The 111,912-nt window shown below is 65.4% G+C and carries 98 protein-coding genes, 5 tRNA genes, 4 pseudogenes and 1 riboswitch (2 of these 108 cut by a window edge); of the genes and pseudogenes, 50 read left to right on the top strand and 57 right to left on the bottom strand.

What is annotated here, in order from left to right; genetic code table 11:
- A protein-coding gene (locus AC5RUQ_RS05065) for a queuosine precursor transporter (protein ID WP_493946279.1) crosses the window boundary here: on the top strand, positions 1 to 95 show its 3' portion. 649 nt of this gene lie to the left of the window's left edge; the window shows 95 of its 744 coding nt (coding positions 650–744); its start codon lies beyond the left edge, outside the window; the stop codon is at positions 93 to 95.
- Between the two features lie 125 nt (positions 96 to 220).
- Here the strand turns inward: AC5RUQ_RS05065 and AC5RUQ_RS05070 are convergent, their stop codons facing one another.
- The 7 genes and pseudogenes from AC5RUQ_RS05070 to AC5RUQ_RS05100 form a co-directional block, all read right to left on the bottom strand.
- On the bottom strand, positions 221 to 706 hold the full coding sequence (locus AC5RUQ_RS05070; RefSeq protein ID WP_493946409.1) for a putative endonuclease domain-containing protein: 486 nt from the start codon (positions 704 to 706) through the stop codon (positions 221 to 223).
- Between the two features lie 357 nt (positions 707 to 1,063).
- Positions 1,064 to 1,159: pseudogene (locus AC5RUQ_RS05075) on the bottom strand (type IV toxin-antitoxin system AbiEi family antitoxin domain-containing protein); the annotation flags it as partial.
- Between the two features lie 148 nt (positions 1,160 to 1,307).
- Positions 1,308 to 2,645 (bottom strand): tRNA guanosine(34) transglycosylase Tgt, encoded by a 1,338-nt coding sequence (gene tgt / locus AC5RUQ_RS05080; RefSeq protein WP_493946280.1) that lies wholly within the window; start codon positions 2,643 to 2,645, stop codon positions 1,308 to 1,310.
- Positions 2,646 to 2,677: 32 nt separating this feature from the next.
- A complete protein-coding gene (locus tag AC5RUQ_RS05085; RefSeq protein ID WP_493946281.1) occupies positions 2,678 to 3,403 on the bottom strand; it encodes an SRPBCC family protein in 726 nt (241 codons plus the stop codon).
- Positions 3,404 to 3,495: 92 nt separating this feature from the next.
- Positions 3,496 to 4,494 carry a DUF6707 family protein gene (locus AC5RUQ_RS05090; protein WP_493946282.1) on the bottom strand — a complete coding sequence of 333 codons (999 nt, stop codon included), beginning with the start codon at positions 4,492 to 4,494 and terminating at the stop codon, positions 3,496 to 3,498.
- 87 nt (positions 4,495 to 4,581) lie between these two features.
- On the bottom strand, positions 4,582 to 5,121 hold the full coding sequence (locus tag AC5RUQ_RS05095) for an NUDIX hydrolase family protein (protein WP_104043177.1): 540 nt from the start codon (positions 5,119 to 5,121) through the stop codon (positions 4,582 to 4,584).
- 9 nt (positions 5,122 to 5,130) lie between these two features.
- Entirely contained in the window at positions 5,131 to 5,868 is a 738-nt protein-coding gene (locus AC5RUQ_RS05100; RefSeq protein ID WP_493946283.1) for a VOC family protein, read from the bottom strand.
- A 105-nt stretch (positions 5,869 to 5,973) separates the two neighbouring features.
- Here AC5RUQ_RS05100 and AC5RUQ_RS05105 point away from each other — a divergent pair, with 105 nt between their 5' ends.
- Positions 5,974 to 6,579, top strand: coding sequence for a YdeI/OmpD-associated family protein (locus tag AC5RUQ_RS05105; RefSeq protein ID WP_493946284.1), 606 nt, complete (start codon positions 5,974 to 5,976; stop codon positions 6,577 to 6,579).
- Here the strand turns inward: AC5RUQ_RS05105 and AC5RUQ_RS05110 are convergent, their stop codons facing one another.
- A complete protein-coding gene (locus AC5RUQ_RS05110; RefSeq protein WP_493946285.1) occupies positions 6,580 to 7,806 on the bottom strand; it encodes a glycoside hydrolase family 76 protein in 1,227 nt (408 codons plus the stop codon).
- 135 nt (positions 7,807 to 7,941) lie between these two features.
- On the opposite strand from AC5RUQ_RS05110, the gene AC5RUQ_RS05115 reads away from it, so the two are divergent.
- Together AC5RUQ_RS05115 and AC5RUQ_RS05120 are read left to right on the top strand one after the other, a co-directional pair.
- Positions 7,942 to 8,775: an SDR family NAD(P)-dependent oxidoreductase gene (locus AC5RUQ_RS05115; protein WP_493946286.1), complete on the top strand. Its 834-nt coding sequence runs from the start codon at positions 7,942 to 7,944 to the stop codon at positions 8,773 to 8,775.
- Positions 8,772 to 9,995, top strand: a complete 1,224-nt coding sequence (locus AC5RUQ_RS05120) for an acyl-CoA dehydrogenase family protein (RefSeq protein WP_493946287.1) — start codon at positions 8,772 to 8,774, stop codon at positions 9,993 to 9,995. Before AC5RUQ_RS05115 ends, AC5RUQ_RS05120 begins: the two co-directional genes overlap by 4 nt.
- Here AC5RUQ_RS05120 and AC5RUQ_RS05125 read toward each other — a convergent pair.
- Positions 9,992 to 10,843, bottom strand: a complete 852-nt coding sequence (locus tag AC5RUQ_RS05125) for a DUF1684 domain-containing protein (RefSeq protein ID WP_493946288.1) — start codon at positions 10,841 to 10,843, stop codon at positions 9,992 to 9,994. The two genes, AC5RUQ_RS05120 and AC5RUQ_RS05125, sit on opposite strands and share 4 nt — an antisense overlap.
- Positions 10,844 to 10,978: 135 nt before the next feature.
- Between AC5RUQ_RS05125 and AC5RUQ_RS05130 the strand changes: the two genes are divergently transcribed.
- From AC5RUQ_RS05130 to AC5RUQ_RS05140, 3 genes are all read left to right on the top strand, one after another.
- A complete protein-coding gene (locus AC5RUQ_RS05130) occupies positions 10,979 to 11,485 on the top strand; it encodes a hypothetical protein (RefSeq protein ID WP_493946289.1) in 507 nt (168 codons plus the stop codon).
- A gap of 112 nt (positions 11,486 to 11,597) precedes the next feature.
- Positions 11,598 to 14,429 carry a phosphoenolpyruvate carboxylase gene (gene ppc, locus AC5RUQ_RS05135; RefSeq protein ID WP_493946290.1) on the top strand — a complete coding sequence of 944 codons (2,832 nt, stop codon included), beginning with the start codon at positions 11,598 to 11,600 and terminating at the stop codon, positions 14,427 to 14,429.
- Between the two features lie 229 nt (positions 14,430 to 14,658).
- Positions 14,659 to 14,964 (top strand): hypothetical protein, encoded by a 306-nt coding sequence (locus AC5RUQ_RS05140; protein WP_256246369.1) that lies wholly within the window; start codon positions 14,659 to 14,661, stop codon positions 14,962 to 14,964.
- 6 nt (positions 14,965 to 14,970) lie between these two features.
- On the opposite strand, the gene AC5RUQ_RS05145 is transcribed toward AC5RUQ_RS05140, so the two are convergent.
- From AC5RUQ_RS05145 to AC5RUQ_RS05155, 3 genes are all read right to left on the bottom strand, one after another.
- Positions 14,971 to 15,591, bottom strand: a complete 621-nt coding sequence (locus AC5RUQ_RS05145) for a DedA family protein (protein WP_493946291.1) — start codon at positions 15,589 to 15,591, stop codon at positions 14,971 to 14,973.
- 74 nt (positions 15,592 to 15,665) lie between these two features.
- Entirely contained in the window at positions 15,666 to 16,634 is a 969-nt protein-coding gene (locus AC5RUQ_RS05150; RefSeq protein WP_493946402.1) for an RluA family pseudouridine synthase, read from the bottom strand.
- 95 nt (positions 16,635 to 16,729) lie between these two features.
- Positions 16,730 to 17,305 carry a TetR/AcrR family transcriptional regulator gene (locus tag AC5RUQ_RS05155; RefSeq protein ID WP_493946292.1) on the bottom strand — a complete coding sequence of 192 codons (576 nt, stop codon included), beginning with the start codon at positions 17,303 to 17,305 and terminating at the stop codon, positions 16,730 to 16,732.
- Positions 17,306 to 17,384: 79 nt separating this feature from the next.
- Between AC5RUQ_RS05155 and AC5RUQ_RS05160 the strand changes: the two genes are divergently transcribed.
- On the top strand, positions 17,385 to 17,900 hold the full coding sequence (locus AC5RUQ_RS05160) for a DUF4188 domain-containing protein (RefSeq protein ID WP_493946293.1): 516 nt from the start codon (positions 17,385 to 17,387) through the stop codon (positions 17,898 to 17,900).
- 31 nt (positions 17,901 to 17,931) lie between these two features.
- On the opposite strand, the gene yczR is transcribed toward AC5RUQ_RS05160, so the two are convergent.
- A complete protein-coding gene (gene yczR, locus AC5RUQ_RS05165; RefSeq protein WP_493946294.1) occupies positions 17,932 to 19,476 on the bottom strand; it encodes a MocR-like transcription factor YczR in 1,545 nt (514 codons plus the stop codon).
- Positions 19,477 to 19,537: 61 nt separating this feature from the next.
- Here yczR and yczE point away from each other — a divergent pair, with 61 nt between their 5' ends.
- The gene (gene yczE / locus AC5RUQ_RS05170) at positions 19,538 to 20,194 is read left to right on the top strand and encodes a membrane protein YczE (RefSeq protein ID WP_493946295.1); all 657 of its coding nucleotides are present in this window, start codon (positions 19,538 to 19,540) and stop codon (positions 20,192 to 20,194) included.
- Here yczE and AC5RUQ_RS05175 read toward each other — a convergent pair.
- The 3 genes from AC5RUQ_RS05175 to AC5RUQ_RS05185 all read right to left on the bottom strand — a co-directional run bounded on the left by AC5RUQ_RS05175 (position 20,191) and on the right by AC5RUQ_RS05185 (position 27,787).
- Positions 20,191 to 21,057, bottom strand: coding sequence for an Fpg/Nei family DNA glycosylase (locus AC5RUQ_RS05175; RefSeq protein WP_493946296.1), 867 nt, complete (start codon positions 21,055 to 21,057; stop codon positions 20,191 to 20,193). The two genes, yczE and AC5RUQ_RS05175, sit on opposite strands and share 4 nt — an antisense overlap.
- On the bottom strand, positions 21,050 to 26,197 hold the full coding sequence (locus AC5RUQ_RS05180; RefSeq protein ID WP_493946297.1) for an Lhr family helicase: 5,148 nt from the start codon (positions 26,195 to 26,197) through the stop codon (positions 21,050 to 21,052). Before AC5RUQ_RS05180 ends, AC5RUQ_RS05175 begins: the two co-directional genes overlap by 8 nt.
- Positions 26,198 to 26,260: 63 nt before the next feature.
- A complete protein-coding gene (locus tag AC5RUQ_RS05185; RefSeq protein ID WP_493946298.1) occupies positions 26,261 to 27,787 on the bottom strand; it encodes an FAD-dependent oxidoreductase in 1,527 nt (508 codons plus the stop codon).
- 198 nt (positions 27,788 to 27,985) lie between these two features.
- On the opposite strand from AC5RUQ_RS05185, the gene AC5RUQ_RS05190 reads away from it, so the two are divergent.
- The gene (locus AC5RUQ_RS05190) at positions 27,986 to 28,447 is read left to right on the top strand and encodes a DUF4383 domain-containing protein (protein ID WP_493946299.1); all 462 of its coding nucleotides are present in this window, start codon (positions 27,986 to 27,988) and stop codon (positions 28,445 to 28,447) included.
- Positions 28,448 to 28,618: 171 nt separating this feature from the next.
- Here AC5RUQ_RS05190 and AC5RUQ_RS05195 read toward each other — a convergent pair whose 3' ends face one another.
- The 5 genes from AC5RUQ_RS05195 to AC5RUQ_RS05215 all read right to left on the bottom strand — a co-directional run bounded on the left by AC5RUQ_RS05195 (position 28,619) and on the right by AC5RUQ_RS05215 (position 32,413).
- Positions 28,619 to 29,263 (bottom strand): DUF4232 domain-containing protein, encoded by a 645-nt coding sequence (locus AC5RUQ_RS05195; protein ID WP_493946300.1) that lies wholly within the window; start codon positions 29,261 to 29,263, stop codon positions 28,619 to 28,621.
- Positions 29,264 to 29,364: 101 nt separating this feature from the next.
- Positions 29,365 to 30,123, bottom strand: coding sequence for a YcnI family copper-binding membrane protein (locus AC5RUQ_RS05200; RefSeq protein ID WP_493946301.1), 759 nt, complete (start codon positions 30,121 to 30,123; stop codon positions 29,365 to 29,367).
- Positions 30,124 to 30,213: 90 nt separating this feature from the next.
- Complete coding sequence (locus AC5RUQ_RS05205; protein WP_493946302.1) at positions 30,214 to 30,837, bottom strand: hypothetical protein; 624 nt, start codon at positions 30,835 to 30,837, stop codon at positions 30,214 to 30,216.
- Between the two features lie 170 nt (positions 30,838 to 31,007).
- Entirely contained in the window at positions 31,008 to 32,081 is a 1,074-nt protein-coding gene (locus tag AC5RUQ_RS05210; protein WP_493946303.1) for an NAD(P)H-dependent flavin oxidoreductase, read from the bottom strand.
- Positions 32,082 to 32,203: 122 nt separating this feature from the next.
- Entirely contained in the window at positions 32,204 to 32,413 is a 210-nt protein-coding gene (locus AC5RUQ_RS05215) for a hypothetical protein (RefSeq protein WP_493946403.1), read from the bottom strand.
- Positions 32,414 to 32,649: 236 nt separating this feature from the next.
- Between AC5RUQ_RS05215 and AC5RUQ_RS05220 the strand changes: the two genes are divergently transcribed.
- Together AC5RUQ_RS05220 and AC5RUQ_RS05225 are read left to right on the top strand one after the other, a co-directional pair.
- On the top strand, positions 32,650 to 32,994 hold the full coding sequence (locus tag AC5RUQ_RS05220; RefSeq protein ID WP_493946304.1) for a hypothetical protein: 345 nt from the start codon (positions 32,650 to 32,652) through the stop codon (positions 32,992 to 32,994).
- A 70-nt stretch (positions 32,995 to 33,064) separates the two neighbouring features.
- The gene (locus AC5RUQ_RS05225; RefSeq protein WP_493946305.1) at positions 33,065 to 33,649 is read left to right on the top strand and encodes a MarR family winged helix-turn-helix transcriptional regulator; all 585 of its coding nucleotides are present in this window, start codon (positions 33,065 to 33,067) and stop codon (positions 33,647 to 33,649) included.
- Here AC5RUQ_RS05225 and AC5RUQ_RS05230 read toward each other — a convergent pair.
- The 3 genes from AC5RUQ_RS05230 to AC5RUQ_RS05240 form a co-directional block, all read right to left on the bottom strand.
- On the bottom strand, positions 33,587 to 34,519 hold the full coding sequence (locus tag AC5RUQ_RS05230) for a glutaminase (protein WP_493946306.1): 933 nt from the start codon (positions 34,517 to 34,519) through the stop codon (positions 33,587 to 33,589). The two genes, AC5RUQ_RS05225 and AC5RUQ_RS05230, sit on opposite strands and share 63 nt — an antisense overlap.
- Positions 34,516 to 36,114, bottom strand: a complete 1,599-nt coding sequence (locus AC5RUQ_RS05235; RefSeq protein WP_493946307.1) for a PucR family transcriptional regulator — start codon at positions 36,112 to 36,114, stop codon at positions 34,516 to 34,518. The genes AC5RUQ_RS05230 and AC5RUQ_RS05235 overlap by 4 nt, the downstream gene beginning before the upstream one ends.
- Before the next feature lie 238 nt (positions 36,115 to 36,352).
- Positions 36,353 to 36,442, bottom strand: a tRNA-Ser gene (locus tag AC5RUQ_RS05240).
- A gap of 254 nt (positions 36,443 to 36,696) precedes the next feature.
- Between AC5RUQ_RS05240 and AC5RUQ_RS05245 the strand changes: the two genes are divergently transcribed.
- From AC5RUQ_RS05245 to AC5RUQ_RS05260, 4 genes are all read left to right on the top strand, one after another.
- Positions 36,697 to 38,403 (top strand): HNH endonuclease signature motif containing protein, encoded by a 1,707-nt coding sequence (locus AC5RUQ_RS05245; protein ID WP_493946308.1) that lies wholly within the window; start codon positions 36,697 to 36,699, stop codon positions 38,401 to 38,403.
- A 141-nt stretch (positions 38,404 to 38,544) separates the two neighbouring features.
- Positions 38,545 to 39,636, top strand: coding sequence for a zinc-dependent alcohol dehydrogenase (locus AC5RUQ_RS05250; RefSeq protein WP_493946309.1), 1,092 nt, complete (start codon positions 38,545 to 38,547; stop codon positions 39,634 to 39,636).
- Positions 39,637 to 39,640: 4 nt separating this feature from the next.
- Positions 39,641 to 40,039 (top strand): 6-pyruvoyl trahydropterin synthase family protein, encoded by a 399-nt coding sequence (locus tag AC5RUQ_RS05255; protein ID WP_493946310.1) that lies wholly within the window; start codon positions 39,641 to 39,643, stop codon positions 40,037 to 40,039.
- Positions 40,040 to 40,041: 2 nt separating this feature from the next.
- On the top strand, positions 40,042 to 41,118 hold the full coding sequence (locus AC5RUQ_RS05260) for a glycosyltransferase family 4 protein (RefSeq protein ID WP_493946311.1): 1,077 nt from the start codon (positions 40,042 to 40,044) through the stop codon (positions 41,116 to 41,118).
- A 33-nt stretch (positions 41,119 to 41,151) separates the two neighbouring features.
- Here the strand turns inward: AC5RUQ_RS05260 and AC5RUQ_RS05265 are convergent, their stop codons facing one another.
- Complete coding sequence (locus AC5RUQ_RS05265) at positions 41,152 to 41,658, bottom strand: nucleoside deaminase (protein WP_493946312.1); 507 nt, start codon at positions 41,656 to 41,658, stop codon at positions 41,152 to 41,154.
- 61 nt (positions 41,659 to 41,719) lie between these two features.
- Between AC5RUQ_RS05265 and AC5RUQ_RS05270 the strand changes: the two genes are divergently transcribed.
- The 4 genes from AC5RUQ_RS05270 to AC5RUQ_RS05285 all read left to right on the top strand — a co-directional run bounded on the left by AC5RUQ_RS05270 (position 41,720) and on the right by AC5RUQ_RS05285 (position 44,496).
- A complete protein-coding gene (locus tag AC5RUQ_RS05270; RefSeq protein ID WP_493946313.1) occupies positions 41,720 to 42,640 on the top strand; it encodes a phosphatase PAP2 family protein in 921 nt (306 codons plus the stop codon).
- Positions 42,641 to 42,681: 41 nt separating this feature from the next.
- Positions 42,682 to 43,317: a uracil phosphoribosyltransferase gene (upp, locus tag AC5RUQ_RS05275; protein WP_163167923.1), complete on the top strand. Its 636-nt coding sequence runs from the start codon at positions 42,682 to 42,684 to the stop codon at positions 43,315 to 43,317.
- A 45-nt stretch (positions 43,318 to 43,362) separates the two neighbouring features.
- Complete coding sequence (locus AC5RUQ_RS05280; protein WP_256246483.1) at positions 43,363 to 43,737, top strand: VOC family protein; 375 nt, start codon at positions 43,363 to 43,365, stop codon at positions 43,735 to 43,737.
- Between the two features lie 69 nt (positions 43,738 to 43,806).
- Positions 43,807 to 44,496 (top strand): HAD-IA family hydrolase, encoded by a 690-nt coding sequence (locus AC5RUQ_RS05285; RefSeq protein ID WP_493946314.1) that lies wholly within the window; start codon positions 43,807 to 43,809, stop codon positions 44,494 to 44,496.
- A 69-nt stretch (positions 44,497 to 44,565) separates the two neighbouring features.
- Here the strand turns inward: AC5RUQ_RS05285 and AC5RUQ_RS05290 are convergent.
- From AC5RUQ_RS05290 to AC5RUQ_RS05305, 4 genes and pseudogenes are all read right to left on the bottom strand, one after another.
- Positions 44,566 to 44,628, bottom strand: a pseudogene (locus AC5RUQ_RS05290) (hypothetical protein); the annotation flags it as partial.
- Positions 44,629 to 44,791: 163 nt separating this feature from the next.
- A complete protein-coding gene (locus AC5RUQ_RS05295; protein ID WP_493946315.1) occupies positions 44,792 to 45,535 on the bottom strand; it encodes an aggregation-promoting factor C-terminal-like domain-containing protein in 744 nt (247 codons plus the stop codon).
- A gap of 5 nt (positions 45,536 to 45,540) precedes the next feature.
- A riboswitch (cyclic di-AMP (ydaO/yuaA leader) is annotated at positions 45,541 to 45,701 on the bottom strand.
- A gap of 120 nt (positions 45,702 to 45,821) precedes the next feature.
- Positions 45,822 to 47,324, bottom strand: coding sequence for a HAMP domain-containing sensor histidine kinase (locus tag AC5RUQ_RS05300; protein ID WP_493946316.1), 1,503 nt, complete (start codon positions 47,322 to 47,324; stop codon positions 45,822 to 45,824).
- A gap of 7 nt (positions 47,325 to 47,331) precedes the next feature.
- Complete coding sequence (locus AC5RUQ_RS05305) at positions 47,332 to 48,072, bottom strand: response regulator transcription factor (protein WP_493946317.1); 741 nt, start codon at positions 48,070 to 48,072, stop codon at positions 47,332 to 47,334.
- A gap of 700 nt (positions 48,073 to 48,772) precedes the next feature.
- Here AC5RUQ_RS05305 and AC5RUQ_RS05310 point away from each other — a divergent pair.
- Positions 48,773 to 49,639: a winged helix-turn-helix domain-containing protein gene (locus AC5RUQ_RS05310; RefSeq protein WP_493946318.1), complete on the top strand. Its 867-nt coding sequence runs from the start codon at positions 48,773 to 48,775 to the stop codon at positions 49,637 to 49,639.
- A gap of 48 nt (positions 49,640 to 49,687) precedes the next feature.
- Positions 49,688 to 50,215, top strand: a complete 528-nt coding sequence (locus AC5RUQ_RS05315; RefSeq protein WP_163167933.1) for a SixA phosphatase family protein — start codon at positions 49,688 to 49,690, stop codon at positions 50,213 to 50,215.
- An 8-nt stretch (positions 50,216 to 50,223) separates the two neighbouring features.
- On the opposite strand, the gene AC5RUQ_RS05320 is transcribed toward AC5RUQ_RS05315, so the two are convergent.
- From AC5RUQ_RS05320 to AC5RUQ_RS05345, 6 genes are all read right to left on the bottom strand, one after another.
- The gene (locus AC5RUQ_RS05320) at positions 50,224 to 50,898 is read right to left on the bottom strand and encodes a hypothetical protein (protein ID WP_493946319.1); all 675 of its coding nucleotides are present in this window, start codon (positions 50,896 to 50,898) and stop codon (positions 50,224 to 50,226) included.
- Between the two features lie 8 nt (positions 50,899 to 50,906).
- Entirely contained in the window at positions 50,907 to 51,551 is a 645-nt protein-coding gene (locus AC5RUQ_RS05325) for a TetR/AcrR family transcriptional regulator (protein WP_493946320.1), read from the bottom strand.
- Entirely contained in the window at positions 51,548 to 53,584 is a 2,037-nt protein-coding gene (locus AC5RUQ_RS05330; protein ID WP_493946321.1) for a YhgE/Pip family protein, read from the bottom strand. The genes AC5RUQ_RS05325 and AC5RUQ_RS05330 overlap by 4 nt, the downstream gene beginning before the upstream one ends.
- Positions 53,581 to 54,279, bottom strand: a complete 699-nt coding sequence (locus AC5RUQ_RS05335; protein ID WP_493946322.1) for an ABC transporter ATP-binding protein — start codon at positions 54,277 to 54,279, stop codon at positions 53,581 to 53,583. The genes AC5RUQ_RS05330 and AC5RUQ_RS05335 overlap by 4 nt, the downstream gene beginning before the upstream one ends.
- 67 nt (positions 54,280 to 54,346) lie before the next feature.
- Positions 54,347 to 55,801 (bottom strand): dihydrolipoyl dehydrogenase family protein, encoded by a 1,455-nt coding sequence (locus tag AC5RUQ_RS05340; protein ID WP_493946323.1) that lies wholly within the window; start codon positions 55,799 to 55,801, stop codon positions 54,347 to 54,349.
- A 117-nt stretch (positions 55,802 to 55,918) separates the two neighbouring features.
- Positions 55,919 to 55,992, bottom strand: a tRNA-Arg gene (locus AC5RUQ_RS05345).
- Positions 55,993 to 56,269: 277 nt separating this feature from the next.
- On the opposite strand from AC5RUQ_RS05345, the gene AC5RUQ_RS05350 reads away from it, so the two are divergent.
- Positions 56,270 to 58,096, top strand: coding sequence for a phosphoenolpyruvate carboxykinase (GTP) (locus AC5RUQ_RS05350; protein ID WP_493946324.1), 1,827 nt, complete (start codon positions 56,270 to 56,272; stop codon positions 58,094 to 58,096).
- Positions 58,097 to 58,258: 162 nt separating this feature from the next.
- Here the strand turns inward: AC5RUQ_RS05350 and AC5RUQ_RS05355 are convergent.
- A pseudogene (locus AC5RUQ_RS05355) lies at positions 58,259 to 58,699 on the bottom strand (ferredoxin reductase domain-containing protein); the annotation flags it as partial.
- A gap of 5 nt (positions 58,700 to 58,704) precedes the next feature.
- On the opposite strand from AC5RUQ_RS05355, the pseudogene AC5RUQ_RS05360 reads away from it, so the two are divergent.
- Positions 58,705 to 58,824, top strand: a pseudogene (locus tag AC5RUQ_RS05360) (hemin transporter); the annotation flags it as partial.
- Between the two features lie 60 nt (positions 58,825 to 58,884).
- On the opposite strand, the gene AC5RUQ_RS05365 reads toward AC5RUQ_RS05360, so the two are convergent.
- From AC5RUQ_RS05365 to AC5RUQ_RS05375, 3 genes are read right to left on the bottom strand one after another with little or no spacing between them, the layout of a single operon-like run.
- The gene (locus tag AC5RUQ_RS05365; RefSeq protein ID WP_430230263.1) at positions 58,885 to 59,334 is read right to left on the bottom strand and encodes an RrF2 family transcriptional regulator; all 450 of its coding nucleotides are present in this window, start codon (positions 59,332 to 59,334) and stop codon (positions 58,885 to 58,887) included.
- 13 nt (positions 59,335 to 59,347) lie between these two features.
- A complete protein-coding gene (locus AC5RUQ_RS05370) occupies positions 59,348 to 59,848 on the bottom strand; it encodes a hypothetical protein (protein ID WP_493946325.1) in 501 nt (166 codons plus the stop codon).
- A gap of 7 nt (positions 59,849 to 59,855) precedes the next feature.
- Entirely contained in the window at positions 59,856 to 61,274 is a 1,419-nt protein-coding gene (locus AC5RUQ_RS05375; RefSeq protein WP_493946326.1) for a phosphomannomutase/phosphoglucomutase, read from the bottom strand.
- 174 nt (positions 61,275 to 61,448) lie between these two features.
- On the opposite strand from AC5RUQ_RS05375, the gene AC5RUQ_RS05380 reads away from it, so the two are divergent.
- Positions 61,449 to 63,638: a RecQ family ATP-dependent DNA helicase gene (locus AC5RUQ_RS05380; protein ID WP_493946327.1), complete on the top strand. Its 2,190-nt coding sequence runs from the start codon at positions 61,449 to 61,451 to the stop codon at positions 63,636 to 63,638.
- Positions 63,639 to 63,736: 98 nt separating this feature from the next.
- Here the strand turns inward: AC5RUQ_RS05380 and AC5RUQ_RS05385 are convergent, their stop codons facing one another.
- The 4 genes from AC5RUQ_RS05385 to AC5RUQ_RS05400 all read right to left on the bottom strand — a co-directional run bounded on the left by AC5RUQ_RS05385 (position 63,737) and on the right by AC5RUQ_RS05400 (position 68,269).
- Positions 63,737 to 65,167: an MFS transporter gene (locus AC5RUQ_RS05385; protein ID WP_493946328.1), complete on the bottom strand. Its 1,431-nt coding sequence runs from the start codon at positions 65,165 to 65,167 to the stop codon at positions 63,737 to 63,739.
- Between the two features lie 147 nt (positions 65,168 to 65,314).
- A tRNA-Ser gene (locus tag AC5RUQ_RS05390) sits at positions 65,315 to 65,402 on the bottom strand.
- Positions 65,403 to 65,501: 99 nt separating this feature from the next.
- Positions 65,502 to 66,029, bottom strand: coding sequence for a GNAT family N-acetyltransferase (locus tag AC5RUQ_RS05395; RefSeq protein WP_493946329.1), 528 nt, complete (start codon positions 66,027 to 66,029; stop codon positions 65,502 to 65,504).
- 2 nt (positions 66,030 to 66,031) lie between these two features.
- Entirely contained in the window at positions 66,032 to 68,269 is a 2,238-nt protein-coding gene (locus tag AC5RUQ_RS05400) for a prolyl oligopeptidase family serine peptidase (protein WP_493946330.1), read from the bottom strand.
- Between the two features lie 83 nt (positions 68,270 to 68,352).
- On the opposite strand from AC5RUQ_RS05400, the gene AC5RUQ_RS05405 reads away from it, so the two are divergent.
- A complete protein-coding gene (locus AC5RUQ_RS05405) occupies positions 68,353 to 70,293 on the top strand; it encodes an FAD/NAD(P)-binding protein (RefSeq protein ID WP_493946331.1) in 1,941 nt (646 codons plus the stop codon).
- Positions 70,294 to 70,461: 168 nt separating this feature from the next.
- On the opposite strand, the gene AC5RUQ_RS05410 is transcribed toward AC5RUQ_RS05405, so the two are convergent.
- The 3 genes from AC5RUQ_RS05410 to AC5RUQ_RS05420 all read right to left on the bottom strand — a co-directional run bounded on the left by AC5RUQ_RS05410 (position 70,462) and on the right by AC5RUQ_RS05420 (position 76,458).
- Positions 70,462 to 75,018, bottom strand: coding sequence for an ExeM/NucH family extracellular endonuclease (locus AC5RUQ_RS05410; protein WP_493946332.1), 4,557 nt, complete (start codon positions 75,016 to 75,018; stop codon positions 70,462 to 70,464).
- Between the two features lie 363 nt (positions 75,019 to 75,381).
- The gene (locus AC5RUQ_RS05415) at positions 75,382 to 76,176 is read right to left on the bottom strand and encodes a VOC family protein (protein WP_493946333.1); all 795 of its coding nucleotides are present in this window, start codon (positions 76,174 to 76,176) and stop codon (positions 75,382 to 75,384) included.
- Positions 76,177 to 76,370: 194 nt separating this feature from the next.
- A tRNA-Ser gene (locus tag AC5RUQ_RS05420) sits at positions 76,371 to 76,458 on the bottom strand.
- Between the two features lie 107 nt (positions 76,459 to 76,565).
- Here AC5RUQ_RS05420 and AC5RUQ_RS05425 point away from each other — a divergent pair.
- From AC5RUQ_RS05425 to AC5RUQ_RS05470, 10 genes are all read left to right on the top strand, one after another.
- Positions 76,566 to 77,549 carry an NAD(P)H-quinone oxidoreductase gene (locus AC5RUQ_RS05425; RefSeq protein WP_493946334.1) on the top strand — a complete coding sequence of 328 codons (984 nt, stop codon included), beginning with the start codon at positions 76,566 to 76,568 and terminating at the stop codon, positions 77,547 to 77,549.
- 123 nt (positions 77,550 to 77,672) lie between these two features.
- Positions 77,673 to 78,275 carry a PadR family transcriptional regulator gene (locus AC5RUQ_RS05430; protein WP_493946335.1) on the top strand — a complete coding sequence of 201 codons (603 nt, stop codon included), beginning with the start codon at positions 77,673 to 77,675 and terminating at the stop codon, positions 78,273 to 78,275.
- Positions 78,272 to 79,009 carry an ABC transporter ATP-binding protein gene (locus AC5RUQ_RS05435; protein WP_493946336.1) on the top strand — a complete coding sequence of 246 codons (738 nt, stop codon included), beginning with the start codon at positions 78,272 to 78,274 and terminating at the stop codon, positions 79,007 to 79,009. The genes AC5RUQ_RS05430 and AC5RUQ_RS05435 overlap by 4 nt, the downstream gene beginning before the upstream one ends.
- Positions 79,009 to 81,870, top strand: a complete 2,862-nt coding sequence (locus AC5RUQ_RS05440; RefSeq protein ID WP_493946337.1) for an FtsX-like permease family protein — start codon at positions 79,009 to 79,011, stop codon at positions 81,868 to 81,870. Before AC5RUQ_RS05435 ends, AC5RUQ_RS05440 begins: the two co-directional genes overlap by 1 nt.
- A 103-nt stretch (positions 81,871 to 81,973) precedes the next feature.
- The gene (locus AC5RUQ_RS05445; protein WP_493946338.1) at positions 81,974 to 82,258 is read left to right on the top strand and encodes a DUF1540 domain-containing protein; all 285 of its coding nucleotides are present in this window, start codon (positions 81,974 to 81,976) and stop codon (positions 82,256 to 82,258) included.
- A 244-nt stretch (positions 82,259 to 82,502) separates the two neighbouring features.
- On the top strand, positions 82,503 to 84,797 hold the full coding sequence (locus AC5RUQ_RS05450; protein ID WP_493946339.1) for a carbon starvation CstA family protein: 2,295 nt from the start codon (positions 82,503 to 82,505) through the stop codon (positions 84,795 to 84,797).
- Entirely contained in the window at positions 84,797 to 85,000 is a 204-nt protein-coding gene (locus AC5RUQ_RS05455; protein WP_493946340.1) for a YbdD/YjiX family protein, read from the top strand. The genes AC5RUQ_RS05450 and AC5RUQ_RS05455 overlap by 1 nt, the downstream gene beginning before the upstream one ends.
- A gap of 78 nt (positions 85,001 to 85,078) precedes the next feature.
- Positions 85,079 to 85,708 carry a bacterial proteasome activator family protein gene (locus AC5RUQ_RS05460; protein ID WP_163167956.1) on the top strand — a complete coding sequence of 210 codons (630 nt, stop codon included), beginning with the start codon at positions 85,079 to 85,081 and terminating at the stop codon, positions 85,706 to 85,708.
- Between the two features lie 5 nt (positions 85,709 to 85,713).
- A complete protein-coding gene (locus tag AC5RUQ_RS05465; protein WP_493946341.1) occupies positions 85,714 to 86,190 on the top strand; it encodes a hypothetical protein in 477 nt (158 codons plus the stop codon).
- Positions 86,191 to 86,253: 63 nt separating this feature from the next.
- Complete coding sequence (locus tag AC5RUQ_RS05470; protein WP_493946342.1) at positions 86,254 to 87,099, top strand: aldo/keto reductase; 846 nt, start codon at positions 86,254 to 86,256, stop codon at positions 87,097 to 87,099.
- Positions 87,100 to 87,209: 110 nt separating this feature from the next.
- On the opposite strand, the gene AC5RUQ_RS05475 is transcribed toward AC5RUQ_RS05470, so the two are convergent.
- The 3 genes from AC5RUQ_RS05475 to AC5RUQ_RS05485 form a co-directional block, all read right to left on the bottom strand.
- Entirely contained in the window at positions 87,210 to 87,395 is a 186-nt protein-coding gene (locus AC5RUQ_RS05475; RefSeq protein WP_493946343.1) for a hypothetical protein, read from the bottom strand.
- Positions 87,396 to 87,433: 38 nt separating this feature from the next.
- Positions 87,434 to 88,405, bottom strand: a complete 972-nt coding sequence (locus AC5RUQ_RS05480) for a hypothetical protein (RefSeq protein WP_493946344.1) — start codon at positions 88,403 to 88,405, stop codon at positions 87,434 to 87,436.
- A gap of 146 nt (positions 88,406 to 88,551) precedes the next feature.
- Positions 88,552 to 89,238 carry a DNA alkylation repair protein gene (locus tag AC5RUQ_RS05485; protein WP_493946345.1) on the bottom strand — a complete coding sequence of 229 codons (687 nt, stop codon included), beginning with the start codon at positions 89,236 to 89,238 and terminating at the stop codon, positions 88,552 to 88,554.
- An 880-nt stretch (positions 89,239 to 90,118) separates the two neighbouring features.
- Between AC5RUQ_RS05485 and AC5RUQ_RS05490 the strand changes: the two genes are divergently transcribed.
- Entirely contained in the window at positions 90,119 to 91,924 is a 1,806-nt protein-coding gene (locus AC5RUQ_RS05490) for a CBM96 family carbohydrate-binding protein (RefSeq protein WP_493946346.1), read from the top strand.
- Positions 91,925 to 92,286: 362 nt separating this feature from the next.
- On the opposite strand, the gene AC5RUQ_RS05495 is transcribed toward AC5RUQ_RS05490, so the two are convergent.
- The 4 genes from AC5RUQ_RS05495 to tmk form a co-directional block, all read right to left on the bottom strand.
- Positions 92,287 to 92,359, bottom strand: a tRNA-Thr gene (locus tag AC5RUQ_RS05495).
- A 105-nt stretch (positions 92,360 to 92,464) separates the two neighbouring features.
- Positions 92,465 to 94,030, bottom strand: a complete 1,566-nt coding sequence (locus AC5RUQ_RS05500; protein WP_493946347.1) for an alpha/beta hydrolase — start codon at positions 94,028 to 94,030, stop codon at positions 92,465 to 92,467.
- 17 nt (positions 94,031 to 94,047) lie between these two features.
- Positions 94,048 to 95,190: a DNA polymerase III subunit delta' gene (locus AC5RUQ_RS05505; RefSeq protein ID WP_256246520.1), complete on the bottom strand. Its 1,143-nt coding sequence runs from the start codon at positions 95,188 to 95,190 to the stop codon at positions 94,048 to 94,050.
- On the bottom strand, positions 95,187 to 95,843 hold the full coding sequence (tmk, locus tag AC5RUQ_RS05510) for a dTMP kinase (protein ID WP_493946348.1): 657 nt from the start codon (positions 95,841 to 95,843) through the stop codon (positions 95,187 to 95,189). The genes AC5RUQ_RS05505 and tmk overlap by 4 nt, the downstream gene beginning before the upstream one ends.
- A 109-nt stretch (positions 95,844 to 95,952) precedes the next feature.
- Between tmk and AC5RUQ_RS05515 the strand changes: the two genes are divergently transcribed.
- Positions 95,953 to 97,143, top strand: a complete 1,191-nt coding sequence (locus AC5RUQ_RS05515) for a trans-sulfuration enzyme family protein (RefSeq protein ID WP_493946349.1) — start codon at positions 95,953 to 95,955, stop codon at positions 97,141 to 97,143.
- Between the two features lie 9 nt (positions 97,144 to 97,152).
- Positions 97,153 to 97,506, top strand: a complete 354-nt coding sequence (locus tag AC5RUQ_RS05520; protein ID WP_493946350.1) for a DUF2516 family protein — start codon at positions 97,153 to 97,155, stop codon at positions 97,504 to 97,506.
- A 28-nt stretch (positions 97,507 to 97,534) separates the two neighbouring features.
- On the opposite strand, the gene AC5RUQ_RS05525 is transcribed toward AC5RUQ_RS05520, so the two are convergent.
- A complete protein-coding gene (locus AC5RUQ_RS05525) occupies positions 97,535 to 98,380 on the bottom strand; it encodes a class I SAM-dependent methyltransferase (protein ID WP_493946351.1) in 846 nt (281 codons plus the stop codon).
- Positions 98,381 to 98,481: 101 nt separating this feature from the next.
- Between AC5RUQ_RS05525 and AC5RUQ_RS05530 the strand changes: the two genes are divergently transcribed.
- A complete protein-coding gene (locus tag AC5RUQ_RS05530; RefSeq protein WP_256246524.1) occupies positions 98,482 to 99,228 on the top strand; it encodes a phosphoglyceromutase in 747 nt (248 codons plus the stop codon).
- A gap of 78 nt (positions 99,229 to 99,306) precedes the next feature.
- Here AC5RUQ_RS05530 and phoU read toward each other — a convergent pair whose 3' ends face one another.
- Positions 99,307 to 99,969 carry a phosphate signaling complex protein PhoU gene (phoU, locus tag AC5RUQ_RS05535; protein WP_493946352.1) on the bottom strand — a complete coding sequence of 221 codons (663 nt, stop codon included), beginning with the start codon at positions 99,967 to 99,969 and terminating at the stop codon, positions 99,307 to 99,309.
- A 207-nt stretch (positions 99,970 to 100,176) separates the two neighbouring features.
- Between phoU and AC5RUQ_RS05540 the strand changes: the two genes are divergently transcribed.
- Both AC5RUQ_RS05540 and AC5RUQ_RS05545 read left to right on the top strand, forming a co-directional pair.
- Positions 100,177 to 101,418, top strand: a complete 1,242-nt coding sequence (locus AC5RUQ_RS05540; protein ID WP_493946404.1) for a sensor histidine kinase — start codon at positions 100,177 to 100,179, stop codon at positions 101,416 to 101,418.
- A complete protein-coding gene (locus AC5RUQ_RS05545) occupies positions 101,415 to 102,095 on the top strand; it encodes a response regulator (RefSeq protein WP_163166594.1) in 681 nt (226 codons plus the stop codon). The genes AC5RUQ_RS05540 and AC5RUQ_RS05545 overlap by 4 nt, the downstream gene beginning before the upstream one ends.
- Before the next feature lie 83 nt (positions 102,096 to 102,178).
- Here the strand turns inward: AC5RUQ_RS05545 and AC5RUQ_RS05550 are convergent, their stop codons facing one another.
- Positions 102,179 to 102,721 carry a hypothetical protein gene (locus AC5RUQ_RS05550; RefSeq protein ID WP_493946405.1) on the bottom strand — a complete coding sequence of 181 codons (543 nt, stop codon included), beginning with the start codon at positions 102,719 to 102,721 and terminating at the stop codon, positions 102,179 to 102,181.
- 272 nt (positions 102,722 to 102,993) lie between these two features.
- Here AC5RUQ_RS05550 and AC5RUQ_RS05555 point away from each other — a divergent pair, with 272 nt between their 5' ends.
- The 8 genes from AC5RUQ_RS05555 (at position 102,994) to AC5RUQ_RS05590 (ending at position 110,560) form a co-directional block, all read left to right on the top strand.
- Complete coding sequence (locus tag AC5RUQ_RS05555) at positions 102,994 to 103,476, top strand: CarD family transcriptional regulator (protein WP_011690592.1); 483 nt, start codon at positions 102,994 to 102,996, stop codon at positions 103,474 to 103,476.
- A 96-nt stretch (positions 103,477 to 103,572) separates the two neighbouring features.
- A complete protein-coding gene (gene ispD / locus AC5RUQ_RS05560; RefSeq protein ID WP_493946353.1) occupies positions 103,573 to 104,355 on the top strand; it encodes a 2-C-methyl-D-erythritol 4-phosphate cytidylyltransferase in 783 nt (260 codons plus the stop codon).
- Positions 104,356 to 104,372: 17 nt separating this feature from the next.
- Positions 104,373 to 104,873: a 2-C-methyl-D-erythritol 2,4-cyclodiphosphate synthase gene (gene ispF, locus AC5RUQ_RS05565; protein WP_493946406.1), complete on the top strand. Its 501-nt coding sequence runs from the start codon at positions 104,373 to 104,375 to the stop codon at positions 104,871 to 104,873.
- 9 nt (positions 104,874 to 104,882) lie between these two features.
- Positions 104,883 to 106,349, top strand: coding sequence for a cysteine--tRNA ligase (gene cysS / locus AC5RUQ_RS05570; RefSeq protein ID WP_493946354.1), 1,467 nt, complete (start codon positions 104,883 to 104,885; stop codon positions 106,347 to 106,349).
- A 102-nt stretch (positions 106,350 to 106,451) separates the two neighbouring features.
- On the top strand, positions 106,452 to 107,441 hold the full coding sequence (rlmB, locus tag AC5RUQ_RS05575; protein WP_163166599.1) for a 23S rRNA (guanosine(2251)-2'-O)-methyltransferase RlmB: 990 nt from the start codon (positions 106,452 to 106,454) through the stop codon (positions 107,439 to 107,441).
- A 91-nt stretch (positions 107,442 to 107,532) separates the two neighbouring features.
- Entirely contained in the window at positions 107,533 to 109,659 is a 2,127-nt protein-coding gene (gene glgX / locus AC5RUQ_RS05580; protein WP_493946355.1) for a glycogen debranching protein GlgX, read from the top strand.
- Between the two features lie 19 nt (positions 109,660 to 109,678).
- Positions 109,679 to 110,197 carry a guanyl-specific ribonuclease gene (locus AC5RUQ_RS05585; RefSeq protein ID WP_493946356.1) on the top strand — a complete coding sequence of 173 codons (519 nt, stop codon included), beginning with the start codon at positions 109,679 to 109,681 and terminating at the stop codon, positions 110,195 to 110,197.
- Positions 110,198 to 110,203: 6 nt separating this feature from the next.
- Positions 110,204 to 110,560: a barstar family protein gene (locus AC5RUQ_RS05590; protein WP_493946357.1), complete on the top strand. Its 357-nt coding sequence runs from the start codon at positions 110,204 to 110,206 to the stop codon at positions 110,558 to 110,560.
- Here the strand turns inward: AC5RUQ_RS05590 and AC5RUQ_RS05595 are convergent.
- Positions 110,557 to 111,912, bottom strand: partial view of a thiamine pyrophosphate-requiring protein gene (locus AC5RUQ_RS05595; RefSeq protein WP_493946358.1) — the 3' portion only. 426 nt of this gene lie beyond the right edge of the window; 1,356 of the gene's 1,782 nt are visible here — the last part of the coding sequence; its start codon lies beyond the right edge, outside the window; its stop codon occupies positions 110,557 to 110,559. The genes AC5RUQ_RS05590 and AC5RUQ_RS05595 overlap by 4 nt on opposite strands.

Raw genomic sequence — 111,912 nt, forward strand, 5'->3', positions numbered from 1 at the left:
TCTTCGTGCCTGTGACGTTGCTGGTGATTGGTTGGGTCAAGAAGCGCGAGCCGAGCTACGGCGTTCCGGTCGCTGCGGTCAACGGCAGGGCGTAGCGGCCACCGGCCGTCGAGTGACCACCAAGGGTTGCGCCCGCCTTCTATTCGGCCGGTTCGACGGTTCCCGGCCGGTTCGATGTCCGCAGCCGTCGAGTGTGCAGGGAACCGTCGAACCGGGGGCGTCATTCGTCCTGCGAACCCTGGGCCAGTGCTCGCAGTACCCGGTACTTGAACTCCGCCTCGTTGAAGAGGTGTTTCCATTCAACCCGGAGGAAGGTCCAGCCTTCTTCCATGAGGGCCTTTTCCCTTCGTCTCTCCTCATAGAGGACCTCTTGAGTTGGCCGGTATTCGAAGTACTTGGACTTGCCGTCAAACTCAAGAGCCACCTTCCGGGCACGCCAGGCGAAGTCCAGGCGGTGATGGCCCAAGGTTGTATGCACCACGTACTGCAGCTCCGGCGCCGGGATCTTCAGCCTGTGGATGAGCTCCCGGGTGAGGCTTTCTCCAGCCGACTCTGAACGTGGGTCAGCCAGTTCCAGGGCCTGCCGCAGGGTAACGACTCCGTTGCGGCCTGCCAACTCGGCGCATAGCTGTCGTAGGAGTGGAAGGTCAGCACCCAGCCTGGCAGCGTGGTCTATCAGGATTATTGACTGGCGAAGATTGAACATCAGACAGCAGTCCACCACTGTGCGCTCCAACGACGTGCAGGGCAAGCCTTCCACAAACGATACGTCCCGGGTGTTGAGCTTCCTCGTATGGGCAATTACATCCCGCCCGTGTGAAATTCCGGACGGGCGGCCCGACTGCGTCAAGTGCACCACCTCGTCGACGTCCCACAAGTGAAGCCGCCGCAAGCTGGCACTCGAGGTGTGGCTGTAAACAAAGCCGCCTGCCGACGTCGTAAGTGTTCCGTGTGCGTGCGCATGCACGAGCTGTCGACGGCGTCCCGACGTTTTCAACCCAGTCCACCAGCTGCCACGCGCGTAACAACCGCGCCGTATACGGACCAGGACTCCTTTGCGGACCAGTGCAGCGATGGCCCGGGAGTTCAGCCCTTGCTCCAGGAGTTCACTGGTCCGCCAGAGATTCGCCGTGGAAGAAAGTGCAGCACGTCCGTTCATGGCTCCAGCATTGCCGCGCCCCACCCCGGACGCCCAGCGCCGGGCAACGCCATGTGGACAAGCCCGGTTCGACGGTTCCCTGCGGACACGGTCACTCGGGACGTCGAGTGGGCAGGGAACCGTCGAACCGGCGGGAGGCAGCCCCCGATCAGGAGTAGTACTGCCCCAGTGTCTCGGCCTTGAAGTCGAAGAAGGTGCCGGATTCGATGGCCAGCCGGGCGTCGTCCACCATCTTCACCACGAACCGCTCGTTGTGGATGGAGATCAGCGTGGCGGACAGCATTTCCTTGGCCTTGAACAGGTGGTGGATGTACGCCCGCGAATAGTGGGTGCACGTGTAGCAGTCGCAGCCGTCCTGGAGCGGGCCGAAGTCGCGCTTGTACTTGGCGCCGGACAGATTGAAACGCCCGAAAGGTGTGTAGAACGCCGAGTTTCGCGCCACCCGGGTGGGGGAGACGCAGTCGAAGGTGTCGGCCCCGTTCTCGATGGCGGTGAAGATGTCATCCGGCTCCGAAATGCCCAGCAGGTGGCGGGGCTTGTCCTCCGGAAGCTCCTCGTTGCACCACCGCACAATGGTTCCCAGGTTCTCCTTCTCCAGCGCCCCGCCAATGCCGAACCCGTCGAACGGCATGGCGCCCAGGTCCCGGCACGCCTTCCGCCGCAGGTCCTCGTACTGCGCGCCCTGGATCACGCCGAACAGCGCCTGGTACGGCTTGCCCAGCCGGGACGAGGTCAGGCGGAAGTGCTCCTCGATGCAGCGCAACGCCCACAGCCTGGTGCGCTCCAGCGATTCCTCCTGGTAGCCGCGCGAGTTCTGCAACGTGGTCAGCTCGTCAAAGGCGAACATGATGTCCGCGCCGATCTGGTGCTGGACCTGCATTGAAATTTCGGGGGAGAAGCGGTGCTTGTCGCCGTTCAGGTGCGATTTGAACCAGACGCCGTCGTCGTCGATGTGCGCCAGGCGCTCCTTGCCTGGGGCGACGGCGTCGTCCGGCCCGGAGGCGTCAACGGACTTCATGTCGATGACTTTTTTGAAGCCCGAGCCCAGGCTCATCACCTGGAATCCGCCGGAGTCGGTAAAAGTGGGCCCTGACCAGTTCATGAACGCGCCAAGGCCGCCGGCTTCGTCGAGGATGTCGGCGCCCGGCTGCAGGTACAGGTGGTAGGCGTTGGCCAGCAAGGCCTGTGCGCCAAGGCCTGACATGGATTCCGGAAGCACGGCCTTGACGGTGGCTTTGGTTCCGACGGCGATAAAAGCCGGAGTTTGGATCTCACCGTGGGGCGTGGTGATGGTCCCGGTGCGTCCCAGGAATTGGCCGCCATTGGAGGCAACTTGGGCGGCCGACGGCGGGCACGTTTCGGCAAGGCGGGTGCCCACCCGGAAGCCGAACTCAGACTGCCGCGCCACGCCAGGGGACGCAGGCCCGGGGCCGGGGTCAGTCGCAGCGGCAGAAGCGGAAGGAGCAGAAGCAGGGTTGGCTGGCACCGTACCAGTGTGCCAGCAATCGCGCGGCTCCCTCAGCTCACCGGTTCGGATGTGGGGTAGTTCTCAGCCCGCCACGAGTCCCAGGAGGTGCGGATCGATTCGAGCCTGGCGGCACCCAGGCCATACGTTGAGGCGATCACCATGGACCCGCCGTCGGGCCGGACGTCCTCAATAGCGAGCTGATCGGCGACCACCAGGAGGCCGTCACCATGGTCCGCGTAGCTGTGGACCGTCAGTCCTACCTGATGGTTGGTCCGGTACCAGACCTTTCCGGAGATCTCCTCACCGGTGGCCAGGCTCACCTGGTAGTTGTCCCCACGTGCGGGGAGCTCGGCCAGGCCTAGTTTTTCAATGGCGGAACCCGGTCCGCCCGGTACTTGCAGGAACAGGGTATGGCGCTTGCCGTGCGGGTGGCGTTCCAGGGCGAAGCGGAGCTGCTGCAGGAACATGAGCCAGCCCTGGGTGATGTCCTCGTCCCAGGCCGCCCACTCCGAGTTGTGGTCCACGGCAGCCCGTGTCACGCTCACCAGGGTCCCCTGCGGAACTGGCCTCAGCTCGAAGATATCCCCGCCGTGGACTGTCAGGCTGGTGTGGTCCGGCGATTCCTCCACGTCCGCGGAGAAGTAGATTTCCTTGATCTCGTCATCCAGGTCCTCGGCTTGCCAGCCATGCCACTGGGCGACTTTGGACGGTTCGCGCAGCATTGTCCAAACCTGCGGCGCGTCAGCATTGATCACCACGCTCAGATTGTTAGTCATAGCCCCGAATGTACAACTCCGGCCGGGCGCCGGGTAGGGGCAATTACTTCAGCCAGCCCGCGGCAGTGACGGGGACGCCCAAGAGGCAGAAGTCAGGAGCGGACAGCCTCGAGTTCGTTGCTGATCCGGCGTTCCAGTTCGCCCAGCCCGATGGTTTCCGAACCCCCGTGGGCCCGGAGGAACAGCAGGGATTCGAGCCGCAGCAGCCGCCATTCCCGCTCTGCATCGTGGTTGGAGTTGTCGATGGACCTGAAGATTTCCTTGTCATACAGGTTGGGCTCGTTGAGCGAGCGCTGCCGGACCTTTGCCGCCATCCTCGCCTTGAACTGGTCGGTCTCCTGGTTTTCCGGGGTACGGATCAGCCGTTCGTAAACCTCTGCCCGCTCCTTTTGGCCGTCCTGCCGGCAGATGTAGCTGGACAAGGCCAGGGACGCTTCCACCGAGGCCCAGCGGCCGGGATTCCCGTCATAGGGCAGGACGTTAAGCAGGTCCGCGACGGCCAGCGAGCCGTCGGCGTCCTTGAGGGTGATAAAGAGTTCGTGGGCGAGGTCGCTGAGGTCCTTGAGGCAGCTGCCGGACTTGAAATTGACGCCCTTGGCCAGCCGGTCAGCGAGGAGCAGCACCCCCATCGCGTCCGGGTGGGCTTCCGCCGCGGCTTCCACCACCGATTCAGGCGTACCATTCGCAGCGGGGATCAGGGCGAGTTCCTCCTCGCTGGGGCCGCTGGCCGCCGGCGGAACCGGGGGAAGGGGAGGTACGACGACGGCGGGAGCCGCTGGTGCCGCGGCGGGAGTTTCGCCGGGCTGCTCCTGCCCGGCCTCCTCCAAGGGCTTCCCGGCCAGCGGAAGCTGCGTCACGGCGTCGGCCTCTTCGTCGGTTACCGTCACGGTGGTGCCAACGGCTATGCGCAATGTCCCACCGCCGGCCAGGCTGGCACGTACCACGGCGGGGGCGCCGAAATCGTCCGATTCCAGCTCCACCTGATGGATCTCCGCCGTCCGTTCACCGCCGGGCAGGAGGATGTGGTCGCCGGCGGTCAGGAATCCAGCCTGCTGTTCACGATGGTGCCGGGCGGCTGGTGTTTCGGTCATGGGAGTCCTTAAGTTCTCTTGCGGTCCGCCCTACAGTCTACAAAGGAGGGTGCCGAAAGTCGGGGACGCCGGGTGCGGCCGAGGGTGTCAGAACCCCACGCCCGCGAAAGCCAGCGCCTGGCGGATCAGGCCGCCGCGCCCGCCGGTGAACTCCACCTGGACACCGGGACTGAGGACTTCCTCCGGGGTCATCCAGGTGAGTTCAAGGGCGTCCTGGCGGGGCTCGCATTCGCCGGTCACAGGGATCACGTAGGCCAGGGAAACGGCGTGTTGGCGCTCATCGGTGAAGCCGGTCTGGGACGGGGCGGGGAAGTACTCCGCCACCGTGAAGGGGACCGGGCTGATGGGCAGTTGCGGGAACGCCAGCGGGCCGAGGTCCTTCTCCATGTGCCGGAGAAGGGCTGCGCGGATGGTCTCCCGGTAGATGACGCGGCCGGAAACGAGCGACCGGACCATGGTGCCGTCCTCGTCAGCCTGGAGAAGGGTTCCAACCTCATTGACGAAGCCCAGCGGATCCAGCCGGACTGGCACAGCCTCGACGTAAACCATGGGCAGCCGCCCGCGCGCCTCAAAGAGGTCTTCTTCGGAAAGCCAGCCGGGATTCGGGTCAGGTGTGCGCACGTTCATGGTTAAGTTCTACCCCATGGGACGCCGCTCGGAGATCCACACCGTCGCCGGCACATGGGGCGCGGCGGGCCCCGCATCCGGATTGGCCACGTGGAGCGTCCTGCCAAAGGCCTCTTCGGTAATGCCGGGGTGGAAGCCGGCGGCGGCAAGCCGTTCCCGCAACGGTTCCAGGCCGCCGCCGTACTCGAAGCCGAGCCCCGAGCGTGGATTGCCCGACGCCGGGCGCACCAGTAGTACGCCGCCGTTCTTGGCGGTGAAGTCTGCGGTCTCGTCGGCGTCCGGCACCGGGCGGGGGCGGGCGCCGATGTGCCGCAGGGTCTGCGCAGCGGCGGCGGCGTCCTCCGTCAACCAGACGCCGACGACGGCGAGGGCCGGGTCCGCGCCGCCTGCCTGGGCGGTGCCGGGGGCAGCTTTGTCGGCCAGGAAACTGAAACCGTCCGGCCCGGTGATCCTGCAGGCTTCACCATGGTCTGCGGTGATGATTTCCGCGGGGGTGGTTCCTTCATCCTGTGCGGAGAGGTTGGTGCGGCGCGCGAACTCAGCCACATCGCCCACCTCCACTGCAAGCGCTGTGCTTCCGTCCTCTGCTGCTCCTTCCGGTACGCCATGGAGGGCAAGGCGGCCCGAGCCGGCGTCGAAGACCTGCCATCCGGGCGAATTTTCGGTGCAGGCCAGGCCCAGGGCGGTGAGCAACTCCGCCCAAGCGTCGATCCTTGCGGTGAAATGAAGCGGGCGGACGCGGAGCATGGCTTCCCCTTCGCATAGTCAACGGGACTTTGGTGCCATCCTGCCACGTGGTCCGCCCGGTGTCGCCGCACTTGTGCTGGCAGACGGCAGGAGCAGAATAGGACGATGGCTGTTGAACTTGAGGAACTGCTGGTGCCCGACGCCTCCGCCTGGCGCAGCTGGCTGGAGGAACACCACAAAACCAGCCCGGGCGTCTGGCTGGTCCTGCATAAGAAGGGCGGAAACGTCACCGAGCTGGACTATGCGGCTGCCCTGGACGAGGCACTCTGCTTCGGCTGGATCGACGGCCAGGCCCGGCGCCGGGACGCGGAAAGTTCCTTCCAGCGCATGACGCCCCGCGGACCTAGAAGCCCGTGGTCGGCAAGGAACGTCACGTATGTGGCCCGCCTGGAGGCCGACGGCCGGATGACTGACGCCGGGTGGGCGGCCGTGAACGCGGCAAAGGAAGATGGCCGCTGGGATAAAGCCTACGAGGGACAGGCAAACGCCGAAGTTCCCGCGGACCTGGCAGCGGCAATAGCCGCGGTTCCCGCCGCCCAAGCTATGTTCGACGTCCTCACCAGGACAAACCGCTTCGCCTTGATCTACCGGACCAACTCGGTCAAGCAGGCAGCCACCCGGGAACGGAAGATCGCCGGGTTCGTGGAGATGCTGGCCCGCGGGGAGGCGCCGTACCCCCAGAAAAAGCGCCCGCCGGGAGTGTCACAGTAATCAGTCGGCGATGGTGATCGAAGCGGCGGCCTCGAACGCCATCCAGGCCTGCAGCTGCGTGGAGAGTTCGACGACGGCGCCGGGCGGGTACGTGGCGTCCGCGGGGGCGGCGGCGTGCATCGAGAAGATGTACCGTCCGGGCCGCCCCGTGCTGAGGGCTCCTTCGCTTGGGGCAGCAAGCCGCTTCCCCTCCCACAACGCCTGGGCAGTGTCGAATACCAGCCGGGCAGCTGTAGCCCTGGTCCGCTCGGGAAGCCGGGCATCGACGGCGGCGAGGGCAAGATAACGGCACAGGATCCCGGTGAAAAGACCGCCGTCGCCCGTTCCCTCGCAGCGGAGTGCTGTCCGGCGGGCAGGCGCGGAGACTGTGGCTGCCGGGTCAAGCTGCACCGGAACCGTCAGCAGCCGTGCAACCCCCTCCACCACGTCAGCCGCCCGGGCAAGATTCGCGTCCCCGCCCAGCTCAAGCTGCGCGCCCAGGACCGGGCCCTGGTTGTAGGTGTAGACCGCCCTGTCGATCACCACGTTCCCTTCCGGGTCCCTCCGGGCACCGTCCAGGTAAAGGCCCTGGTCCGGGTCAAAGAGGGTGGCGTCCAGCCAGTCCAGCAGCGACTGCGCCTTTGCGCGGTGGTCGGTGCGGGCGTAGTAGAGCGCAATGGGCGCTGTGGCGGGGGTGTTCTTGAAGTCCCGTTTTTTGCTCCAGAAGGCACCCCCTCCCATGTCTTTGGTGCAGGCGGCGTCGAACTGCAGGGTGAGGGATCTGCGGACGCCGGCGTTGCGGCGGCGGCCCGGCTTGCAGGTCTCCTCTGCCAGCTGGTCGAGTCGGAGGACGGCGAGGGCGAGCCAGGCCATGTCGTCGTAGTAGTTGTTCACGAACGTGAAGGCGTTGCGCAACCACATTCCGGTCACCAGCCGGGAAGCGAGGCTGCCGGCACTGGGCTTGCCGGCACCATCGAATCTGGCTGCGGGCGTGGCGCCGGTGCGCAGTTCCCGCCGGCCCGCATCCACCAGGCAGTCGGCATAGTGGGCCTGCCACCAGTAATGCCAAGGATGGAGCAGTGAGCCTTTCAGGCCGTCCCGCCAGGCAGGGGCGGGCCACTTCACCGCGCCGAGGTGCGTGCCGGGCAGGAAGAACAGCTTCCTGCCGAAGAGCGCCGTTACCGACCGTGCGGCCTCGTTGGCCCTGTCCGCCCAGTCAACGGGAAGGGAAGCATCCGCGGAAGTCATGGCTCCAACCCTAGCCGGGCATGGCGGCGTGCCCGCGGAGGGCCGATAGTGCGGACCCGCTGTAATTTCAGTTAACATGCACTAACTAATGCTTCGCGATTTCCTGCCGAAGCAGTCACGCATCAAGGAGGATGTATGGACGCCACAGGCAGCGTTGCGTTGGTAACCGGAGGCGCCTCGGGCTTGGGGGCCGCCACTGCCCGCAGGCTGTTCGACGACGGGGCAACAGTGGTGCTGGTTGACCTTCCGTCCTCGGCGGGCGCAGCCCTCGCGGAAGAACTGAACGCGCTGAACAGCGGGCGAGTCAACGGCCCGGCCGGAAGTCCGGCGGGGAGCCAGCGAAAGTCCGCCGTCTTTGTGCCCGCGGACGTGACGAGCGGAACAGACGTACAGGCCGCCGTCGATACCGCCAACGCCCTCGGACCGTTGCGGATTGTGGTGAACTGCGCAGGCATCGCCACCCCGGGGAAGGTGCTGGGCCGGGAGGGCGTGCTTCCGTTGGAGGCGTTCAACCAGGTCATCCAGGTCAACCTGGTGGGGACCTTCAACGTGCTGCGCCTGGCTGCAGCGGCAATGGTGGCCACCGAGCCGGCCACCACAAGCCTGGGTGGTCCCGAACGCGGTGTCATCATCAACACCGCGTCGGTGGCTGCTTTTGAGGGACAGATCGGCCAGCCGGCCTACGCTGCTTCCAAGGGCGCGGTGGCGGCCATGACCCTGCCCCTCGCCCGGGAGTTCGCGCGCTCGCTGGTAAGGGTGGTGGCCATCGCTCCGGGAATTTTCGAAACGCCCATGATGGCGGGTTTGCCGCAGGAAGCACAGGATTCCCTGGGCGCCCAGGTGCCGCACCCCTCACGGCTGGGCAAGCCCGACGAATACGCCAACCTGATTGCGCACATCGTGGACAATGCCATGCTCAACGGTGAAACCATCCGTCTTGACGGCGCCATCCGGATGGGGCCGAAATGACAAACGCCGCCCGTGAAACCGCTCCAACCATGCCCGGCTTGCCTTCGTCGGACTTCTTCGGCGTCGAATCGCTGCTGAACCAGGCAGAACGGGAGAAGCTGGCCGAACTGCGGGAGTTCCTGGCAACGGAGATCGCCCCCTACGCGGGGGAGTGGTGGAACAAGGCTGAGTTTCCGGCGCACATCCTGCCCAAACTGGCCGCCCTGCAGCTCAGTACCCCGGCGCAGCGCGGTTACAGTCATCTGTTCGCCGGACTGGTGATCGCCGAGATGACGCGCGTGGACACCTCGATCGCCACGTTCTTCCTGGTCCACCACGATCTTTTTGTTGAGTCGCTGTATGCCTTCGGCACCGCGGACCAGAGGCAGCGGCTGCTGGACGACGCCGCCAACCTGCGCATCACCGGGGCTTTCGCCCTCACTGAACCGGACCACGGCTCCGACGTCGCCGGAGGCATGGAGACCCGCGCCCGGAGGATCTCATCCACCACGGGAAAGCCCGATGCCGGCGGGGACACTTGGGTGCTGAACGGCGCCAAGCGGTGGATCGGCAACGGAACGTTCTGCGACTACATGTTGGTCTGGGCCCGGGACGAGGCCGACAGGTCCGTACGGGGCTTCATTGTGGACGCCACCCTGCCAGGGGTCAGCCGGTCCCGGATCGAAAACAAGATAGCCCTGCGGACAGTCCAGAACGCCGACATCGTTTTCGACAACGTCCAGGTGGCGGAGGCGGACCGCTTCGCTGCCATTAACAGCTTCGATGACACCAACGAGCTGCTGCGGGGCTCGCGCATCATGGTCGCCTGGCAGGCCGTGGGCCAGCAGCTGGCAGCGTTCGACGTCGCCCGGCAGTACGCCATCGAACGCCACCAGTTCGGACGCCCGCTGGCACAGTTCCAGCTGGTCCAGCAGCAGCTGGTGACCATGCTGGGCAACGCGGTGGCGAGCATGGCCATGATGGCGGGACTTGCCCGGCTGCAGGACGAGGGCGCCGCCGACATGCCGCACGTGGCCCTGGCCAAGTCCTACCTCAGTGCCCGGATGCGGGAGACCGTGGCGCTGGGCCGTTCGATCCTGGGTGGGAACGGCATCGTGACCGACTATCGGATGGCGAAGATTTTCTCGGACGCGGAAGCCATCTACACCTATGAGGGGTCGTTCGAAATCAACACCCTGATCGTGGGCCGTGCCGTCACGGGAGTCTCGGCCATCGTTTAGTCCTGGGTGGGTGAGCTGCCAAAATCACCTGGCGGATAGGGCTGCATCTCGCCCGCCTCGACACGTACGTCCAGCGAGTTGTTCTTCACGGGCATGGGGCAGGTGCCGTAGGGGGTGAAGGCGCTGGGATAGTTGATGGCGCGGTTGAAATCCAGGACCACGGACCCATCCGGGCGGGGCCGGGACAGGGCGAGCTTCCGCCAGTCATCGGTGGTGTCGCCGTTTGTTTCATCGTGGAAGGTCACGGTCAGGGCGCCGAGCTTTTCCTCCTCCGCCTGCAGCCGGAACTCGTGCCCGCTGCCGGGAAGGCGGAACGCGACGTCGCCCACCGTGCGGTGAATGCCGTCCACCAGGGGGTTGGCCGTGGCGATGGGCACGTCCACGGGCTCGGCGTAGGGCTCGAACGTCCCGGTCACCTCCCAGCGGGGGTCGTACGGGTAAGTGGGAACGCCCTCGAATTCGGTAAAAACGGGCGACCCTGCGTCCCGGGTACGGATGGCGTACCTGCCTCCGCGCACGGCCAGCTCGACTACAACCTGCGCCCCATCCACGCCGCCGAATTGGACCCACATCAGCGACTCCTCGTCGGCGAGGGCAGCGGAAACGGTGCCATTGACGGGTTTGCCCGACTCCACCAGTGACAGCCCGTCAGCCGGCACTGCGGTGACTGTCGCCGTCGTACCGTCCGTTGACCACAGCCCAGGCGCCAGTTCGACGGCGGCGGGGGAGTCCTCCAGCCACTGGAAGGAGGTGAGGGTCAACCAGCCGTGGCGGGTGGCAAGGGCCTTGTTCCGGCTGTTGCGGAAGCGCTGCCAGCGCTCCACCTTGGCGGCTGGATTGGTGCTCATGGTTCCTTTCGGAGGTCTGCCTGCCCCGGCTACAACCGCGCATGGCAGGCGTTCATTCCGCGGCAGGCCTGTCCGCACTGTTGAATAGGTGGCGTGGATATTTTGGCGGGCGTAAGTAGTGAGTGGCTTAAGTGGTTGACGTGGATTGCTGCACTGGCTTCCGCGGCGGTGGTGCTGCTGTTGCGGCGGCCCCGGCGTCCGGATTTGGCCCTGTTCACCGGCGTCCAGGTATTCATTGCCGCCAGCCTCGCAGCCGGCATCTACGTCCTGAACCACCTGGGCGAAGGCCGCTGGGGCGGTGATGAGGAAGCCAAAATCGATCCGCCGTCGCTCTCGGAAACTCCAATGGTGGGGCAGTTCCTGGAACCGCTGGACGGGACGCTCAGCGGTGTGGCCGATGTGGTCAACGAGTTCGTGGACTTCCGTGCAGCCTTTCCGGTGGCGCTGGACTTTTTTGTTGCGGCCGGCTGGGCCCTAGCTGCCGCCGTTCCGGTGGGGCTGTGCGTCCTGATCGGCAACGCTTTGGAAACCAAACGCCGGAAGGCTGAATTTGCTTCCTCCCAGAAGGAGCTGGCACAGCTGCGGGCGGAGCTTGAGCGCGTGAAACATCATGTCGGTTACCCGGCGGACGACAATATCTGAGACGGATTGCCCCGAGGCGCCGGACTGCGGGTAGCATCTTTAGCTAGTTACGTGGCTCACAGTATCCAGCGCAGTGTACGAGCCAAGTCCGAACCCTCGAAAGATAGTTTCCATGGCTCACACTGCAGCAAATCCCGAAACCGACCTTGCCTCTGAACTGAGGGCAGACGTCCGGCGCGTCTCCACTCTGCTCGGCGAATCGCTGGTCCGCCAGCACGGACCCGAGCTCCTGGACCTCGTGGAGCAGGTGCGCCTCCTCACGAAGGAATCCAAGGAAGCTGCCCGCGGCGGTGCGGACGCCACCGGGCCCTGGAGCGCGCACGACGTCGTTGCCCAGGTCCGCGAGCTCCTCGGCTCCCTGCCCATCGAGCAGGCCACCGACCTGGTGCGGGCGTTCGCCTTCTACTTCCACCTCGCCAACGCCGCTGAACAGGTCCACCGCGTGCGGGGCCTGCGGACCCGGGAGGAAAAGAACGGCTGGCTCGCTAAGACCGTCAATGAAATCGCCGAACAGGCCGGTTCCGGTGTGCTGCAGGAAGTAGTCAACGGGCTCGATGTCCGCCCCATTTTCACCGCGCACCCCACCGAGGCCTCGCGCCGTTCGGTGCTGGACAAGATCCGCAAGCTCTCCGACGTGTTGGCCCAGCCCACTGCCGAGGGCACTACGGCGCGCCGCCGCCAAGACCGCCAGCTCGCCGAGATTATCGACCAGATGTGGCAGACCGACGAACTTCGCCAGGTCCGGCCCACCCCGGTGGATGAAGCCCGCAACGCCATCTACTATCTGGGCGGCATCCTCACCGATGCCATGCCCGAAATGCTGACCGAACTCGCCGAACTGCTGGGCGAACACGGTGTCAACCTCGCGTCCCAGGACGCCCCGATCCGCTTCGGTTCCTGGATCGGCGGCGACCGCGACGGCAACCCCAACGTCACCGCGGCCGTAACCCGGGAAATCCTGCAGATCCAGAACCAGCACGCCGTCCGGATCAGCATCGGCATGATGGACGAACTGATCTCCATCCTCTCCAACTCCACTGCCCTCGCCGGCGCGGACAAGGAACTGCTGGATTCCATTGAAGCCGACCTGAAGAAGCTGCCCGGACTGGACCGGCGCGTCCTGGAGCTCAACGCCCAGGAGCCCTACCGCCTGAAGCTCACCTGCATCAAGGCCAAGCTCATCAACACCGGCAAGCGGGTGGCTGCAAACTCCAACCACGAGCATGGCCGGGACTACAGCGGAACCGGAGAACTCCTCGCGGACCTCGAACTGCTGGAGCTCTCGCTCCGCAACCACTCGGCGTCGCTGGCCGCCGACGGCGCCCTTGCCCGGGTCCGCCGCGCGGTCGCCTCCTTCGGCCTGCACCTGGCCACCCTGGACATCCGCGAACACGCCGACCACCACCACGACGCCGTGGGCCAGCTCATGGACCGGATCGGCGGGCCTGGGCTGCGGTATGCCGAACTGAGCCGCGGGGAGCGCTTCGAAGTCCTCGGCTCCGAACTCGCGTCGCGCCGGCCGCTGTCCGGCCACCCGATCAAGCTCGACGGCGCCGCTGACGGCACGTACGACGTCTTCCGTGAAATCCGGCGTGCCCTGCGCGCCTACGGCCCGGACGTCATCGAGACGTACATCATCTCCATGACCCGCGGCGCCGACGACGTGCTTGCCGCCGCCGTCCTGGCCCGCGAAGCCGGTTTGGTGAACCTCTTCGGCGAAAAGCCGTACGCAAAGATCGGGTTCGCGCCGCTGCTGGAAACGGTAGAGGAGCTCCGCGCCTCCGCGGAAATCGTGGACCAGCTTCTGTCCGATCCCTCCTACCGCGAGCTCGTGCGCCTGCGCGGGGATGTGCAGGAGGTCATGCTGGGCTATTCGGACTCCAACAAGGAATCCGGCGTGATGACCAGCCAGTGGGAAATCCACAAAACCCAGCGCAAGCTGCGGGACGTCGCCGCCAAGCACGGCGTTCGCGTACGCCTGTTCCATGGCCGCGGCGGGTCGGTCGGCCGCGGCGGCGGACCCACCTACGACGCGATCCTGGCCCAGCCCAACGGCGTCCTGGAAGGCGAAATCAAGTTCACCGAGCAGGGCGAGGTTATCTCGGACAAGTACTCGCTGCCAGAACTGGCCCGCGAAAACCTCGAACTGTCCCTCGCCGCCGTGCTGCAGGGTTCAGCCCTGCACCGGGATCCGCGCACCTCCGCGGACCAGCGCGAACGGTACGGGCACGTGATGGAAACCATTTCCGACGCCGCCTTCGAGCAGTACCGGAAATTGATTGATGACCCTGACCTGCCCGCGTACTTCCTGGCCTCCACGCCCGTGGAACAGCTGGGCTCCCTGAACATCGGTTCCCGCCCGTCCAAGCGCCCGGATTCCGGCGCGGGGCTCGGCGGCCTCCGCGCCATCCCGTGGGTGTTCGGTTGGACCCAGTCCCGGCAGATCGTCCCCGGCTGGTTCGGCGTGGGCTCAGGCCTCAAGGCTGCCCGCGAGGCCGGGAACTCTGCGCAGCTGGTGGAGATGTGGGAGAACTGGCACTTCTTCCGGTCAGTGCTCTCCAACGTCGAGATGACCCTCGCCAAGACGGACCTGGACATCGCCGGGTACTACGTGTCCACCCTGGTGCCCAAGGAGCTGCACCACATCTTCCGGGCCATTCGCGAGGAATATGAGCTGACCGTGGCCGAGGTCCAGAACCTGACGGGCGAGAACCTGCTCCTGGACGCCCAGCCCACGCTCAAACGCTCACTCGAGATTCGTGACCAGTACCTCGACCCCATCAGCTACCTGCAGGTGGAACTGCTCCGCCGTGTCCGCGCGGAAGCTGCCGAGGCCGCTGAGAAAGAAGACGGCATCAGCGGCGCCGAGATTGACGAGCGCCTGCAGCGCGCCATGCTGATCACCGTCAACGGCGTGGCGGCCGGCCTCCGCAACACCGGGTAACCCCCCCAAACGCTCTCTCACGTGATGTGGCGTTTTCCCGGACGCTCTCTCACTTGATGTGGCGTTTTTCCGGACGCTCTCGCACCATGAACTGAAGCAGCTCATGGTGCGGCGTTCGAGCATCGCCTGCGTTAGGTGATGGGGCGTTTGGGCATCGCCTGCGTTAGGCGATGGAGCGTTTGGGGTTTTCCGGCATTAAGTGGGAGAGCGTCTGGGTAGGGTTGGAGGCATGCCATCGTTCCAAACCCGCCTGAAGATCACCGGCCTGCGCCCCGGCAATCCGCCTGAAGCCGTTATGGATGCAGCGGTGGAGGCGCTGGAAACACGCCACCACGTGGAGTCGAACCAGCTGCAGATTGCCGGCGGAGTGCCGCAACTGAACCTGCGATTCCTCGTTGAGGCGACCGAGTACAGCGGTGAGAACCAGCAGGCGCTGGAATCGGCAGCAATGATGCGCGACGCCGTCGAACGCGTTGCGCTGACCGGCTCCCTGATGGTGCTACGCCGCAACAGGGGCCGCTGGGCGCCTGTCTAAAAGGAGCTACGCCAGAGGAGGGTCCGGCTCCTCCACCGGCGATCTGTTGCCGCGGCGCCGGGTCACAATGATACCGACGACGACGCCGATCACCAGTCCCAGCGCCACGCCGATCAGCGAACTGGCCCAGAAGGGCAGGCCCGTGGCGGAACCGGTGAAGTAGCCCAGGCCGACCAGCCAGCAGGCCCAGAGCAACGCCCCGAGCCCGGCGCACAGGCTGAAGCCGCGGACCGAAACGTTCGCGATCCCGGCAGCGGCGGACGTGGCAAGCCGTCCGCCCGGAATAAACCTGGCCCCGATGATGGTCCCGTATGTGGACGAACGGCCGGCCTTGGCGATGGCGTCGTGGATTCCGGAGTGCACGCGCCGGCCCCATCTCCAGCGGTCAAGGACGTGGCTCAGCCGCTTCCTGAACAGCTGGAACACCACTACGTCGCCCAGCCAGGAGGCCACGGCGGACAGGGCCACCACCAGGAACACGTTGGCCCGGCCGTCAGCGGAAAGCGCTCCGCCGGTGATCACCACCATCTCGGAAGGGACCGGCGGAAAGATGGCGTCGCCAAGCACGATGGGGATGATCCAGAAATAGATCGCCGTCCCCCAGCTGTCAGCGCTGCCGAAGTCCATTGCCACAAAGGTACCCCACTTTGGTTCGGCCAGGCCGGGGAGTCAGGGGTTTATGCGGGCAGCCGGCGTATGCCTCAGGTACGGCTTCGGGCTGCTTCGCTGAGCTGCAGGCGGCTGCGGTACTCCACCGGTTTCCCCGAGATGGGGTCCACGAACCGGATGCCGCGGGCCAGGAGCTGCAGGGGCTTGGTGTAGTCGTCCGGAGCCTTGTCCAGCAACTCCGGGTAGAACGAGTCATTGACAATTCCCAGCCCCAGGGACGCCATGTGCACCCGCAGCTGGTGGGTCTTTCCGGTGTGGGGTTCCAGCCGGTACAGCGCACGACGCACGGGACTGCCGGGTGCCGCAGCGGTGGCGGAAGCACCGCCGTCGAACGTTTCCAGCCGTTCAATCCGCGTTTCGGCGTTGGGCTCGCCGTCAATCACCTCGGCCAGCAGGTAGCTGCGGGACTTGGTCATGCGGTTGCGCACCACCACGGGAAAGTCGACGGCGGGGTACCCTCCGGTAGGCTCTGCGGCGGACACGCACTCGTAGTTTTTTTGAACCTGGCGCTTTTCGAAAAGCACCTGGTACTTGCCGCGGGTGTCCGGGTTTGTCGAGAACAGCAGGACGCCGGCCGTCATGCGGTCGAGCCGGTGCATGGGAATCAGGTCCGGCAGGTCCAGCTGGTTCCGCAGGCGCACCAGGGCCGATTCCTGGATGTACGTGCCGCCGGGGGTCGTGGGCAGGAAATGGGGCTTGTCCACCACCAGCAGGTGCTCATCCTGGTGCAGGATGCCCAGCTCCACCGGCATGCGGGTTTCAGGCGGCAGCGTCCGGTAGTACCAGATGAACGTGTGGTCCTCCAGCGGCGTGGAGCGGCTCAGCGGGGTGCCGCCCTCACCAACGATCTCGCCGGCGTCGAACCTGTCCCCGATGCCCTGCGGATCAATATGCCCCCAGCGGTGCATCATGTAGTCCATCGCGGTCTCCCACGGGCCCTCCACGGGAAGGCGCAGGCGGGTGGCGTTGACGCCGTCGCGCACGGGGAGGGGGGATTGCATCACCGAACAATTCTACGGGGTGCGGTTGCTGCCTGAAGCGCTCCTGGGTCCGTGCACGTCCGAAGCCCTGTGCTTTTTGCAGCTCGTGGTCCCTGTCAGACGGCCCAGCCGCGGGCAATGGCGTCAAGGGCTGCGGTGTAGGCGGCTGCCCAGTCGGCGTCCGGCGGGCCCACGTGGGCGAGCTCGAGGCTCACCAGGCCGTGCACCTGGCCCCAGATCGCGAATGCGGCCACCTCAACCGGCGCCGGCAGCAGGACCCCCTCGGATTGCGCGGCGGCGACGGCGCCAAGGAGCGGCTCCATGGCGTCGGCGGCCACCTCCGGGCTGGGCTGGCAATCAACGTATGCCGCCAGCGCGCCGCCGAACATCAGCCGGTACAGTGCGCGGTGCTCCAGCGCCCAAACCCTGTAGGCGACTCCAAGGTCACGGAGACCACCCGGTGCAGCGGCGACCTGCGAGTCCCGGAACGACCTGAACCCGCCATCCACCACTGCCGTAAGGAGCTGGGACTTCCCGCCGAACAGGGAGTAGACGGCAGTAGTGGAAGTTCCTGCCGCCGATGCCACATCGCGCAGGGTTACCCTCGCGGGCCCGTCCCGGTCCACGAGTTCAGCTGTTACGGCCAGCAGTTCGTGCCTTAGAGAATCGTTGTGCACCACGGGTCTTGCCATGAGGTCCATTGTTTCATAACCTTGTTTTGTAACAATGTTATGAAGCGACGTTACGGAAACCAAGACCAAGGAGCTTCCCATGGCACACAGTGTTTTTTCTGGCCGGTACACCGCCGACCCCGGCCGGGAATCAGTCACTGTTTTCCTGATCGGCATGCGGGCAAACCGGTGGTGGAAGGCGGCGACGGTTGCGAAGGTCGCTGCCGCAATGCCGCGCATGCTCAAGCACCTGGCGGGGGACCCGTCGGCGGGAATGCTGGGCTATGAGCAGTGGTTCGGCCGGACCACCATGCTGCTTAGCTACTGGGAGAGTCCGGACCATCTGCGGAAGTTTGCCGCGGACCGGGAGTCCCCGCACCTGGAGCCCTGGCGCCGTTTTATGAAGGAAACTGCCGGAAGCGGAGATGTGGGCGTCTGGCATGAGACCTACCAGGTGCCGGCGGCCGGGATAGAAGTCATCTACAACGGGATGCCCCTGTTTGGGCTGGCCAAGGCCACCGCCCATGTCCCTGTTGGGGCCGGGACCAATACCGCCAGGCAGCGGATGGGCAGGTCCGCCGCACCGTCCGCCGCACCGTCGAGCCCCGCCCGGTAATCCTGACTCCCGCCAGGCAATAGCGACGCCGTCAGGCAATAGCGACGGCGGGCGCGTCCTTGAGGGTCCGGCGGAGCTGGGGGGCGGCGTCCAGCCGGTCCTGCGCCGAGCGCAGGGCAAGCACTGCGGTCTGCAGCTTCTCCGGCGGCAAGGTGAACGGCACCCGGAGGTAGCGTTCGAAGGCGCCGCCAATCCCAAAGCGGGGCCCTGCCGCGAGCCGGATCCCATGTTCGGGTGCGATGACCGTCAGCGCCGTGCTGATGGGCGCAGGCAGTGTGCACCAGACGGACAGGCCGCCGGAGGGGTACGCCGTTTCCCACTCCGGCAGGTATCCGGCCAGCAGTTCCAGCAGGGCGGCACGGCTGTCCCGCAGGGCAGTAAGCCGGGCCGGCAGCGGCTCGTCCAGGGCCCGGACGAGATGCGCACCGGCCAGTTGTTCCATAACAGGTCCGCCCAGGTCCAGGGAGGTCCGTGCAGCCGCGAAACGCTGGATCAGGTCCCCGGAAGCCCGGATCCAGCCGGTGCGGAGACCCGCCCAATGCGACTTGCTGAGCGAGCCGATGGTTACCACTGCTGGACTGAAGGCCGCCACCGGAGTGGTCTCGACGCCGTCGAGGTTCAGCTCCCGCAAGGTTTCGTCCACCACCAGAGTTGTTCCCGCGGCAGCCGCCGCCCTGACCAGGAGGCGGCGTTGGAGGTCGGGCATCACTTGTCCGGTGGGATTGTGGAAGTCCGGCACCACGTATGCGAGTTTGGGCCGCTGCTGCATCAGGGCGGACTGAAGTGCCTGCATGTCCCAGGCTGGAGTAACCCGCATGCCGGCACCAACCCCGGCCGCGGCGCTGGAGAATGCCACTGGAGTTGGCCGGCAGCCGGCGGCGCGGATGCCATCAAGGGCGTTCGGGTAGCTGGGGTGCTCCACCAGCACCCTGTCCTGCCGCCCGGCCAGGGCCCGGAGGATGATGGTCAGGGCGTGCTGCGCGCCCGACGTCACCAGGATCTGGTCCGCCGTAGTCGGTGCCCCCGCTGCCGTGTACCGGGCCGCTATTGCCTGGCGCAGGGGGAGCAGGCCGATGGCGTCATAACCGAATCCCGGGAGCAGTGCCGGAAGCTCGGTGAGGGCCGCCGCGAATGCGCGGTGTACCACCACACCGCTCGCGGGAAGGGACGCGTAGGCGAGGTCGATCAGCCCCTCCGGCGCGGCCAGTCCGGGTGCCGCCAGTCCGGGTGCCGCGAGTCCCGGCCCTGCCGGTGCTGGACCAACAGGCATTGCGCCGGTGAGCAGCAAGCCGCCGGCCGGTGTCGTGCGTGGAATCCGGGTCCGGCTCCTGCTGCCTTGGCCGCTGGTCAGGAACCCCTGCTCCCGAAGGAGGCCGTAGGCCGCCGTTACGGTGGTGCGGCTGACGCTCAGGGATTCGGACAGTGCGCGCTCGCTGGGCAGCGCGGTGTCCAGCGCCACCCTGCCGTCCAGGACCAGGAGGCGTACGACGTCGGCCAGCTCGCGGTAGGCGGGCGCCGCGCCAAGGTGCCACGTTCCGAGAAGGCGGGCAAGGGCAGCAGCGCTGAGAGGGGACATAAGGCCAGTATCCCAAACTGGCTATGGAATTCAATGCCAGTGGTCTGCGACAGTGGTTCCCATGATGACCCGCAGACTCCTCCAGCTCTTCCTCGGCCTCGCCATGTACGGCATCTCCCTCGCCCTGTTCATCCGGGCCGGACTGGGCCTGGACCCGTGGGATGTCTTCCACCAGGGCGTCGCCGGGAGGACCGGGCTCAGTATCGGCCTGGTGGTCATCATTGTGAGTTTCCTGGTGTTGCTTCTCTGGATTCCGCTGCGGCAGCGGCCGGGGTTCGGCACATTGTGCAATGCAGTGCTGGTGGGCGTCTTCGCAGACATCGGCCTTGCCCTGATTCCGGCCTTCTCGCACCTGGGCGGGCAGGCCGCCATGCTCGCAGGCGCCGTGCTCCTGAACGGCATTGCATCGGCCGGTTACATCGGTGCCCGGTTTGGACCCGGCGCACGGGATGGCCTGATGACGGGGCTGGCGCGGCGCACCGGATGGTCTGTCAGGTTGTCGCGCACCCTGATTGAAGTGGTGGTCCTGGCGGTCGGCTGGCTCCTGGGCGGTTCGGTGGGAGTGGGCACAGTCGTCTACGCCCTCGCGATTGGGCCCTTGGTCCAGCTGCTGCTCCCGGTGTTTATGGTGCCCGCCGCACTGCCGGCGGAATCGGATTCACAGGGGCGGGACGACGCCGGCTCCGTTACTCCCGAACCACTGGCCAGCAACGGCTAGTGTGACTCCCCAGGACTCCCGGGCAGGGCTCCCTGCGCCAGGAGCGGCTGGCACTGGGGACAGAAGTAGATGTCCCGTTCTTCCTCTCCGTTTAACTTTCCCAGGACGCCCCGCCGGATCGGCGTTCCGCACTTGAGGCAGGGCTGATGCTCCCTGCGGTACACCCAATAACCGGGCCGCCCGGCCATCCTCCCCACCGGCAGGCCTTTGGCGTTGAGGACGGTGACCCGGCGGCCGGGGCCAAGGTTTACTTCGAGCAGCTGCTTGGCGTCGATCATCATGGTCCGCACATCCTCGACGGCGGACACCGGGGATGCCGGATGCACACCGGACAGGAAGCAGGCCTCACAGCGGTAGATGTTGCCGATCCCGGCGAGGTTGCGCTGGTCCAGCAGGGCGACACCGATGGGGACGTCCGGGGCGGCTCGAACCCGCCGCTCCGCTTCGTCCAGGTCCCAGTCCGGCCCCAGGAGGTCAGGGCCAAGGAACCCCACGATCGAGTCCTCGCTGGCCGTGGCCACCACTTCAACGATGCCAAGGGAAAAGCCGACGGCGTCTGCCACGGGCGTGCGCAGCACGCACCGGGCCGTGTATCCGGGCTTACGCCACCTGCCGCCAGGCGGGTAGACCTGCCAGGTGCCCTCCATTTTCAGGTGCGAGTGAATGGTGAGTTTTTTGTCCTCCGGACTTACCACCCGCATGAGCAGGTGCTTGCCCCGGGGCACGACCTCCGTCACCGTCCAGCCGGCCAGGTTCAACGTGGCGAAGCGGGGCACGCGGAAATCGGACGCGAGCAGCTTTTGTCCTGCCAAGGCCTGGTGCAGCTGGTTGGCAGCGCGCCAGACCGAATCCCCCTCAGGCACGGATCCTCAGCCCCTTGGGCGTGGAGTAAGCCCCGGCTGAGCTGAGCGCCACTGCAACAGGCGTATCCAGGATCCCGTGGCCGTTCACCTTCTCCATGATCAGCTTGTCGACGGCGCCGCGGGTCACCACACTGACCAGTGCGGAGCCGGCAGCGGCGAGGATCGTCTCGTCGTCGCTGAAGGCCAGCAATGTTTTTCCACCCCGTTCCACGTACAGGACCAGCGCCCCGTCCACCAGCACCACCAGTGCACCCGCCTTCCGCCCGGGTCGGTGTCCGGTTCCGGCGTCGTCGTGGAGGGCCGGCCAGGGGAGGGCCGCGCCGTAAGGGTTGGCGGGATCGGTCGCGGCGAGGGCGAGGGCGGCAGGGTCGGCCTTGGCGAGCTGGGTGTCTTCGGAGTACGACCGCAGCCGGTCCACGGTGGCCGGCACGGCGAACTGGGCTGCCCCCAGGTGCTCAATGAAGTAGCCGCGGCGGCAGCGGCCCGCTTCCTCGAGCCGTGCCAGGACTTTGTACATCAACCCGAACCCGCCAAGGATCTGTTCTGCCATCACCGAGCCGCGCGTGACCACGCCGTAGCGGTCCAGTAGGAGTTCTGCTGTGGCCCGGGCGTGAATGGTCGGGTCCAGTTCGGGCTGCGGGAGCGCGGACCAGCGGCCTGCTGCCAGGGGAGGCGTGGCCGAGCCGGCGGATGTTCCGTAGCGGCCACTGCCCATTCCGGCGGAACCCATCAGGCCGGTCCCGTGGGACCGGCCCAGCCGGCTCAGGCGCGGGGCCCGCGCCCTGGGTGCACGGGCAACCTGCCGGTGGGCAGTGTGCCCCCCGGCGATCAGGGCGCGGACGGGGGCGAACGTGTCGCCCGTAATGCGGCCGGCCCACGCCAGGTCCCACAACGCAGTGACAATCTCCTGGTCACTCAGAACCGAGTCCATTCCGCCGGCCACCTCAGTCAGCTGCCGGAAGAAGTAGCCGCCGCCGTTGTTTCGAAGGTGCTCCAGGAGCCGCTGCTGGGCGTCGCCGGGTTCGTAGTCGATGGCCGGGTTCAGGGTCAGCTCTGCGGAGTCGGCCAGGTGCAGGCTGATCCAGCCGTCATTGCCGGGCAGCGCTCCTGCTCCGGACCACAGCACCTCGCCGGTGGCCATGAGTTCGTCCAGCATGGCCGGCTGGTAATTGGAGACCCGGGATGCCAGGACCAGGGGCTCCCAGGCGGAGGCCGGAACCGGAACACCGGAGAGCTGGTCGATGGCTGTGACGATGCCGTCCAGCCCGCGCAACCCCGGTTGGCCGCGGCCTGCACCGGGGGTACGGACGTGCTGCCAGGCCGGCAGGAAACGGCCGTACGCAGACGCGTCGACAGGCTCCACTTCAGCCCGCAGTGCTGCTAGCGACCGGCGGCGCAGTTTACGGAGGACCTCGGCATCACACCACTCACTGACTGTGGCGGGATGGAGTGACTCGGCGGGTGCGGGCTTCGCAGCAGAAGGGTTCGCATCAGCAGGCTCGGTAACAGCAGGGGCGGCAGCAGCGGCATCGGTAGCTGCCGGGTCCGCGCTGGCCGGGGGCGCCTCAGGCGGGCCCGAATGGGGCCGGAACTCGCCTTCCACCACCCGCCCATCAGCGGCGAGGCGCTTGAGGGCGGTGCTCACCACTGCCACGCCCAGGCCCAGCCGGGCTGCCGCTTCCGCCGCAGTGAAGGGACCATGGGTGCGGGCATAGCGGGACACGAGATCCCCCAGGGGATCTGCCACTGGTTCAATAAACGCGAGCGGCACTCCCATTGGAAGGGGAACGCCGATGGCATCCCGGAGCCGCGCGGCGTCTTCGACGGCGGCGAAGCGTTCCACGCCGCCGATGTTGACCTTGATGGCGCGGTTGGCCCGCTGCAGGGCGAGCAGGTGGTTGGTGGCGGATTCGGTGGTGGCATGGGCCAGGTCGGCTGCAGGCGCCTGGGCGGCAAGCTCGGCCGCAAGTTCGGCATCTGTTGGTTCCGCATCCGCCGCATCCGCCGCATCCGCCGTTGCCGCATCCGCCGCCACATATTCCCCGCCAGCAGGTCCGGCGGCTGCAGGCTCCCCGCCTTGGAGCCTGGCGGCAGCCTCCTCCGGCGCCAGGGGACCAAGCAGGCGCAGCAGGTCCGCGACACCTTCCACTCCCCGTGCACGCCGGTCCGGCGCCAGGCGCTGCAGTTCCCGTTCGGTGGACTCGATGACCCTGGCGTCCAGCAGTTCGCGGAGCTCGACGCGCCCCAGCAGCTCGTTGAGGAGGGTGGAATCGAGGGCCAAGGCAGCGGCACGGCGCTCCGCCAGGGGGGAGTCGCCCTCATAAAGGAATTGGGCAACGTACCCGAACAGGAGCGACTTCGCGAACGGCGACGGCTGCGATGTGGTGGTCTCCACGATCCGAAGCTCGCGCCGTTCCACGGATGCAGCGATGTCCTTGAGCGCCGGGAGATCGTAAACGTCCTGCAGGCATTCGCGCACAGTTTCCAGCACGATGGGGAACGTGGGGTACTTCCGGGCAACGTCAAGCAACTGGGCGGACCGCTGCCGCTGCTGCCACAAGGGCTGCCGTTTGCCGGGTGTCTGCCGCGGCAGCAGCAGGGCACGGGCGGCACATTCGCGGAAGCGTGAGGCGAATAGTGCGCTGCCCCCCACTTCTGCAGTGACAATCTGTTCAAGTTCCTCGGGGTCGAACAGGAACAGTTCGGCCCCGGGTGGCTCGTCCTCCATCATGGGCACGCGAAGGACAATCCCGTCATCCGCGGCCATGGCGGAGCCGTCCATGCCGTACCGCTGGTTGAGCCGCTGGCCCACCGCAAGCGCCCAGGGTGCATGCACCGGCATGCCGAAGGGGCTGTGGAGGATCACCCGCCAGTCGCCCAGTTCGTCATGGAACCGCTCCACCACCAGTGTGGTGTCGCTTGGCACCACCTCGGTTGCCTGCTTCTGTTCACTGAGGTACTGGATCAAATTGTTGGCCGCGAAGGCGTCCAAGCCGCTGGCCTGGCAGCGTTCGGTAGCTGGCCCGACGTCGGACGCTGACAGTTCACGCACGAAGGCCCCAAGGGCACGGCCCAAATCCACCGGGCGGCCGAGCGAATCGCCCTTCCAGAAGGGAAGCTTGCCGGGCTGGCCGAAGGCGGGGGAGACCAGCACGCGGTCGTGCGTGATGTCCTCGATCTTCCAGCTGGTGGCGCCGAGGGCAAAGACGTCGCCCACGCGGGATTCGTACACCATCTCCTCGTCCAGCTCGCCGACGCGCCGGCCGCCCTTGGGGGAAGGGGCGGGCTTGCCGTCCGCCGAGGGCGACGCCGATCCCTCGATTTCGGTGCCGATGATGTACACGCCGAAGAGCCCGCGGTCGGGGATGGTTCCGCCGGAGGTGACGGCGAGGCGCTGGGCTCCGGGCCTGCCTTCGATAGTGCCGGCGTTGCGGTCCCAGACAATCCGGGGACGCAGTTCTGCGAATTCGTCGGAAGGGTAGCGGCCGGCCAGCAGGTCCAGGGTTGCCTCGAACGCGGACCGGGGCAGGGACGCGAACGGGGCCGAGCGGCGGACAGTGGCAAACCACTCCTCGACATCAATGCTGCCCAGTGCCGTGGCAGCCACGGTCTGCTGCGCCAGGATGTCCAGGGGGTTGGCCGGAATGCTGAGGCGCTCGATCTTGCCGCCCAGCATGCGTTCCACGGTGATGGCTGTGTGCACGAGGTCTGCCCGGTGCTTTGGGAACAGGACGCCCTGGGAAACTTCGCCCACCTGGTGGCCGGCGCGGCCTACCCGCTGCAGGCCGCTGGCTACCGACGGCGGTGATTCGACCTGCACCGCCAGGTCCACGGCGCCCATGTCGATGCCAAGTTCCAGGGATGACGTGGCCACAACGCACCGCAGCCGGCCGGATTTGAGGTCGTCCTCGATCAGTGCCCGCTGGTCCTTGGAGACCGAGCCGTGGTGGGCGCGGGCCAGCACCGGGTCTGCCCCCGCGGAGCTTCCCGCCTGGGCCATCATGTGGGCGGGGGTAGCCGTCGACGCCGGTGCTCCGGCCGTTGCCTCGAATGCCGTGGCGCCCCCCGGCCCAGGATCATCCCAGCCCCCGCCCTCCGCCAGCAGCTGCCGTTCCACGTAAATCTCGTTGAGGCGCGCCGTGAGCCGTTCCGACAAGCGGCGGGAGTTGGCAAAAACGATGGTGGACTGGTTGGCCAGCACCAGGTCAACAATCTTTTCCTCCACGTGCGGCCAGATGGAGGCCTGCGGCTGCAACCCGGAGGCCGGACCGGAGTCGAACGCTCCGGCGGCGCCCTGGAGGTCGGACATGTCCTCCACCGGCACCGAGACGGTAAGGTCCCAGTTCTTCTTGGCCGGCGGGGCAACGATTTCCACTGGTGCTGAACCGGCCAGGAACTGTGCCACCAGTTCCCTTGGCTCCACGGTGGCCGAGAGCCCGATCCGCTGGGCCGGTTTAGGCAGCAGGGCATCCAGCCGCTCAAGTGAGACGGCGAGGTGGGCCCCGCGCTTGGTACCGGCCACGGCGTGGACTTCATCGATGATGATGGTGTCCACATCGGTCAAGGTTTCCCGGGCCCGGGAGGTGAGCATCAGGAACAGCGATTCCGGCGTGGTGATTAGGATGTCCGGCGGGTTGCTCAGCAAGGCCCGGCGGTCAGCCGTTGTGGTGTCTCCGGAACGGACGCCGACAGTGATCAGGGGTGCCGGCAGCCCCAGCCGCTTGGCAGTCTGTGTGATGCCGATGAGCGGGGAGCGGAGGTTCCGTTCCACGTCAACGCCGAGGGCTTTCAGTGGCGAGATGTACAGGACCCGGGTCTTGCGTTTGGGCGGCCGGGGGCGCCTCCCTTTTGCCGGCGCCTTTGGTGCCTCCGGTGCAGGGGTCTCGGGAGCGGCTGTTGACCCGGACTCAAGCAGCCGGTCCAGCGCCCAGAGGAATGCGGCGAGGGTCTTTCCGGAACCGGTAGGAGCGACCACCAGCGCGTGCGAGCCGGAGGAGATGGCCTGCCAGGCGCCGTTCTGGGCCGGCGTCGGCTCTGAGAAGGCGCCGAGGAACCAATCGCGTGTTGGCCTGCTGAACTGGGCCATGGGTGCCTCCGCGACTGCACCCCGGCCACCCGCTGCAGGCTGTTCCTGGATCATGCCTCCATCATGCCCCAAGCCACCGACAGCGAGGCTGGCAGGCAGGCTTCCCCTGGTTCCGGCTCAAGCCTTTCCTGCGCGGGGGAGGTCCTTGGTGGCAGGACCCTCCAGGAGTTGTCCTTCATTGGTAAAGCGGGAGCCGTGGAGCGGGCAGTCCCAGGTCAGCTCGCTGTCGTTCCAGTGCAGGATGCCGCCCAGGTGCGTGCAGACTGCCGACAGCTTGCATGTGGTGCCGTTGACGGTGGAAACGGCCACCGGTTTTGTTCCCTCGCGATAGACCGTGCCCTCGCCGTCGGCCGGGACAACAGGGGCCGGCTCGGCAGCAGGCTGTTCCTTGCCTTTTTTCAGACCCCCGGCGGCCAACTGTCCCCAGCCCGTTGCAAGCTTGGCTGCCACCCCGGCATTGAGGGAAACCGCTGAAGCTGCGGCTGCCGGCGAACTGACACGGCGGTGGATGGTATTGGCCCAGGGCACGTGGCCGCCAAGGATATCGGCGGAAATTCCCACGGCAGCAGCCACTGCGTTGGTCATGCCCCACTTGTTGTAGCCGGTGCCGAAGTAGACGTGGCCTTTGCCCCGGGGAAGCTTGCCGAAGAACGGCATCAGGTTGACGGGCATGTAGTCCTGGGCGGACCAGGTGTGGGTCACCACTGAGCCGGGATACTGCTGCACGGCCCAGTCCACGAGGCTGCCGAGGTGGTGCTTCTCCGACCGTGCCCGGCCGACGTGGTGTCCGTGCCCGCCCACCAGGAGCAGCCGGCGGCCGTCCACTTCGTAGTCCCGCAGGGAGTGCGTCGGCTGTTCCACTGAAATGTACATGCCCGGGGGAGGAGCCTGGTCCTCCTGCAGCTGCAGCGCTGCTGCATAGGAGCGGCTCGGCTTCAGCTTGGCGAAGTAGAGCCCGCGGTCCAGGACGGGAATGCCGGTGGCAAGCACTACCTCGTTCGCGGTGACCGTGCCGTGGTCCGTGTGGATGGTGGCGGGGCCGCCCCCGGTGACGTCCTGCAGCCGAACGCCGCCCACCACGGATCCGCCGCGGCTGCGGATATCGGACACCAGGGTGTCCAGCACTTCCACGGGGTTGATTTGTGCCTGGTTTGCCAGCCGCACTGCTCCGTGGACGGGAAACGGCAGCCCGGGGTCGCGCACGTATTCCATGTCCAGGCCGGCGGTGGTGCCGGCGCTGACCTCTTCCCGGAGCTTCTCCGTGCCCTGCGCTGAAGCCGCGTACGTGTAGGCGTCACGGGTCTGGAACGGAACCTTGTGCTCTTCCATGTACCGCAGGAGCCAGGCCTGGCCTTCGAGGTTGCCGTCCACGTAGGCCTGGACCTGTTTCTGGGAGTACTGGCGGGCCAGCTGGGCCAGGAAAGTTCCCTGCAACAGCGTTACCTTGGCGGTGGTGTTCCCGGTGGTCACAGCACCTGGGTACCGTGCCTCGAGCACCAGGACGGTTTGCCCCGAGCGGGCCAGCAGGAGTGCGGTCACCAAGCCGGTGAGTCCGGCGCCGGCCACCACGGTGTCGTAGCTGCTTCCAGGCTCGAAGGGATCAGAGGTGAAGGTCTCCGCGCGGTCCAACCAAATCGACGTCATCCCAGTTCAGCCTGCCTTTTGGTCCTGGCCCTCACGGGCCGTTTGTGATGTGTCTGTTATAGACCATTACTATTCGTGGCGTAGCTGCTAAGTATACTTATGATGTCGGTGTTTAAGTCTATGGTTTATGGTTTCAGGCGCGACCCGACAGCCATGATGTGAACGTTTACGACAACAGCAGGAGTAATCATGACAGGCATGAGTTCCGACGGTCGCACCGCTGGCCGTACAAATATCCAAAAAGCAGCCCTCGCCGTGGGTGCAGTGTTCCTCCTCGTGGGCGTCCTGGGCTTCATCCCGGGCATTACCAGCAACTACGAAACCATGGGATTTGCCGGCCATACATCTCAGGCCTTGCTCCTGGGCATTTTCCAGGTGTCCATACTGCATAACATCGTTCACCTGCTCTTTGGAGCGGCCGGTATCGCCATGGCCCGCAGCGCAGCCCAGTCCCGGAACTACCTGCTCGTAGGCGGCGCCATTTACCTTGTCCTTTGGCTTTACGGCCTTCTGATGGGCGGCGACACGCCCGCGAACTTTGTTCCCGTAAACAGCGCGGATAACTGGCTGCACTTTGTCCTGGGGGTCGCAATGATCGGTTTGGGCGTGGCGCTTTCCCGTGGCACTTCGCGTGTCGGGGGCACCAGCGCCGCGCGCTAATGTTCTGATCCCTCGGGATTTATGACAAAAGGCCCCAAGGGCGGAAACCACCTGCAGGCGGCCCGGCACTTTGCCGGACCGCCTGCATTTGTCTGTACTGGATTTGTCTGCGCTTAGTTCCTCTACGCTCGCTGGGAATTCCAGCGCCGGAAATTACCAGCCTTTGACTTCTTACGCTGGCTGGAATGCCCCAATGGTCAGCAGCGTAATTTCCGCATTGCTGCAGGCCTTGGTGGGTTGGGGCAGGAACAGGGATGCTGTGTCCTCTGGCGGGTAGATCCGGTAGCCGGCGGCATCCACCATGGCGCAGTCCGGGTAGTTCCCCGCCTGGGTATAGCGCAGCACTGCCGAGCCTGTCTGGCCGGGGGCCAGCAGGATATCGGTTGGGGCGGCGGCTTCATCACGGGTAGCCGGGGCACCGATGGGGGCGCCGGCAGCATCGGCAGCCAGGGAAACGCCGGCAAAACCCCGAAGGACACAGGTTTCCGAGCCTGTGTTGGTGAGGTTGAGCTTCATAAAGACGCTGCCTGCTGCTCCGCCGCCCGACGCATCCGTGGCGGCGGAGAGGCCGGCCGCCTTGCAAAGGGCCGGTGCCCCGGACGTAGCCGGAGCCGGAGCAGCTGTGGTCGGCGTTCCGGACGGCGTTTCAGTCGCCGCCGGCGCTGCGGACGTTGCGTCGGGGCTGGCAGAGCTGCTGCCCGGTTCCGTCGTCGCCTGCGCTTGGGGCTCGCTGGGGCCGCACCCGCTGAGCATCAGTGCCGCCGCCGCGGCCGCCGTCGTTATGGCCAACCCATGTGAAATTCTCTGAGACCTCATGGCACCACCTTTGCGGCACTGTTTGGCCGCGTCAATGATGCCACGAGGCCATAGAGCATTTTGATGCCCGGATCGTGATGATCCGGGCATCAAAACCCGTCCTACCTGGCCGGCGCCTCCGCTGGGGTGTTCCGGCGCGCACCGCTGCGCAGGAACGCCGCGCCGCCGAGCACAAGGCCCGCGACCCCCGCTGCGAGTCCGGCCCAGCTGCGGGCGTCAGCTCCGCTGTCCGTCACCGACGCCTGCTCAGTGGACGCGGATGCCGTGCTGTGGGATGCCGTGGCAGCGGCTTCGCCATGTCCATCGGTGCCGGCAGCTTCGGTGACCGATATTGACGGCGCAGGTGCCTCCAGGGAATGCGGGTCCTGGCCGTCCTTGGCAATCTCCGACCAGTCCGTCTGGCCCGTCTCACAGGTCTGGAGCGTGGGGAAATACAGCGTGGCGCCGGCCGTGTCGGGGAGTTTTACCGAAAGCACCAATGCGTCGCGGAGCTCATGGGGCAGTGGACTCTTGGCGGTATAGACAATGTGGCTGGTCCGCTTGGAGATGGACGTGCCGTCGGCGAGTTTCTTCGGCTCGGCGAGCTGCTCAGTCACCTTCTCCACGGTCCAGTTGGGGTTGACCGTGGGCTGGGCATCGTTCAGTTCCTGTGGCAGCGTGATTGCCACCTTGGTAGTGCCCGACGTGTCGCAGCCGTGCGGGATGCCGAAGGTAAGCAGGGCGTAGGAGCCGGCGGCGGTTTTGTCCGGCGTAACGCCGACGTGGGCCGAGGCTCCGCCCGCAGCGGTGAGCAGCAGGGCTGCCGCGCCTCCGGCAGCAGCGGCAGTGTGCAGGGGACGGCGAAGAGCTGAGGGTTTCATGGTTTGCCTTTCTGGCGCACGCCCAGGGTCCGGGGACCCGGGCACGCAAAACGTATCGGTGCCGCCGCCGGCATGAGAGGGGCGGCGGTTTTAGCTGGAGGGCACGACGGCGGAAGGCGGGCCCCGGCGGCTGTCCTGCCGGAGGTTCCGCCAGGGACGGTGCGGCGCGGCAGCGCTGGGGAAGGCAGCCAAAGGTGGCGGGGCGCCGTCGGGAGCCACCGCGTGGGGGAGTGCTGAAAGCGGCCTGAGCCAGGCAGCCAGTGCCCAGAGGGCGGCCTCGCCCTTGGCGAGCAGGACCGCGCAACCCAGCGTCGCCAGGGCGTGCGCGCCCAACATCAGTGTCCCGGACGCAGCTTCGGTACCAGCGAGGTGGGCGGTTGGGGTGATGATTTCGGCGCCGGGAAGGTGGCCGGCATGAGGGACGGCCCCGTTAGGTGCCCAGCCCGCCGGGGAAGGACCGAAAGCCGTAAACAGGCCGTGCAGGGCCAGTTGCCCTCCAGCCAGCAGGGCGGCCATGGCCGGAAGTCCCAGCCGGAGCCGGGTGGCGGCGGTACTGGCGAGGCCAGTCAGGGCCAGGACTGCCAGCAGGATGACAGGGGCGGGAAGCCCGCCGCCGCCGGCCAGGTGGGCACCAGCGGCGAGCGTCAGGATGACCGTGGCCACCGCCGACGAGCGGAGGAGGTGGAAGGGAACGCGAGGACCGTGCGTTAGCACTGCTCTCCCTTCCCCCTGACGGAACCATGCACCGCTGAGGGCGGAGCCGGCCAGATGCTGGACGATCAGATTCTAGCTGTGATCTGCCACTGAGCCTGAGCCGGAAGCGGACGGGGCCGGAAGGGGGCCGGGCCGGCGTTACCGGAACCGCCAGTAACCCGCGGCGACAGTCAGCGGGTACCGGCCAGCAGTTCGGCGAGGACCTCCGCCGCGGTGTCGTGTTTGAGCAGGGGCGCCGACTGTCCGGCCCACAGGGACATCAGGTCCGTGTTGCCCTTGGCGGCGGCCTGCGGCCGGAACCGGCCGGTGAGCCAGTTCTGTACCGGGAAGGGGGCAACAGCGCCTGCTTCTTCAAGCTCGGAAATGATGCGGTTGGGTATGCCGCGGGCCAACCGGCCGCTCAATGCGCGGGTCAGTACGGTGCGGGCTGCGGCGGCGCTTCGCAGTACCTCGCGGTATTCGGGCACAGCGGCGGACTCGCGGGTGGCCAGGAATGCGGTTCCCACCTGTACGGCATCGGCGCCCAATGCCATTGCCGCCGCGAAGCCGCGGCGGTCGGCGATTCCGCCGGCCGCGATCACCGGGATGGATACGGCGTCTGCCACCTGCGGGACCAGGGCGAACGTGCCCACCAGGGATTCCTCCGCGGGCTTGAGGAAGGACACCCGGTGGCCGCCGGATTCCATGCCGCTGGCCACCACGGCGTCAACGCCGCCGGCCTCCAGCGCCAGAGCCTCCGCAACGGTGGTGGCGGTGCCAAGGACCGTGATGCCGCGGCGGTGCGCCTCCTCCACCACATCCGGAGCGGGCACGCCGAAAACAAAACTGACGACGGCGGGACCCGCCTCCAGCGTGGCCTCCACCTGCTCGCCGTAGTCCGGCACGTACCGCGCCGGCATGTCCGGAAGGGGAATGCCCAGTTCCTCGAAGTAGGGCTTCAGGGTGGCCGCGTAGCGGTCGAATTCTTCCTGTGGAATGGCCGTGGTCTCGGTGCCGTTGGGCACCCACAGGTTAAGGGCAAAGGGCTTCGCTGTGGCCGCGCGAAGTTCGGCTGCCGTCCTTCGGATGGCACCGCCGTCGTACCCGTACAGACCGAAGGAACCCAGCCCGCCGCCGTCGCTCACTGCAGCGGTGAGCGGCACGGAGGAGACGCCACCGAACGGGCCAAGGACCACGGGGACGTCAATCCCGAAGAGCCCGCTAGCCCTGCTGGTGGAGGCGGAAGGGGACGGTGCGGCGGTCATGGCAGGCTCCCGATGGTTTGTTTGGCTCGGCTCGACCCCAGTCTTGCAGCCCGCCGGGCGTCGCCCAAGTCAGTCAGTTTCCGGTCCGCTGCAGAAGTGGCAGTCGTCGGGGCAACTCTCCGTCATGACTCGGCGGCCAGCAGGTCGTAGCCGTCGGAGATGTGGAAGAGCCGGCGCCCGCCGACAGTCGTCGTGACCCAGACCACGTCTCCGTCCGCCGTCCGGTCATCCACCAGCCCGGCGTACGCCTGGCGGCCGTTCCTGCTGAGCTGCACCGGTTCGCCCACCTGGACTTCTTCCCAGCGGGCCGGGCCCTTGACGCGGTTCACCATCGAAGTCACGCTTCTTTCCTTGACTTGATCTCATTGATTGGGGGATCCGGCCGGTTGTGCCGGTCCACTCATCAAACCGGTCATCTGCAGCACACCTCAATGGAGGAGTGGCTACGCCGATGGGTGAATCTTTGTGCAGCCCGCCAAAGCGCCATCAGGTTGCCCGTGAGGTGTACCGGCCGATCGGGGCGGGACTAGACTGCAGGCGTAGATGTCGGCGACCTTGAGGAGTACTTATGGAATACACCCGAAGCCAGCAAGAGAAGGCACTTTCCGCCGGTGAACTTGGCCGCAGCCACATCGGCCAGACCATCAGCTTCCAGCCGAACGAGTTCACCGTTGTGTTTGGCAAAATCGCCGGAATTGCCCGGACCGAGGCGATGGTTTACCTGTCCCTGGAGGGCGTGGGAAATGGCACGCATCTGAAGGACGAATACGACCTGCCGCTCACGCATGAGGTCTACCTGCCGGTGGATGTCCTTAGCAACGCCGAATCCACCATCAAGGATCTGTTCGGCAAGGTCCAGGAGAACCTGCGCGGAACGGGCCACAAGGGCGGGGACCAGACGGACCGGCTCTAGCGGAACCAGCTCAAGGAAGCCCCAGCGGCAGGCGCCGCTGGGGCTTCCTTGTCGTGCCTATGACGAGCCAATGGAAAATGAGCAGCGCGTGAATGCGGCGGAGGCCATGGACCATAGGGACCTTGCTGTAGCGCTGCTGGATATTTCTGCCGATGTGCGCCGGAAGTCGCACGAGGATACCGGCGTCCGTCCGCTGCCGAATGGAGCGGTGGATATCCTGCGCCTCGTCGAGGGCGGCCCGGGAATCACGGTGGCGGAGGTGGCTGCGAGGCTCGGCCGGCAGTTCAGCAACGTCAGCGTCCAACTGCGCGAGCTGGTGGCCGCCAATCTGGTCACCCGTTTGAGGGATCCCAGCGACAAGCGCTACGTCACCCTGCACCCCACCGAGGAATCCCAGCAAATCAGGGCGATTCTTGAAACCTCCTGGCCGGGGTCCTGGCTGCCTCGGCGTCGAAACTGCTCCCCGGAGAGCAGCAGCAGCTCGCCGCCAGCCTCCCCGCACTGCAGCGGCTGGCGGGTTTCCTGGCAGCGAAGGAGTAACGAAAATCTCGCGGGCGATACTAGAAGTTGTGGTGGGTGTGGGGCCTTTCGCCTAGAAAACGGACCAGCCGGTCCGGTCGGAAAGGTCGGCGAGGGCGGCAGTGCCGGCAAGTGAGTTTCCCTTAGCGTCCAGCCGCGGACTCCAGACGGAGATGGCGCATTCACCCGGAACGATGACCAGGATGCCGCCGCCCACACCGCTTTTACCGGGCAGGCCTACACGGTAGGCGAACTCGCCGGCGGCGTCGTACATGCCGCATGTCAGCATGATGGAGCCGATGCGTTTCGCGTCGCTCGGGGACAGGACAGTCCCGAGCCTTCCCCGTCCTTCCTTGGCCAGGAAGAGCCCTGCCTGGGCGAGTTCAGTGCAGGTCATCATGATGGAGCACTGGCGGACGTAGTTTTCCACCACTGATTCGGCCGGCTGCTTCAGGTTGCCGAAGTCCTTCAGGAAGTGCGCCAGAGCCAAATTGCGGCTGCTGCTGGATAGCTCGCTGGCGGCCGCGCCCTCATCGATGAACGGCCCGGCGCTGCCCGCCTCCAAGGTGAGGAACCGCAAGAGCTGCGTGGCGGCGTCGGACGTTTCTTCCATCAGGTGGTCCGTGACCACCAGGGCGCCGGCGTTGATGAACGGGTTCCGCGGGATGCCGTGTTCCACTTCCAGCTGGACGAGGGAGTTGAACGAGGTACCGGAGGGTTCGCGCAGGACCCGGGACCACAGTGTTCCGGACTTATCGCCCCGAAGGGCCATTGCCAGGGTGAAGACTTTCGAGATGCTCTGTATCGAGAACGGGACGTCCGCGTCGCCTGAACTGACTACGTTGCCGGAGGTCGTGGCGACGGCTATCCCGAATTTATCGAAGGGGACCGCTGCCAGGAACGGGATGTTGGCGGGGACAGAGCCGCTTTCACGCTGCGGCCGGTGGTAGCGGACGAGGTCGTCGAGGATGGGGCCGAGCGGCGGCGCCTCAAGTGCTGTTTTCATTTCCTGCCTGAATGTTCTTTGGACGTTCCGGCCCATTCCTGGATATGGAGCAAGGCCACCAGCGCGTCCCGCGGGTTGCCGAAATCCAGCCCTGTGGCCCGGGAAGCTTTGCTGATGCGGTAGTAGACCGTGTTCTTATGCAGTCCCATCCGCTGGGCGCATTCAGCGACATCGAGCGAGGCGTCGAAGTACGCCCGCAGGGTTTCCGCGAGTTCGAGGTCCTCCTGCAACAGGGTGGAAAGGCCGCGGTGGCGGAAGGTTGAGGACGTGAAATTGTGGACTGCCTCGCGGAAAAGGATCTCTCCCTCGAAGTCGTCCACTGTGGCCACGGATCTGTCGGGAGAGGTGCCTACGCAGCCCAGCAGGGCTTCAGTGATGCTGGTGATTGAGTGGATGGACAGCAGGTCCGGTACCAACGGGCCCACAACCGCAAACGGGCTGATGCCCAGGTGTTTGCCCGCATCGCGGACGATGGATTCAGCCAAGCTCCGCAGCCCCGACTCCGTCGCATTGGATTGCAGGCCGGGGACAATCACAGCGGTGTCGCCCTTGAACTGCCCGACGACGGCGGAGGCCTTGAAGGCAGCCGCATGGATGGAAGCCAGGTTGGCGAGTTCGCCGTGCTTCAGTGCGGCGTCGTCGGCCTGCGCTTCAGCATCGGAGATGCCGATCAGGATCAGCGCGGCAGGGCGCTCAGCCGGGATCTTCTCGCTGTGCGCGCTGGCTGCGGCTTCCGCAGGGCCCGACAGAATCCGCGCGACGCGGTCTTCGCGCATGTGCACGGACTGCTGGTTGCGGTACCGGATCAGCTCTGCTGCGGTCCGGGCAGCCGACCCCTTCAGCACATGATCCACATCGGGGCCAAAACCGGCGCCGGTTTCCTGGAGCCAGATGTAACCCATAATTCGGTCTCCGGCGAAAAGCGTGATGGCTACCCGTTCCCGTAATCCGTCCTGGGGGCGGGCGGGCACCCTCACTGGCAGCCGCGTTCGGTGCAGCTCCCGGTAGGCGCCGAGGTCCTTCAGCAACAGCTCGTATTTCCGCGGGCCGCGGCGGGTCAGGATGGAGGCTTTGCGCAGTTCATCAATGTCGTTCGACACAGTGGAGTACGCAAGCACCTTGTTGGCGGCGTCTTCGATGAGCACGTGACTGGACGTAAGCCGTGCAGTGGTTTGGGCGATGGCAAACAGGTCTTCTTCCAGCAACGTCAGCACTTCACTCTGGTAGCTGCGCGGCTGGATCCGGTCCTGGGCGATGGACAACAGCCGGTCCCAGTCAGCTGTAGGGTTCACCAGGAGCAGTCCCGTCCCGGCGTCCTGCAGCAGTTCTTCAGCTTCGGAAAGTTCTTCACGGATTCCCTTGACGGCGACTACCGGTGGCGGGTTCTGCAGGAGCCGCCGCAACGCGGGCAACGCCGACCGCCCGCGGACGCCGATCAGCAGGACCAAAGCACCGCCGCCGTCGGGCGCCTCATCGTCAGCGTCCACGATGAGGAAACGCTCGATGGCGGAACCGGTAGGAGCGGGCCGGAGGATGAGGCTGGCGAACCCCAGGGGGAGATCCGAGAGGATATCGTCCACCGTAACCGCGGCCATGGTTTCCTTCGCGTCGATCGGGCCGGACGGCTCTGTCCGGTCAGATCATGGTATCCAGCCCTGATCAGTCGAAAATTGGAAGGAGACCCAAAGGGAGAGCCAGTTTTTCGGTTGGCATTCCAACCCGGGTGTGGGGATCCTGGCTTAGGTCGGAAATGGGTTCAGCGACTCGGCAACTACCCACGGAAACAGAAGGCCCCTGCTCCCAGGTAAAACAGGAAGCAGGGGCCTTCTTCATTGGCGGTGACGGTGGGATTTGAACCCACGTTGGCTTTTACACCAAACAACATTTCGAGTGTTGCACCTTCGGCCGCTCGGACACGTCACCAACCTCAATAGGGTACCGGAGCGAGGGGCCCATCCCCAAAACGGGATTATCGGAGAGCACCTTCGCCCATCTTCGATTTTCCTCTTTTCTTTCTGCCGCGATTGATAGTGGGGCAGCATGGCTGGAGCGCTGTTGAACGATGCACGGTTTGATCCGCTGCGTTCCGAGGAGGTGCGGAAAAAGTTTGAAGAACTTTTTTCGGGGGCACCCGCTATGAGGGCCAGAATGTCAGACCCCATCGCCATGATAGGGGTATGGATACGAACGCGGCAGTAATGCAGGCGGAGGAAGCCGTTGTGGCTGCTGTCGCTGCGTTCATGGCGGCGCTGGCTGACAGCGATGCTGCTGTTTCCGGTGCCACTGACGGACCTGAGGCTGTGGGCGTTGCCGGCGCTGGGGTGGGGTTTGATGATGATCCGTTGCAGCGGGTTGTTGATGGGGCGTTGGATGTTCTTGCCGGGGTGGCACGGTCGGAAGCGAAGCTGGCGGCCCTGAAGGCACAGGCCGTGGCGGTGTTCGCTGTGGCCACGAAAGCGCTGAACGCTCCTGCTCGGTCGCCGTATGAGGTGGCGGCGCAGGAGCGGAGCCTGGTGGCGGAGGTGGGGTGTGTGCTGGCGATCGGTGACCGGGCCGCCGGTGCCTTGCTCGCCGATTCCCATGCCCTCATCACATCCCTGCCCCGGACCCTGGCTGCTTTGCAGGCCGGGACGGTTTCCTGGGCGCATGCCCGGACCATGGTGGACCAGACCGCGAGCCTAGACCGTGAAGGCGCGGCGGCGTTGGAGGCGCACTTCCTGGACCCGGACGCGACGAGACCGGGAGCAGCGGCCATGGTCGGGGAGATGCCGGCGTACCGGTTCAAAGCCAAGGCCCGGGCCTGGCGGGAACGCCATCACACGGAGAGCCTGGAGCAGCGGCACGCCAAGAGTGTGGCGGACCGGCGGGTCGAATTCTGGCCGGACAACGACGGGACGGCCTGGATCGCAGCCTGCCTGCCCGCGGACCAGGCGTCCGCCATCTGGGACCGGCTCACCACCATCTCCCGGGAAATGCAGGGACCGGACGAAACCCGCACCCTCACCCAGCTCCGGGCCGACAACTTCGCCTCAGGACTCCTCAACACCGGGCCCGGCATCAGCGCCGGAAACAGTTCCAGCAACGGCTCCGGAAATAGTTTTGGCAACCGCGGGGCCAACAGTGCCCGCAGCGCCGGTGGCGGCGGGGAGAAAACCGGTCCCGGGCAAGGATCTTCGATCCGGGCACAGGTGCTGGTCACCGTACCGGTGTTCTCCCTGCTGGGCCTGACCGATGAACCGGCGATGCTGGACGGGTCCGGACCTATCCCGGCGTCGATGGCCCGGAACCTCGTCGCTGACGGTGCCGGCTCGTTTTACCGGGTGCTGGTGGATCCCCGGGACGGGGCACCGTTGGAGATCGGCCGGACCAGCTACCGGCTCACCAAAGCCATGCGGAACTGGCTGCGGCTGCGGGACGGCAAATGCCCGTTCCCCGGCTGCAGCAACAACTCCCTGGACAACGAAGCCGACCACATCCTCGCCTGGCACCAAGGCGGCACCACCGGAATATCGAACCTCGGCCAGCCCTGCCGCAAACACCACAAACTCCGACACACCAGCGGCTGGAAACCAACACCAGCCACCACAACCGAACCACCCGGCTGGACCTCACCCACCGGCAGGCACTACAAAAGCGAACACCAGGACTGGGAACCACCCCACTGGCCCGGAAGCATCGGAGACGCAGCCATGCCCAGCACTCATGGCTGCCCTGCCGAAGACGCCCTATTTCTGGAGCCCCCACTGGAGGAACCTCCGGGCGACAACTTCCTGGATCCTGACGACCTTCCGGCTGAAGATCCTCTTTGGGAGGACTTCTATGCCGTGGCGATCGTTTTGCCTCAAGACCCGTTCAGGGATTGGGCCCTGGCACTGACGACCTAGCAGCCACCTCAGCTGTTGGCATCGCTAGGTGACGCCCGCGCTACCTAGCGATGCAGTCAGCCTCGGGGCTAAGGGCTGCAACGCGGGATGAGGCCGTCAAACTTTCCTCGGCGCACGCAGGCCGATAGATTCATCAGCAAGATGACTAATTCACGCGCGCCCATCAATGCAACGGCTTACTGGACCACAGCCCGGGAGCACGGCGAGCTCCGGTCGGAGGAACTCCCGGCGCCCGGTCCCGGCGAAGCGCTGGTCCGCGCACTCTACTCCGGCATCAGCAAGGGCACCGAGATGGTGGTCCACCACGGCCTCGTCCCGCCACGGGTCGCCGAAGAGATGCGGGCCCCGCATCAGGAGGGCCAGTTTCCGGGGCCAGTGAAGTTCGGCTACCTGTCGGTGGGAGTTGTGGAGAAGGGCCCGGCAGAGTGGATAGGCCAGCGGGTGTTCTGCCTGAATCCGCATCAGGACCGATACGTGCTGCCCCTTGATGCACTCACCAAAATTCCTGACGGCGTTCCCTCGCAACGTGCTGTCCTCACCGGAACGGTGGAAACGGCAGTGAATGCCCTGTGGGAGGCCGGCCCGCGCCTGGGAGACAGAGTAGCCGTGGTGGGTGCAGGCCTGGTGGGCGGCATGGTTGCCACCCTGCTAAGGACCTTCCCACTGCAGCGGCTTCAGCTCGTAGACGTGGACCCGGGGCGGAAGGACCTGGCAGACGCCCTTGGCGTGGAATTCACCCACCCGGATGACGCCCTGGATGACTGCGACATTGTGTTTCACTGCTCGGCATCCCAGGAAGGACTCGAGCGCAGCCTCCAGCTCGCCGGTGATGAAGGCGACGTGATCGAAATGTCCTGGTACGCCAACCGGGAAGTCACACTGCCGCTGGGCGAGGACTTCCACGCCCGCCGGCTCTCAATCCGCGCCAGCCAGGTAGGAGTGGTGGCACGTGCCCGGCGCCACCGCAGGACCAACGCCGACCGCCTGGACCTTGCCGTGTCCCTGCTGGCCGATCCGGTGTTCGACGCGTTCCTGACCGGATCGTCACCCTTCACCGACCTGCCCGGCATTGTGCAGGGCCTCGCCGACGGTTCGGTGGACGCGCTGTGCCACGTCATTGAATACCCGCAAGTCGAATGCCCACAAGCTCAAGACGTGCAAGCTCAAGACCTGCAAGACCAAAACCCCGAAGATCAACTCACCGACGAACCGACCCGCGAAGAGCAGAGGTAGCCCATTGTTCAGCCTGACCGTCCGCCGCCACTTCATGATCGCCCACAGCCTTCCGCGCGAGGCTTTCGGCCCCGCCCAGGCACTGCACGGGGCTACCTTCGTTGCGGAGGTTGCCTTCCGCCGTCGGACGCTCAATGATGAAGCCATCGTGCTGGACATCGGCGCCGCCGGCACCATCATCGAGGAGGTGCTGGCGGGCTTGAACTACCGCAACCTGGACGAGCACCCGGACTTCCAGGGAAAGCTCAGCACCACCGAGGCGCTTGCGGAGTACGTCGCCCAGTCGGTTGCCGGCAAGGTCAAGGACACTGACGACGGCCGCGAGCTTGCGGGTATAGATGTCACCCTGCGCGAAAATCCGGACGCCTGGGCCACCTACTCGCTTGACCTCTCCGCCGCCTGACCATGCGGCCCATCCGGCTCCTCGTTCCTGCCAACATCCGGCACAACTCCGGCGGCAACGTTTACAACGCGCGCCTGGTCCAGGCACTGCGGGCCCTGGGCGTCGACGTGCATGTGCTGGCAGTCGAGGGCTCCTGGCCGGAGTCCAGCGCCGAAGAACGACGCCGGCTGGGCAGCTTGCTGGGCGAGCGGGAGCCGGAGGGGCAACACGGCTCCGTCGTCACCATAGTCGACGGCCTGATCGCCATGGGTGCGCCGGACGAACTGGAGTTAGCAGCCAAAGCCCGGCAGGAGACCTGGGTGCTGGTGCACATGCCGGCCCCGTCGCGCCACGAGCTGGAGGCACGGTCCCTACGTGCGGCATCGGGAGTGATCTGTACCAGCAGTTGGGCGGCCATCACTCTCGAAGCCCGCCACGGCCTTTCCGGGCTGCGGGTGGCCCTGCCCGGTACGGATCCCGCACCTGTGGCCGAGGGATCCATTCCGCCGCACATCATCACCGTAGCCGCGCTCCTCCCGAACAAGGACCAGTTGCTGGCCGTTGAGGCACTGGCACGGATCCAGGAACTCGAGTGGACAGCATCACTGGTGGGATCGGACCAGGCGGACCCGGAATACGCAGGCCGCGTACGGGCCGCGGTCGCCGCGCACGGGCTGGAAAATCGGGTGGGGCTTACCGGTGAGCTGAAAGGGCGGTCGCTCGAGGACGAATGGAACCGCGCAGACCTAAGCGTCCTGGTGTCCCAGGCTGAGGCCTTCGGCATGGTAGTCACGGAGTCGCTCGCCCACGGAATTCCCGTGGTTGTCCGCGAAGGAACAGGCGCCGTTGAAGCCCTAAGTTTTGCCGCGCCGGGAGTGGAGTCTGGAGAGCGGGCGGGCGCTCACCTCCCCGGAACTGCCGTAACTTTTCCGTCCGATGCTGACCCTGGAAACCCTGCCGTGCTGGCCGGGGTCCTGCGGCGCTGGCTGCAGGACGGCGCAACCAGGGACGCCTGGCGGGCAGCCGCGCTTGAGACGAGGAATCGCTTGCCGCGGTGGGACCGGACGGCCGCGCACGTTCTCGACACCCTCGGCGGCTAAAGTTCCCACGCGGATGGGAGCACGCACAAGCACCTACAGCCGCGTACGGTGCCCCACAAAAAAGTCACGCAACAGCCCGCCGCATTCGGCTTCGCGGATCCCCGCGTAGACCTCAACCCAGTGATTCAGCCGGCGCTCGCGGAGCACGTCGAACACGGATCCCGCTGCGCCCGCCTTCTCATCCCAGGCGCCGAAAACCACCCGGGGAATCCGTGCAAGGACAATCGCACCGGCACACATCGCGCAGGGCTCGAGGGTCACCACCAGCGTGCAGTCCGCCAGCCGCCAACCATCTCCGCTCCCGCCGTCGGCCAATTGCAGGTCCCGCAAGCGCGCCGCCGCCTCCCGGATCGCAACCACTTCGGCGTGTGCGGTGGGGTCGCCCAGCTCCTCCCGCTGGTTCCGGCCGGAACCCAGCACGACGCCGTCGGGCCCTATTACAACGGCTCCGATCGGCACGTCCTCCGTAGCAAGGGCACGGCGCGCCTCCGCGAGGGCGAGGCCCATCCAGGCATCGTATTTGCTATCTGCGGAGACCATGGCTCAATGATAGTTTCGAAGGATACCCAGAGCCCGTGACGAAGATCCGCCGGGAGGCACAATGAGCACCGTCCGAGACCGCATGGACAAGTGGATCAAGCCCTATGCCGCCCTGTGGCTGACGATGATCATCGGCGGGGCGCTGGTGCTCACCATGGCCCTGCTGGGAGCCGAGGTGTACTCGGACGTGGTGGACGAGGAAGGACTGACAAGCCTCGACATTCCAGCATTGGAATATTCACAATCCCTGCGGAACCCCGAAGTGGATGCCTTCGCTACCGCCTTTACGAACGTGGGCGGCGGGATCGGTATGCCAATCCTCGCAAGCATCCTCACGGCCTGGCTGACACTCCTGAGCCGGACTTGGCGCCCCATTGTCCTGGTGGGCGGCGCAGCCCTTGTTTCCACCACGGCCACCACCCTGGGCAAGCGCCTGGTGGGCAGGACCCGCCCGGACCACTCCGAAGCAGTACCGCCCTTCGAGACCACACCGTCATTCCCCAGCGGCCACACCCTGAATACAACAGTGGTGATCGGCGTCCTGGTGTACATCATGTGCCTTCAGTTCCAGATGCTCTGGGCAAGAATCACTGCCATCACCGCCGGCGCACTGTTCATCATCGCCATGGGATTGAGCAGGGTGTTCCTGGGGCATCACTGGATGACGGACGTGATAGCGGGATGGCTCCTGGGGCTGGCATGGGTGTGCATGGTGATCCTGGCCCACCGGCTGTTCCACCTGATCCGGAAGCGGGAACATGCCGGCCCGGCACCCACCTTCGAGCACCCGGTCCTCCGCGAGGACCCCAGCGCGGACCCGCCCACAAGCAGCGCCGGCACCTCCGGACAGAGCGACGGCGGACCCTCACGGGGGACTGGCGGCACCTCCGAAAGGAACGACGGCGGCGCCCCGGGAAGGTCCGACGGCGGTACGTTCCGTCGAAGCGACGGCGGCTCCTCACGGACGGGTGCAGGAGGCTAACGGCAGGAAATGGCCCAGCGGCCGGATGATAGTTTTGACCCATGCGCACTCTCGTTGTGGACCACCCGCTGGTCGCCCATAAGCTCACCGTCCTGCGGGACAAGAACACCCCGTCCCCGGTCTTCCGGCAGCTGACGGAGGAGCTGGTGACACTCCTTGCCTACGAGGCCACCCGCGAGGTCCGCACCGAACCCGTCACCATCGAAACGCCCGTCAGCACCACCGTGGGTACAGCGTTCACCAAGCCAACCCCGCTGGTGGTTCCCATCCTGCGGGCCGGCCTGGGCATGCTCGAGGGCATGACCAAACTCGTTCCTACCGCTGAGGTCGGATTCCTGGGGATGGCCCGGGACGAGGAAACCCTGGACATCATCACCTATGCCGAGCGCCTCCCCGAGAACCTCACGGACCGGCAGATCTTCGTCCTGGACCCCATGCTGGCCACCGGCGGAACCCTCCGCGAGGCCATCAAGTTCCTCTTCAAGCGCGGCGCTTCGGACGTGACCTGCATCTGCCTCCTGGCCGCCCCGGAAGGTTTGGCCAAGCTGGAGGAGGAACTCTCCGATGCCAACGTGACCATAGTCCTGGCCTCCATCGACGAAAAGCTCAACGAGAAGTCGTACATCGTTCCAGGGCTGGGGGATGCGGGCGATCGCCTTTACGGCATCGCAGGGTAGTCCTCAAGCCTTTTTCATTCCGCCTCCCGCCGTTAGCCTGTGCGGATGGACTGGAAACTCGAACTTGTGTACGTCCCTGTGTCCGACGTGGACCGCGCCAAGGACTTCTACGTCAACAAGGTGGGCTTTAATGCCGACTTTGATGAGCGGCCCACGGACTCCATCCGCTTTGTCCAGCTGACGCCTCCCGGCTCCGCCTGCTCAATCTGTATTGGCGACGGGCTTACGGAGGCGCCTCCCGGCACCGGCTCCAACCTTCAACTGGTGGTCAGCGACATTAATGCCGCGCACCAGCAGCTCAAGAGCAACGGAGTGGACGTCAGTGACGTGGACGTGCAGGATTGGGGCCACTTTGTGTACTTCGCCGATCCCGACGGCAACAGGTGGGCGGTCCAATACATCCCCGGCCGCGGCGCCTGACATACCGTAAGCGGCAACGGGATAGTGGAGGCGCAGCGGTGATCCCCCGAGCGCAGCGCCTAAGGCACAATGGGGACCGTGAACGCCTCCACACCGGCTGCTGTCCGGACCCTGACCTGCCGCGCCGTCCTCTTCGACATGGACGGCACCCTGGTGGATTCCACGGCAGTGGTGGAACAGGTCTGGGGTGAATTCGCGGCGCGCTACGGGCTGGACATCGAGGAAATACTCCGGACGTCGCACGGCGTCCAAGCCGGCGATACCGTCCGGCGTTTCGCGCCGCCCGGGGCGGATGTGCTGGCGCTGACAGCGGAACTGGGCGCCATGGAACGCCTCCGGACCGAGGGCATCCTGCCGCTGCCCGGAGCCGCCCGGCTGCTGAGCACCCTGCCGGCGGACGCCGTCGCGCTGGTGACATCAGCTGACCGGGTCCTTGCTGACATCCGGATGGGGGCAGCGGGGCTGGCCATGCCGGCCACCGTCGTGACGGCCGAACTGGTGACCCGGGGCAAACCGGATCCCGAGGGATACCTGAAGGCCGCTGCCGGTCTCGGCGTGGATCCCTCCGACGCCGTGGTGTTTGAAGACGCTCCCGCCGGCATTGCGGCCGGGGTGGCCGCCGGTATCCCAACCGTAGCCGTGGGGCCGAACACCGGGCCGCTTCCGGCGGGGGTCCTGCATATTCCTGATTACGGTGCCGTCGCCGCCCGAGTGGACAAGGACAAGGAGGGCCGGACGGTCATTTCTTTCCGGCTTTGAGGTCCGCCACCTGGCAATGCGTCGCGACCTGGTCTCGGGAGTTTTGGCTTCGCCCAGCGGCTCCACGTACCGCCGCTGGGCGCTGTAGCCCAGGGTCGCGTAGAACTCCTGCGCCGCCGGCTCCGCAGCCATTGCAGCGGCAAGATCCTCAGGGACCTCAACAATCCGGGGTTGCGTGTCCAGTTCCACGTCGGCCCGGTCCTTCAAAGGTGTGGGACCCAGAAGCTGCGGGATCCAGACGTGCGGGGCTGATTAGTACGCCGCCCGTGTTGCAGAGCGGGTGTGCCCGTACTGTCTAGTACCAGTTATTCGACAGGTGGAAGTTCAGGGCACCGCACGGGGACTGGTAACGCTCCTGGATGTAGTTCAGGCCCCAGTTGATCTGCGTGCGGTAGTTGGTGAGGTAGTCCGCACCGGCGCTGGCCATCTTCTCAGCCGGCAGGGACTGGACGATGCCGTAGGCGCCGCTGCTCGGGTTGGTGGCCGTGGTGGTCCAGTCCGATTCCTTGTCCCATAGGGTTACCAGGCACTGCATCTGGTCAGGAGCCCAGCCGTAGTTCGCCAGCTGGCTGGCGGCGTAAGCCTGGGCGCCGGCGGGATCGTTGACCGCGACGGCGGGCGCAGGCTCGGGCGCCGGGGCCGGAGCAGGCTCAGGTACTGGAGCCGCCTCGGGAGCGGGTGCCGGAGCGGGCTCGGGAGCGGGTGCCGGTGCAGGCTCGGGAGCCGGCGCAGGGGCGGGCTCGGCCGCCTGCGGGGCTACAGCTATCTCCGGAACGGCGGGCTCAGGCGCGGGATTTGAGGTAATCTCGCTCTTCTCGATGCTGAGGTTCGACTGCGCCTGGGCGGCCTGCGTCTCGGTGGCCGCTACGCGGATGCTGGTTTCCGTAGCCTGTCCCGCAGCTCCCACTCCGACGAGGAGTGCGCAGGATGCGGCCACCACGGCCGCGCGCTTGCCGAAGGAAGGGATTTTGCCGGCTTCCGGTCCGGCGAGCGGTGCAGGCCGGGTTTTCGGACGTGGTTTTACCAGGATTTTGAACATGATGGATCGCCTCTCACACCTGCGGAGTTAGCTGTCGGGTTCGGATGAGGGCATCCGGCCGCACGGAAAGATCACGTGCTGGCTTAACCCCAAGGGCAATCAGTGCCCGGGACGGTGGGTCCCCCGCCTCTGCCTTTGTTCAAAGGGAATCCGGGAAGTGGCAGAGCTTGGCGTCATCCGGATATGCGGCTCGAACACGAACTGCACCCAATCGACGGTACAGGAGTGCAGCGCGTAAGTCACATTTTGGTAACAGAGATCACGACGGCGGCGCGTCGCCTTGCTGCTAGCGCCACCTCGAGGGGAGCTGTAAGGCGAACTGTGTGCGCCCCGGTTGTGATGTCACCGTTACCCTTCCTCCGTGGGCTTCCACAATAGATTCCACGATGGACAACCCCAGGCCGCTGGTGCCTTCGGCTGCTGCAGTGCCCGCCCCATCTTCCGCGCCCTTCCGCGCCGCGTCTGCGCGGGCGAAGCGCGAAAAAACATGGTCCACAAACTCGGCCGGGATGCCGGCGCCGTCGTCCGTTACCGTTATCAACGCGGCACCTCCAGCGGTCTTTCCCACGCCGGTAACAACAGTGGTGCCGGCAGGCGTGTGTTTGCGCGCGTTGGAAAGCAGGTTCATCAGCACCTGGCGCAGCTGGGAGGCGTCACCGGTGACCACCACGGGCTCATCCGGAAGTTCCAGCCGCCAGTTGTGGCCCGGTGCCATCACCTTTTCATCGCTGACGCTTTCGACCACCAGCTGCGTAAGGTCCACCTCGCTGAGCTTCAACGGCTGGCCCTCATCAAGCCGGGCAAGCAGCAGCAGGTCTTCCACTAAGGCAGTCATCCGCTCCGACTGGCTCTGTACACGGGCCAGGGACTTTTGGCCGTCCGGGGTGAAAGACTCCGTCATCCTCATCAATTCGGTGTAGCCGCGGATGGCGGTCAGGGGAGTGCGCAGCTCGTGGGAGGCGTCGGCCACAAACTGGCGCACCTTCGTTTCGCTCTTCTGGCGCGCCTGCAGCGCGTTTGCCACGTTGTCCAGCATGAGGTTGAGCGCGTGCCCGACGCTGCCCACTTCCGTCCCGGGATTGGAGTTCGACGGCGGTACGCGCACCGCGAGCGCCACCTCGCCCGCGTCCAGGGGCAGCTGCGATACCCGGGTGGCAACCTCCGACAGCTGCTCGAGAGGTTTCATGGTGCGTCGGATCAGGACCGTGCCAACTAATCCGATCAAAAGCAACCCGCCAAGCGAAACGACCGCAAAGGTCCACACGAGGGAGGCAAGCGTGCTTTCTTTGGCAGCGAGGGGGAGTCCCGTGACCAGGACATCGCCAAAGGTGGTCTTCACCGCCAGCAGGCGGTAGCCACCGTTCGAGAGGGTACGGTCCACGGGCTCCGCATCTGTCGCCAGTGCCAGCAGCGTCTGCTTGTCCTCGGCGGACAGGGCGGAACGCGTGGTGTCCGAGGTGAGGAATCCACCACTGTTCACCTGGCCGTTCAGGATGCGGGCGTTCATGGTTCCCACGCTTTGGCCGCGGGCGTCCAAGGGGTCCCTTCCGTTGGAGCCGCCCATGGGAGGGCGGCCCGGATTGTTGGACCGCTCTGCAGCTTGGCTTAGCTGTTCGTCCAGCTGGCGGGTCAGGAACGCATCCATGGAGGCGTAGCTTGCAACGCCCACGGCACCGCAGATGGCAATCAGCAGGGCCATGGCCAGGAGGATGAGGCGGGTACGCAAGTGCCAGGTGCCGGGTTTGAGCCAGCTTCGGCGATGGGGATCGGCTGCCTGTTGTGACGCCATGGTGCGCCTACTCGGCAGGCTTGATGACGTACCCGGCGCCGCGCACGGTGTGGATCATGGGCGGGTGAACTGCGTCCACCTTCTTGCGCAGGTAGGAGATGTAAAGCTCCACAATGTTGGCCTGGCCGCCGAAGTCGTAGTCCCACACGCGGTCCAGGATCTGCGCCTTGCTGATGACGCGCTTGGGATTCTCCATGAGGTAGCGGAGCAGCTCGAACTGCGTGGCCGTGAGCTGGAGCTCCTCGCCGGCCCGGGTCACTTCACGGGTATCGACGTTAAGGACGAGGTCTCCTACCACCAATTCGGCCGTGTCCATAGCGGCAACTCCGGAACGCTGGACCAGGCGGTGCAGCCGAAGCAAGACTTCCTCCATGCTGAACGGTTTCGTGACGTAGTCGTCGCCACCGGCCGCCAGGCCCACGATCCGGTCCTGGACCGCGTCCTTGGCAGTAAGGAAGAGAGCGGGTACCTCGGGTGCGAACGTGCGGATCCTTCCCAGCAGCTCGACGCCGTCGAACCCCGGCAGCATGACATCAAGGACCAGGACGTCGGGACGGAAGTCCTTGGCCAGTTTCACTGCTTCCGGGCCGTCGGCCGCCACCGCCACCGACCAGCCGGCCATGCGCAGGCCCATGCTCATCAGCTCCGAAAGGCTTGGCTCGTCGTCGACCACCAGGGCGCGGATGGGGGAGCCGTCCGGGTGGGAAAGCTCAGGGAGGTTGTTGGTCATGGAGTGCGAAGTGGCCATGGAACAACTCTCCGATCAGTCGTTTGGCCGGGGCTATGGGCTTCCTGTGCCTTAGCTGTGAATACCAGCGTAGCCAGCTGGGCAGGGAATGGCGGCCTGCGAAGAGGGGCTGCTGCTGCCCGGCCAGCGTCGGTCAATGGGAAGCTGGACAGATGGGCGCCCTGAAGAGTTGGCCATACAGCAGAGGAAGGGCGATTTTTTCTCCTCCAGCTCCGGCTGCCACTGGACAGATGGGGCGCACAGAAGGGCAATTTCGGCATTCCCTGCACATCTGAAGAAAAGGGCCGCTAGTGGAGCAACCGGCGAATTAACTTCATCAGAAGCTGCTTTCCCGCCCCGGAAGCAGGACAATGATCAGCAATCTGACGATTGTCCAGAATCGTGATCTGTGACACATCAAGCGCTTTTGTCTCATAATGCGGACGGAAAGGTCCATTGTTACTTGCAAGTTCGCATTGTTACGCTGCACACTTCCATTGTGAACAAGAACTCAACAGCACCTGCAGCCGCAGACTATTGGCCCAGCACATCCGCTGCTGTCGACATGCGCTGTTGTCGAATGTACGCCTGATCTTCCCACCCCTCGAAGTTTGTAGGCATACGCCCCCAGCCCAGCGTCGGGCGTCCCTCCCCAGTTTCATTGCGGGGAACCCAGCATTCGAGCCGCGATGACGGCCATTCACATTGAGGTAAGCAATCCATGTCAGTTGCATCCGGATACGTCCACATTTCCGTCCGAAACGCCGCCAAGGGTGGCCAGCCTTCCGGCCTCCGCCCCGGCTTCGGACCTCGCACGTCGCTCGCTCCCGCCACTTCCGGAAGCAGCTTTCCCGGCTCGGGATACGGCCCCCAGGGCTATAACCCCAACTCCTACGGCCAACTCCGCGCCGTTCCGCCGGCCGAGTCGGCGCCGCTCACTGCCCCCACTCCCGTAGTTGCCGGGCACGACCAGGTCCGCCCAGTGGCCAGTGACACTGTGGCCCGTGGATTCGTTCTCTACATGGGGATCGACGAGGAAACCGCAGCCGCCGCAGGTACCTCCATCGCCAAACTCGCCCAGGAGATCCGCGCTTACGCTCAGTCCCTGGTATCGGGAGCCGAAAGCTACGCCGCCGTCGCCGTCGCCCCTGCCGGCACGCCCGGCTCAGCACTCGACGTCGTCCGCTCCACCTTCGGTGACCCCACTGTCAACACCCGCCAGCGCACCGAAACCCCGCGGCCGCAGCAGCCCCAGGAGCCGCGCCCCTCAGGCGTCCTGATCGACCTCGCCCGCCGCGAAGTGCACCTGGACGGTGAATCCCTGAATCTCACGTTCAAAGAGTTCGAGCTCCTGAACTACCTCGTGGAAAACGGAACCCGCACTGTAGGACGCGACGAACTGCTCGAAGGCCTGTGGCGCAACGCTGAAGAAGTGCCCAACGAGCGCACCATCGATGTCCACATCCGCCGCCTCCGCTCCAAGCTGGGCCGCCTTGCCAACACCGTGCGCACCGTCCGCGGCCAGGGCTACCGCTTCTACGAGCACCCCGAGGTTGTTGTCTGGGCCGCTCCGGAATACTCGATCTAGCACCCAGAGGCACGCAGGAGTCATCTGGCCGTGCCTTAGGCTTGGGCCATGAGCCAGCACCATCTTCGACGCCTTGTGATCATGCGCCATGCCAAGGCCGATTGGCCTGGTGGCGTGGCTGACCACGAGCGGCCGCTGGAGGAACGGGGCCACCGGGAGGCGCCCCTTGCTGGACGTTGGCTGCTCAAGCACAACATCGTGCCTGACTTCATCCTGTGCTCAAGCGCCTTGAGGACCCGCCAGACCTGCACCTGGGTTTGTTCTGAACTGGGGGACAAGGCGCCCACGCCCAAGCTCGAAGACGGCCTCTACGCTTCCTCCGCGTTGCGCATGCTTACCGTGGTCAACCACGTGCCCGATACCGTCACCACGCTGATGCTGATAGCGCACCTGCCAGGGGTACAGGATCTTGCCATGCACCTCGCCTCACGCGATTCAGACCACGATGCCTACATGGACGCCGCAACGAGGTACCCCACCAACGCGCTCACTGTCCTCGAAACGGAAAAGTCGTGGGCTGAGCTGGACGGACAGGACGCACGGATCACCAAATTCAAGGTGCCGCGGGCCCATTAGCGCCCAAGCTATTTCCTTGTTGCTGTACGGCCCTGCGGCAGCTTTGTGGAACGTTGTTTTGTGGCATTTTGCCTGGTGGCGCCCTGCCTCGCCGTGCCTTCTCCCTGGGACGACTGTCCCTTGGACGTCTGCCGGGCGGACGACGTCGGCTGCCGCACTTGCGCGCGCGCCCCGGACGGGCTGGGCGGCTGCGTTGCACCGGCCTGCCGTGCCGGAGCCCTCCTCGCGGCGTTGCTGCTGCCGCGCGCAGCGGTTCGGACGCCGGCAGCCCGGGAGGCGCTGCCTTGTGCGCGCCGGCGTCCCGGCCAGATGGCGCCCGTGAACAGTGCCGCCAGGGCCGTCATTGCGGAGAACGCGGCCAGGAAGAAGTAGTTGTCCGGGTCCGAGGTGGGCAACGGGGTGCCAAACAGCGACGACTCGTCGGTGAAGGCCACCTCCCACGTGCTCAGGAAGGCCAGCGATCCCGCCACGGCGAGACTCGTGGACAGACCGGCAATGGCGAGCATAACGAAGCGTCGGCGGCGCAGGAGCTCCGTGATGCAGGCAAGGGAGGCGAGCCCCAGCACGCCGAGGAAAGCCATGAACACGGGCTCCGCCAGCGTCATGCCTGTCAGGACCAGGAGGCCGGCAGCCACGATGCCGGTGATGACCGCGAATTTTCCGCTGTTCCCCATGTGACGCATGTCCACCATCATCCCTGAGGAGCGGGCTGCTGCATCACGTAGCCGCGCATGATGGCCATGATTGCTGCAACACTTTGGTCACGGGTGCGCTCCGGGTTGTAGGTCTGCCGGTCAAGCCCCACCACAAAGCATGCGCCAAAAATGGCTGTTTCCAGGCTGCCCCTTGCAACGGAGGGATCCACGGGGTACGCCTTGGCAACGCTTTCCACCGCTTCGCTGATGACCGTCAGGAGCTCTGCCCGCAGGAGCGTAAAGGTCCCCTGCCATTCGCTGGGGGTACGCCAGTTCTCGCTCACCCACAGCCGGGCGAAGGACGGGTACTCGGCCATAAAGTCCATGGCCTGGCCAATCATCGCTTCCATTGCCAGCAAGGGATCCTGGCCCGTCCCGCCGTCTGGCGCCCCCAGCAGCCGGGCCTTGAGGATGTCCACGCCGTGCCTCAGCAGCTGCGCAATGAGGTCTGATTTGCTGCCGAAATTGTAGTAAACCGTCCCCTTGGAAACGCCTGCGGCAGCTGCAATCTCGTCAACGGTCACACCGGCGGCACCACGCTCGCCGATCAGCTCCATGGAAGCGTCAAAGAGCCTCTGCCGCGTGGCAGTCGTCCGGGCAGGGCGGAGTTTTTTCGCTGGCTCCAGATCCGCGAGACTCATACTGCGATCTCCGGTTTGAGCGTCTTGAGCGTCCAGTATTTTCCCTTGCGCACGGCCAGGGTGGACATGGCCAATCCGAGCGCCGTGTACCCCGCAAGTCCCAGCACAGTGGGGACGATCATGGAGAGGTCGGCCCCGTAAATCAGGTGCCTCATCCCTGTCACCACATACCCCATGGGCAGGATCTGGTGCACCACATGCAGGGGTTGTGGTGTGGTCTGCCAGGGGAAGGTTCCACCGGAAGATACCAGCTGAAGGACCAGCAGGATCAGGACCACGAGTTTCCCGGGGGAGCCCAGCAGTGCCACGACTCCCTGGATAAGGGCACTGAAAGCCATGGCTGCGGCCAGCATAAAGAGCCACATCAGGGCGGGATGGGCGGCGTCCAGGCCCAGGGCCAGGTTGACCACCAGGGTGAGGAGGGTGGCCTGCACCACCGAGACGGCCAGGAAAGGCAGCCATCCTCCGACCGCGATTTTCCAGGAGCGGGCGTTGGATGCCAGCGCCCTCTGCGTGAGGGGCCGCATGGCCTGGATCAGCATAAAGATGCCGATCCACAAAGCGAGGGTGAGGAAGAACGGTGCCAGCCCGGCGCCGTAGGACCCGGCCTTCGCCTGTGAAACGTTGCTGACCGCCACCGGATCTGCGATGACCCGCGACAGGTTGCTCTTCTGGGCGTCGTCCGGATGTGGAACCTGTCCTGCGCCGCTTCCTAACTCGTCGGCCAGGGTTCGGGAACCGTCTGAGGCCGTACCTGCGCCTTCCTCGAGCTGCGCGGCGCCGGCGGCGAGCTTGCGCGCCCCGTCCGCCAGGGCTGCAGTGCCATCCACCGCTGACTGCTCTCCGGTGGCAAGCGTCGCTGCGCCGGTGTGCAGTTGATCAGCACCTCCGGATGCCTGTGTAATCGCTTCTTTCAGTGCCGGGGTTCCGGCAGCCAATTGCGCGGCACCTACGCTGACTGCCTCGGCTCCGTCTGCCAGCTGTTGGATTTGCGCGGCGTCTGCCTGGAATTGTGTTTTGGCGGCTGTCACCGGGTTGGAGGCGGCCACGGAGTCGAAGTCGGCCAGGATGCTGTCCGCCTGGGCCTGGGTGAGGACGCCGGAAGCGATCAGCCTGTTGTTCGACTCCACCACCCGGGTGCGAAATCCCTGGTCAGCGGCCTCCAGCTGGGCCGCGGCGTCCTGGACCTTGGTGTTCAGCTGCGCGTTTCCGGCAGCCACCTGCGCGGCACCCGCTGCCAGTGTCCGGGAATCCCCGGGCAATGTTGCTGTCTTGTCCTTCAGTACGGAGAGCCCGCTGCTCAATTGGCCGGCGCCGGCGGTCAGCTCGTTGGCGCCGTCGCGCAGCTTGAGCTGGCCTGCGTAAAGCTCATCGGCTCCGCTGCTCAGGCCTGCGGTCCCGTCATGAAGGGCCACACTCCCGTCCCGGAGGGTGGCCACGCCGTCCGCAAGGCGACCAGCGCCGTCGGACGCCTTGACCATCTGCGTATGGATGGTGCCGAATCCGGTGAGCAACTGGTTGGCGGTTTCTTCTCCGACATCTGCAGCAACGGTGCTGTGAACAGAGGTGGTCAATTTGTCCACGATGGTGCTCAGCAGATAGTTGTTGGCGTCGTTCGTGGTGACGTTGAGCATGGCTTGGCTGGCGGAGTCAAAGCTGCCGGGGGATACGAGGTGGGCGGAAAAGTCCTGGGGTATTTTCAGGGCGAAGGCGTACTTGCCGCTGGCGACGCCCTCATCCGCCTCGTCTCCGCCTGCCACCGGGATCCAGTGGAAGACATTGCCCTCCATCAGGCTGACCGCCACTTCCCTGCCCGCCTGCAGTTCAGAGCCGTCCGCGGCGGTGGCACCTGCGTCCTCAACCACCAGTGCGGCGTCGATCTGGTCCAGGTTGCCGTACGGATCCCAGTTGGCGTAGAGGTAGACGGCGCCGTACAGCAGCGGGACCATGGTCAGCGCGAGGATGGTCAGCTTCGGCAGCAGCCCGCCCGTCATCCGCTTGAGTTCAGAGCGGGCCAGCCGCAATACGGTCACTTCGCATCCTCGGTTTCGAGTTCGAGTTCGTGGATAGCCGCCGGGCTTTCCGTTCCAGCTTTATGTTCGCTGGGCACCGCGTTGCCAATCGCAACGAGCGGACCGGACCACGACGGCGGAGGGGCAGCTACCGTAGCAACGACGGCCAGCGGCCGCCCGGCGTCGGATGCCAGTTGCTCCAGGCGCGGCAGCCAGCTGCCGGGATCGGCACTGTGCCGGTCCGGTGAGTCGACCACCAGCAAGTCCGTATGTGGGCTGGCCAAAGCCAGCGCCGTCAGGAGTTCCAGCCGGCGGGAAGGATTTAGCTGCTCAGTCCACAGGTCGCCGATGTCCTCAAAACGGTTCACCTTGAGCCACGGACTGCTAAGCAGGGCACCCCGGTAGCGGCGGGGGATCAGGGCAAGGTCCTCCGTCACGAGATCGCGCACACTCAGGTGCGGTTCAGGCTCATTGACGCCCGGGGCATCAACCAGAGCGCTGGCCGTGCGGAGTGCCTTGATACCGCGGCTGCCATCCCAGCTGATGGAGCCCCCATCGGCTTTCATCCTGCCGCTTAGTACAAGGGCCAGCGCCGTCCGCTGAGCCTGCCGTTCCCCGCAGGCAAGTACCAGCTCCCCGCGGCGTGTTCGGAGGGAGGTCGCCGGGAGCAGGGGATCCCGGCGACCGTGGACATGGAGCTGCTGGGCCAGAAGCAAGGATGCCTTTCGCGGTGGTGTTCTGCACCCAGTCTATTTGAACTGACTAGTCAGTTCAAATAGAGCGCTATAGCCCGTACTTCTCCAGTAGGCGCAGCCAGACCTCGCTGATGGTGGGGTAGGAGGGAACTGCATGCCACAGCCGGTCCAGCGGCACTTCGCCCACCACGGCGATGGTGGCCGCGTGCAGGAGTTCCGCCACGTCCGGTCCGGCGAACGTGGCTCCGAGGAGAACCCTGCGGTCCTCGTCAACCACCAGTTGTGCCCAACCCTCGTAGTTTTCCGAGTGCAGGGAAGCCCCGGCTACCTGGATGGCAAGTTCAACGGAGGAAGCGTTGTAGCCGTCCTTCTGCGCAATATCCAAGGTGCGCCCGACGGTGGCCAATTCCGGGTCGGTGAAGACAACGCTGGGCACAGCATGCTCGTTGGCAGTTTGCGCGAAGCGGCTCCAGTCCCTGGCGGCGCCTGCCAATTCCCCCTTGGCCCGGGCGGCAATGGCGTCTCCGGTGGCGCGGGCCTCGTACTTTCCCTGGTGCGTGTACAGGTTCTTGCCGGCGGCGTCACCCACTGCATAAAGCCAGGGTTCTCCGCCGGAGGGTCCTTCCACCAGCCCCGAATTGTCCGTGCGAAGGGTGAGGTGCCCGGCCTCGTTCGGCTCGAATCCTACGCTCTCCAGCCCCAGGCCTTCTAAGGCCGGATGCCGGCCCGTGGCCACGAGGACCTTTTCGGCGGTCACGCTGGAACCGTCACCCAGTTGCAGGCTCAGCGTGCCGTCGTCGTTCTCGCTGATGCTTTCCGTCGTGGTGTTGAGCCGGATCTCCACACCGTCGGCACGCAGCCCGGCCGCGACCAGGTTCGCTGCCTCCGCCGGGAAGGCCCGGAGCAGTCCGCTGCGTGCCACGAGCGTCACAGTAGAGCCCAGCCGGGCAAAGGCCTGCGCCAGTTCTGTCCCGGCGACTCCTCCCCCCAGCACTGCAAGCCGTGGCGGAACTTCCTTGGCTGAAGTTGCCTCCCGGGTGCCCCATACCTGCACGTCCTGGAGTCCCTCGATCGGGGGAGTGTTGGGTGCTGAGCCGGTAGCCAGGACTACCGCATGACGCGCGTGAAGCTGGTACGGGTTGCCGTCGAGCCCGGCGACTTCAACCGACTTGGGCCCAGTCAGCCACGCGTGCCCCCGGACCAGTTCGATGCCTGTGTCCTCCACCCACTTCACCTGCCCGTCGTCCTGCCAGTTGGACGTCATGTAGTCCCGGCGCTTGAGGACGGCCGCGGCATCCAGGGTCCGCGTCACCGCTTCCTTGGCTCCAGGTGCGGTCTGGGCTCCGTGGAGGGCAGTGCCGGGGCGAAGCAGGGCTTTTGAAGGCATGCATGCCCAGTAGGAACACTCCCCGCCCACCAGTTCCGCTTCCACCAGTACGGCGGTGAGGCCGCCCTGCACCACCCTGTCAGCCACGTTTTCCCCAACGGCGCCTGCGCCGATCACCACAACATCAAATTCACGCGAAATCGCCTCGGGCATCATGGGGAAAGCCTACGCCCGGGATCCCGGCCTGCTGCTGGAGGGGGCATCCGCCACGTGGGTTCATTCGTGGCGCAAAGCAAAAGGTCCGCACCAGCGAACCGGTGCGGACCTTATCTGTGCGCCCAAAGGGATTCGAACCCCTGACCTTCTGTTCCGTAGACAGACGCTCTATCCAGCTGAGCTATGGGCGCATCTCGTGTCCCGGGAGAAGAACCGCTCTCCCTGAACCTCGAATTACTTTACGCGAGGGTTGGCCGCGATGCCAAATCGGGAAGCATGTAATCTCGGCAACTAGACCGGTATAGGTGACCTTCGTCACTTAATTGCCGGATTTGCGCCCCAAATTCCTTGATTTCCTGCGGAAACGCATTTCTGCTGCGCCAAATGCTCAGCATACGTCCCAAAAACTCCGGTGGTCCGGACCATAGCATTTAGCTCACACCGATGAACCCGAGGAAGGGAACCGAAATGGGCGATCTGGCGCAAAAGCCGCTGCTTGAGAATGCACCCACCACACATGCCGGTCTGCTGGCATGGGTCGAAGAGGTTGCTGAGCTTACGCAGCCGGACCGGATCTACTGGGTTGACGGCTCCGAAGAGGAGAACACCCGCCTTACCGACGAGCTGGTCGCGGCAGGAACCCTCAGGCGCCTGAACCAGGACCTCTTCCCTAATTCCTTCGCCGCTTTCTCCGATCCGGCTGACGTGGCACGCGTGGAGGAGCAGACCTTCATTTGCTCCGAAAAGGAGCACGACGCCGGGTTCACGAACAACTGGATGGCACCGGCTGAGATGAAGGACAAGCTTCGCGGCCTGTTCGCCGGGTCCATGCGGGGCCGGACCATGTACGTCATTCCATTCGTTATGGGCCACCTCGACGCCGAGGACCCCAAGTTCGGCGTCGAGATCACTGACAGCGCCTACGTTGTCGCTTCCATGCGCATCATGGCCCGGATCGGCACCGATGTCCTGAACCGCATCACCGAAACGAACGCGTTCTACGTCCCTGCGCTGCACTCGCTGGGTGCTCCGCTCGAGGCCGGCCAGGCGGACGTCCCCTGGCCCTGCAACCCGGACAAGTGGATTGTCCACTTCCCGGAAGAGCGGTCCATCTGGTCTTTCGGCTCGGGTTACGGCGGCAACGCCCTGCTGGGCAAGAAATGCTACGCCCTGCGCATCGCCTCCGTTATGGCCCGTGACGAGGGCTGGCTGGCCGAGCACATGCTCATCCTCAAGCTCACCTCTCCTGAGCAGAAGACGTACTACGTTTCCGCTGCGTTCCCGTCCGCCTGCGGCAAGACCAACCTTGCCCTGCTGGATCCCACCATCAAGGGCTGGAAAGTCGAAACCCTCGGTGACGACATCACCTGGATGCGGTTCGGCAAGGAAGGCGAACTGCGCGCGGTCAACCCTGAAGCAGGCCTCTTCGGCGTTGCCCCGGGCACTGGATGGGGCACCAACCCCAATGCCATGCGGGCCATCGCCAAGGGCAGCAGCATCTTCACCAACGTGGCACTGACCGACGACGGCGGAGTCTGGTGGGAGGGCATGACCGAGGAAGTTCCCGCCCACCTCACGGACTGGCAGGGCAACTCCTGGACCCCCGACTCCGACAAGCCCGCCGCGCACCCCAACTCGCGCTTCTGCACGCCGATCGACCAGATCGACATGCTCGCCGAGGAGTACCACAGCCCCAACGGTGTTGAGCTTTCCGCCATCCTGTTCGGTGGCCGGCGCAAGACCACCATCCCCTTGGTCACCGAGGCGCGCAGCTGGTCAAACGGCATCTTCATGGGTGCAACACTGTCCTCCGAAACCACTGCTGCCGCTGCAGGCGCTGTGGGCGTGGTGCGCCGCGATCCCATGGCCATGCTGCCCTTCATCGGCTACGACGCAGGCGACTACTTGAACCACTGGGTCAACCTTTCAGCGAAGGCCAACCCCGAGCGGTTGCCCAAGATCTTCCTGGTCAACTGGTTCCGCCGGAACTCTGAGGGCGGCTTCGCCTGGCCCGGATTCGGCGACAACGCCCGTGTCCTCAAGTGGGCCATCGAGCGCCTCGAGGGTAAGGCGGACGCTGTTGAGACTCCCATTGGCTTCGTGCCCACCGGTGATTCGATCGACCTCGAAGGCCTGGACATGACTCCCGCCCAGGTGGAGGAAGCAGTCAGGGTGGACCCGACGGAGTGGGCGGCGGAACTTGCCTCAATCGAAGAATGGTTCGCCAACTTCGGCAGCTCGCTCCCCGACGCACTTCAGTCGGAGCTCACCAGCCTGAAGTCCCGGCTGGGCTGAACCCCTTAAATACAACGGCGTCCTAAGTGCGGTGGCGGCCCCGCACCTTTCCAGCGAAAGGTGCGGGGCCGCCGTCGTCCTGTCCGGACCTTTTGTCCAGCTACGCAGACCTAAATCGCCTCTACGTCCGCATACATGGACAAAGACTCCAAGGGCAGGGGTTTAGCCGGCCAGCCAGATGTCCGGGCCGAAGACCTCGTAGTGGATCCGGGTGGCCGGGATCCCGGCGTTGATTGCCTCGTTGCGGATGTTCTTCATAAAGGGCAGCGGGCCGCAGAGGTAGAGGGACGCATCGGCCGGAAGGTCCACTTCGCGCAGGGACATGAAGCCGTCCTTGGCTCCCGCCTCCGGCTGTTCCAGCCATAGCTGCAGCTCGGCACCGTCAAGGCGCTCGACGTTGTCCGTCATCTGGCTGCGCAGGGCCCAGCTTTCCAGGGCGCTCTTGGCGTGAAGTACCAGCACTTGCCGTTCGGAGCCCGAATCAGCCAGGGAACGCAGGATTGATGCCGTGGGCGTGCAGCCGATGCCGGCGGACGCCAGCACCACCGGACCGTCGCCGTCCTTCAGGGTGATCTCGCCGTACGGATTGGAGATTTCCAGAATGTGAGTTTTACCGGCGGCTGTTCGCCGCGCACCCCGAACTCCTGGACGGCCTGTTCAGCCGCTCCAACCAACGCTCCGGCAACCAGCAGCAGGCCCTGGCAGGAAGCGTTGCCGCCTTTGCCACGCAAACTCCTGAGGTAGGGACCGGGGCCTTCGCCCGGCCTTTCTGAATACCTTGCGCAGGGCTAAAGCCCGGGCCGCAGTCCGATCATTTCGAAGACCGGGTTCATCTGCCGAGAGGCGGGAAGATCTGCGATCACTACCCCGTCGAGCTCGCGGTAGAACGCCTCGCGGGCTCGGGACAGGGCAGCGCGGAGCTTGCACTCGTTGATGAGCGGGCAGTTGCCGCTGGGGGCTACACACTCCGCCGCGTCCGTTCGGGTGTCGAGCTGCCGAAGGATTTGGCCGACGGTGGCACTCCGGCCACCATGGCTCAGCCGGGAACCGCCCGTCCGGCCGCGCTCCACCTCGATCAACCCCAGGTTGCGCAGTTTGGCCATCGCCTTGCTGACATGGTTGTAGGGAGTTCCCACGGTATCGGCAATGTTTTGCGTGGTAAGCAGGGTGCCGCCAGGGGCAGCTGCCAGCACCATGAGGGCCCGCAGGCTTACGTCCGCGAAAGCGTTGATTTTCATGGCGGGGGCCGGTCTAGTCCACCCAGATAACGGGCTCGCTGGCGTCAGCCGCAAGCTCACCGAACTCCCACGTCCGGGTGATGGCGTCGGCGGAGTAGGGCAAAACGGCGGCGAACACCGGGCCCTCGCGGTGCTCGGTGGCTACATGGATCGCGTCCGAGTCCTCCTCCACCAACAGAATGTCGCAAACCACCGCCGCGGCACGAAAGTCCTCCCGGTTCTGGCGCAGCAGGGCGGTGAGGTCACTGATCATGGCATCGGCATCAAAGTCGCCGTCGGAACCTTCCTGGGCATCCGCCGGGGAAACGGCAACCAAGCGGACCTCGCCGTCGTTTTGCACTGTCAGGGCGAAGGGCAGGAAACCGCCATTGCGCTGAAGCTGTTCCTGTGCGGCGCTGATGCCCGTCCCTAGAAGGTTCTCAAGGTCCGTCGCCGTGCTCTCGGGAACGGTGTCGCGCCAGGACGCTTCACCGGCGGTAGCTTCTCCCGAACCGGATGCGCTCTCTTCAGCCATGCGTGGACTAGGCCCGGACGATCGACAGGACGCGGTCCCGGATCCGCTCCATTGTGGTGCGGTCCGTGGCCTCAGCGTTGAGCCGGAGGAAAGGCTCGGTATTGGACGGGCGCAGGTTGAACCAGTAGCTGCCGTCGTTGGCGGTGAACGTGCTGCCGTCCATCCCGTCGATGGTGAGGTCTTCGTCGGCAAAAGCCAGGCGGACGCGCTCAACTGCTGCGGCCTTGTCCTCCACTTCGGAGTTGATCTCGCCCGACGATACGTAGGGCTCGTACTCACGGCCCAGCTCCGAAAGCGGACCGTCCTGCTCGCCCAGGGCAGCCAGGACGTGCATTGCTGCCAGCATGCCGGTGTCTGCGTTCCAGAAGTCACGGAAGTAGAAGTGGGCTGAGTGTTCTCCTCCGAACACCGCCCCTTCCTTCGCCATGACTGCCTTGATGAAGGAGTGGCCAACCCGCGTGCGGACAGCCCTGCCGCCGTCGTGTTCCACGAGTTCGGGCACGGCACGCGAAGTGAGGAGGTTGTGGATGATGGTGGGGGTGGCTTCTCCCTGCGATTTGGCGCGGGCGATCTCCCGGCGGGCCACCATCCCGGTGATGGCCGACGGCGAGACCGGCTCGCCCTTCTCGTCGATGACGAAGCAGCGGTCAGCGTCACCGTCGAACGCCAGGCCGATGTCCGCACCGTGCTGGAGCACTGCAGCCTGCAGGTCGCGGAGGTTCTCCGGCTCGAGCGGGTTGGCGGGATGGTTGGGGAAGGAACCATCCAGCTCGAAGTACAGGGGAACGATGTCCAGGGGCAGTTTGGGGAGCAGGGCGTCTCCCAGGACTGCCGGGGTGGTGAGGCCGGCCATGCCGTTGCCTGCGTCCACTACCACCTTCAACGGACGTGAACCGGAGAGGTCTACCAGCGTGCGGAGGTACTCGGAGTAGTCCTTGAGCACGTCGCGGACGCTGACCTGGCCGCGCTTTTCCGCCGCAGGGATGGAACCGGTGTTCAGGTACTGCTCGGCCAGGGCCTGGATGTCCTTGAGGCCTGACTCCGAGGAGATGGGCACGGCCCCGGCCTTGGACATTTTGATGCCGTTGTAGCCCGCAGGGTTGTGGCTGGCGGTGAACGTGGCACCGGCACGGTTCAGGTAACCGCAGGCGAAGTACAGTTCGTCAGTGGAAATCAGGTCCAGGAGCTCAACGTCCGCGCCACGGGCGGTTGCGCCGCTGGCGAAAGCCTTGCTGAACTCCGGGGAGGAAGGGCGCATGTCGCCGCCCACCAGGATCGTCTGGCCCTGGAGCTGGAGGATGTCCACGAACGCGGCCCCCACGGCTTCAACGATTTCGGCGGTGATGGACTCGCCCACGATGCCCCGGACGTCGTACGCCTTGAAGGATGCCGAAAGGTCGAAAGTCGTTGTCTGTTCGCTAGTCACGGGATTTATCTTACGTGGACGGCGGAAGTGGCTGTGGAGGACGGGTTGGCAAGCGCACTATGTGACGGCGGTTCCGGCGGGCATGCGCGTTTTGTATCCCTGCCGTATCCTGCCGTATCCACAGAGGGGCGGCGTTCGGAGCCGGCTGTCAGGGGCGGCTGGGATACTGAATCAATGGTCGATAACCAGAACTCCACAGCAATCGCAGAGCCAGTCGGAAGCTCTGCCTCCAACTCCGCAACCCACCACCAGGCACTGGAGGTGCTGCGCGAGCTTGTGGGACACCCCGGGGCCGCCTTCCACGAGGGGCAGTTTGAAGCCATTGAAGCCCTGGTCGACGGCGGCAGGCGGGCCTTGGTGGTCCAGCGCACCGGCTGGGGCAAATCTGCCGTCTATTTTGTGGCGTCCCTGCTGTTGCGCCGCCGCGGCGCCGGGCCCACGCTCATCGTTTCGCCGCTGCTGGCCCTGATGCGGGACCAGGTGGCTGCCGCTGCCCGGGCAGGGGTGCGTGCCGTCGCCATCAACTCCGCCAACCAGCTCGAATGGGACGCGGTCCGTGAGCAGCTTGCCACTGACCAGGTGGACGTGCTGCTGGTCTCCCCGGAGCGGCTCACCAACCCGGCCTTCCGGGAAACGCAGCTGCCGGAGCTCATCCGGCGCACCGGCCTGCTGGTTATTGACGAGGCCCACTGCATCTCGGACTGGGGCCACGACTTCCGCCCCGACTACCGGCGGATCGCGGACTTGATCACCCAACTGCCGGATAACGTTCCGGTCCTCGCTACCACCGCCACGGCAAACTCCCGGGTTGTGCACGACATCGAAGAGCAGCTCGGAGACGGGGTCCTCACCATCCGCGGTTCCCTGGGGCGTGACTCCCTGCGGATGGGCGTCCTGTCCTTGCCGGACTCGAAGCAGCGGCTGGGCTGGCTCCTGACGCATCTGGCCGACCTGCCCGGAAGCGGCATCATCTATACCTTGACTGTGTCGGCGGCGGAAGACACCGCGCGGCTCCTCGCCGAAGCCGGGCATGACGTACTGGCCTATACCGGCCGCACCGATCCCGCGGACAGGGAACGCGCCGAGCAGCTGCTAAAGGACAACCAGGTCAAAGCGCTGGTGGCTACTTCGGCCTTGGGCATGGGCTTTGACAAACCTGACCTGGGCTTTGTGGTCCACCTTGGGGCGCCGTCTTCCCCGGTGGCCTACTACCAGCAGGTGGGCCGTGCCGGGCGAGGCGCTGCCAATGCCGACGTCCTGTTGCTTCCCGGCTCGGAGGACCGCGACATCTGGCAGTATTTCGCCACCGCGTCCATGCCCTCCGAAGAGAAAGCAGCGGCCGTCCTCACTGCCTTGGCGGAAGCCGGTACGGCACTCTCCACGGTGGCCCTGGAAGCGCGGGTTGACCTCCGCCGCACCCCGCTGGAACTGCTGCTTAAAGTCTTGTCCGTTGACGGCGCAGTGGAACGGGTGGGAGGCGGATGGCGGGCCACGGGCCAGCCATGGGTTTACGACGCGGAGCGGTACCGCCGGATCGCTGAGGCGCGCGTGGACGAGCAGGACTCCATGGTGATCTACCAGGACACCGCCGGATGCCGGATGGAATACATCACCTCCGTCCTTGACGACGAAACCGCGCAGGCCTGCGGCCGATGCGACAACTGTGCAGGGCGCTGGTTCCCGGCGGACATAGCGGACACCGCCACGGAAGCTGCCGGCCAGACCCTCAGCAGGGCAGGCGGGGTCCTGGAAGCCAGGCTCCAGTGGCCTAGCGGCATGGACCGCCTTGGCGTGCCGGTTAAGGGGAAGCTCAAGCCGGGGGAAGGGCTCGCCGAAGGGCGCGTTCTGGCCAGGCTGACGGACCTTGGCTGGGGTGGCGCCCTGCGCGCGCTGTTTGCGGCCGGCGCCGAAGACCAACCCGTGGATCCGGCCATGCTGCAGGCCTGCGTGCAGGTCTTGCGGGAGTGGGGTGGCGGCGATGCCCGCAATCCTGGTTGGAGCGGAGTCGGCCGGCCTGCCGCGATAGTAAGCATTCCGGCGCGGAGCAAGCCCGAGTTGGTGGGTTCTCTGGCCAGGGGAATCTCCGAGATCGGCCGCATTCCCTACCTTGGGGAGATGCAGCTCGCGCATGGTGGTCCCACCGGAGGCCGCGGCGGCAACAGCGCCTACCGGCTGGCCGGCGTTTGGGAGCGGCTGGTGGTGGGTCCTGAGCTCCAAGCTGCGCTTGCCGCTGTGCAGGGCCAGCCCGTGATGCTGGTCGATGACCTGACAGACAGCCGTTGGACACTCACGGTTGCTGGTCGGGCACTGAGGCAGGCCGGGGTGGGAGCGGTCCTTCCGTTGGTCCTTGCCCAGGCCGGGTGAAACCAGGCCGGCTGAAACTAGGCCAGGTAAACCCACGCAGGCCGGGTAAGACCCACACGGGCCTACTTCATGCTGGCGCGTGGCCGGGGGATGAGACCCTAGACCCGCTGGGCCTTGCGCTGGCTGACTTCCGCACCGGCATGCCGTGGCAGGAACAGGCTGTCCGCCGTGCTGGCCAGCATCAGCACAGCCATGGCGAGGAAGGCGCCACGGAAGGGTCCGGCGGCGTCTTCAGGAAATGTGCCCAGGCCGTCAAAGAGCCTAATCAGTAACGCTCCTACAGCGATGCCTGCGGCAGCGGCCAGTTGGACCAGGGTGGCAGAGACCGTGTTCGCCGAGGTGAGCTGCGCCGGTGCGATGTCCGCATACTGAACCGACGCGTAGGCCGAGAAACCGATCGAGCGGAAAGCTCCGCTGCAGACCAGCAGGGCGAAAGTCAGCGGCTCGGGCGTCTCGGGCGTGAGCAGGGCGCAAAGCACGAAAGTGGCCGCAGAGGCAACCGACGCAAAGACGAGCACAGCCTTGAAGCCGAACCGCCGGATCAGGGGAGTTGTAGCCGGCTTGATGCCGATGTTGCCGATGAACACAGCGGCCACCATGGCCCCGGCGTGCAGCGGGGTCCAACCGAACCCGGCTTGGAACATCAGGGGCAGCAGGAAGGGGACCGAACTGATGGTCAACCGGTAAGCGAACCCGCCGGTGGCCATGGCCCTGAACGTCCGGGCGCTGAAAACCCCGAGGTCAAAGAGTGGATAGCGGGCACGCCGCATCCACAGCACGGAGCAGGCGAGAGCAACCGCGCCTGCTCCTGCACTCAGGGCGGCCCAGGGAGCGGGGTGGGTGCTCGCCAATTCGAGGCCCACCACCAGGGCCCCCACGCCGAGCGTCGTGAGGAACAGCCCCAGCCAATCCAGCCGCCGCCCCCGGTCACCTGCCGCTGCCGGGACCAAGCGGAGTGCGGCCAGGAATGCAGCCGCACCCAGCGGGAGGTTGATCAGGAAGATCCAGTGCCAGGACAAATAGGTGGTGAGGGCCCCGCCCACCAAGGGAGCGAGGACCGGTGCCAGGAGGCCGGGCCACACGAGGAACGCCGTGGCGCGGAGGAGTTCTGCTTTCGGCGTCCCGCGAAGGACCAAGAGCGTTCCGACGGGAACCATCATGGCCCCGCCCAACCCCTGCATGATCCTGCTGAGAGTGAGGGCGGTAAGGTCCTGGCTCAGCGAGCAGGCCAGGGACGCCAAGGTGAAGATCGCAATGGCAAGGCAAAAAACGCGCCGGGCGCCAAACCGTTCAGCCAGCCATCCGCTCAGCGGGATGCCCATGGCAACGGTCAGCAGGTATGCCGTCATCGTGATGTTTACGTCAGCGGCGGGAACCTTGAAGTCGTCAGCGATGTTGGGAATGGCCGTGGTGAGGACCGTGCCGTCCAGGAACTCCATAAAGAAGGTCGCGGCGACCAGCAGTGCCAGGCGGGGACTCCAGGCCCGCGTGCTGCCTGGCGTCTCATCCACTGTGTCGCTTACTGCCATCCGTTCATCATTCCACCGCGGCGGTATCCCGGGATGCATCTGTCCGCACCGCGGACGGGGGTTAGCGGACGGCGAGGGCAGCCGGGGCGGCAGGCAGCACCATCGGCGGGGACGCAAAAGGCCCCGGTCCAGGACCGGGGCCAAACGCGGAGACGGGGGGATTTGAACCCCCGGTGGAGTTGTGCCCCACACTTCATTAGCAGTGAAGCCCATTCGGCCGCTCTGGCACGTCTCCAATTGCTATTCCTAGCCCACCAAGGATACGCAGAACGTGGCACGCAGTGCAAAACGGGCCGCAAGCCCCTTCAAAGAGCCCGCCAGGATCGCCCGCCGGCTACGAACGCGGGACCTGCCCGGGCCGCACTAACCTGATTTCGCGCAGGTTCTCCCAGTCGGGAATTACGTCCGCAGCGCCGTCGGGTGCGAAGCCGAAGTGGCTGTAGAAGCCAATCGCACGCCCGTTCCCAGCAGCCACCCACAGGCTTGCCGCGCTGTCGCCCAATGCTTCCTCCAGGAGCCGGCGCCCCAATCCCAGCCCCTGGTGCGATGCCAACAGGTACAGTCCCCACAATTCCAGGTCCCCGGACGAGGGCGGCCCTGATGTATGCCAGGAATCGCCGGAAGGCATACGCCGGATACCCGCGAACCCCACGATCACGCCGTCGTCGCAGGCCACCCAGGCTTCCGCAGGCTCCGCAGCATCGAGGAGGTGGCGCCAGAGCGGCAGCCGGTTATCGGGAGTCTGGGACGCCAGGAACCCCTCGGACAGCATGCCGCGGTACGTCTCCTGCCAGCAGCGGACGTGCACCTCCGCCAGCCGCTCCACATCAGCCCGCGCCGCCCGCCGCACGGCCAGGGACACCGCTACGCCGTCCCGCCCGCCAGCGCCTTCCAGAGGAAGTGCTGGCTTCGGGCCTGCAGCGCTGCCGCCTGCCGGTTGTCGGACGCTCCGGCGTGTCCGCCCTCAAGGGCCTCGTGGAACCAGACGTTCGGGATGCCCATGGCCAGCATCCGGGCAGCCATCTTGCGGGCCTGCACCGGACCCACGCGGTCGTCGGAAGTGGCCGTCCAAACGAACGTGTCCGGGTACTCAACCCCATCCTTGAGCAGGTGGTAGGGAGAAAAGGTGCGGATGTACTCCCACTGCTCCGGCACGTCAGGGTCACCGTACTCGGCGATCCACGAATGGCCGGCGGACAGCTTGGTGTACCGGCGCATATCAAGCAGCGGCACGCCGCAGGAGATTGCCCCGAACAGCTCGGGGTACTGCGTGAGCATGTTTCCCACCAGCAGGCCGCCATTGGACCCGCCCACGCAGCCCAGCCGCTCCGGGGAGGTGACACCGCGGGAGATCAGGTGCCGGGCCACGGCCGCGAAGTCCTGGTAAGCCTTGTGCCGGTTCTCCTGCAGGGCTGCCCGGTGCCACCCCGGACCGTATTCCCCGCCGCCGCGGATGTTGGCCACCACGTACACACCGCCCCTGGAGTGGGATGCTTCCCCATTGGTGCCGGCGGAAGTGGAAGTCCGGCGTTCCAGCCAGGCCCTGCCCACAGTGCCGCTGTAGGCCGGAGTGCGGGAGACCTCAAAACCGCCATAGCCGGAGAGCTGGGTGGGGTTCTGCCCGTCCAGCGGGAGGTCGCGCGAGGCGACCTGGAAGTAGGGAACCCGGGTTCCGTCGTCGGAAACGGCGAAGTGCTGCTGCACTTCATAGTTTTCATCGGCAAAGAACGACGGCGAGGCCTTGACTGTCGTTTGCCGGCTCACCACCCCGGGCGTCCCCGCTGCGGCGCGCTCCAATGTGCCCCGCATCAGCGTGCTGGGGGTGGTGAAGCCCGTGGCGACGAGCCAGAAGTCGTCGCCCGCGCCGCCGTCGGCTTCGTCTTCATCGTCCACCGAGTAGGCGTTGACGTCGTGCAGCGGCGGACAGGCATCCAGCAGAGTGGACTCCCAGGCTCCAATGGCGTCACCCGTTGGCCGGGACGGGTCGAGAACACGAATCTCGGAGGAAACGTCCTTCAGCAGGTTGAGCAGCAGGAAGTTCCGGGTCCAGCTCCAGGACTGCAGCGAAGTGTTGGCATCCGGAGTGAACAGCACTGCCACCTCGCGCACGCCGGCCAGGTAGTCCTCAAACCGGGCGGCCAGGAGCGATCCCGCGGGATAGGTCGACCCGTTCAGCACCCAATCCTGCTGGGGACGGAACAGCAGCCATTCCCGGTGCGCGCTGACGTTGACGTCGGTGGGGACGTCGATGACCACCCAGGAACCCTCGCGCAGTACGGAATTGCTCCTGTTGTAGAAGTCGATGTAGTCAACCGCGAAGGTCCTTTCGAACCCCGGCGTGGAGTCGTGGGCCACCACTGCCATCATGTGGTTCTCGGGCACCTCGAACAGGCGGGGCGCTTCGGCCAGGGAGGCACCGCGCTTAAGGGTGACGGCGGTCCGGGCGTACGAGGAAGCAGTCCGCGGAAGGCCCTCCGCGGTGGAGGCCACCAGCAGGGTGTCTGCATCCAGCCACGACACGTTCCCCTTCGCCGTTGGCAGGTCAAAGCCGCCCTGCGCGGGGTCCACGAACATCCTGGATTCCACGTCGTATTCGCGGTAGTGGTTGGCGTCGCCGCCGTCAGGTGAAAGCGCCAGCAGCGCCAGCCGGTAGGGCGCACCTGGCGCAGGGCGGAGGAAGGTTGCCCCGTGGAAGACCCATTCTTCGCCCTCGGCGGCGGACAGGGCGTCCACGTCCAGCAGGACATCCCAAACAGGGGTGTCGGTGCAGTAGCTGTCCCACGTGGTGCGGCGCCACAGGCCCTTGGGGTTCTGCTGGTCCTTCCAAAAGTTGTAATACCAGTCCCCGCGCTTGCCCACCATGGCGATCCTGTCCGTGGAGTCCAGCACCTCAAGGATCTTTCCCTCGAGTTCCACGTAGTCGGCGTCCTCCAGCAGGTCCTCCGTGCGTGAATTCTGTTCCTTCACCCAGGCCAGTTGCTGCTCGCCGTAGATCTCCTCGAGCCAGGCATTCTCGTCAGTGGGCTCGGGCGCGAGGCCCGAGGGTGCGGTGCCGGTGGTATCGCCGGAGGCGGGCGCTGGATCAGCTGCAGTGGTGGTCATGGCCCCATCCAAACAACATCCGCAGACGGCTGGCAAGTCAAGGGTTCAGCGCGGACTTTGTTTGAGCCCGTACTCTGGATGCCGTGGAAAAAACGCAGAGCATCCGGACCGCCATTGTTGGGGCGGGTCCCCGGGGCACCAGTGTCCTGGAACGCCTGCTTGCCCGCAGTGCCACGTTGAGCGCGGCCGGCGCGGGCCCGGTGCGGCTCCACATCCATGTCATTGATCCCTATCCTGCAGGTCCGGGCCATGTGTGGCAGCCAGGGCAGTCGCGGCTGTTCCTGATGAACACGCAGTCCTTCTATCCCACGCTGATTCCTGAGGACCCTGCCTTGGCGCCGCCGGTCGCCGGCACTACCTTCGACCAGTGGCGGGCCCGGCAGCAGAAGGACCCTTTACCGTCCCTGAACGAAGAAGAACTGGCGGAACTTGCGGTCCTGGCCGCCAGCGATTTCCCCAGCCGTGCACTGTACGGCCGGTACCTCCGCAGCACCGTGGAGGAGCTGATGCGGAACGCACCCGACGGCGTCACCATCGACTTCCACGAAACGTCCGCACTGTCGGTGCGCCCCTCAGGAGACGGAACGTTCGACGTCGGCCTGGCCACGGGAGCCACGATCCGCACCGAATCCGTAGTGCTGGCGCTCGGCCACATCCCGTCCCGGCTGAATCCTGAACAGCGTGAGCTGCAGTCCTCGGCCGAGCAATTGGGCCTTCGGTATTTTCCTCCTGCGGTGCCGGCAGACGTGGACTGGTCCCTGATTCCGTCCGGGGAACCTGTCCTGGTCCGCGGCATGGGACTGAACTTCTTCGACACCATGGGCCAGCTGACCGAGGGCCGCGGCGGCAAGTTCATCAGCAACGGGACGGTGCTCCGTTACGAGCCCTCAGGCCAGGAACCGCGCATCATTGCCGCCTCCCGGCGAGGAACGCCGTACCGGGCCAAAGCCGCGCTGAACGGCTACTACCCGGCATCCGTGACCCTGCGCTACTTCACTGAGGCTGCGCTGGAACGCTTCAAAAAGGCCGGTATCCGCCCCGCATTCGACCATGATTTCTGGCCCCTCCTGCACCGGGATGCGCTCTGGGCCTACTACTCAACCCTGGTGCGCTCGCAGCCCAATGCCGTGCCTGATTCGGCTGCCTTCCTCGAAGCCCTTGACGAGGCACTCCACCCGCACGCGCACAGTGCCGCGAACTGGGAGGACAGCGTCGAGAGCGTCCTCGCTGTCCACGTTGGGCCCCGGCACCGGCTGGACCTGCCGGGGCTCGCTGCGCCGCTGGCGGGCCGGTCCTTCGGATCGCGCGCAGAGCTTGACGCCGCCGTCGTGGATTACCTGCTGGACGATGCGCGCCGCTCCGCCCTGGGCGAGGATGACCCGGTGAAGATGGCCATTGGGGCCCTACACCATGGCCGCGCGGTGCTGAAGACAGCGGTAGCCGACGGCGGCATCACCGATGAATCCTGGGTCGCGGGACTGCGTGGCTGGTTCGAGTCGTTTGTGGAAGGACTGGCCAGCGGGCCTCCTGCGCTGCGCTCCGAACAGCTCGCGGCACTGGCAAGAGCAGGAGTGGTCAGTTTCGTTGGGCCCGACCCCAAGTTCGGGGTGGATCGCAGGAATGGTGTCTTCACTGCCTTTTCGCCATGGGTGGACGATGCGCCGGTGGCAGCACGGACCATGGTGGAGGCGCTGGCGCCCGGCAACAGAGTCTCCGCCAACGATTCGCCGGTATTGGAGCAGCTGCTGGCCGACGGCCTGGTGCGGCCCCGGCTCATGATGTCGGTGGAAGGCGCGCCAGTGCAGTCCACCGGCCTGGATGTTGAGCCGCACCCTTACCGCCCTCTGGCAGCGAACGGTTCCGTGACGGAAGGCCTCTACGTGCTGGGACTGCAGCTCTCCTCCACCCAGTGGGGCACAGCCATTGCGGCCGAAGCCGTCCAGTCCGGCGGGCCGAACTACCGCAGCGGCCAGCGCACGCTGCGCGACGCCGACGAGATTGCCGGCGCCATCCTGGGGCTCTAGCAAACCCCAACGCTCTCTCACTTGATGCGCGTTAAACCTCTACGCTCTCTCACTTGATGCGCCTTAAACCCCTACGCTCTCTCACCCCGTTCACTTGGGTGAGAGAGCGTAGGAGGAATGCCGGCGTTATCTGAGAGAGCGTTTGCGGCGGATGCCGAAACCAGTCCCTTAGCCCCGCAGGCACACCTGGTACTGGAGCCAGGCAGCAGCGTAGCGGATCCAGCCCAGGACGTCGTACCACTTGGTCGGCTTCGCCGGCGCGATACAGACCGGGTCAACCGGAACGCTTGCCACCCTCACCTCAACAGTGACTGCCGTGCCGGACTCGGCTGCGGTGAGGACAAGGGTTCCGGTACCGGCAGCGGCGCCCGAGGGAACGGGCAGGTTGACGTTAGCTGCGCCGGCTTCCACAGGCATGGACCCGAGCTGGGCCGCCGTGCCCGCAGAGTCGGTGAATACGGCTGACAGCGTCTTGTTGACCGGGCTGCCGAGCGACGTCAGGTCCAGCTTGGATACTGCCAGTGTGATGGCCTCACCTGGCTTGACCTCGCCGGGGGTGGTGTTGATGACGGCAACGGAGCGGCGGGCAAAGTCAGGCGAGAGGGGGCCGCTCTTCTGCAGGTATCCGATCCAGGCGTCCCGGTCCACCAGGCCCGAGTCTTTGGTGTTGGACCCTGCAGTGAAAATGCGGAAGTTGTCGCCGCCGGTGGCCAGGAAGCTGAACGTACCCACCCGGTAGGACTTGGCCGGATCGAGCGCGGCCCCGTTCACCCGCACGGAGGTGATGCGGTCTCCGGCGGGCCGGGCTGCATCGTAGGTGTAGTTCACGTTCTTGGACAGGCCGAGCTGGATGTAGGCGCGGCTGGGTACCGTGCCGTCCGGGTTGGTCTGCCACTGCTGTTCCAGCAGCGTCTTGAGCTGGGCGCCGGTCAGGGACGTGGTCCACAGGTTGTTCACGAACGGGAGCACCGCGTTCGCCTCGGCGTAGGTGACAGTACCGTCCGGAGCGTAGTAGAGCTCGTTCCGGAGTCCGCCGGCATTGACCACACCGATTTCGGCGCCGCCCAGTTCTGCCGGCTGCAGCGAATCCAGCAGGGAATCGGCCACCAGGTTGCCCAGGGTTGACTCGCTGCCGCGGTCATCACGTTTGGCAACACCGGCGGCGTCAGTGGTGAAGGCCGTAGTGATGTCCGCCGTGACGGCGCCAACGGGCTGGTTGCCCACGACGGCGGCATCCGCGAGTGCCTTCTTGACGATGGCATCGACGGCGGCAACCCGCGCGAAGGCGGCGATCAGGTCCGCCGCGGGATCGGTGGTCCGCTTGACGTTGCCGGCCTTGTACGCGGTGACCTCCTTGGTGGCGGTGTCAACGGTGAGCTGGATCTGCCCCACATTCTCACCGTAGTTGCCTGTCTGGACGATCGGGCGGGTCCTGCCCTCACCGTCCGGGACCGGGGCATCCCAGGAGTACTCCTTGTGGGTATGCCCGGTAAAGATCGCGTCGACGTCTGAAGAAGTCTCGGTGACCAGCTTCGCGAAGGGCCCGCCGGCGGCCACTTCCTCCTCCAGGGTGGCGCCTTCCACCGTTCCCGAACCGGCGCCGTCGTGGTTTTCCACGATGATGACGTCGGCAAGCTTCTCCGACGTGATCCGTGCCGCTGCCCGGTTGATGGCGTCCACCGGGTCGCCGAACTCAAGGTCGGCTATGCCGGCGGGAGTCACCAGGGAGGGGACTTCCTGCGTGACGGTGCCGATGACGGCCACTTTGATCCCGTTCATGTCCAGGACGGTGAACTCCGGCAGCACGGGCTCGGTGGTGCCCTTCTTGTAGACGTTGGCTCCCAGGTAGGGGAACTTCGCGTTGGTACCGCCGGCGACGACGCGGTCCCGCAGGTCCGCCCAGCCGCCGTCGAACTCGTGGTTGCCCACGGCGGAAGCCTGAAGCTCCAGGGCGTTCAGCACGTCGATGGTGGGCTGGTCCTTGGCGACGGCGGACGCAAACAGAGACGCTCCGATGTTGTCACCGGCCGAGAGGAAAGCGGTGGCACCGGGGGCGGCTGCGGCCCGGAGCTTCTCAATGGTGCCTGCCAACTGGACCGTGTTGGTGTCGATCCTGCCGTGGAAGTCGTTGATGCCCAGGAAATTCAGGTCAACGGTGGCGGGCGCGGACTCCAGGTTTAAGCCCACGATCACGGGGTCGTGGTCGCTGGCGCGGTACTGGTCCGGCGCGTAGTAGTCGGTGACGTTGTTGTTGTAGCGGCTGTACTCCAGGGCTACGGATTCCACCGAGTTGATGTTCCAGATGTCGGCTCCGGCGACCGCGGCGTCTGCTGCCGGGGAAGCCAGGATGTGGTCCAGGGAACCCACCATTCCGCCGAACAGGTAGGAGTGCTTGGCGGTGCCGTCGGCGTTGCGTGCCTTGTCGTCCTGGTTGACGTAGCCCTCGTCCGTGAAGACGTTGATGGGGTCTTCCTTGGCGTACGCATTGAAGTCGCCGATCAGGAAGACCTTGTCCGTGCCTTTGGACTGCTGCAGGGACTTGGTGAACTCCAGAAGGGACTTCGCCTGGGCTGTACGGGCCAGGTTGGACGCACCTTGTCCCTTGTCCGTGTCCTCCGGAGTGGCAGCGGAGCCCTTGGACTTGAAGTGGTTGGCGATGGCGATGAACTCTGTCCCGGCGCCGCCGCCCACCGGCTTGAAGACCTGGGCCAGCGGCTTGCGTGCGCTGGCGAATGCCACGGTGTCGTTGTGGATGATGGACTCACCCACAGGTTCTGCAACAGCCTTCTTATAAATGAAGGCGGTGCGGATCATGTCCTCATCGCTGAGCGGCGGCGCGTTGGCAGGCGAACGGACGTAGTCCCAGATGCCCGGGGTCTGGACGTTCAGCGCATCCACCAGCTTGGCCAGGGCGTCATCCCGGTTCTTGCCGAACTGTGCGGAATTTTCGATCTCCATCAGCGTGACAACATCTGCGCCGGCCTTGGTGATGGCCGCGACGATCTTGTCCTGCTGCCGTTCGAAGTTCTCAGCGTTGGCGGCGCCGCGGGCGTCACAGCCACCGCGGACAGTGACGGGGTTGCCGGCCCGGTCCTCGTAGAACGTGCAACCCTCCAAGGTGTCGCCTGTGGTGGGGAAGTAGTTGAGGACGTTGAAGGAGGCGAGCTTCAGGTTGCCTCCTACCGGGGCGGGAGCTTCAGTGCGGGTGGCGCCGAAGGTGGCCGGCTGTGCCGTGGCCCTGTTGCCCTCCGTCAGGTGCGTCAGTGGCTGGAGCTTCCAGGCATTGTTGGCATAGCCGAGGACCACATTGGTGGTGAACGTGACGGGGGAGCCAACCCGTACCGGTTCAGCGGTGGTCAGGTAGGGCAGGACCTGCGCCTTCGTGGCGGCGTCCTTTAGGAAGTTTGTGCTGGAGCCATCGTCGAGCTTGATGCCCCGGGCGGCATTCTCCGCCACCATTGCCGTGTGCTCGGCCGAGCCGTAGGGGGCGACGGCGGTGGGCTGGACCAGGGGAGTTGTTCCGCCGGCGAGGCCGATCTCGCCATACTGGTTCAGCGTGTAGTTGTCTGTCACCGTCAACGGGCCCTGGGGTGCCAGGAGCATGCCTTCCAGGGATTCACGGAAGGTCTCGTTGGCTGGCAGCGTGAAGGTGGTGGCCTTCACTTCGGGTGCAGGCTCTGTCAGCCTGGTGAGCCCAGCCGCTGCCGTGACGTTGAGCTGGGTCATGCCAAAGTACTCGGCCACCGTGCCCGTCACCTGGACGTGGTCTCCGGCCTGGACCGACGCCGCTGTGGCGGGGGAGTAGACGAAGATCCCGTCGGAAGCCGCATGGTTGGTTGCCGTCAGATCCCCGCCGGTTCCCGGGGTCTGCACGTAGTAGCCATTGAGCCCGCCGGTCGGGAAGACTGCCGTGACCTTGCCCGTGGTGGTCACCGTGGAGCCGGTCAGCGGGCTTTCGGTGCCCGTGCCTTGGATTTCTGCGATAGTCCGGGTTGAAGGCGTGGGCGTGGGCGTGGGGTCGGGTGTTGGGGCAGGTGTGGGATCTGGTGCCGTGGTGCCACCCGCCGCCGTCGGGGTAATGCTGGCACTGAGCGAGAAGTCCGCGGAGTTGCTGTTGCTGTCCGCGCCGGCTGCGCGATTCAGGCTTCTGACGTCGGTGTTGGCGGTCGGGGCCTGGGCTGCCTGCGTTTCGAAAGTGTTCGAGGTGCCGTAGCCGAGGAGATCGGCCACGCCGGCAGGCTCCACCTGGGAACCGGTGCCCAGCACGACGGCGGTGCGCTGCCTCGCCAGAATCAGTGTCCCGGCACTGCCGGAGGGGTTGATGCCGGTAGCTACCAGGTCCGCTGCCGGCAGGTCTGCACCGGCAGCGCCACCGTTATTGCTTCCTCCCTGGATGAGGTAATGCCCCTTGGCTGGGATGGAACCGGTCAGCGCAACCACGCCGGTGGGGGCCGCGATGCCTGAGGCGGCACGGTACTGAACCGACCAGCCCTCCAGGGAAACCGGAGCGTCCGAGGAGTTGTACAGCTCAACGAATTTGTTCTTGTAGGCGGCGCCTTCGCTGCCACCGCTGAGATAGGCCTCGTTGATGACAACGGGCGAGGTTCCCGCCGCGGCTGAGACCTCCGCGACCGAGTCGGCAGCAGCAGGAAAGGCCGCGAAGGGTGCTATGAGCCCCGCCGACAGCGCTGTCCCCAGCGCTAATTTCCAAGGTGTTTGATGCATCCGCTCTTACTTTCAGAAGGGTCTCCCCGGTAGGGGAGCCGATGGAAGGTGTCCAGGTTTTTACCGACGGACAAGGGCCCGGATCCTGCTCCTGGTCAAGTGGTATCCGGCACATCACAACAGCGCTGAATGAACGCAAGGTTGATAGCGCGTGCATTCGGCAGGACGTTCCCCAGCGGAACGCCGCGCCCCACCGGCCGGCGCCCCAGTAGCCCGGTCCGGTGTTGCTGTCAGCAGTGGTTGGGTTGGTGGCCGGAACCCCATGTGCCGGCCATCACAAAAGAATACCGGCCGGTAGCTTCAGGGGAAGCTCCGGCCGGCAGTTCTTTCAAATTTTTGCGACGCGTGGAACCAGGCTTCTGCCTACTGGTCCTGCACAGACCCGGAGGGGCTCGAAATAACCTTGAACATGCCGCCCATGGGATCTGCCAGTTGCGCAACCCTCCCGAAGTCGCTGTCCGCCGGTCCGTCCAGAACGGAGCCTCCCATCGCCACGGTGCGCTCAACCGCGGCATCGGTATCCTCCACGGCGAAATACACCTGCCAGTGGGACGGGACAGCCTCGGGAAGATACCCGGAAGCGTCCATGATCCCGGCCTGGGCGGTTTCCCCCGCGCCCAAGGTGGTGTAACGGAACTCGGGAGCGTCGCTCATGACACTCGTCTGCCAGCCAAAAACGTTTTCGTAGAATCTGACAGCATGGTCGTAATCCTTGGTGTGCAGTTCATGCCACGCCGGGGCGCCGGGTTCGGCCGCGATCTCATACCCGCCCATCCCGCTGGGCTGCCAGGCACCCACAGACGCACCGCTGGAATCGGCGAAATAGGCCATGACTCCCTGCGCCGGGACTTCCATGGGCTCCATGTAGATCTGTCCGCCGTTGGAGGACGCCGAGGCTGCCGTGGCGTTGGCGTCTTCGGTATACAGGTAGGTGGACCACATGTCCGGGAGCCCGGCCTGGTCCTCCTGCTTCTGCATTATGCCGGCCACCGTTTTCCCGTTCTTGCGGGCGGTGATGTAGCCGCCGTAGAGTTCCTGGTCACCCGCTTCGAACTGCCAGCCAAAAAGTTCCCCGTAGAACTCACGGGCCTTTGTGGTGTCGGAGGTCATAAGGTCGATCCAGCAGGGGGAGCCGGGTTTGATATCGGGAGCAGGCATAGCGGTCTCCTGGGTGAGTGGTAATCCGTTGGTTAGCAACGGATGGATTTCCGTTCCTGGATGGACACCATGAGGCTATGCGGGGGGTCTGACACTTTCAATGGTTCGGGCCCGTTCGGGTACATCGCCGCAGGTCCCGGGATAAACGAAGGACCCCTGCCGGCCAGCGTGCTGGCGGACAGGGGTCCCAATCGCGGAAGGTAAGAGATTCGAACTCTTGGTACGGGGTTACCGCACACTAGTTTTCAAGACTAGCTCCTTCGGCCGCTCGGACAACCTTCCTCGACTAGTAGTGTTTCATAGGCACTTGCCTGCAACAAAACAGAGACCGGAAGCTGTCCGGTGCACACTGGTTGCAGCCAGTATTCAGTCAGAAACGGGAGTGTTCCATGAAAGCCGTCTACATATCCGAACCGGGCGGCCCGGAAGTACTTGAGGTCCGCGAGGCGGACGCTCCGGTACCCGGACCCGGGGAGGTGCTGATCGACGTCGTCGCCGCCGGCCTAAACCGCGCGGACGTGCAGCAGCGCAGGGGTTTTTACCCGCCGCCGCCCGGCGCTTCCGAGATTCCGGGGCTGGAGGTTTCAGGCCGGATTGCAGGCTTTGGCCCCGGCGTCAGCAAGCCCTTTTCCCTTGGCGACAAGGTGGTGGCCCTGCTGGCAGGCGGCGGATATGCCCAGCAGGTGGCGGTGCCGGCTGAGCAGGTCCTGCGCGTGCCCGACGGCGTGGACCTGGTTACTGCGGCGTCGCTGCCGGAGGTGGCCGCCACTGTTTACTCCAACCTCGTCATGACTGCCCAGCTCCAGGCCGGCGAGACGGTCCTGATCCACGGTGCCACCGGCGGTATCGGTACTATGGCCATCCAGCTGGCCAAGGCCTTGGGCGCCAAAGTGGCAACGACGGCCGGCACCGACGAAAAGGTGGGGACGGCAAAAGCCTTCCTCGGTGCCGATATTGCGATCAATTACGCCGAAGAGGATTTCCCGGCGAGCCTCCGCGAGCAGAATGGCGGGCGTGGCGCTGACGTGATCCTCGACGTCGTCGGTGCCAAGTACCTCGCGCAGAATGTCGATGCGCTCGCCGACTATGGACGGCTGGTGGTGATTGGCCTGCAGGGCGGCACCAAGGGGCAGCTGGACCTGGGACAGCTCTTGACGAAGCGGGCCGCTGTGGTGGCAACGGCGCTAAGGCCCCGGCCGGTTGAAGAAAAAGGTGCCATCATGAACGCGGTCCGTGACGCCGTCTGGCCGTTGGTCAGCGACGGCAGGATCCGTCCGCTGGTAGCCAAGACCTTCCCGCTGGACCAGGTGCAGGCTGCGCATACATACTTCGACAGCGGCGACCATGTGGGGAAGATTCTCCTGCTGATGTAGCGGCCCCGGCACATAGATACTGAGTATTGCTTAAGGATCGCATCTGCGTTACGCTCAACATACGCGGTATGCACGCGCCTTGGGGGAGCGTGCATACCAAAGCTTTCAAGCGCAAGGAGCGCCATGTCCATCCGCCACAGCCTCCTCGCCCTGCTCCAGGACCAGCCGCGCTACGGCTACCAGCTGCGGGTCGAGTTCGAAAACCGCACAGGCGCCACCTGGCCGCTGAACATCGGGCAGGTATACACCACGCTGGACCGGCTGGAACGCGATGGCCTCGTCTCCAAGGACGGCGACGACGGCGAGGGCCACGTGATCTACAGCATTACCGACGCCGGCAAAGCCGAGGTGGGGAACTGGTTCGCGGCCCCGGTGGAGCGGAACAACCCGCCGCGAAACGAGCTTGCCATCAAGCTGGCGCTCGCCGTCACCATCCCGGGCGTGGACGTGCAAGGCATCATCCAGGCGCAGCGGGTGGCTTCCATCAAGGCCCTGCAGGACTACACCAAGGCCCGCAGGGACACCGCCACGAGCCAGCGCGCGGGAGACACCGCCTGGCTACTGGTCCTTGATTCCCTGATCTTCCAAACAGAAGCAGAGGTCCGCTGGCTGGATCTTTGTGAGGCCAGGATGGTCCAGCAGGCGCAGTCCGCCGGGCAGGCACGCAGGACGTCCACCGGGGTTACGGAAGCCGCGGCCCCGCTCAACGCGGACAGCCGCCGGTGAGCGTCCAGGGGCCGCAGCAGGTCCTGGAACTTGCCGGGGTCAGCAAGACTTTCGGGGAGGGCGCGACGGCGGTTGCCGCACTTCGCGACGTCGACCTCACCATCGGTGCGGGAGAGTTCGTTGCGGTGATGGGACCGTCCGGGTCCGGCAAGTCCTCCTTGCTGGCGCTTGCCGGGGGACTGGACCGTCCGACGTCGGGCAGTGTCTTTGTTGAGTCCACGCCGCTTGCGGGGTTGGGGCTGAACGACCTGGCGCGCCTCAGGCGCCGTGCCGTCGGCTACGTCTTCCAGGACTTCAACCTCGTCCCCACCCTGACGGCGGCCGAGAACGTGGCGCTGCCGCTGGAACTGGACGGCACGGCATCCCGGAAAGCCCATCGGCAGGCGCTGGACGCGCTGCGGCAGGTGGGAATCCCCGAGTTGGCGGACCGCTTCATGGACCAGATGTCCGGAGGCCAGCAGCAGCGCGTGGCCATAGCCCGTGCCGTGGTGGGACAACGGCGCCTGATCCTTGCGGACGAGCCGACGGGAGCACTTGATTCCACTACCGGCCAAGGGGTCATGGAAGTCCTGCGCTCGCGTGCGGAGGCAGGTGCCGCCGTTATGCTCGTCACCCATGAGGCCCGGCACGCGGCCTGGGCGGACCGCGTGGTGTTCCTTCGCGACGGCCGCATCGTGGAGCAGGCGGCTGCACTGCAGGATCCCGCTGTTCTGCTGGCGCAGGCAGGCCGCTGATGCCGCTGGACCTCGCTCCGGCCCCGGGCGGGCGCCCGGGCAGTTTCCGCCTTGCCCTGCGTATGGCCCGCCGGGACATCAACCGGCACAAAGGGCGCTCGCTGCTTATCATCCTGCTGATCATGCTTCCGGTAGCCGGCATGACGGGGGCGGTTACTCTGTTCCAGAGCACGCAGAAAACGTCGGAAGAGATTGTCCGGTACGAGCTCGGGGGCACGCAGGCCCGTTTCAGTGCACTGCCCGTGCCCAACGCGGATTCTGTCCAGGATCCGCTGAACGACACAATGGTTGCGCACAGCACGGGAGTCCATGATGCCGACTTCACAAGCGCGGACCCCGTGGACCTGATCCCGCCGGGTTATGAGGTTCTGCCCCAACGCGAGTTGGACCTGACAACAGGTGTGGGGGCGGCTACGGTGTCCCTGCAGGGCCGGCTGGTTGACGCACTGCATCCCGCCTTTACGGGAAAGTACGCGCTCCTTGAGGGAAGGGCTCCCCGGTCCGCGGAAGAGGTCCTGGTATCTCCCGGCTTGCTGGAGCGGTTCAGCCTTGGGCTGGGCCAACAAATCACGACGTCGGCGGGTTCTTTTGTGCCCGTCGGAACCCTCCGGGACGCCGATGCTTCGGACCGGAACTCCTTTATTTTCCTGCGTGACGGGCAGGTGCCGGATTCCGTCCTGGACCAGCAGTCCAGATCTCCGCAGTCGATGTCCTACTACGTTGTTGGCCCGGAACCGGTGACGTGGTCCCTTGTTCGCAAGGCCAACAGCCAGGGGGTGGGTGTGCTGTCGCGCAGTGTCGTGCTCAATCCGCCGTCCGTGGATCAGCAGGCTATCCAGGGCGTCCCGCCTCCCCAGCGGCATTCAGACTTCATGGCGCTTTATGCAATGTTCGGCCTGATGGCCGCGCTGGCGCTCCTGGAGGTTGGCCTCCTGGCAGGAGCCGCTTTCGCGGTTGGTGCCAAAAGGCAGGTTCGGGAGCTGGCGCTGCTGGCGGCGTCAGGAGCCGATTCACCGACAGTCCGCTCGGTGGTGACGGCAGGGGGACTGTGGCTGGGCGGCATTGCCGTCCTGTCCGGCGCCGCATTGGGCCTCTGCTCGGCAGCAGGCGTTGTGCACTGGGTTCGCTTTATGGGTTCTCCGCGCTTTCCCGGCTTCCATCCCGACGTGCCGCTGACACTGGTCTCCATGGTCATGGGCCTCGTGTGCTGCATCCTGGCGGCGATGGCTCCGGCGAACCAAGTGGCCCGGCAGGCGGCGCTCGGCGCCCTCAAATCCGGCAGGGCCCCTGCCGGCAATGGAAAACGGACAAGCCTGGCCGGGGCCGCGCTGCTGCTCGTGGCAGGAGGGCTGCTGGCCACGGGATGGCTGCTCGGGCAGTCAGCCGCCGATCCGGACACAAAAGCCGAGCAGCTCCCTCTGGTTGCAGGGTTGCTGATTGCGGGAGCCGTCCTTGCCGTCGTCGGCCTTGTGCTCATCGTCGGCTGGGCCATTGTTGGCCTGACCGCCAGAACGGACTGGTTGCCGCTGTCCATGCGGCTGGCTGCCCGCGACTCCACCAGGAACCGTGGCCGCACCATACCGGCAGTGGCCTCTGTCCTGGCCGCCGCCACCCTGGCGAGCGCCGCGCTGGTCCTCTTGGCCAGTCAGCAGGCCGGGATGCGGGAGAACCATTACTGGAGTGCCCTGGAGAACCAGACCTTTCTGCCGTTGTCCATCGAGCGTCCTTTCCTGGCTGACGGCAGCAGCCAGCCGCCGGTCGACGTCGAAGCAGCGGATCTTTCTTCCGCCCTAACGAGTGCCCTCGGCAGCGTTGCCTGGACGAAGACGATTAGTGCTCCAGCCTACGTTCGAAACTGCGCTTTCGGGCCCGGCTCGGACTTGTCCGTACCGGCCAGGACGGCCACGTCCAACTGCCTGCAGTATTCGTTGGCCAAACCCCCGGGCAACGAATGTCCCGTCACCCCGCAGGGAAGGGTTGTGAACCGTGACGACTGGCGGTGCCGGGGCTCCCTCGCCCAGTCACCGGGATCCCCGAGTTCGATCATGGTCGGTGATGCTGACGTCATTGGGGCCGTGCTCGGGCGTGAAGCAGGTCAAGAGGCCTTGGCTGTCCTGGATGCGGGAGGCATGGTGGTGACCAACCCCGTCTTCGTCCGCGACGGGGAAACCGTGCTGCTGGCGCAGGATGTCCGCACGCAGGCCGAACAGCCGGACCCCTACTTGATGCATGAAACTGTCAGCAGTACTGCCCTTGCCGCCGCGGTTGTTGAGCCTGCCGAAGCCGTTCCGTACTACGGCTTCATTTCGGAAGAGACAGCCCAACGGCTCGGTATGCAGCCTGGGCCCGCTGAGCTCCTGGTCCAGTTGAACCGGCACCCGTCCGCGGCTGAGGCGGATGCGGCATCTGCCGCCGTTGCCGCCGTCTACCAGCAACCCAGGGCAGGGTTCTGGGTGGAGCCGGGCATTTCGCAGGAGAATCCATGGATGACCTGGTCGATCGTTGCCGTCAGCGCACTGATCACGTTCAGTGCTGCCGGTATTACCGCCGGCTTGTCGCTTGCGGATGCCCGTCCGGATCACGCAACACTTGCTGCAGTGGGCGCCCCACCCCGGCTGCGGAAAGGATTGGCCGGTTCGCAGGCGCTCCTCACGTCCGGTCTGGGGACGTTACTCGGCTGTTCGGCGGGCGCTTTGCCCGCAGTTCTCATTGCCAGTGCTACCGGAATGAGCGCTTCGGTGAACGTTCCCTGGCTGCACCTGCTGGCACTCCTGGTTGCAGTTCCGCTGACCGGCGCTTTCCTGGCCTGGCTCTTCACCCGGGCCCGACTGCCGGCATCGCGGCGGGCGGTGGGGATATGAGCAATTAGGTCACTAAATTGGGTCTTTTTGATTGTTCCCAACAGGCTTACCGTGGGGTTCAGGAGCCGCCCGGCCAGGGCGGCGGAACCCAGGAGGACTTTCCATGACAACGCACGTCGCAGACTGCAGCGTAACGAACTGTTCCTTTAACGACCACACCAACTGCAATGCCGCCGCCATCACCGTGGGCGGTGCCGAAAACCACGCACATTGCGCCACGTTCATTGACACCGGAATGCACGGCGGGTTGCCCAAGGTACTGGCCGACGTCGGAGCATGCCAGCGCTCCGAGTGCATCCACAACGACCACCTGATGTGCAAGGCACCTGAAGTGCATGTTGGGCCGGGGGCCGACAACGCCGACTGCCTCACTTATTCACACGCCTAGCAAACCCGTTCCGCCGCCGGCGGGAGTGGGGGCCTCCGTCCGGAACACCGGGTGGGGGCCCTCTTTGCGTGGAGCCGTACGCGGGCCGCAGCGCTGCGGACCTCAGCCGCAACACGTCGTTTGGCGCTGGCTGCCGGCCGTTTGGCGCAGGGCTTTTCCTTAAGCGGCAAAATCCAGCCCGATACGCACCTGTCGTTGGTAGGGTGCCTGTCAGCAGAAGCGAAAACAATCTCAAGGAGGAGACATGGCCGAAACGCCTGATCGACGGAGCACAGCCCGGGGCGTAGGTGCGGTTGCCACCGACACCGATCTCCCTCCCTCGGCCCTGGATGAAAAGGTCCGCGCGGCGGAAGAGAAAAAATGGACGCCGGGCAAGATCGCCCTGTGGGCCGCGATTGCCCTGCTGGGCGGCGTGGCATGGTTCATGCTCGCGATCATCCGCGGCGAAACGGTCAACGCCATCTGGTTCGTGTTCGCTTCGGTTTGCACCTACCTGATCGGCTACCGCTTCTATTCCAAGGTCATAGAGCGCTACATCACCAGGCCCGATGACCGGCGGGCCACCCCCGCCGAGTACAAAGCGGACGGCAAGGACTACGTCCGCACGGACCGCAATGTCCTGTTCGGCCACCACTTTGCCGCCATCGCAGGCGCCGGACCGCTGGTCGGGCCCGTTATTGCAGCCCAAATGGGATACCTGCCCGGCACTATCTGGATCATCATCGGCGTCGTCCTTGCCGGTGCAGTGCAGGACTACCTGGTCATGTTCTTCTCGATGCGGCGCGGCGGGCGCTCCTTGGGACAGATGGCCCGGGAGGAACTGGGTATCATCGGCGGCACCGCAGCCCTGATCGCAACCCTGCTGATCATGGTCATCATTGTGGCCATCCTGGCCCTGGTGGTCGTCAATGCCCTTGGTGAAAGCCCGTGGGGCGTCTTCTCCGTTGGCATGACCATCCCCATCGCCCTGTTCATGGGCGTCTACCTCCGCTACCTGCGCCCCGGCAAGATCATGGAAGTTTCCCTGATCGGCTTTGTCCTGCTGATGGCGGCGATCATCGGTGGCGGCATTGTTGCCGAGACCGCCTGGGGCGCCGATATCTTCACCCTGGATAAGGTCACCATCGCCTGGGGACTCATCATTTACGGCTTCATCGCAGCCATCCTGCCCGTGTGGCTGCTCCTGGCCCCCCGGGATTACCTGTCCACGTTTATGAAGATCGGCGTGATCGTGATGCTCGCGCTCGCCATCATCGTGGTGCGCCCCGAGATCACCGTCCCGGCCTTCAGCGAGTTCGCCAGCAGGGACAACGGCCCGGTCTTCCCCGGCGCACTGTTCCCCTTCCTGTTTGTCACCATCGCCTGCGGCGCCCTTTCCGGGTTCCACGCACTGATTTCCTCCGGCACCACACCGAAGCTCGTCGAAAAGGAACGGCAGACCCGGTTCATTGGCTACGGCGGAATGCTGATGGAGTCCTTCGTGGCCATCATGGCCCTGGTCGCTGCAATCTCCATCGACCGCGGCCTCTATTTCGCCATGAACGCTCCTGCCGCCCTCACCGGCGGAACCGTTGAGACAGCCGCCACCTGGGTCAACAGCCTGGGCCTTGCCGGCGTCAACATCACCCCGGAGTTCCTGTCCCAGACGGCGGCCAACGTGGGTGAGGAAAGCATCGTTTCGCGCACCGGCGGTGCCCCAACCCTCGCCGTCGGCCTCGCGCACATCATGCAGCAGTTCATCGGCGGCACGGCCATGATGGCGTTCTGGTACCACTTCGCCATCATGTTCGAGGCCCTGTTCATCCTCACAGCGGTGGACGCCGGGACCCGCGTTGCCCGGTTTATGCTGCAGGACTCCATTGGCAACTTCGTCCCCAAGTTCAAGGAGCACTCCTGGCGGCCCGGCGCCTGGCTTTGCACCGCCATCATGGTAGGGGCCTGGGGTGCGGTGCTGCTCATGGGTGTCACCGATCCGTTGGGCGGCATCAACACGCTGTTCCCGCTGTTCGGCATCGCCAACCAGCTGCTGGCGGCTATCGCCTTGTCCGTCTGCCTGGCCATCGTCGCCAAGCAAGGAACCTTCAAGTACCTGTGGATCGTGGCGCTGCCCCTGGCCTTCGCCGCGGTGGTCACCATCACGGCGAGCTACCAGAAGATCTTCTCGTCCACCCCGGCGGTGGGCTACTTCGCCAACAACGCAGCCTTCAGCAAAGCGCTGGCGGAAGGAAAAACGGAGTTCGGCACCGCGAAGTCGGTGGCAGCGATGGAAGCCGTGGTGCGCAACACCGCCATCCAGGGCTGGCTGTCGGTGGTCTTCGTGGTGCTGAGCATCATCGTGATCACGACGGCGTTGCTCGCCACCGTCAGGGCGTTCCGCAACCGGGCGGACGCCACAGCCGTGAGGGGCAATGAGGACCCCGCCAGGCCTTCGCGCGTCTTCGCGCCGGCGGGGCTTCTTCCGACGCCTGCCGAGCGGGAGCTGATGGCTGAGTGGGACAAGGTCCCAGCCGAGCTGAGGTTCGAGAGGGCCGGCCACTGATGAGCTCCGGACTCGCCGCGGTTGCGAAAGGCTTCCAGGGGTTCGCGCGCTATTTTGGCGGCGTGCTGGGGGCGGATGCCTACGCGAAGTACCTGGAGCACCACCGGGCTGCAGGCCACAGCGCTCCGCCCCTGGGCGAGCGTGAGTTCTGGCGGGACCGGACGGACCGCCAGGACTCCAATCCCCAAGGCCGTTGCTGCTGATTTAGCCTGCAGCGGACAAACCCTCGGCGGGCTTCATGGAGTGGACCCCGGGCGGATCGCTCATGAGAGTATGAACGCATGAGCGATCCGAAAGACACTCAGGCACCTGAGGACCTCCCGGTAGAGGGCACCACCATTGACGACGGGCTTCCGGCCCCTGCGCCGGCTGCCCCGGACAACGGCGGAAAGCCCAAAGGCAGCAACCTGCAGGATTTGGTGGACGAACCAGCCAAGGTGATGCGGATCGGAACGATGATCAGGCAGCTGCTGGAAGAGGTGAAGTCCGCCCCGCTGGACGACGCTGCCCGGGGCAGGCTCGCCGAAATCCACGAGCGGTCCATCAAAGAGCTGGAGGATGGGCTTGCCCCTGAACTGGTGGAGGAACTGGACAGGATCAGCCTCCCCTTTTCGGATGAGGCCACACCCTCCGACGCTGAGCTGCGTATAGCCCAGGCCCAGCTGGTGGGTTGGCTGGAGGGCTTGTTCCACGGCATTCAGACGGCCATTGCTGCCCAGCACGCCGCCCGCGAGCACGCGGCCGCTCAGCTGCAGCTCCGCCAGCTTCCTCCCGGCACGGTGATCGCGCCCGGCGTCGTTATTGGGGAAAACGGAGAGCCCCAGCGTGCGTCGGCCGGCCACCGGGCGGGGGCTCCGGCCCGACCAGGGCAGCCCAATGATCCGGACCACGGTCCGGGACAGTACCTCTAGGGTCATTGGGCTTTTTCAGCGCCGCCAGGCAGGGGCGCAAGGACGATGCGGAACTTGGGAAGGGATTGTGGCGCCGGGCCCACGATCGTTTCCACCGGGGGCTGGACCGATTCCACCAGGTCCTCGAAGGAGTTGAGGACGACCAGCTCTACGGGGAACTGGTGGACATCGCCAACGAGCTGGCCGCGCTGTTGGACCGCGTCAGGGCGGTCTGTGTGGAAGCACAGCAACGGTCGCCGAGTGAGGGTTTGGACATCCCGGTTGCCCTGGCACCTGTCCACCGCTCGCTGTCCAAGGCGGGTAACTCCCTTGCCACCACCGCCGAAGCCGCTGCGATGCTGCGCCTCGCCGTAGGCCCCGTGCCCGTGGGAGCAGCCTCTGTGCGGCGCCGTGCGGAGGCTGTCTTCCAACAGGTGGCCGACGCCGAAAGGCAACTGCGGGAGGAAAGACTGGGCTCCCGCCAGGAAGATATTCCTGGTTAAGCGTGTGGCTTAGTCGGCGCGAATCGTCCTGTTCAGGGCAGCGGATTTGGCAAGATATGAAGCATGACTTTTTCACCCACACTGACTTTCAACGACGGTAACCAGATCCCCCAGCTCGGCTATGGCGTATGGCAGGTCGAGGACGGAGTGGCGGAAAAGGTTGTCCGCCAGGCCTTCGAGGCGGGCTACCGCCACATCGACACTGCCAAGATCTACGGTAATGAGGCGGGCGTTGGCCGGGCTATTGCCAGCTCGGGACTGTCGCCGGAGCAGCTTTTCATCACCACTAAACTCTGGAACTCAGACCAGGGCTACGAGTCCACCCTCGCCGCTTTCGAGGACTCGATGGACCGGCTGGGCCTTGAGACCCTGGACCTTTACCTGATCCACTGGATGACGCCCAAGCGGGATAAGTACGTGGATACGTGGAAGGCCCTGATCGAGCTGCAGAAGCGCGGACGCGTCAAGTCGATTGGTGTTTCCAACTTCACCGTCGAAGGCCTGGAGCGGCTCATTGATGAAACGGGCGTGGTCCCGGCTATTCACCAGATCGAGCTCCACCCGTACTTCAGCCAGCGCGAACTGCGCGAGTTCGGCGCATCCAAGGGGATCCTGACGCAGGCCTGGTCACCGCTGGGCCAGGGCGGCGAACTCCTCGAGGATGCAACCGTGGCCTCCATCGCTGCCAAGCACGGCGCCACGCCTGCACAGGTGGTTATTGCCTGGCACCTCGCTATCGGCAACGTGGTCATTCCCAAGTCCGTCACCGAATCCCGGATTCGCGAGAACTTCGCGGCGCTGGAAGTTTCCCTGGACGCTGACGACATTGAGGCTATCAACGCACTGGACCGCAGTGCCAAGGGCGAAGGCCGGATCGGGGCCGATCCTGCGGTTGCCGACTTCGCTTAAGCAGAGCCGCACGCAGCCCTAAGCCGCACCGTTGACCCGCGTTTCCTGAGTAATCCCCAGGAAACGCGGGTTACTGCTTTAAGCGGCCTGGACTTTTCGCCGGCCTCGACTCAGGCGGCAATACGCACGTGCTGGACCGGGACCGCGTCCACGACGGCCCAGCTGTCTTCGCCGGCGCAGTGGCGGCTGGCGAACCGCTCGGCTTCCACCAAGGTGTCAAAGACTTCAGCACGTGCGCGGCCGCAGTCGGCATCGAAGTAGGTGACGTGAAATTCCTGTACGAGTTCGTTTTCCATAAATCCAGTGTGCAACCGGTGTCTGACATTCCGCGGAATCAGCCCCGCGTGTTGCCCAGGCGGAGGACCCGTTCCTGCGCGAGCATCACCGTCCGCTCCGCTTTGTCCGCGGCCCGCGCGGCCTGTTTAGCCTCGGCAGTGGTGCTTGCCAGCCTTTTGCGGGACTGCTCCAGCCGGTCCTCGGCCGCTCTAAGGCGGGCCCGAAGATCTGCTAACTCCTGTTGCAGTTCAACAATTTCAGTCCGTGTTTCGTCCGCCTGGTCCTGCAGGTCCCGGGCGACCTGCCCTGTCTCTGCTTCTGCCGCCTGTGCTTCCGCGAGGGCGGCTTTGGCTTTCTCCAGTGCGGGTGGTGACGTTGGCCGGGGTGTCTGCCGGACTGCCTCAAGCCGCGGCTTGCCCTGCTGGGTCCGGGTGGTGCCCGCCGCCGTCGTGCTCCTTGCCTGTTCTTTCCGCATGGGCGCCTTGGGCGGAGCGGGAGCTGCCTTGGGTGCGGGCAGGGCGGCGGGGACTGCCACGGAGCCCTCAAGCTCCACGGCGTTAACGCCGTCGGCCGAGAGTGTCTTTAGGAGCCGTCCGCTCTGGACAGCAGCAGCTGCGCCTTCATCCGCAGTGAGGGCCCGCAAAGTCTCTTCGATGTCCGTCGCCATGGCATCGCTGATGGACCGGCCCTGCTGCTGGGCCACTGAGCGGGCGGTATCTACCGCGGCGGCCAGCATGGTCCGGCGCTCACGTCCCAGCTCCCGGAGTGCCGCGGCGTCCAGCGACGTCTGTGCGCCGCGCATCCTGCCGCCGAGACTGGCCAGTTCGGCGAGGACATCCGGTTGGTGCAGGGCCAGCATGTTCACGGCCCAGGCGGCAACCGAGGGCTTTGGCAGCCCGCGTACAGCTGCTCCAAGTTCCTTGTCCGAACCGGCAGCTTCCTTTGCCGCGGCGGCGCGTGCTGACACAAAGTCTTCCATCGGCTTGGCATAGAGCTCGTTCGCGATCTCTGCCAGGGCCTCGTCTTCCATGAACGCCATCTTAGGCAGGTCGGGCAAGGCTGGCTGGTCCGCCGGAGCGCCGCCCGGAAAGTGTCCTTTTGGAGCGACGGGTCCGGCCGGAAGCCCGGCGGACACTGCAGGAGATATATGGAACCCCGCGGTACCACGGGCTTTTGCTAGTCGTTGTGTTGCCGGCGAACCATTTCGGTGATCCAGACGGGCGCAAACGGCGACGTGCAGCCCGGAGGAGTCGGGTAGTTTTTCAGCACTTCAAGACGTTCGCCGATGCTGATCGCCCGGTCCCTGTGCTCGGCGTGCCCGATCCCTATTTGAGCCAGGCAAGTGTTCATCGCCCACTGCAGGCGATCCGGCGCACCCTTCATCTCGGTCTCGATGACGTCCAGCAGTCCGGCCAGCTCGAGGCCTTCGGGCTGCTTGGCCACACGTTCGGACGTCAATGCCCAGCCGGCGCTGGCGACCACAGGGTCGGGGTCGGCGAGCCAGGCCAGCCGCAGCTCTTCTGAGTATGGGTTCTTTTTCGCCACGTAGTTCACGAGCCAGTCCTGCACCTTGGGTGTGCGGGCCTCGCGAAGCATCGCGTCCAACTCGTCGCGCCCGAACGCCTTCGGACGGCAAATCAGGAGGGCCAGCAGCTTGGCTGCGGTATCGCCAGTGTCCCAGAGCTCTCGGGCGAATTCCTGCTGTGTCTTCAGCCGCTTCGCGATGGCGCGCAGCTTGCCGAGGTTTACGCCGTGGTCGTCGCCGTGTTTTTCGTTCACCTCGCGCGCCCGCGGGTCCTCAAGGTCGGCAAGCTCCGCCATCAGCTCCGCCAAACTCGTCCGGGTCAAAGCAGTTCCGGCCATCACAGTCCCCTCTCCGTCGCGTGCGGACTTCAGCCTACGATGAAGCAGGCACCCAGTACACGCCAGCCTGCTCCTGCGGGATCAGGGGCGTTAGAGCCGACGCAGCCAGGTGGCGACCCGCGAGGGACAGGGCAGACTGTGCGCAAGGCCGGGCATGTACGGGACGAAGCGCGTGCACCGGTGAACGCGGATGGCCGGCAGCAGCCGTGGCCGGCATGCTGCCGTACCCACAATGCTAGGTGCCGGTCACCGGCTATTCATCCGTAGGAAGTACTCGACTTTTGGATGTTTCAACTACTCGCGGAAATCCCGCGGCCCGTCCTGTTCATCACCATGACATCGGCCAGGCCTGCTATGTCGCGGGTCGGATAATGGTGTTGGGAGCACGGGGTGGTGGTCGAGCAGGGCTCGACCGACGACGTCACGGTCAACCCCCACGCGACCAGGTTCTTGCCGGGACGGGTGCGCGATGTCCTGCGTGCCCAGTTTCGCAGTGCGGACGCAGCATAAGTATTTACTGCTGTTTCTAGTTGGGAGTCGACGTATCCGGCTGGAGTTGAGCAAAGCGTAGACCCGGAATTAGCCAAGGTGACAAAGTATGCGCAACAGAGCCCCCTATATCTGTGTTCGTGGAATGTGCAACAAAACCCCCTACACCTGTGTTGGTGAAATGCCGGAAAACCCCATATGCCTAAAAATTGAATTAAGCGGCAACCCTATACCTAAGGAATGGGCGGCAAGTTAATCCCGCTACTTACGGAAAGCGGATAAACCGGGCGGAGAAAAGGAAGTACAAGCTACTCGTGACACTTCCTGGGGCAAACCATACGCTCGCTGATACCGCAAGGACTTCCACCGACCTAGATCCGAGGGCATCGTTATGCGTCTGCTACGCCTTTTAATTGCTCTGCTACTCGCCGCGGCCGGGGTTGTCGCACTGCCCGTCGCCGCCCAGGCCGCTGATGTCGGAAAACCTGGGCCATCATATGCCGGCGACGGCGTTGAAACGCCGACTGCAGACAAGGCCCAGAGCAAACTCTGGTTCCAGGACGGGACCTGGTGGGGGCTGATGTGGAGTGCGTCCGCACATGCGACGGTAATCCACAAGCTCGACGGCGCAACGCAGGCTTGGCAGGAGACCCCAACGGTTGTTGACGCACGGCCGAGTGCGCGCGGTGACGCGCTCTGGGACGCAAAAACCGGCAAGCTCTACGTGGTGTCGGGTACGACTGTGCTCTCGGAGTGGACCACGCCTCCAACCCAGGCCGCGGTGACCTCCGGGTCCGCAGCGCTTCACCGCTTCAGCTACAACGCAGCCACGAAGACCTACTCCCGAGACGCCGAATTCCCTGTCACCCTGCACAGGGGGAGCACGGAATCGATTACGGTGGCCAAAGACTCCCTCGATAAGCTATGGGTCACCTACACCGTCGTCTCAAGCGACCTCAGCAACCGTGTCTATGTGAACCACTCCACGACGAGCGACACGGCGTGGGGGACTCCGTTCGTCCTACCGACAACCAACGCCGACGTGCACCACGACGATATCTCCGCAGTCGCGTCGTTCCAGGGGGACAAGATCGGAATCATGTGGAGCAATCAGCGGGTAGGTCATAAGAGGTTCTACCTGGCCACCCACCAGGACGGCCAGCCAGAGACGTCGTGGCAGACAGAGGTCGCCTACGGGGGAGGAAACAACTGCAGCGGGGGATGCGCGAACGACCATCTAAACCTCAGGCAATTGACAAGTGACGGCAGCGGTCGCCTCTACGCAGCGATCAAGACAGCCAAGCAGGGCGCCGGTCTAACGTTTGTGGCGCTCCTGGTGCGCGATGGTAATGGCCAATGGACCAGCACACAGTACGGCACTGTGGAGGACGCCCACACCCGGCCCATGGTCATGATCGACGAGGAGAACCGTCAGCTCTACATGTTTGCGATCGCGCCGGAGGCGGGCGGCACCCTCTATTACAAGAAGTCGCCGCTGGACAACGTTTCCTTCGCGCCCGGCCCCGGTACGCCCATCATCAGCAGCAGTACCGACAAGGACATCAACGACCCCACATCAACGAAACAAAACGTCAACGGTCAGACCGGTCTGGTGGTGTTGACAGCCTCGAGGACCAACGCGCGGTACTGGCACGCCCACCTGGATCTTGGCACGGCGACACCACCACCACCACCTGGTGGCGGTACGCCCCAGACGGTGACCGTTGACGCGCTCGAGGACAGCTATGTCTCCGGCCGTGCCGCCACGACCGACAACGGCTCGGCCACGGCGCTGGGGGTTGACGGCAGCCCCGCCGAGGTCAGCTATCTGAAGTTCGACCTTGGGACTCTCTCGGGTAGGACGATTACGGAGGCAAAGCTGCAGCTCCAGGCAACCAACGGCTCGACGGGAAACCAGAGGGTCAAGCTGGTCCCGGACGACCTCTGGAACGAGAACGCTATTCGCTTCAACGCCCGCCCGCTACCCGGAGCAACCCCGATAGGAACGTTGACCGGTGCAACCAGCGCCGGTATCTACAGCGTCAACCTGGACAAGAACGCATTGCAGGCGGAACTGGGCCAGAGTCTGTCGCTGGCAGTGGACTCCTCCAGCGGCGACGGGTTGGACTTTGCTTCCAGCGAGGCCGCCACCGCCGCTGACAGGCCCAAACTCATCCTCACCCTGACCACCCCCTAGGGGAGCGTGAGTGTGAACCGGTCCCCGGGAGCTGGACTGGCCGCATAAGAGCGAAGCCGCGCGAGGGCCTGGGTCCGGTATTGCACCGGACCCAGGCCCTTGAGGCTGAGGACACAGCGCCTGGCGCAAGGTCTACGACTCCGTTTCCGACATGCAGAAGGAGGGAGGGGTGACCAAGGAGTCGGTACACCGGATGGCCGGTGATCCGAACAACGTCCTGGCGAACCGCGCATCGAGCTCTTGGAATAAGCAGGGGATTCCGTAGAGCATGCACCCCATGGAAGACCAGCGGTCTCGACTGCTTAACCAGCGAAAAACCCCGCATCATCGTCGAAATCAACGACAACACGGGGTTTATCCCGAGCTTCCTATCAGAATCGAACTGATGACCTTTTCATTACGAGTGAAACGCTCTACCGACTGAGCTAAGGAAGCACCGCATGCTTTATCCGGAAGAACCGGGTGGTTCATGCAAGAGTCAACTGTAATAGAGTCCCCGCGCCCGGGTCAAAATGGACAGGACGGAAAGGGCTGAGGCCTTCAGCACACCGTGTTGTCGGCGGGAAGCTGACCGCTGACAAGGTAGGTGTCCACGCGGTCCTCGATACAGCTGTTGGATCGGCCGTAAGCGGTGTGGCCTTCGCCTTCCCAGGTCAGCAATGCGGCGTTGCCCAACTGCTTCCTGAGCGAAGCCGCCCACTCCACGGGTGTGGCAGGGTCGCCCGTGGTGCCGATAACGACGATGGGGGACTCTCCCGTGTACTCCACGGGTGCCGGTGTGCGGACGTTCTTGTACGGCCAGTCGGCGCAGTTGGTGCCGCCGTAGGCAAAGAAATACCCGAACGTGGGGGAGTCCTGCATCAGGCGCTGCTGTTCCGCCCGCATAGCGGCAGTATCGGACTCCATGGGGTAGTCCAGGCAGTTGATGGCGTTGAACGCGAACGTCGAGTTGGAGGTGTAGGTTCCGTTGGAAGCGCGGTCGGCACCAAGATCGGCCAGCCGAAGCATCAGGCTCACGTCGCCGGTCATCGCCGCTTCCAGGGCCTGGGTCAGGGCCGGCCAGCTCTGGTCGTTGTACAGCGGGGTAATGAGGCCACTGACGAACATCGTGGCGTTGACCACGCGCCCGTCCTTGGCAGTGCGGGGCGTCTGCTGGACCGCGGCGATCAGGTCGCGAACCTGCTGCACTCCGGAATCAACATTCCCGCTCAAGGGGCACCCCTCCTGCTGCAGGCAGCTGGCAACATAGGCCCGGATCGCCTTTTCGAAGGCGCGGGCCTGGCCCCGGGTCAGCTCCTCGTTACTGATCGACGGATCCAGGGCGCCGTCAAGCACCATGCGCCCCACGTTGTCCGGGAACAGCGAAGCATAGGTTGAACCCAGGAACGTGCCATAGGAGTACCCGAGGTAGTTGAGCTTACTGTCATTGACCACTGCGCGAAGGATGTCCATGTCCTTCGCGGAGCTCACCGTATCGATGTGGGCCAGAACCGGACCGGTCTGCTCAGCACACTGCGCGGCAATCGCCTTGTTGTCCGTCCGGGCCGCTTCCAGGCCGGCGTCCGTTTCAAGCTCGTAGACCTTCGCCCGGGCTGCGTCGCGCTCGGCATCCGTCATGCAGCTGACTGGAGCAGAGCGCTTGACGCCCCGGGGATCGAAACCAACGAGGTCGTAGGCGTCACGCACCGCCTGGGAAAAGTGTGTTCCGGAAGCATCTTTGACGAAGTCGTATCCGGACGCTCCCGGTCCTCCGGGGTTGACCAGCAGGCTGCCCGTCTTGTTGCCCGTGCTCGAAGCCCTCAGCGCAGCCAGTTCGATGGTGTCGCCCTCGGGCTTGTCGTAGTCAACCGGCACCTTAACCTTGGCGCACTGAAATTCGCTTTCGCACGGCTCCCAAACAACTTCCTGCGAGTAGAACTGCTCTAGCCCGGCCGGAGCGGACGCCACAATCGAGGGATCCGCCTTTGCAGTGGATGCCTCCTGGCTGCGGTCGTCGCCGCCAAGGAGGGTGCAGGAGGCCAGAACCATGGCAAGCGCCATGGCCCCGGCGGCACGCACTCCAATCACCCAGGATCGGGGGCGTGCTGGCAGGGGGCGGGCAGTCATCGGGTCTCCTTGGAGGGCTAGATCAGGCTGGCTGCCATGGACTCAATGGTCAACAGCGGGGCAACGTTGGTGGTGGTAATGCGTTCACGGGCTTTGTTGATGGCGTCCATCCGGGCCAGAGTGGCTTCTGGAGCGGAGCGGCTGGCAAACTCCTCCAATTCACTCCTCAACTCAACGTTTACGAGCTCCACAGCATTCCCAAGCTGGATAATCAGCACATCCCGGTAGAAGGACAGCAGGTCGGTGAGAGTCCGGTCCAGGGAATCGGTGATGGACCGCTTCGCCCGGCGCTTCTGGTCCTCCTCCAGCTGCTTCACCTGGCTGCGCATGGCCGGAGGCAGCGTGCCGGATTCGGGCGCGCCCAGGGTTGCCAGCAGGGCGGCCTTCTCGGCGGCATCGCGTTCCTCATTGGAACTGTTGGCCTCTGCGGTGGCGATCTTGACCAGCTTCTCCGCCATCATCACCGCGGCGGTAACGCCCCGAAGTGCCAGGGGAAAGCGCACGGTTTCCAGTCTGCGTTCCCTGGCTGCAGGATCCCGGGCAAGCCGGCGGGCGATCCCCACGTGGCTTTGCGCCGCCCGGGCCGCGCGTTCCGCCAGCGCCGGCTCCACGCCGTCGCGCTTAACCAGCAGGGCAGCCACATCGGCGGCGGGCGGCAGCCGCAAGGCAACGCTGCGGCAGCGCGAGCGGATGGTCACCAGTACGTCGGCCGGGGAAGGTGCGCACAGCATCCACACCGTCCGGGGAGTTGGCTCCTCGATGGCCTTGAGCAGGACGTTGGTGGTGCGCTCGGCCATCCGGTCTGCGTCCTCAACCACGATGATCCGCCAACGTCCGGAGGATGGCCGATTGCCCGCAGTGGCTACCAGTTCCCGCGCCTCGTCGATGGTGATGGTGACTTTTTCAGTGCGGACGAAGGTGACGTCGGAGTGGGTTTCCCCCAGGATGGTCAGGCAGGCAGGGCACTGCCCGCAGCCGCGCCGGCCCACGTCCTCCTGGTCGCAGTTCAACGCCGCGGCGAACGCCTTGGCGGCATTTGAACGGCCCGAACCCGGCGGCCCGGTAAACAGCCAGGCGTGTGTCAGGTTTTCGCCGCTTGCGGCCTGGCGCAGTTGTTCGACGACGGCGGCTTGGCCCTGCAGGTCGTCCCAGACCGTCATGCCATGTCTCCCTCCGTGGCCGCTAACAGGCCGTCCACGCGCTGGAGGATCCGGGCGGCAAGGTCAGTTACGGGAAGATGGGCCGGCAACACAAGGTAGGAGCCGGCGCGGCTGGCTGCCAGTTCCAGGAAGGCATCCCGGATCCGAACGTGGAATTCGTCAGCTTCGGATTCGAGCCGGTCCTCCGAGGCATCACCGGCGGTCCGGCGTTGGCGGCCCACTGCCGGGTCAACATCCAGCAGGACAGTGAGGTGGGGCTCCAAACCGGAAGTGGCCCACGCGTTAATCGACCGGACTGCATCCTTGCCGAGGTCCCGTCCGGCTCCCTGGTAGGCAACGGACGAATCGATGTACCGGTCCGTCAAAACAATCTCGCCGCGCTCAAGCGCCGGCCTGATGACCTGGCTGGCGTGGGCGGCCCTGGACGCCGCGAAGATCAGGGCTTCGGTGTGGGCGTCGATGTGGCCGTGGCCATGGTCAAGGACCAAGGAGCGAAGTTTCTCGCCGATGGGCGTTCCGCCGGGTTCCCGGGTCCGCAGGACGGTGAGTCCCCGCGCTTCAAGGGCGTCTGCAAGACGGGCTGCCTGGGTGGACTTGCCGGCACCGTCCCCGCCCTCAAACGCGATGAAAAGACCCGCCCGTTGTTTACTCACCGGTCAAGACTACCGACCCGCACCCGCAATCGCAGATTGCCGAAGGCGATATGTGGACAGTAGTAGCGGCTTTCCAAGGGTGCCCGGAGCGGACAGTAGGCTTTCCTGCATGAGCCTTTCGGAACAGCAAGCGGCTTCCCTGGCAGCCGAGACGGTCGTGGTGGCGGCCGGGCGTCCTCCCCGGGAAAGGGACCAGCCGGTCAACCCGCCCATCGTCCTGTCCTCCACGTTCTTCGGCATTGGTGCCCTTGCTGACGGGGACCGTGGCTACGGCAGGTACTCCAACCCCACCTGGGATCCCTTCGAGGAAGCGCTCGCCCAGCTTGAGGGGTCGGAACTGCCAGGTCTCCTTTATGCATCCGGCCTCGCTGCGGTCAGTTCCGCCCTGTCCCTCATTCCCGCCGGTGGAGTGCTGGTCATGCCCACGCTGTGCTATTCAGGCTCCCTGGTCATGGCCGCCGAGCTTGCCCAGAAGGGTTTCATCGAACTCCGGACGGTGGACATCGCGGATACCGACGCCGTCAAGGAGGCGCTCGCGCCCAGCGGCCCGGCGGGGCGCGCCGCCTCCATGCTGTGGATCGAGAGCCCGACGAACCCCATGCTCAGCATTGCGGACATGCCGGCTGTCACGGCCGCGGCACACGCCGCCGGAGCCATCGTGGTCACGGACAACACCTTTTCCACGCCCTTGGTCCAGCAGCCCCTCCGCCTGGGCTCCGACGTCGTCCTGCATTCGGTAACCAAGTACCTGGCGGGCCACTCCGACGTCGTCCTTGGCGCCCTGGTGACGTCCAACCCCGACATCCGGTCCGCGCTGCTCCATCACCGCACTATCCATGGCGGCATTGCCGGCCCCTTCGAATCGTGGCTGGCACTGCGCGGGTTGCGGACGCTGGCGCTCCGCGTTGAACGGTCCCAAGCCTCTGCCATGGTCCTGGCGGAGCGGCTTGCGGCCCATCCGCTGCTCGAATCGCTCAGGTTCCCGGGCCTTCCCGCGGACCCGGGCCACAAACGGGCCGCGGCCCAGATGAAGGGCTTCGGTTCAATCATCTGCATCCAGGTAGCGCCCGTGGACGGCATGAGCGGCGCCGACGCTGCGGACGTGGTGGTCCGCGCAGTGAAGCTGTGGCTGCCCGCAACGTCGCTGGGCGGGGTGGAATCGCTGATCGAACGCCGGCGCCGGCACGCCGCCGAACCTTTAGACGTGCCCGAAAATCTGATCCGCCTCAGCGTGGGCATCGAAAGCGTTGAGGACCTCTGGGCGGACTTGAAGCAGGCGCTGGACGCGCCGGGCGGCTAGGCTGGGCTTGTGGACGGTGAACTCATTATTCGGCCTGTAGAGCAGGCAGTGTTCTTTATTCTTGCCCTGGTGGCCCTTGGGCTCGAATTGTGGGCTGTGGTGGACTGCGCGCGTCACCGCGCCAATGCCTTCGAGGCGACCGGGAAGAGGACGAAGTCCTTTTGGATGGCCCTGACCGGCGGAGCCGCCTTCGTCGGCGTCATCTCGTTCTTCGGCAGCGGCGGCGGATTCTTCGGCACGCTTGGCCTGTTCGGGCTCGCGGCGGTGGTCGCGGCGTCCGTCTACCTGGCGGACGTGCGCCCGGCAGTGAAGGACGCAGGACGCGGCGGCAGCCGCAACACGGGGCCGTACGGACCCTGGTGACGGACTGCATTGACCCAACCCAGCTGCCCTAAACCCGCGGGGCCACCGCTTCCCAGTCAACCGTGAGCTCGCCCAGCCGCCATCTGGCCGGACCGTCCTGAACCGGCCAACCGGCGTCGCGCAAGATCCGGGCCATGGACTGCCAGCGCTGCCTGTTGCCAAAGGCCGCCAGCGGAGAGGATTCCAGCCAGGCCCGGTCCATGGCCTGCATCAGGGCGTGCACCGGTTCGCCGGGCACATTGCGGTGAATCAATGCCTTTGGCAGGCGCTCCGCCACGTCCGACGGCAGCTCGAAACTTCCAAACCGGACGGAAATACTCAGTGAGAGCGGCCGTTTGGCATCCAACGCCACCCACGTCACCCGCCGCCCGATCTCGTCGCAGGTGCCGTCAATGAAAAGGCCGTCCGGAGACAGGCGGTCCTGCACCAGCCGCCAGATCCCGGCTACATCGGCTTCCTCGTACTGCCGCAGGACATTGAAGGCACGCACCAGCACAGGCCGCCCGGCAACGGGGATTTCGAAGCCGCCCACATGGAAGCTCAAACCGGGCCGCTCCAGGGGCAGTGCGGCGCGGACCCGGTCCGGTTCGATCTCGATGCCGCGCACCTGGACATCCGGGCGCACGGCGGACAGCCGCTCAAAGAGTTCGACGGCGGTGGCCGGGGTGGCGCCGTAGCCCAGGTCCACCACCAGGGGACTGGCAGCGGACTGCAGGCGCCAGGCTTGAGGTCCGGTCAACCAGCGGTCCACCCGGCGCATGCGGTTGGGATTGGTGGTGCCGCGGGTCACGTTGCCTACCGGCCGGCCCTGCCTGCCGCCCGGATTCCTGCCACTTAATTGCGGGGCGGCCACCCGTTCAGCTTTTTGCACCACCGCCCAACCTTATCCTTGTGCCATCCCTGCCCGCCTGCTGCCAGGTGGCGCCGTTTGTAACGCTGGGCGGGCGGCAGCGGCGCTCGGCTAGGATGAAAATCATGACTTACAAGCTGATTCTGCTGCGCCACGGCCACAGCGAATGGAACGCCAAGAACCTGTTCACCGGCTGGGTGGATGTAGACCTCAATGACCAGGGCCGTACGGAAGCAGCAAGGGGCGGTGAGCTCCTGGTTGAGAACAATGTTCTCCCGGACATCCTCTACACGTCCCTGCTGAAGCGGGCCATCAACACCGCAAACATCTCCCTGGACAAGGCCGACCGCGGCTGGATCCCGGTCAAGCGCGACTGGCGCCTGAACGAACGCCACTACGGTGCATTGCAGGGCAAGGACAAGGCCCAGACGCTCGCCGAATACGGCGAAGAGCAGTTCATGGAGTGGCGCCGTTCCTATGACACCCCGCCGCCGCCTTTGGACGACAACTCCGAATTCTCCCAGGTGGGGGATCCCCGCTACGCCGACCTCGGGGACGCCATTCCGCGCACCGAATGCCTGAAGGACGTCCTGGTCCGGCTGCTGCCGTACTGGGAATCGGACATCAAGGCGGACCTAAAATCGGGCAAAACTGTCCTGGTGACGGCCCACGGCAACTCGCTCCGGGCGCTCGTCAAGCACCTCGACGGCATCAGTGATGAAGCCATCGCCGGCCTGAACATCCCCACGGGTATCCCGCTGGTCTACGACCTCGACGAGGATTTCCAGCCGGTCAAGCCGGGCGGCACGTACTTGGATCCCGAAGCAGCTGCAGAGGCCATCATGGCCGTGGCCAACCAGGGCAAGAAATAAGGCTCAAAACGCTCGACGGCGGGCCGGTCACCCCCTGGTGACCGGCCCGCCGTCGTTTGTTCGAAAAACCCGCCGAAGTTAGCTGTGCTCGTTGCCGTTCGGCTGCCAGGCACCCGTCACGAGGTAGGTGACCTTCTGCGCGACAGAGACGCCGTGGTCCGCAAAGCGTTCGAAGTAGCGGCTCGCCAGGGCCACATCCACGGTGGTTGCGGGCGACTCGGTCCATTCCGGGGCGGCGATGGCCTTGAAAACGCTGAGATGCAGATCGTTGATGGCGGTGTTCGCTTTCAGGATGTCCCGGGCTACCTCAAGATCACGGGTTTCCAGCAGCAAGGTGAGCTTGTCGGCGATCTCCTGGTCCAGCTGTGCCATGCTCTTGAACGTTGCGGTCATGGATTCCGGAATAACATTGGCGGGAAAACGGAGACGGGCCAGCTGGGCGATATGCCTCGCAAGGTCGCCCATCCGCTCCAGTGAGGCGCTCATCCGCAGGGATCCCACGATCATCCGAAGGTCGCTGGCAACGGGGCCCTGCAGCGCCAGGATGTCGATGGCACGTTCATCCAGGCTGTTCTGCAGGAAGTCGATGCGCGCATCCGCAGCAATGACGTCCTGGGCGAGGTCCACGTCCGCCACCTCGAAGGATGTTGTGGCCTTGGCCATGGCTTCACTGACCAGCCGGGAGATCTCCACCAGCTGGTCACCGACCTGGGTAAGCTCTTCCTGAAAAACCTTACGCACTTAGGCGTCCTTTCCTTGGAACTCCCATCCCGCCCGCTCCAGGGCAGCAGGAATTCGTGTCGCCGTTCGGCAGTCCAACTCGTTACTCTGCCAGTATCCGGTAAACGTTTAAGTCCTTGAAGATGAACGTTAGTTGAACCGTCGGTGCAGCAGTCCCGGACGCGCCGTCGGCCACCTCCCAGCGCATAAGGTGGAGCTGTGGATCCTATGCTCATCGGTCTGGTCGCCGGCCTCATCGGCCTGGCGCTCGGCACGTTCGGCGTGCTGGCCTACAGGGTCAGTGAAAAGCAGCGGCACCTGCTGGACGTCGACGCCGATGAAATTGCGCTGCCGGCCGGCGCCGCCGAGGTGCTGGCCGTCGTCGGACGAGCCTTTGTGGTGGTGGACGCTGTCGACGGCGTCGTCCGGGCCAGCCCCGCCGCCTACGCCTACGGGCTGGTGCGCGGGCACACAGTGGTCCACAAGGAACTGCTGGACATGACAGCAGGAGTCCGGCGGGATGGCGTCATCCTGGAGAAGCAGCTGGAGCTGCCGCGCGGCCCGCTGGGGCAGGGAACGATCATTGTCCAGGTGCGGGCTGCCATGCTTGGGGAGGAATACATCCTCCTGCTGGCGGACGACCGGACCGAGATCACACGCACCGAAGAGATCCGCAACGACTTCGTCGCCAACGTCTCCCACGAACTCAAAACCCCCGTCGGCGCGATTTCACTGCTCGCCGAGGCCCTGGAGTCCTCAGCCGACGACGCAGAGGCAGTGCGCCGCTTCGCCAAGCGCATGCATAAGGAATCAGGCCGCCTGGCCGCCCTGGTGCAGGACATCATCGAGCTCTCCCGGCTGCAGGGTGCAAGCGTAGCCCAGGAAGGCCGCCCGGTAGACGTCAACGCCGTTATTGCCGAGGCAGTGGATCGGTCCCAGCTCCCGGCCGAGAGCAAGAACATCCGGATAGTTGTCGGTGGCCGGACGGAGGGCAAGGTCTTTGGTGACCAGGACCTCCTGGTCACCGCACTGCGCAATCTGATCGACAACGCCATCCGCTACTCGCCGGCCAACACCCGGGTGGGCATCGGCGTCCGCTCACGGGATGGCCTGGTCTCAATCTCCGTGACGGACCAGGGCGAGGGGCTCACCCCCGAGGACCAGGAGCGCGTCTTCGAGCGTTTCTATCGTGTGGACTCGGCCCGATCCCGCCATACCGGCGGCACTGGTCTTGGCCTGAGCATCGTCAAGCATGTCGCCTCCAACCATGGCGGGGAAGTGACCCTCTGGTCCCAGCCCGGCCAAGGGTCCACCTTCACGCTCCGCCTCCCGGAAATGGAAGGACAGGACGGCGAGGACGAGATTCCGCCCGCCGCCGCCCCCGCACTTACGGGACAGACTCACCGGAAGTTAACTGCCACCCAAGTACCCCGCGCCGCAGGCGCAAAAGAACGAGGAGCTAACGCTTGAGCAGGATTTTGATTGTGGAGGACGAGGAATCGTTCAGCGATCCCTTGTCCTATTTGCTGGGCAAGGAAGGGTTCGAGGTGGAGGTTGTGGACAACGGCCTGGACGCCATCACCGAATTCGACCGGAACGGGGCGGACCTGGTGCTGCTGGACCTCCAGCTTCCCGGGCTCTCGGGCACCGAGGTATGCCGCCAGCTGCGCCAGCGCTCCAGCGTCCCGGTGATCATGTTGACGGCCAAGGACTCCGAAATCGACAAGGTGGTGGGCCTGGAACTCGGCGCCGACGACTACGTCACCAAGCCATACTCATCCCGCGAACTGGTGGCCAGGGTCAGGGCTGTCCTCCGCCGTCAGGGTGAACCGGAGGAGCTGATCTCCTCCACCGTCCAGGCCGGGCCCGTCCGCATGGACATCGAACGCCACGTGGTCAGCGTGCAAGGCGAACAGGTGCTGCTCCCCTTAAAAGAGTTCGAACTCCTGGAGATGCTCCTGCGCAACTCGGGCCGGGTGCTGACACGGGGCCAGCTCATTGACCGGGTCTGGGGATCGGACTACGTGGGCGACACCAAAACACTCGATGTCCACGTCAAGCGGCTGCGCGGGAAGATCGAACCTGATCCTTCGGCGCCACGGTTCCTGGTGACCGTGCGGGGCCTCGGCTACAAGTTCGAGCCGTAGGCGGAGCCTGAACGGCATAACAAAAGGGAGGAGCCGCCTGGCCCCTCCCTTTTGTTGTGCCGAAGCTTCTTCGGGCCAGCGGCCTAGTGGCCGCTGCCGCCACCGAGTTCGGAAGCCGTGGGGGAGGGGGTTGCCGACGGCGACGGGGTGCTGCCCGCAGGCAGGTACTCCTTGTACTCGGGCAGCGTGGCGTCCAGCACCGGTACTTTCACGGTGTTGCTTACGTTGGTGCCGTTTTCGCTGATCTTGATGTCAACCAGGGATCCGGGGATTCCACCGGTGGTGCTCAGGATGGCTTCGTCCGTGGTGTCGTTCAGCAGGGTGTAGTCGTTGGCCTTAACCGGCACTTCGGTCTGTGAACCTTCGGCGCCGTTCAGCGTAAGCGTCACGTCCTGGGAGGACGAGTTGTAGACCGCACCGATGACGCGGCCGGGCTGGTCTTCCCCGTTCGAGACGATGAGGATGTTGCGCAACTGCAGCGGGCCGAGGTCGGTGATGATGCCGTCTGACGACTGGTACTGCTCGCTCGTCTGCTGGGAATTGGTGTACCCGCAGCCTGACGTCAGCAGTCCGACGCCGAGGGCGGCAGCCGCCAGTGCCACTTTGGCGCGCTGGGCCCGGTTCATCGCAGTGAAACGCACGTCACGTACTCCTCGAGGGTTTTGAAAGATTATTCAGCCATAGCCTATCCGCAAACGCCCTCAAACAAGGATTCGCCGCCGTCATATCCTCCCTTGGCAGGGCCTGCGCGATGCACTAATATCCGCATTCGTCAAGGGGTCAAGGGGGGTCGATTGTGCCGTTTTTCCGCGTATTTTCGCGGTTCGAGGCCCTTTTGCCGGCCGGTCATATGCCTGAATCGTGATAAACTGGTCTGCGGGAAAGGGGAAATGTCCACATGGTATTTGAGGTCGGCGAGACAGTAGTTTACCCTCACCACGGTGCTGCGAAGATTGAAGAAATCAAGATGCGCACCATCAAGGGCGAAGAGAAGATGTATCTCAAGCTCAAGGTGGCTCAGGGTGATCTGACCATTGAAGTTCCAGCAGAAAATGTAGATCTTGTTGGCGTTCGGGACGTAGTGGGCAAGGAAGGTTTGGAGCACGTGTTCGATGTGCTTCGTGCCGAGTTCACCGAAGAACCCACCAACTGGTCACGCAGGTACAAGGCAAATCTGGAGAAGCTTGCTTCCGGTGACGTCATCAAGGTGGCAGAGGTCGTTCGTGACCTGTGGCGCCGCGATCACGACCGGGGCCTTTCCGCAGGCGAAAAGCGTATGCTGGCCAAAGCCCGGCAGATTCTGATTTCAGAACTGGCCCTGGCTGAAAAGACCGACGAGGAGAAGGCTGCAAGCGTTCTCGACGAGGTTCTGGCTTCCTAAGAATTGAACCCCGGTGGCACCCAAGTGCCGCCGGGGCTTCTTTTTGCCCGAATTCAGGTCCCGGCGGGCCAGCTTCAGGGACGTAGGCTAGTCCGCATGAGTGAAACTCCAACGCGCCCCGTCACTGCCGTGATCCTGGTGGCTGCCGGCTCAGGGCAACGGCTGGGCTACGGCATGCCCAAAGCAGCGGTGCCGCTGGGCGGCGAGCCTATCCTGATGCACGCCCTCCGGGGCATCGTGGCGTCCGGGGTCAGCAGCCAGGTATGCATCGCACTGCCGGCCGGCGACACTGGCCTGCGGCAGTTGTGCGAGGACTTCCAGGAAGAACTGGCCGACGGCGGCCCCCTCCTTTCCATGGTCGACGGCGGCGCCACCCGCGCCGATTCCGTCCGGGCAGGCATGGCTGTCCTCATGGACGGGATCGAGGCCGTCCTGGTGCACGATGCGGCCCGGGCCCTGACCCCCGAATCGGTCTTCCACCGGGTAGTGAATGCGTTGGCCGCCGGAGCCGCTGCCGTTATTCCCACCGTCGCCGTGGTGGACACGGTCAAGACCGTGGCTGCGACCACCGGCGAGGACAGCGCGCTGGCGCCGGAAGTTGTTACCGGAACCGCGCCGCGCGAAGAGCTGCGTGCCGTCCAGACACCGCAGGGCTTCCAGTTCAACACCCTCCTGAAGGCGCATGAAGCGGCGCGGGCCCTTGACCAGCAGCAGGCCGCCGCCGTAACTGATGACGCGATGCTTGTGGAGATGCTCGGCACCCCGGTCCACGCTGTCCGGGGCTCCAGCCAGTCCTTGAAGATCACCACTCCGCTGGATCTGATCCTCGCTGAGGGACTTTTGGAAGGGCCACTGGGCGCCCGCTGGGTGGAGGGGTGACCGTGGCTGACATCAACGTGGTCCTGCCCCGCACCGGCATCGGCATCGACGTGCATGCGTATGCCCCGGAGGACGCGCCGCGCCCGCTGTGGCTCGGCGGGCTCCTGTGGGAAGGCGAGCGCGGCCTCGCCGGGCATTCGGACGGTGACCCGGTGGCCCACGCGGCTGCGGACGCCCTCTTCTCGGCCGCCGGAATTGGCGATCTCGGCACACACTTCGGGACCAGCCGTCCTGAGTTCGCCGGCGCTTCCGGGGTAGCCCTCCTCACGGAAGCAGCCAGGATCGTTCGGGTGGCCGGCTTCGAAATCGGCAACGTTGCAGTCCAGTTCGTTGCCAACCGGCCCAAATTCGGTCCCCGCCGTGAAGAATCGCAACAGGTTCTCAGCGCAGCGGCCGGGGCGCCCATCAGCGTTACGGCAACCACCAGCGACGGCCTGGGGTTCGCGGGGCGTGGAGAGGGTATCTCCGCGGTGGCCACTGCCTTGGTATATCCGAAGCCCACTGCCGCCATCGGCTAATCTGGAGCGGTGACCCTGCGCTTCTATGACACTGCCTCCGCCGAAGTCCGGAACTTCGTCCCCCTCGTCGAGGGCAAGGCCAGCCTCTATTACTGCGGGGCCACGGTGCAGGGCATGCCCCACGTTGGCCACATCCGCTCAGCCATCGCTTTCGACCAGCTCACCCGCTGGCTCACGCACAGCGGATACCGGGTCACGGTCGTCCGTAACGTCACAGACATTGATGACAAGATCCTGGCCAAGTCGGAAGCATCCTTCGCGCCGGAGTTCACGCCGGAGCCCGGCGAAGTGGCCCAGGAGGAGTGGTGGGCGCTTGCCTACCGCTACGAGCAGGAGTTCCTCAAGGCCTACGACGTCCTGGGTGTTTCCCGCCCCACCTACGAGCCGCGGGCCACCGGGCACATCCCCGAAATGCATGCGCTGATCCAGCAGCTGATAGAACGTGGGCATGCCTACCCGGCGCTGGATGACTCAGGGGATGTGTATTTCGACGTGCGCTCCTGGAGCAAGTACGGCGCGCTTACGCGGCAGAACATCGACGACATGCAGGCGGCCCCGGACGCCGACCCCCGCGGTAAGAAGGACCCCCGCGACTTCGCGTTGTGGAAGGGCTCCAAGGAGGGCGAACCCGCCACCGCCAGCTGGGCTTCCCCCTGGGGCGCCGGCCGGCCCGGGTGGCACCTGGAATGCTCCGCGATGGTCACCAAGTACCTTGGCACTGAGTTCGACATCCACGGCGGCGGGCTGGACCTGCGGTTCCCGCACCACGAGAACGAAATGGCGCAGTCACAGGCGGCGGGGCATCCGTTCGCCAGCTTCTGGATGCACAACGGCATGGTGACTTACCAGGGCGAAAAGATGTCCAAGTCCATCGGGAACACCATCAGTCCGGCCGAGATGCTGGAACTGGCTCCGCCCCGGGTGGTCCGTTACTACCTCGGCCAGGCGCATTACCGCTCCATCCTGGACTACCGGCCCACGTCGCTGCAGGAGGCAGCCGCCGCCGTCGAACGCATTGACGGTTTCCTCGCCAAGGCCTCGGCCCGGGTCGGGGAGGACTTCGGCCTTATGGCCGGCAACTTCGGCTCATCGGGCGATGCTGTCCGCGCTTTTTCTGAGGCCATGGACGACGACCTCAACGTCCCGCGTGCGCTGGCGGCGCTCCACGAGACGGTGCGCGCCGGGAACACAGCCCTCGCCGAGGGGGATGACGACGCCGGACGTCACGCGCTGAACGCAGTCAAAGTGATGACCGAGGTGCTTGGGCTCAATGCCGTCGCAGGCACCGATGCGGGCGGCAGCAAGGAAGCAACCGCCCTCGACGTCCTGGTCCAGGCGCAGCTGCAAGCCCGGGCCGCGGCGCGGGCCGAAAAAAACTGGGCCGCCTCCGACGCCATCCGCGACACCCTGGCCGCCGCCGGCGTCGTGGTCGAGGACGGTCCGGACGGCGCCACTTGGAGCCTGAAGCGGGACTGAGGGGGTAATCACCCTTAGGCCATTCCGCCGGGGTCAGGCGATTTTACTTGGTTCAGTAGACTGGTAGGCAGACTCAGTCAACACAATCAAGGGTGGAACACAATGGCCAACAATGGTCGCCGATCGGTTAAAGCGAAGAAGGGCCCAACCATCGGAACCGGTGGTCATGGCCGAAAGGCCCTCGAAGGCAAGGGACCCACGCCCAAGGCGGAGGACCGTCCCTACCACAAGGCGCACAAGTCCAAGCAGCTCGCAGAGCGCTCCGCGGCCAAGCGCGGCACGGGCGCGCGAAGCGCCGGCGCCGCCAAGTCCGGGCCCAAAGGACGGGCTACCGAGGAAGTGGTCACCGGCCGGAACTCCGTGGTTGAAGCGCTCCGGGCCGGCATTCCCGCCAAAGCCCTGCACATCGCCATCCGCATCGAAATGGATGACCGGGTCAAGGAATCCCTGAAGCTCGCCGCCGAACGCGGCATCCCGCTGCTGGAGACCGGCAAGCCCGAACTGGACCGGATGACGGACGACGCCATCCACCAAGGCCTGGTCCTGCAGATCCCGCCCTACGAGTACCAGGACGCCTACGAACTCGCCGAGGAGACGGTGGAGAAGTGGAAAAAGGGCCACGTCCCCAACGCGCCGCTCTTCGTTGCCCTCGATGGCATCACCGACCCCCGGAACCTCGGCGCCATCATCCGGTCCGTGTCCGCCTTCAGCGGCCACGGCGTGATCGTGCCCGAACGCCGCTCGGTGGGCGTCACCGCCTCCGCCTGGAAAACCAGCGCCGGGGCAGCAGTCCGGGTACCGGTGGCGCGTGCGTCCAACCTCAACAGTGCACTGAAGCAATTCAAGAACATGGGCATTTTTGTCCTGGGCCTTGACGGCGACGGCGATGTTTCGCTTCCCGACCTCACCCTCGCCAGGGAGCCCGTCTGCATCGTGGTGGGCTCGGAAGGCAAGGGCCTAAGCCGGCTGGTCCGGGAGAACTGCGACCAGATCGTTTCGATCCCCATCGACTCGGCCATGGAATCCCTGAACGCCTCCATGGCAGTGGGCATCTCGCTGTACGAGGTATCCCGCCAGCGCGCCGCAAAGTAACCGCGGCCTATAAATCAGTTTTCCCGGCCTGCCTATGCGCCCTGTGACGCATAGGCAGGCGATGTGCCCTTGGCGGCTAATATTTTAGGTGATGGTCATGCCGCTTTTCGACACTGCTTCCACCACGGACGCCTCAACGGCTCTTCCACTCGGTGTGACTGTCCCGCGCGCGGATTTGGCCGTGTCCGGACCAGCCGCAAACGGCACCCGGCCGGGTGCCAGGGCCAACGTGGCCTGCTACGCCCCCGGCGTGCGGAACCTGGAAATCGCCTACATAGCCCCTGGCGGAGACTGGCGGGTACAGGCGCTGCCCAACGTAAGCAACGGCGTACACCACGGGATTGTGGACAACCTGCCTTACGGCTCGCGCTACGGGTTCCGTGCAGCATCCGCCGAACAGTCGCTGCCGCTTGCCGTGCCCACCCAGGATGTTGACGACGACGGCGGGCAGCCGCTGCTGCTGGACCCCTACGGGCGCGCAGTGGACCAGCGCGACGGCTTCCTGACCAGCGTCCGGATGGCCAGCGACTTTGACTGGGCTTCAGACGGGAGGCTCCGCCTGGAATGGCGCGACACCATCATTTACGAGGCCCACGTCCGCGGCCAGAGCATGCTCCACCCGGACGTGCCCGCGGAACTCCGCGGCACGTACGCCGGCCTGGCGCACCCCGCCATTGTTGAACACCTCAAGAGCCTCGGAATCACGGCTGTCCAGCTGCTGCCCGTCCACTTCCACCTGGATGAACCGCACCTGCAGGACCTGGGACTGACCAACTACTGGGGATACAACACGGCAGCCTTTTTCGCCCCCCACCCCGGCTACGCCACCAAGGCAGCCCAGCAGGCTGGCCCCCAGGCCGTCCAGGACGAGTTCAAGGGAATGGTCAAGACGCTTCATGCCGCCGGGCTGGAAGTCATCCTGGACGTGGTCTACAACCACACCGCTGAAGGCGGTCCCGACGGGCAGACCCTGAGCTTCCGCGGGCTGGGGGAGGACACGTACTACCGGACCGACGGGAACGGCAAATATGAGGACACCACGGGATGCGGCAACAGCCTGAACTTTGCCGAACCACGGGTGGTCCAGCTGGTGGTGGACTCACTGCGCCACTGGGTGGACGAGTTCCACATTGACGGCTTCCGGTTCGACCTTGCCGTGACACTCTGCCGGAATGCGACCAATGAATTCGATCCCCGGCACCCGTTCCTCGTTGCCATCGCGGCGGATCCCGTCCTGTCCGACGTGAAGCTGATTGCCGAACCCTGGGATGTGGGCTACGGCGGCTGGCAGACCGGACGGTTCCCGGCCGGCTGGGCGGACTGGAACGACCATTTCCGGGACGCCGTGCGCTCGTTCTGGCTGGCGGACCGCGCTGCGCTTGAATCCGGCGGGCAGGGCGGATCGGTGGCCAAGCTCGCGGACGTCATGTCCGGTTCCGCAGCACTCTTTGCGGCGTCCGGCCGCTCCCGGCTGGCCTCGGTCAATTACGTCACCGCCCATGACGGCTTCACCCTGAACGACGTCGTCTCCTACGACCGGAAACACAACGAGGCCAACGGTGAGCAGAACCGGGACGGCCACGGCGACAACCGCAGCTACAACCACGGTTTCGAAGGCCCCACCGAGGACGGCGTCATCCTGGCCAGGCGCGCCCAGTCCCGGCGTAACCTCATGGCCACGCTGTTGATCTCCATCGGCGTGCCCATGATCACGGCCGGAGACGAACTGGCGCGGACCCAGCAGGGCAACAACAACGCGTACTGCCAGGACAACGCCATCGCGTGGCTGGACTGGACCAGGACGCCGGAGTCCCACGAGATGCTCCGCAGCACCAAAAGGTACATCCGCCTGCGCAAGGAGTTCCTGGCCGCACAGCCCCATGACTTCCCGGTCCGGGATGAGCAGTCCTACCTGTACTGGTTCGACCACGCCGGGCAGCCCATGTCCATGGAACGCTGGAACGATCCCCGGCACCGCGTCATGCAGCTCCTGCTGGGTTCCGACGACGGCACACTGGCCGGCCTGGTGGTGGTGAACGGCAGCAATTCCGACGTGCAGATCACGCTGCCCCACATCACTGAGAAGGGCACCCCGCATACGATGTTCGAGCTGCGTCTGACCACCTCCCCGCTGCACGAGCTCCGGCAGGGCACCAGGGTGGCCCCGGGGGAGAAGGACCTCCTGGAGGCCAACTCCATCAACATCTACCGCAGCTGATGCACCGGGAAACAACGTAATGCGCAACCGCAATGTTCTTCCCCTGCTGCTGGCTGTGCTCGTGGTGCTGGGGCTGCTCTCGTTTGGCGGCACGGGGATCCTGGGCCAGTTGACGGACAGGACGACGCCGGAAGACGGGGTCAGTGCCACGCCGGCCCCGGGTGCCGCCACTGGTCCCTCCGCCCGGGGGTCCCACTCTGCAGGTTCCGGGACAGATGCCGCCCCTCAACCGCAGGCGCAGGAGAACCCGTCCGGCCTGCCGGAGGTGCGGGAGTCTGCGTTGCCGGCTGAAGGCCGCCGGACGCTCGCCCTCATCCGCGCCGGTGGACCTTACAGTTACCGGCAGGACGACCAGACTTTCGGGAACTTCGAGCGGATCCTGCCACGGCGGGACAGGGGTTACTACCGTGAATACACGGTGCCAACACCTGGGGAATCAGACCGGGGAGCGCGGCGCATCGTGGCAGGCGACGACGGCGAGAAGTACTACACAGATGATCACTACGAGACGTTTCGATTCATAGCAGAAGGCAGCTAGGCAACCATGAAGATCTACTCCGGCGAGACCTGGACCTTGGAAGAACTGCAGGAGCAGGTGGCTGACGCCGGACGCCGCAGCCTGGTGGTTCCGGCGGCCGACAGCAAGAAGGCAGTCCTGGAAACATTTGGGGAGGTCCTCAACTTCCCGGAGCACTACGGCGTGAACCTGGACGCCCTGAACGATTCCCTGCATGACTTCGCGGACAGCATCACGGACAACGGCAACCCGCCCGTCACGGTGCTGTGGCAGGTAGCGGCGCCATTCCGCGGTGACCGGTCCTTCGGGGTCATCTGCGAAATCCTCCAGGACGCCGAGCGCTACGCCGGCAAGGACCTCGCCGTTACCGCCGTCATGCTCTAGGCGCGTTCTTCCTGCTCGGCATAAGTCTCCAGGAGGTCCAGGGCCCGCCCGCCGCCTTCCTCCTCCGCAAGGGCCTTGCGCATGCTGTCTGCCTTCTCACGGCCTCCCGGGAAGGGCGGCAGGAGGGGAACCTCGGGGTCGGTCAGTACTTCGATCACCACAGGCCGGTCGGCCGCGAACGCCCGCTCCCAGGCACCGCCCAGGCGCTCGGGATCGTCCACACGGATGCCCGTAAGGCCCAGCAGCTCGGCGTAACCCGCGAACGGGAAGTCCGGGAGCTCCTGGCTGTCCCGGAACCGCGGCTCGCCCTCTGACTCGCGCTGTTCCCACGTAACTTCGGCGAGCTCCCGGTTGTTGAAGACACAGACGACAAACCGGGGGTCCTGCCATTGCCGCCAGCGGTGGGCCACTGTCACCAGTTCGGCAATTCCCGCCATCTGCATGGCGCCGTCCCCGGACAGTGCCACCAGCGGCCTGGCGGGATGGGCAAGCTTGGCGGCAATGCCGTAGGGGATGGAGCAGCCCATGCTTGCCAGCGTGCCTGAGAGGTGGGCCGGGACGTCCGGCGGAAGTATGAGCTGGCGGGCGTACCAGTAAACGCAACTGCCGACGTCGATACTCACCTGGGCGTTGGCCGGAAGCCTGCCATTGAGCTCCCGCACCACCCTTTCCGGGTTGACGGGGCTGGCAGGTACGGCGGCGCGCTCTTCGGCCAGTGCCCGCCAGCGCGTGACTTCCTGTTCGACGTCGGCCCGCCACTGCCCGCGCGGCCGCTGGTCGAGCCGGGAACCAAGGGCCTTGAGGGCCGTTGCCGCGTCGCCGGCCAGCCCAACCTCCACGGGGTAGCGGTTGCCGATCTTCCGCTCGTCGATATCAATCTGCACAGCCCGTGCCGCACCGGGCGGTGGATAAAACTCAGTCCAGGGATCGTTCGAGCCGACGATGAGCAGCGCATCGCAGTTGCCCAGCAGGTGGGCGCTGGCGGTGGTGCCCAAATGCCCCATGGTGCCGACGGCGAAAGGCAAGGTCTCGTCCACGTAGGGCTTCCCTAAGAGGCTGGTGGCAATGCCGGCACCCAACTGCTCAGCAACGGCCACCACCTCCGCGGCGGCGTGCCGGGCGCCCTGGCCCACGAGAAGCGCCACCCTCTGCGCATTGTTGAGGAGCGCGGCCGCGGCGTCCAGGTCTTCCCCGCGCGGCGACTTCGCGGACGTGCTCCAGGACGGCGCGGTGACCACGACGCCGTGTTCCTGCTCCAGCTGGGGTGCGGGCGCGGACTGGATATCGTGCGGCAGGATCACCACGCACGGCGAGGAGGTGGCCTTCGCCGTGCGGAAGGCACGGTCCAGGAC

This window comes from Arthrobacter sp. MDT2-3 (assembly GCF_059090465.1).

What these genes read in the sequence shown, in the direction of transcription:
- AC5RUQ_RS05265 (WP_493946312.1), bottom strand. Translation starts at nt 41,658, where the DNA reads ATGGTCTCCGCAGATAGCAAATACGATGCCTGGATGGGCCTCGCCCTC.
- AC5RUQ_RS05070 (WP_493946409.1), bottom strand. Translation starts at nt 706, where the DNA reads ATGTTCAATCTTCGCCAGTCAATAATCCTGATAGACCACGCTGCCAGG.
- AC5RUQ_RS05555 (WP_011690592.1), top strand. Translation starts at nt 102,994, where the DNA reads ATGGTATTTGAGGTCGGCGAGACAGTAGTTTACCCTCACCACGGTGCT.
- AC5RUQ_RS05300 (WP_493946316.1), bottom strand. Translation starts at nt 47,324, where the DNA reads ATGGCGTCACAACAGGCAGCCGATCCCCATCGCCGAAGCTGGCTCAAA.
- AC5RUQ_RS05280 (WP_256246483.1), top strand. Translation starts at nt 43,363, where the DNA reads ATGGACTGGAAACTCGAACTTGTGTACGTCCCTGTGTCCGACGTGGAC.
- AC5RUQ_RS05540 (WP_493946404.1), top strand. Translation starts at nt 100,177, where the DNA reads ATGCTCATCGGTCTGGTCGCCGGCCTCATCGGCCTGGCGCTCGGCACG.
- AC5RUQ_RS05200 (WP_493946301.1), bottom strand. Translation starts at nt 30,123, where the DNA reads ATGAAACCCTCAGCTCTTCGCCGTCCCCTGCACACTGCCGCTGCTGCC.
- AC5RUQ_RS05385 (WP_493946328.1), bottom strand. Translation starts at nt 65,167, where the DNA reads ATGGCAGTAAGCGACACAGTGGATGAGACGCCAGGCAGCACGCGGGCC.
- upp (WP_163167923.1), top strand. Translation starts at nt 42,682, where the DNA reads ATGCGCACTCTCGTTGTGGACCACCCGCTGGTCGCCCATAAGCTCACC.
- AC5RUQ_RS05100 (WP_493946283.1), bottom strand. Translation starts at nt 5,868, where the DNA reads ATGCTCCGCGTCCGCCCGCTTCATTTCACCGCAAGGATCGACGCTTGG.
- AC5RUQ_RS05105 (WP_493946284.1), top strand. Translation starts at nt 5,974, where the DNA reads ATGGCTGTTGAACTTGAGGAACTGCTGGTGCCCGACGCCTCCGCCTGG.
- AC5RUQ_RS05155 (WP_493946292.1), bottom strand. Translation starts at nt 17,305, where the DNA reads ATGGCAAGACCCGTGGTGCACAACGATTCTCTAAGGCACGAACTGCTG.
- AC5RUQ_RS05185 (WP_493946298.1), bottom strand. Translation starts at nt 27,787, where the DNA reads ATGACGTCGATTTGGTTGGACCGCGCGGAGACCTTCACCTCTGATCCC.
- AC5RUQ_RS05410 (WP_493946332.1), bottom strand. Translation starts at nt 75,018, where the DNA reads ATGCATCAAACACCTTGGAAATTAGCGCTGGGGACAGCGCTGTCGGCG.
- AC5RUQ_RS05110 (WP_493946285.1), bottom strand. Translation starts at nt 7,806, where the DNA reads ATGACTTCCGCGGATGCTTCCCTTCCCGTTGACTGGGCGGACAGGGCC.
- AC5RUQ_RS05505 (WP_256246520.1), bottom strand. Translation starts at nt 95,190, where the DNA reads ATGACGGTCTGGGACGACCTGCAGGGCCAAGCCGCCGTCGTCGAACAA.
- AC5RUQ_RS05250 (WP_493946309.1), top strand. Translation starts at nt 38,545, where the DNA reads ATGACTAATTCACGCGCGCCCATCAATGCAACGGCTTACTGGACCACA.
- AC5RUQ_RS05340 (WP_493946323.1), bottom strand. Translation starts at nt 55,801, where the DNA reads ATGATGCCCGAGGCGATTTCGCGTGAATTTGATGTTGTGGTGATCGGC.
- AC5RUQ_RS05140 (WP_256246369.1), top strand. Translation starts at nt 14,659, where the DNA reads ATGCCATCGTTCCAAACCCGCCTGAAGATCACCGGCCTGCGCCCCGGC.
- AC5RUQ_RS05085 (WP_493946281.1), bottom strand. Translation starts at nt 3,403, where the DNA reads ATGACTAACAATCTGAGCGTGGTGATCAATGCTGACGCGCCGCAGGTT.
- AC5RUQ_RS05305 (WP_493946317.1), bottom strand. Translation starts at nt 48,072, where the DNA reads ATGGCCACTTCGCACTCCATGACCAACAACCTCCCTGAGCTTTCCCAC.
- glgX (WP_493946355.1), top strand. Translation starts at nt 107,533, where the DNA reads ATGGTCATGCCGCTTTTCGACACTGCTTCCACCACGGACGCCTCAACG.
- AC5RUQ_RS05115 (WP_493946286.1), top strand. Translation starts at nt 7,942, where the DNA reads ATGGACGCCACAGGCAGCGTTGCGTTGGTAACCGGAGGCGCCTCGGGC.
- AC5RUQ_RS05430 (WP_493946335.1), top strand. Translation starts at nt 77,673, where the DNA reads ATGTCCATCCGCCACAGCCTCCTCGCCCTGCTCCAGGACCAGCCGCGC.
- AC5RUQ_RS05370 (WP_493946325.1), bottom strand. Translation starts at nt 59,848, where the DNA reads ATGGCTGAAGAGAGCGCATCCGGTTCGGGAGAAGCTACCGCCGGTGAA.
- AC5RUQ_RS05090 (WP_493946282.1), bottom strand. Translation starts at nt 4,494, where the DNA reads ATGACCGAAACACCAGCCGCCCGGCACCATCGTGAACAGCAGGCTGGA.
- AC5RUQ_RS05530 (WP_256246524.1), top strand. Translation starts at nt 98,482, where the DNA reads ATGACTTACAAGCTGATTCTGCTGCGCCACGGCCACAGCGAATGGAAC.
- AC5RUQ_RS05550 (WP_493946405.1), bottom strand. Translation starts at nt 102,721, where the DNA reads ATGAACCGGGCCCAGCGCGCCAAAGTGGCACTGGCGGCTGCCGCCCTC.
- AC5RUQ_RS05440 (WP_493946337.1), top strand. Translation starts at nt 79,009, where the DNA reads ATGCCGCTGGACCTCGCTCCGGCCCCGGGCGGGCGCCCGGGCAGTTTC.
- AC5RUQ_RS05490 (WP_493946346.1), top strand. Translation starts at nt 90,119, where the DNA reads ATGCGTCTGCTACGCCTTTTAATTGCTCTGCTACTCGCCGCGGCCGGG.
- AC5RUQ_RS05245 (WP_493946308.1), top strand. Translation starts at nt 36,697, where the DNA reads ATGGATACGAACGCGGCAGTAATGCAGGCGGAGGAAGCCGTTGTGGCT.
- AC5RUQ_RS05450 (WP_493946339.1), top strand. Translation starts at nt 82,503, where the DNA reads ATGGCCGAAACGCCTGATCGACGGAGCACAGCCCGGGGCGTAGGTGCG.
- AC5RUQ_RS05120 (WP_493946287.1), top strand. Translation starts at nt 8,772, where the DNA reads ATGACAAACGCCGCCCGTGAAACCGCTCCAACCATGCCCGGCTTGCCT.
- AC5RUQ_RS05320 (WP_493946319.1), bottom strand. Translation starts at nt 50,898, where the DNA reads ATGCGTCACATGGGGAACAGCGGAAAATTCGCGGTCATCACCGGCATC.
- yczR (WP_493946294.1), bottom strand. Translation starts at nt 19,476, where the DNA reads ATGTCCCCTCTCAGCGCTGCTGCCCTTGCCCGCCTTCTCGGAACGTGG.
- AC5RUQ_RS05215 (WP_493946403.1), bottom strand. Translation starts at nt 32,413, where the DNA reads ATGGTGAACCGCGTCAAGGGCCCGGCCCGCTGGGAAGAAGTCCAGGTG.
- AC5RUQ_RS05515 (WP_493946349.1), top strand. Translation starts at nt 95,953, where the DNA reads ATGAGCCTTTCGGAACAGCAAGCGGCTTCCCTGGCAGCCGAGACGGTC.
- AC5RUQ_RS05460 (WP_163167956.1), top strand. Translation starts at nt 85,079, where the DNA reads ATGAGCGATCCGAAAGACACTCAGGCACCTGAGGACCTCCCGGTAGAG.
- AC5RUQ_RS05125 (WP_493946288.1), bottom strand. Translation starts at nt 10,843, where the DNA reads ATGAGCACCAATCCAGCCGCCAAGGTGGAGCGCTGGCAGCGCTTCCGC.
- AC5RUQ_RS05445 (WP_493946338.1), top strand. Translation starts at nt 81,974, where the DNA reads ATGACAACGCACGTCGCAGACTGCAGCGTAACGAACTGTTCCTTTAAC.
- AC5RUQ_RS05285 (WP_493946314.1), top strand. Translation starts at nt 43,807, where the DNA reads ATGGGGACCGTGAACGCCTCCACACCGGCTGCTGTCCGGACCCTGACC.
- AC5RUQ_RS05480 (WP_493946344.1), bottom strand. Translation starts at nt 88,405, where the DNA reads ATGGAAGACGAGGCCCTGGCAGAGATCGCGAACGAGCTCTATGCCAAG.
- AC5RUQ_RS05160 (WP_493946293.1), top strand. Translation starts at nt 17,385, where the DNA reads ATGGCACACAGTGTTTTTTCTGGCCGGTACACCGCCGACCCCGGCCGG.
- AC5RUQ_RS05190 (WP_493946299.1), top strand. Translation starts at nt 27,986, where the DNA reads ATGAGTTCCGACGGTCGCACCGCTGGCCGTACAAATATCCAAAAAGCA.
- AC5RUQ_RS05425 (WP_493946334.1), top strand. Translation starts at nt 76,566, where the DNA reads ATGAAAGCCGTCTACATATCCGAACCGGGCGGCCCGGAAGTACTTGAG.
- yczE (WP_493946295.1), top strand. Translation starts at nt 19,538, where the DNA reads ATGATGACCCGCAGACTCCTCCAGCTCTTCCTCGGCCTCGCCATGTAC.
- AC5RUQ_RS05350 (WP_493946324.1), top strand. Translation starts at nt 56,270, where the DNA reads ATGGGCGATCTGGCGCAAAAGCCGCTGCTTGAGAATGCACCCACCACA.
- AC5RUQ_RS05500 (WP_493946347.1), bottom strand. Translation starts at nt 94,030, where the DNA reads ATGACTGCCCGCCCCCTGCCAGCACGCCCCCGATCCTGGGTGATTGGA.
- ispD (WP_493946353.1), top strand. Translation starts at nt 103,573, where the DNA reads ATGAGTGAAACTCCAACGCGCCCCGTCACTGCCGTGATCCTGGTGGCT.
- AC5RUQ_RS05585 (WP_493946356.1), top strand. Translation starts at nt 109,679, where the DNA reads ATGCGCAACCGCAATGTTCTTCCCCTGCTGCTGGCTGTGCTCGTGGTG.
- AC5RUQ_RS05590 (WP_493946357.1), top strand. Translation starts at nt 110,204, where the DNA reads ATGAAGATCTACTCCGGCGAGACCTGGACCTTGGAAGAACTGCAGGAG.
- AC5RUQ_RS05415 (WP_493946333.1), bottom strand. Translation starts at nt 76,176, where the DNA reads ATGCCTGCTCCCGATATCAAACCCGGCTCCCCCTGCTGGATCGACCTT.
- AC5RUQ_RS05220 (WP_493946304.1), top strand. Translation starts at nt 32,650, where the DNA reads ATGGAATACACCCGAAGCCAGCAAGAGAAGGCACTTTCCGCCGGTGAA.
- AC5RUQ_RS05230 (WP_493946306.1), bottom strand. Translation starts at nt 34,519, where the DNA reads ATGAAAACAGCACTTGAGGCGCCGCCGCTCGGCCCCATCCTCGACGAC.
- AC5RUQ_RS05095 (WP_104043177.1), bottom strand. Translation starts at nt 5,121, where the DNA reads ATGAACGTGCGCACACCTGACCCGAATCCCGGCTGGCTTTCCGAAGAA.
- AC5RUQ_RS05315 (WP_163167933.1), top strand. Translation starts at nt 49,688, where the DNA reads ATGAGCCAGCACCATCTTCGACGCCTTGTGATCATGCGCCATGCCAAG.
- AC5RUQ_RS05210 (WP_493946303.1), bottom strand. Translation starts at nt 32,081, where the DNA reads ATGACCGCCGCACCGTCCCCTTCCGCCTCCACCAGCAGGGCTAGCGGG.
- AC5RUQ_RS05400 (WP_493946330.1), bottom strand. Translation starts at nt 68,269, where the DNA reads ATGACCACCACTGCAGCTGATCCAGCGCCCGCCTCCGGCGATACCACC.
- AC5RUQ_RS05150 (WP_493946402.1), bottom strand. Translation starts at nt 16,634, where the DNA reads ATGCAATCCCCCCTCCCCGTGCGCGACGGCGTCAACGCCACCCGCCTG.
- rlmB (WP_163166599.1), top strand. Translation starts at nt 106,452, where the DNA reads ATGGCCAACAATGGTCGCCGATCGGTTAAAGCGAAGAAGGGCCCAACC.
- AC5RUQ_RS05310 (WP_493946318.1), top strand. Translation starts at nt 48,773, where the DNA reads ATGTCAGTTGCATCCGGATACGTCCACATTTCCGTCCGAAACGCCGCC.
- AC5RUQ_RS05455 (WP_493946340.1), top strand. Translation starts at nt 84,797, where the DNA reads ATGAGCTCCGGACTCGCCGCGGTTGCGAAAGGCTTCCAGGGGTTCGCG.
- AC5RUQ_RS05485 (WP_493946345.1), bottom strand. Translation starts at nt 89,238, where the DNA reads ATGGCCGGAACTGCTTTGACCCGGACGAGTTTGGCGGAGCTGATGGCG.
- AC5RUQ_RS05470 (WP_493946342.1), top strand. Translation starts at nt 86,254, where the DNA reads ATGACTTTTTCACCCACACTGACTTTCAACGACGGTAACCAGATCCCC.
- AC5RUQ_RS05145 (WP_493946291.1), bottom strand. Translation starts at nt 15,591, where the DNA reads ATGGACTTCGGCAGCGCTGACAGCTGGGGGACGGCGATCTATTTCTGG.
- AC5RUQ_RS05380 (WP_493946327.1), top strand. Translation starts at nt 61,449, where the DNA reads ATGGTCGATAACCAGAACTCCACAGCAATCGCAGAGCCAGTCGGAAGC.
- AC5RUQ_RS05475 (WP_493946343.1), bottom strand. Translation starts at nt 87,395, where the DNA reads ATGGAAAACGAACTCGTACAGGAATTTCACGTCACCTACTTCGATGCC.
- AC5RUQ_RS05195 (WP_493946300.1), bottom strand. Translation starts at nt 29,263, where the DNA reads ATGAGGTCTCAGAGAATTTCACATGGGTTGGCCATAACGACGGCGGCC.
- AC5RUQ_RS05235 (WP_493946307.1), bottom strand. Translation starts at nt 36,114, where the DNA reads ATGGCCGCGGTTACGGTGGACGATATCCTCTCGGATCTCCCCCTGGGG.
- AC5RUQ_RS05365 (WP_430230263.1), bottom strand. Translation starts at nt 59,334, where the DNA reads ATGAAAATCAACGCTTTCGCGGACGTAAGCCTGCGGGCCCTCATGGTG.
- AC5RUQ_RS05295 (WP_493946315.1), bottom strand. Translation starts at nt 45,535, where the DNA reads ATGTTCAAAATCCTGGTAAAACCACGTCCGAAAACCCGGCCTGCACCG.
- ppc (WP_493946290.1), top strand. Translation starts at nt 11,598, where the DNA reads ATGGCTCACACTGCAGCAAATCCCGAAACCGACCTTGCCTCTGAACTG.
- AC5RUQ_RS05325 (WP_493946320.1), bottom strand. Translation starts at nt 51,551, where the DNA reads ATGAGTCTCGCGGATCTGGAGCCAGCGAAAAAACTCCGCCCTGCCCGG.
- AC5RUQ_RS05270 (WP_493946313.1), top strand. Translation starts at nt 41,720, where the DNA reads ATGAGCACCGTCCGAGACCGCATGGACAAGTGGATCAAGCCCTATGCC.
- AC5RUQ_RS05260 (WP_493946311.1), top strand. Translation starts at nt 40,042, where the DNA reads ATGCGGCCCATCCGGCTCCTCGTTCCTGCCAACATCCGGCACAACTCC.
- AC5RUQ_RS05180 (WP_493946297.1), bottom strand. Translation starts at nt 26,197, where the DNA reads ATGATCCAGGAACAGCCTGCAGCGGGTGGCCGGGGTGCAGTCGCGGAG.
- AC5RUQ_RS05225 (WP_493946305.1), top strand. Translation starts at nt 33,065, where the DNA reads ATGGAAAATGAGCAGCGCGTGAATGCGGCGGAGGCCATGGACCATAGG.